The organism is Pseudoalteromonas sp. HL-AS1 (assembly GCF_031198785.1).
GTDB lineage: Bacteria > Pseudomonadota > Gammaproteobacteria > Enterobacterales > Alteromonadaceae > Pseudoalteromonas > Pseudoalteromonas distincta.
This window is the reverse complement of record NZ_CP133569.1, coordinates 749,729-865,071: the sequence shown is the minus strand read 5'-3', so window position 1 is coordinate 865,071 and position 115,343 is coordinate 749,729. Positions and strand designations below refer to the sequence as shown.

103 protein-coding genes, 2 tRNA genes and 3 pseudogenes (1 of these 108 cut by a window edge) are annotated in these 115,343 nt (G+C 39.3%); 43 read left to right on the top strand and 65 right to left on the bottom strand.

The annotated features are described in order from the left end of the window. Positions 1 to 24 precede the first annotated feature (24 nt). Positions 25 to 1,032, bottom strand: a complete 1,008-nt coding sequence (locus RB214_RS04065) for a zinc-dependent alcohol dehydrogenase family protein (protein WP_309168429.1) — start codon at positions 1,030 to 1,032, stop codon at positions 25 to 27. Between the two features lie 74 nt (positions 1,033 to 1,106). Further along, positions 1,107 to 1,865, bottom strand: coding sequence for an SDR family oxidoreductase (locus RB214_RS04060; protein ID WP_165744967.1), 759 nt, complete (start codon positions 1,863 to 1,865; stop codon positions 1,107 to 1,109). Positions 1,866 to 2,024: 159 nt separating this feature from the next. Here RB214_RS04060 and RB214_RS04055 point away from each other — a divergent pair, with 159 nt between their 5' ends. Both RB214_RS04055 and RB214_RS04050 read left to right on the top strand, forming a co-directional pair. After that, the gene (locus RB214_RS04055) at positions 2,025 to 2,918 is read left to right on the top strand and encodes a LysR family transcriptional regulator (RefSeq protein ID WP_197098108.1); all 894 of its coding nucleotides are present in this window, start codon (positions 2,025 to 2,027) and stop codon (positions 2,916 to 2,918) included. 183 nt (positions 2,919 to 3,101) lie between these two features. Beyond that, positions 3,102 to 3,446, top strand: a pseudogene (locus tag RB214_RS04050) (integrase); the annotation flags it as partial. A 16-nt stretch (positions 3,447 to 3,462) separates the two neighbouring features. On the opposite strand, the gene RB214_RS04045 reads toward RB214_RS04050, so the two are convergent. From RB214_RS04045 to RB214_RS04030, 4 genes are all read right to left on the bottom strand, one after another. Next, positions 3,463 to 3,657, bottom strand: a complete 195-nt coding sequence (locus RB214_RS04045) for an AlpA family transcriptional regulator (protein ID WP_000127614.1) — start codon at positions 3,655 to 3,657, stop codon at positions 3,463 to 3,465. A 216-nt stretch (positions 3,658 to 3,873) separates the two neighbouring features. Continuing rightward, positions 3,874 to 5,088 (bottom strand): type II toxin-antitoxin system HipA family toxin, encoded by a 1,215-nt coding sequence (locus tag RB214_RS04040; protein WP_197098110.1) that lies wholly within the window; start codon positions 5,086 to 5,088, stop codon positions 3,874 to 3,876. Next, on the bottom strand, positions 5,081 to 5,401 hold the full coding sequence (locus RB214_RS04035) for a helix-turn-helix domain-containing protein (protein WP_024606417.1): 321 nt from the start codon (positions 5,399 to 5,401) through the stop codon (positions 5,081 to 5,083). Before RB214_RS04035 ends, RB214_RS04040 begins: the two co-directional genes overlap by 8 nt. 1,151 nt (positions 5,402 to 6,552) lie before the next feature. After that, complete coding sequence (locus RB214_RS04030) at positions 6,553 to 6,747, bottom strand: multidrug transporter (protein ID WP_309168428.1); 195 nt, start codon at positions 6,745 to 6,747, stop codon at positions 6,553 to 6,555. A 243-nt stretch (positions 6,748 to 6,990) separates the two neighbouring features. On the opposite strand from RB214_RS04030, the gene RB214_RS04025 reads away from it, so the two are divergent. Beyond that, positions 6,991 to 9,657 carry an ATP-binding protein gene (locus RB214_RS04025; protein WP_024596082.1) on the top strand — a complete coding sequence of 889 codons (2,667 nt, stop codon included), beginning with the start codon at positions 6,991 to 6,993 and terminating at the stop codon, positions 9,655 to 9,657. A 73-nt stretch (positions 9,658 to 9,730) separates the two neighbouring features. Here RB214_RS04025 and rimI read toward each other — a convergent pair whose 3' ends face one another. The 5 genes from rimI to guaB all read right to left on the bottom strand — a co-directional run bounded on the left by rimI (position 9,731) and on the right by guaB (position 13,936). Beyond that, positions 9,731 to 10,198 (bottom strand): ribosomal protein S18-alanine N-acetyltransferase, encoded by a 468-nt coding sequence (gene rimI, locus RB214_RS04020; RefSeq protein WP_309168949.1) that lies wholly within the window; start codon positions 10,196 to 10,198, stop codon positions 9,731 to 9,733. Then, positions 10,185 to 10,490 (bottom strand): hypothetical protein, encoded by a 306-nt coding sequence (locus RB214_RS04015; protein ID WP_309168427.1) that lies wholly within the window; start codon positions 10,488 to 10,490, stop codon positions 10,185 to 10,187. Before RB214_RS04015 ends, rimI begins: the two co-directional genes overlap by 14 nt. Before the next feature lie 64 nt (positions 10,491 to 10,554). Next, positions 10,555 to 10,631, bottom strand: a tRNA-Trp gene (locus RB214_RS04010). Between the two features lie 155 nt (positions 10,632 to 10,786). Further along, positions 10,787 to 12,364: a glutamine-hydrolyzing GMP synthase gene (gene guaA / locus RB214_RS04005; protein WP_002958782.1), complete on the bottom strand. Its 1,578-nt coding sequence runs from the start codon at positions 12,362 to 12,364 to the stop codon at positions 10,787 to 10,789. Between the two features lie 102 nt (positions 12,365 to 12,466). Continuing rightward, positions 12,467 to 13,936 carry an IMP dehydrogenase gene (gene guaB, locus RB214_RS04000; protein WP_002958783.1) on the bottom strand — a complete coding sequence of 490 codons (1,470 nt, stop codon included), beginning with the start codon at positions 13,934 to 13,936 and terminating at the stop codon, positions 12,467 to 12,469. Between the two features lie 401 nt (positions 13,937 to 14,337). Between guaB and xseA the strand changes: the two genes are divergently transcribed. Continuing rightward, positions 14,338 to 15,669, top strand: coding sequence for an exodeoxyribonuclease VII large subunit (gene xseA, locus RB214_RS03995; protein ID WP_309168426.1), 1,332 nt, complete (start codon positions 14,338 to 14,340; stop codon positions 15,667 to 15,669). Here the strand turns inward: xseA and RB214_RS03990 are convergent. The 3 genes from RB214_RS03990 to RB214_RS03980 all read right to left on the bottom strand — a co-directional run bounded on the left by RB214_RS03990 (position 15,666) and on the right by RB214_RS03980 (position 20,287). After that, entirely contained in the window at positions 15,666 to 16,343 is a 678-nt protein-coding gene (locus tag RB214_RS03990) for a hypothetical protein (RefSeq protein ID WP_024606055.1), read from the bottom strand. The two genes, xseA and RB214_RS03990, sit on opposite strands and share 4 nt — an antisense overlap. A gap of 35 nt (positions 16,344 to 16,378) precedes the next feature. Then, complete coding sequence (gene cysE / locus RB214_RS03985) at positions 16,379 to 17,197, bottom strand: serine O-acetyltransferase (RefSeq protein ID WP_002958786.1); 819 nt, start codon at positions 17,195 to 17,197, stop codon at positions 16,379 to 16,381. A 207-nt stretch (positions 17,198 to 17,404) separates the two neighbouring features. Further along, positions 17,405 to 20,287, bottom strand: a complete 2,883-nt coding sequence (locus RB214_RS03980; protein ID WP_309168425.1) for a pitrilysin family protein — start codon at positions 20,285 to 20,287, stop codon at positions 17,405 to 17,407. A gap of 250 nt (positions 20,288 to 20,537) precedes the next feature. Between RB214_RS03980 and RB214_RS03975 the strand changes: the two genes are divergently transcribed. Continuing rightward, positions 20,538 to 21,494 (top strand): methylenetetrahydrofolate reductase, encoded by a 957-nt coding sequence (locus RB214_RS03975; RefSeq protein WP_024597318.1) that lies wholly within the window; start codon positions 20,538 to 20,540, stop codon positions 21,492 to 21,494. A 71-nt stretch (positions 21,495 to 21,565) separates the two neighbouring features. On the opposite strand, the gene RB214_RS03970 is transcribed toward RB214_RS03975, so the two are convergent. The 4 genes from RB214_RS03970 to RB214_RS03955 all read right to left on the bottom strand — a co-directional run bounded on the left by RB214_RS03970 (position 21,566) and on the right by RB214_RS03955 (position 25,672). Next, a complete protein-coding gene (locus RB214_RS03970; protein ID WP_309168424.1) occupies positions 21,566 to 22,369 on the bottom strand; it encodes a hypothetical protein in 804 nt (267 codons plus the stop codon). 134 nt (positions 22,370 to 22,503) lie between these two features. Continuing rightward, positions 22,504 to 23,487 (bottom strand): sensor domain-containing diguanylate cyclase, encoded by a 984-nt coding sequence (locus tag RB214_RS03965; protein ID WP_309168423.1) that lies wholly within the window; start codon positions 23,485 to 23,487, stop codon positions 22,504 to 22,506. A 59-nt stretch (positions 23,488 to 23,546) separates the two neighbouring features. Then, positions 23,547 to 24,794, bottom strand: coding sequence for a DEAD/DEAH box helicase (locus RB214_RS03960; protein ID WP_309168422.1), 1,248 nt, complete (start codon positions 24,792 to 24,794; stop codon positions 23,547 to 23,549). 176 nt (positions 24,795 to 24,970) lie between these two features. Then, positions 24,971 to 25,672 (bottom strand): DUF3581 domain-containing protein, encoded by a 702-nt coding sequence (locus RB214_RS03955; protein WP_309168421.1) that lies wholly within the window; start codon positions 25,670 to 25,672, stop codon positions 24,971 to 24,973. A gap of 202 nt (positions 25,673 to 25,874) precedes the next feature. Between RB214_RS03955 and RB214_RS03950 the strand changes: the two genes are divergently transcribed. After that, entirely contained in the window at positions 25,875 to 26,666 is a 792-nt protein-coding gene (locus tag RB214_RS03950) for a lysostaphin resistance A-like protein (protein ID WP_375144333.1), read from the top strand. Between the two features lie 104 nt (positions 26,667 to 26,770). After that, positions 26,771 to 27,163, top strand: a complete 393-nt coding sequence (locus RB214_RS03945; protein ID WP_309168419.1) for a hypothetical protein — start codon at positions 26,771 to 26,773, stop codon at positions 27,161 to 27,163. Positions 27,164 to 27,167: 4 nt separating this feature from the next. Here the strand turns inward: RB214_RS03945 and RB214_RS03940 are convergent, their stop codons facing one another. From RB214_RS03940 to proB, 6 genes are all read right to left on the bottom strand, one after another. Next, on the bottom strand, positions 27,168 to 27,467 hold the full coding sequence (locus RB214_RS03940; RefSeq protein WP_002958795.1) for a hypothetical protein: 300 nt from the start codon (positions 27,465 to 27,467) through the stop codon (positions 27,168 to 27,170). A 265-nt stretch (positions 27,468 to 27,732) separates the two neighbouring features. Continuing rightward, positions 27,733 to 28,770 (bottom strand): IS110 family transposase, encoded by a 1,038-nt coding sequence (locus RB214_RS03935; protein WP_309167389.1) that lies wholly within the window; start codon positions 28,768 to 28,770, stop codon positions 27,733 to 27,735. Between the two features lie 443 nt (positions 28,771 to 29,213). Further along, positions 29,214 to 30,698 (bottom strand): glutamate--tRNA ligase, encoded by a 1,485-nt coding sequence (gene gltX / locus RB214_RS03930; protein WP_309168418.1) that lies wholly within the window; start codon positions 30,696 to 30,698, stop codon positions 29,214 to 29,216. A gap of 39 nt (positions 30,699 to 30,737) precedes the next feature. Then, complete coding sequence (locus RB214_RS03925; protein WP_002961611.1) at positions 30,738 to 31,097, bottom strand: glutaredoxin domain-containing protein; 360 nt, start codon at positions 31,095 to 31,097, stop codon at positions 30,738 to 30,740. 56 nt (positions 31,098 to 31,153) lie between these two features. Beyond that, complete coding sequence (locus RB214_RS03920) at positions 31,154 to 32,128, bottom strand: GGDEF domain-containing protein (RefSeq protein ID WP_309168417.1); 975 nt, start codon at positions 32,126 to 32,128, stop codon at positions 31,154 to 31,156. Between the two features lie 101 nt (positions 32,129 to 32,229). Continuing rightward, complete coding sequence (gene proB, locus RB214_RS03915) at positions 32,230 to 33,333, bottom strand: glutamate 5-kinase (protein ID WP_197098131.1); 1,104 nt, start codon at positions 33,331 to 33,333, stop codon at positions 32,230 to 32,232. A gap of 119 nt (positions 33,334 to 33,452) precedes the next feature. Between proB and RB214_RS03910 the strand changes: the two genes are divergently transcribed. After that, the gene (locus RB214_RS03910; protein WP_197098291.1) at positions 33,453 to 34,412 is read left to right on the top strand and encodes a DMT family transporter; all 960 of its coding nucleotides are present in this window, start codon (positions 33,453 to 33,455) and stop codon (positions 34,410 to 34,412) included. On the opposite strand, the gene RB214_RS03905 is transcribed toward RB214_RS03910, so the two are convergent. Genes RB214_RS03905 through pdsO form a run of 3 tightly spaced genes read right to left on the bottom strand, consistent with a single transcriptional unit; the run spans position 34,307 to position 37,705 of the window. Beyond that, entirely contained in the window at positions 34,307 to 34,912 is a 606-nt protein-coding gene (locus tag RB214_RS03905; protein WP_309168416.1) for a class GN sortase, read from the bottom strand. The two genes, RB214_RS03910 and RB214_RS03905, sit on opposite strands and share 106 nt — an antisense overlap. Next, entirely contained in the window at positions 34,909 to 36,927 is a 2,019-nt protein-coding gene (locus RB214_RS03900) for a marine proteobacterial sortase target protein (RefSeq protein ID WP_309168415.1), read from the bottom strand. The genes RB214_RS03905 and RB214_RS03900 overlap by 4 nt, the downstream gene beginning before the upstream one ends. A 46-nt stretch (positions 36,928 to 36,973) precedes the next feature. Then, complete coding sequence (pdsO, locus tag RB214_RS03895) at positions 36,974 to 37,705, bottom strand: sortase-associated OmpA-like protein PdsO (protein ID WP_309168414.1); 732 nt, start codon at positions 37,703 to 37,705, stop codon at positions 36,974 to 36,976. Between the two features lie 204 nt (positions 37,706 to 37,909). Between pdsO and pdsR the strand changes: the two genes are divergently transcribed. The 3 genes from pdsR (at position 37,910) to RB214_RS03880 (ending at position 41,183) form a co-directional block, all read left to right on the top strand. Beyond that, entirely contained in the window at positions 37,910 to 38,599 is a 690-nt protein-coding gene (gene pdsR, locus RB214_RS03890; protein ID WP_197098138.1) for a proteobacterial dedicated sortase system response regulator, read from the top strand. Beyond that, positions 38,599 to 40,737, top strand: a complete 2,139-nt coding sequence (pdsS, locus tag RB214_RS03885) for a proteobacterial dedicated sortase system histidine kinase (RefSeq protein WP_197098139.1) — start codon at positions 38,599 to 38,601, stop codon at positions 40,735 to 40,737. Before pdsR ends, pdsS begins: the two co-directional genes overlap by 1 nt. 281 nt (positions 40,738 to 41,018) lie before the next feature. Then, positions 41,019 to 41,183 (top strand): hypothetical protein, encoded by a 165-nt coding sequence (locus tag RB214_RS03880; RefSeq protein WP_165743405.1) that lies wholly within the window; start codon positions 41,019 to 41,021, stop codon positions 41,181 to 41,183. Between the two features lie 5 nt (positions 41,184 to 41,188). Here RB214_RS03880 and RB214_RS03875 read toward each other — a convergent pair whose 3' ends face one another. Then, entirely contained in the window at positions 41,189 to 42,439 is a 1,251-nt protein-coding gene (locus RB214_RS03875) for a multifunctional CCA addition/repair protein (RefSeq protein ID WP_197098141.1), read from the bottom strand. Between the two features lie 132 nt (positions 42,440 to 42,571). Here RB214_RS03875 and RB214_RS03870 point away from each other — a divergent pair, with 132 nt between their 5' ends. Beyond that, positions 42,572 to 42,799 carry a hypothetical protein gene (locus tag RB214_RS03870; protein WP_007581571.1) on the top strand — a complete coding sequence of 76 codons (228 nt, stop codon included), beginning with the start codon at positions 42,572 to 42,574 and terminating at the stop codon, positions 42,797 to 42,799. Positions 42,800 to 42,829: 30 nt separating this feature from the next. Here RB214_RS03870 and RB214_RS03865 read toward each other — a convergent pair whose 3' ends face one another. The 4 genes from RB214_RS03865 to RB214_RS03850 are packed head-to-tail and all read right to left on the bottom strand — an operon-like array spanning position 42,830 to position 46,695. Beyond that, complete coding sequence (locus tag RB214_RS03865) at positions 42,830 to 43,330, bottom strand: DUF1543 domain-containing protein (RefSeq protein ID WP_309168413.1); 501 nt, start codon at positions 43,328 to 43,330, stop codon at positions 42,830 to 42,832. Positions 43,331 to 43,338: 8 nt separating this feature from the next. Further along, positions 43,339 to 44,688, bottom strand: a complete 1,350-nt coding sequence (locus tag RB214_RS03860) for a sigma 54-interacting transcriptional regulator (RefSeq protein ID WP_010553151.1) — start codon at positions 44,686 to 44,688, stop codon at positions 43,339 to 43,341. A 2-nt stretch (positions 44,689 to 44,690) separates the two neighbouring features. After that, entirely contained in the window at positions 44,691 to 45,236 is a 546-nt protein-coding gene (locus RB214_RS03855; RefSeq protein WP_197098145.1) for a hypothetical protein, read from the bottom strand. 1 nt (position 45,237) lies between these two features. After that, positions 45,238 to 46,695 carry a HAMP domain-containing sensor histidine kinase gene (locus RB214_RS03850; protein WP_309168412.1) on the bottom strand — a complete coding sequence of 486 codons (1,458 nt, stop codon included), beginning with the start codon at positions 46,693 to 46,695 and terminating at the stop codon, positions 45,238 to 45,240. Positions 46,696 to 47,026: 331 nt separating this feature from the next. Here RB214_RS03850 and RB214_RS03845 point away from each other — a divergent pair, with 331 nt between their 5' ends. From RB214_RS03845 to RB214_RS03820, 6 genes are all read left to right on the top strand, one after another. Then, positions 47,027 to 47,260: an EF-hand domain-containing protein gene (locus RB214_RS03845; RefSeq protein WP_002961641.1), complete on the top strand. Its 234-nt coding sequence runs from the start codon at positions 47,027 to 47,029 to the stop codon at positions 47,258 to 47,260. A 24-nt stretch (positions 47,261 to 47,284) separates the two neighbouring features. Continuing rightward, a complete protein-coding gene (locus RB214_RS03840; protein WP_024597597.1) occupies positions 47,285 to 47,512 on the top strand; it encodes a hypothetical protein in 228 nt (75 codons plus the stop codon). A 186-nt stretch (positions 47,513 to 47,698) separates the two neighbouring features. Further along, on the top strand, positions 47,699 to 47,935 hold the full coding sequence (locus tag RB214_RS03835) for an EF-hand domain-containing protein (protein ID WP_197098150.1): 237 nt from the start codon (positions 47,699 to 47,701) through the stop codon (positions 47,933 to 47,935). A gap of 9 nt (positions 47,936 to 47,944) precedes the next feature. Then, positions 47,945 to 48,181, top strand: coding sequence for a calcium-binding protein (locus RB214_RS03830; RefSeq protein WP_002961647.1), 237 nt, complete (start codon positions 47,945 to 47,947; stop codon positions 48,179 to 48,181). A gap of 132 nt (positions 48,182 to 48,313) precedes the next feature. Beyond that, positions 48,314 to 49,990, top strand: coding sequence for an amidohydrolase (locus RB214_RS03825; protein ID WP_309168411.1), 1,677 nt, complete (start codon positions 48,314 to 48,316; stop codon positions 49,988 to 49,990). Positions 49,991 to 50,093: 103 nt separating this feature from the next. Beyond that, complete coding sequence (locus RB214_RS03820; protein ID WP_149602197.1) at positions 50,094 to 50,771, top strand: FlgO family outer membrane protein; 678 nt, start codon at positions 50,094 to 50,096, stop codon at positions 50,769 to 50,771. A gap of 68 nt (positions 50,772 to 50,839) precedes the next feature. Here the strand turns inward: RB214_RS03820 and RB214_RS03815 are convergent, their stop codons facing one another. Beyond that, entirely contained in the window at positions 50,840 to 51,679 is an 840-nt protein-coding gene (locus tag RB214_RS03815) for an HDOD domain-containing protein (protein ID WP_309168410.1), read from the bottom strand. A 296-nt stretch (positions 51,680 to 51,975) separates the two neighbouring features. Between RB214_RS03815 and RB214_RS03810 the strand changes: the two genes are divergently transcribed. Continuing rightward, complete coding sequence (locus RB214_RS03810; RefSeq protein ID WP_309168409.1) at positions 51,976 to 53,676, top strand: Zn-dependent hydrolase; 1,701 nt, start codon at positions 51,976 to 51,978, stop codon at positions 53,674 to 53,676. A 41-nt stretch (positions 53,677 to 53,717) separates the two neighbouring features. Here RB214_RS03810 and RB214_RS03805 read toward each other — a convergent pair whose 3' ends face one another. After that, positions 53,718 to 54,122: an HIT domain-containing protein gene (locus RB214_RS03805; RefSeq protein WP_024597591.1), complete on the bottom strand. Its 405-nt coding sequence runs from the start codon at positions 54,120 to 54,122 to the stop codon at positions 53,718 to 53,720. Positions 54,123 to 54,233: 111 nt separating this feature from the next. Between RB214_RS03805 and RB214_RS03800 the strand changes: the two genes are divergently transcribed. Together RB214_RS03800 and RB214_RS03795 are read left to right on the top strand one after the other, a co-directional pair. Continuing rightward, positions 54,234 to 56,459, top strand: coding sequence for a S9 family peptidase (locus RB214_RS03800; RefSeq protein WP_309168408.1), 2,226 nt, complete (start codon positions 54,234 to 54,236; stop codon positions 56,457 to 56,459). Positions 56,460 to 56,602: 143 nt separating this feature from the next. Continuing rightward, positions 56,603 to 58,240, top strand: coding sequence for a methyl-accepting chemotaxis protein (locus RB214_RS03795; protein WP_309168407.1), 1,638 nt, complete (start codon positions 56,603 to 56,605; stop codon positions 58,238 to 58,240). A gap of 71 nt (positions 58,241 to 58,311) precedes the next feature. On the opposite strand, the gene RB214_RS03790 is transcribed toward RB214_RS03795, so the two are convergent. The 3 genes from RB214_RS03790 to RB214_RS03780 form a co-directional block, all read right to left on the bottom strand. Next, positions 58,312 to 59,832 carry a leucyl aminopeptidase family protein gene (locus tag RB214_RS03790; RefSeq protein ID WP_309168406.1) on the bottom strand — a complete coding sequence of 507 codons (1,521 nt, stop codon included), beginning with the start codon at positions 59,830 to 59,832 and terminating at the stop codon, positions 58,312 to 58,314. A 129-nt stretch (positions 59,833 to 59,961) separates the two neighbouring features. Beyond that, positions 59,962 to 61,014 carry a DNA polymerase IV gene (gene dinB / locus RB214_RS03785; protein ID WP_309168405.1) on the bottom strand — a complete coding sequence of 351 codons (1,053 nt, stop codon included), beginning with the start codon at positions 61,012 to 61,014 and terminating at the stop codon, positions 59,962 to 59,964. 339 nt (positions 61,015 to 61,353) lie between these two features. Then, on the bottom strand, positions 61,354 to 61,530 hold the full coding sequence (locus tag RB214_RS03780; RefSeq protein ID WP_165743387.1) for a hypothetical protein: 177 nt from the start codon (positions 61,528 to 61,530) through the stop codon (positions 61,354 to 61,356). A gap of 161 nt (positions 61,531 to 61,691) precedes the next feature. Between RB214_RS03780 and RB214_RS03775 the strand changes: the two genes are divergently transcribed. The 3 genes from RB214_RS03775 (at position 61,692) to RB214_RS03765 (ending at position 64,232) form a co-directional block, all read left to right on the top strand. Next, positions 61,692 to 62,120, top strand: coding sequence for a thioesterase family protein (locus tag RB214_RS03775; RefSeq protein ID WP_002958095.1), 429 nt, complete (start codon positions 61,692 to 61,694; stop codon positions 62,118 to 62,120). An 18-nt stretch (positions 62,121 to 62,138) separates the two neighbouring features. Then, positions 62,139 to 63,191 (top strand): aldo/keto reductase, encoded by a 1,053-nt coding sequence (locus tag RB214_RS03770; protein WP_272450756.1) that lies wholly within the window; start codon positions 62,139 to 62,141, stop codon positions 63,189 to 63,191. 117 nt (positions 63,192 to 63,308) lie between these two features. Then, a complete protein-coding gene (locus tag RB214_RS03765) occupies positions 63,309 to 64,232 on the top strand; it encodes an ABC transporter substrate-binding protein (protein ID WP_309168404.1) in 924 nt (307 codons plus the stop codon). On the opposite strand, the gene RB214_RS03760 is transcribed toward RB214_RS03765, so the two are convergent. From RB214_RS03760 to RB214_RS03735, 6 genes are all read right to left on the bottom strand, one after another. Further along, positions 64,183 to 64,803, bottom strand: coding sequence for a fumarylacetoacetate hydrolase family protein (locus tag RB214_RS03760; protein ID WP_309168403.1), 621 nt, complete (start codon positions 64,801 to 64,803; stop codon positions 64,183 to 64,185). The genes RB214_RS03765 and RB214_RS03760 overlap by 50 nt on opposite strands. A gap of 198 nt (positions 64,804 to 65,001) precedes the next feature. Further along, entirely contained in the window at positions 65,002 to 66,969 is a 1,968-nt protein-coding gene (locus RB214_RS03755) for a response regulator (protein ID WP_309168402.1), read from the bottom strand. Between the two features lie 11 nt (positions 66,970 to 66,980). After that, positions 66,981 to 67,442, bottom strand: a complete 462-nt coding sequence (locus tag RB214_RS03750) for a response regulator (protein WP_165743378.1) — start codon at positions 67,440 to 67,442, stop codon at positions 66,981 to 66,983. Then, positions 67,443 to 68,927 (bottom strand): ATP-binding protein, encoded by a 1,485-nt coding sequence (locus RB214_RS03745; protein ID WP_309168401.1) that lies wholly within the window; start codon positions 68,925 to 68,927, stop codon positions 67,443 to 67,445. A 38-nt stretch (positions 68,928 to 68,965) separates the two neighbouring features. Then, positions 68,966 to 69,175 carry a histidine kinase gene (locus tag RB214_RS03740; protein WP_039485081.1) on the bottom strand — a complete coding sequence of 70 codons (210 nt, stop codon included), beginning with the start codon at positions 69,173 to 69,175 and terminating at the stop codon, positions 68,966 to 68,968. Positions 69,176 to 69,189: 14 nt separating this feature from the next. Further along, positions 69,190 to 70,530, bottom strand: coding sequence for a sigma-54 dependent transcriptional regulator (locus tag RB214_RS03735; RefSeq protein ID WP_309168400.1), 1,341 nt, complete (start codon positions 70,528 to 70,530; stop codon positions 69,190 to 69,192). Positions 70,531 to 70,764: 234 nt separating this feature from the next. On the opposite strand from RB214_RS03735, the gene RB214_RS03730 reads away from it, so the two are divergent. Continuing rightward, positions 70,765 to 71,280 carry an NUDIX hydrolase gene (locus tag RB214_RS03730; RefSeq protein ID WP_024597244.1) on the top strand — a complete coding sequence of 172 codons (516 nt, stop codon included), beginning with the start codon at positions 70,765 to 70,767 and terminating at the stop codon, positions 71,278 to 71,280. A 78-nt stretch (positions 71,281 to 71,358) separates the two neighbouring features. Here RB214_RS03730 and RB214_RS03725 read toward each other — a convergent pair whose 3' ends face one another. Further along, positions 71,359 to 72,399 carry a nitronate monooxygenase gene (locus RB214_RS03725; protein WP_309168399.1) on the bottom strand — a complete coding sequence of 347 codons (1,041 nt, stop codon included), beginning with the start codon at positions 72,397 to 72,399 and terminating at the stop codon, positions 71,359 to 71,361. Positions 72,400 to 72,599: 200 nt separating this feature from the next. Between RB214_RS03725 and RB214_RS03720 the strand changes: the two genes are divergently transcribed. Then, entirely contained in the window at positions 72,600 to 73,976 is a 1,377-nt protein-coding gene (locus tag RB214_RS03720) for an NAD-dependent succinate-semialdehyde dehydrogenase (RefSeq protein ID WP_309168398.1), read from the top strand. Positions 73,977 to 74,274: 298 nt separating this feature from the next. On the opposite strand, the gene RB214_RS03715 is transcribed toward RB214_RS03720, so the two are convergent. From RB214_RS03715 to RB214_RS03700, 4 genes are all read right to left on the bottom strand, one after another. Continuing rightward, positions 74,275 to 75,138 carry a hypothetical protein gene (locus tag RB214_RS03715; protein ID WP_309168397.1) on the bottom strand — a complete coding sequence of 288 codons (864 nt, stop codon included), beginning with the start codon at positions 75,136 to 75,138 and terminating at the stop codon, positions 74,275 to 74,277. A 212-nt stretch (positions 75,139 to 75,350) separates the two neighbouring features. Next, complete coding sequence (locus RB214_RS03710) at positions 75,351 to 76,430, bottom strand: endonuclease/exonuclease/phosphatase family protein (protein WP_309168396.1); 1,080 nt, start codon at positions 76,428 to 76,430, stop codon at positions 75,351 to 75,353. A gap of 23 nt (positions 76,431 to 76,453) precedes the next feature. Beyond that, positions 76,454 to 76,816, bottom strand: a complete 363-nt coding sequence (locus RB214_RS03705; RefSeq protein WP_149593586.1) for a hypothetical protein — start codon at positions 76,814 to 76,816, stop codon at positions 76,454 to 76,456. 76 nt (positions 76,817 to 76,892) lie between these two features. Next, positions 76,893 to 77,141: a TIGR03643 family protein gene (locus RB214_RS03700; RefSeq protein WP_024595124.1), complete on the bottom strand. Its 249-nt coding sequence runs from the start codon at positions 77,139 to 77,141 to the stop codon at positions 76,893 to 76,895. Positions 77,142 to 77,264: 123 nt separating this feature from the next. Between RB214_RS03700 and RB214_RS03695 the strand changes: the two genes are divergently transcribed. The 3 genes from RB214_RS03695 to RB214_RS03685 all read left to right on the top strand — a co-directional run bounded on the left by RB214_RS03695 (position 77,265) and on the right by RB214_RS03685 (position 80,775). Continuing rightward, positions 77,265 to 77,954, top strand: coding sequence for an ABC transporter substrate-binding protein (locus RB214_RS03695; protein ID WP_024595123.1), 690 nt, complete (start codon positions 77,265 to 77,267; stop codon positions 77,952 to 77,954). Positions 77,955 to 77,983: 29 nt separating this feature from the next. Then, the gene (locus RB214_RS03690) at positions 77,984 to 78,640 is read left to right on the top strand and encodes a YoaK family protein (protein ID WP_138488600.1); all 657 of its coding nucleotides are present in this window, start codon (positions 77,984 to 77,986) and stop codon (positions 78,638 to 78,640) included. Positions 78,641 to 78,714: 74 nt separating this feature from the next. Further along, positions 78,715 to 80,775 (top strand): TonB-dependent receptor, encoded by a 2,061-nt coding sequence (locus RB214_RS03685; RefSeq protein ID WP_309168395.1) that lies wholly within the window; start codon positions 78,715 to 78,717, stop codon positions 80,773 to 80,775. A 7-nt stretch (positions 80,776 to 80,782) separates the two neighbouring features. Here the strand turns inward: RB214_RS03685 and RB214_RS03680 are convergent, their stop codons facing one another. Continuing rightward, positions 80,783 to 81,577 (bottom strand): helix-turn-helix transcriptional regulator, encoded by a 795-nt coding sequence (locus RB214_RS03680; RefSeq protein WP_309168394.1) that lies wholly within the window; start codon positions 81,575 to 81,577, stop codon positions 80,783 to 80,785. Between the two features lie 106 nt (positions 81,578 to 81,683). Here RB214_RS03680 and RB214_RS03675 point away from each other — a divergent pair, with 106 nt between their 5' ends. Beyond that, entirely contained in the window at positions 81,684 to 82,880 is a 1,197-nt protein-coding gene (locus RB214_RS03675; protein WP_309168393.1) for an MFS transporter, read from the top strand. On the opposite strand, the gene RB214_RS03670 is transcribed toward RB214_RS03675, so the two are convergent. The 4 genes and pseudogenes from RB214_RS03670 to RB214_RS03655 all read right to left on the bottom strand — a co-directional run bounded on the left by RB214_RS03670 (position 82,869) and on the right by RB214_RS03655 (position 86,514). Continuing rightward, positions 82,869 to 83,090: a hypothetical protein gene (locus RB214_RS03670; RefSeq protein ID WP_197098169.1), complete on the bottom strand. Its 222-nt coding sequence runs from the start codon at positions 83,088 to 83,090 to the stop codon at positions 82,869 to 82,871. The genes RB214_RS03675 and RB214_RS03670 overlap by 12 nt on opposite strands. A 93-nt stretch (positions 83,091 to 83,183) precedes the next feature. Continuing rightward, a complete protein-coding gene (locus tag RB214_RS03665; RefSeq protein ID WP_309168392.1) occupies positions 83,184 to 83,597 on the bottom strand; it encodes a GFA family protein in 414 nt (137 codons plus the stop codon). 233 nt (positions 83,598 to 83,830) lie between these two features. Then, positions 83,831 to 85,123 (bottom strand): annotated as a pseudogene (locus RB214_RS03660) (amidohydrolase). Between the two features lie 401 nt (positions 85,124 to 85,524). After that, on the bottom strand, positions 85,525 to 86,514 hold the full coding sequence (locus RB214_RS03655) for a fatty acid desaturase (RefSeq protein ID WP_309168391.1): 990 nt from the start codon (positions 86,512 to 86,514) through the stop codon (positions 85,525 to 85,527). Positions 86,515 to 86,905: 391 nt separating this feature from the next. Between RB214_RS03655 and RB214_RS03650 the strand changes: the two genes are divergently transcribed. After that, positions 86,906 to 86,990: transfer RNA gene (locus tag RB214_RS03650), tRNA-Leu, on the top strand. 217 nt (positions 86,991 to 87,207) lie between these two features. On the opposite strand, the gene RB214_RS03645 is transcribed toward RB214_RS03650, so the two are convergent. The 4 genes and pseudogenes from RB214_RS03645 to RB214_RS03630 form a co-directional block, all read right to left on the bottom strand. Next, positions 87,208 to 87,681 (bottom strand): VOC family protein, encoded by a 474-nt coding sequence (locus tag RB214_RS03645; RefSeq protein ID WP_010553103.1) that lies wholly within the window; start codon positions 87,679 to 87,681, stop codon positions 87,208 to 87,210. Between the two features lie 100 nt (positions 87,682 to 87,781). Beyond that, positions 87,782 to 88,252, bottom strand: a complete 471-nt coding sequence (locus tag RB214_RS03640; RefSeq protein WP_309168390.1) for a GFA family protein — start codon at positions 88,250 to 88,252, stop codon at positions 87,782 to 87,784. 104 nt (positions 88,253 to 88,356) lie between these two features. Next, positions 88,357 to 90,429 (bottom strand): catalase, encoded by a 2,073-nt coding sequence (locus RB214_RS03635; protein ID WP_309168389.1) that lies wholly within the window; start codon positions 90,427 to 90,429, stop codon positions 88,357 to 88,359. A 243-nt stretch (positions 90,430 to 90,672) separates the two neighbouring features. Next, positions 90,673 to 91,506 (bottom strand): annotated as a pseudogene (locus tag RB214_RS03630) (mechanosensitive ion channel family protein). Between the two features lie 289 nt (positions 91,507 to 91,795). On the opposite strand from RB214_RS03630, the gene gss reads away from it, so the two are divergent. The 6 genes from gss (at position 91,796) to RB214_RS03600 (ending at position 101,572) form a co-directional block, all read left to right on the top strand. After that, positions 91,796 to 93,664, top strand: coding sequence for a bifunctional glutathionylspermidine amidase/synthase (gss, locus tag RB214_RS03625; protein ID WP_309168388.1), 1,869 nt, complete (start codon positions 91,796 to 91,798; stop codon positions 93,662 to 93,664). 135 nt (positions 93,665 to 93,799) lie between these two features. Continuing rightward, positions 93,800 to 94,168 (top strand): DUF2237 family protein, encoded by a 369-nt coding sequence (locus RB214_RS03620; protein WP_024605487.1) that lies wholly within the window; start codon positions 93,800 to 93,802, stop codon positions 94,166 to 94,168. Positions 94,169 to 94,403: 235 nt separating this feature from the next. Further along, positions 94,404 to 94,928 carry a DNA starvation/stationary phase protection protein Dps gene (gene dps, locus RB214_RS03615; RefSeq protein WP_024595435.1) on the top strand — a complete coding sequence of 175 codons (525 nt, stop codon included), beginning with the start codon at positions 94,404 to 94,406 and terminating at the stop codon, positions 94,926 to 94,928. A 607-nt stretch (positions 94,929 to 95,535) separates the two neighbouring features. Continuing rightward, positions 95,536 to 98,475, top strand: coding sequence for a TonB-dependent receptor (locus RB214_RS03610; RefSeq protein ID WP_309168387.1), 2,940 nt, complete (start codon positions 95,536 to 95,538; stop codon positions 98,473 to 98,475). A 309-nt stretch (positions 98,476 to 98,784) separates the two neighbouring features. Next, positions 98,785 to 99,576, top strand: a complete 792-nt coding sequence (locus tag RB214_RS03605; protein WP_309168386.1) for a hypothetical protein — start codon at positions 98,785 to 98,787, stop codon at positions 99,574 to 99,576. 256 nt (positions 99,577 to 99,832) lie between these two features. Next, on the top strand, positions 99,833 to 101,572 hold the full coding sequence (locus RB214_RS03600; protein ID WP_165743142.1) for a SulP family inorganic anion transporter: 1,740 nt from the start codon (positions 99,833 to 99,835) through the stop codon (positions 101,570 to 101,572). Between the two features lie 52 nt (positions 101,573 to 101,624). Here RB214_RS03600 and RB214_RS03595 read toward each other — a convergent pair whose 3' ends face one another. Further along, positions 101,625 to 102,302, bottom strand: a complete 678-nt coding sequence (locus tag RB214_RS03595) for a glutathione S-transferase family protein (RefSeq protein ID WP_039485204.1) — start codon at positions 102,300 to 102,302, stop codon at positions 101,625 to 101,627. A gap of 483 nt (positions 102,303 to 102,785) precedes the next feature. Between RB214_RS03595 and RB214_RS03590 the strand changes: the two genes are divergently transcribed. Beyond that, positions 102,786 to 104,963, top strand: a complete 2,178-nt coding sequence (locus tag RB214_RS03590) for a response regulator (protein WP_309168385.1) — start codon at positions 102,786 to 102,788, stop codon at positions 104,961 to 104,963. A gap of 3 nt (positions 104,964 to 104,966) precedes the next feature. On the opposite strand, the gene RB214_RS03585 is transcribed toward RB214_RS03590, so the two are convergent. From RB214_RS03585 to RB214_RS03565, 5 genes are all read right to left on the bottom strand, one after another. Next, the gene (locus RB214_RS03585) at positions 104,967 to 105,308 is read right to left on the bottom strand and encodes a YajD family HNH nuclease (RefSeq protein ID WP_309168947.1); all 342 of its coding nucleotides are present in this window, start codon (positions 105,306 to 105,308) and stop codon (positions 104,967 to 104,969) included. Positions 105,309 to 106,365: 1,057 nt separating this feature from the next. Further along, positions 106,366 to 106,980 carry an ACP phosphodiesterase gene (locus RB214_RS03580; protein WP_309168384.1) on the bottom strand — a complete coding sequence of 205 codons (615 nt, stop codon included), beginning with the start codon at positions 106,978 to 106,980 and terminating at the stop codon, positions 106,366 to 106,368. A gap of 212 nt (positions 106,981 to 107,192) precedes the next feature. Continuing rightward, entirely contained in the window at positions 107,193 to 107,426 is a 234-nt protein-coding gene (locus RB214_RS03575) for a ChaB family protein (RefSeq protein WP_039485228.1), read from the bottom strand. Between the two features lie 16 nt (positions 107,427 to 107,442). Continuing rightward, complete coding sequence (sodC, locus tag RB214_RS03570; protein ID WP_309168945.1) at positions 107,443 to 108,012, bottom strand: superoxide dismutase [Cu-Zn] SodC; 570 nt, start codon at positions 108,010 to 108,012, stop codon at positions 107,443 to 107,445. A gap of 586 nt (positions 108,013 to 108,598) precedes the next feature. Then, positions 108,599 to 109,093 carry a general stress protein gene (locus RB214_RS03565; RefSeq protein ID WP_024604742.1) on the bottom strand — a complete coding sequence of 165 codons (495 nt, stop codon included), beginning with the start codon at positions 109,091 to 109,093 and terminating at the stop codon, positions 108,599 to 108,601. 463 nt (positions 109,094 to 109,556) lie between these two features. On the opposite strand from RB214_RS03565, the gene RB214_RS03560 reads away from it, so the two are divergent. From RB214_RS03560 to RB214_RS03545, 4 genes are all read left to right on the top strand, one after another. After that, complete coding sequence (locus RB214_RS03560; protein ID WP_309168383.1) at positions 109,557 to 109,940, top strand: hypothetical protein; 384 nt, start codon at positions 109,557 to 109,559, stop codon at positions 109,938 to 109,940. 271 nt (positions 109,941 to 110,211) lie between these two features. Then, the gene (locus RB214_RS03555) at positions 110,212 to 110,457 is read left to right on the top strand and encodes a DUF4235 domain-containing protein (RefSeq protein WP_024604740.1); all 246 of its coding nucleotides are present in this window, start codon (positions 110,212 to 110,214) and stop codon (positions 110,455 to 110,457) included. A gap of 387 nt (positions 110,458 to 110,844) precedes the next feature. After that, entirely contained in the window at positions 110,845 to 111,153 is a 309-nt protein-coding gene (locus RB214_RS03550; protein ID WP_149593553.1) for a hypothetical protein, read from the top strand. Positions 111,154 to 111,456: 303 nt separating this feature from the next. Further along, on the top strand, positions 111,457 to 112,605 hold the full coding sequence (locus RB214_RS03545; RefSeq protein WP_309168382.1) for a hypothetical protein: 1,149 nt from the start codon (positions 111,457 to 111,459) through the stop codon (positions 112,603 to 112,605). Positions 112,606 to 112,773: 168 nt separating this feature from the next. On the opposite strand, the gene RB214_RS03540 is transcribed toward RB214_RS03545, so the two are convergent. Continuing rightward, the gene (locus RB214_RS03540) at positions 112,774 to 113,619 is read right to left on the bottom strand and encodes a type II CAAX prenyl endopeptidase Rce1 family protein (protein ID WP_309168381.1); all 846 of its coding nucleotides are present in this window, start codon (positions 113,617 to 113,619) and stop codon (positions 112,774 to 112,776) included. A 97-nt stretch (positions 113,620 to 113,716) separates the two neighbouring features. Continuing rightward, entirely contained in the window at positions 113,717 to 114,712 is a 996-nt protein-coding gene (locus RB214_RS03535) for a transposase (RefSeq protein ID WP_309168380.1), read from the bottom strand. A 543-nt stretch (positions 114,713 to 115,255) separates the two neighbouring features. Here RB214_RS03535 and RB214_RS03530 point away from each other — a divergent pair. After that, on the top strand, positions 115,256 to 115,343 hold the start of the coding sequence (locus RB214_RS03530) for a LytTR family DNA-binding domain-containing protein (RefSeq protein WP_002958035.1). It continues 377 nt past the right edge of the window; only the first 88 of its 465 coding nucleotides appear in the window; its start codon is at positions 115,256 to 115,258; the stop codon falls past the right edge of the window.

The following is a 115,343-nucleotide window of genomic DNA, read 5'->3' as shown; positions in this document are numbered from 1 at the left end:
TTAAGTAATTACAACAATGACTTTTTAAGCAATTACATCAATAACTACTTTACCCATGGACCCTAACTCTACAGCATTATGTGCATCCATTGCCGTGTCAAGGGAGAAGCGTAACGGATCGAGTATTGGCTTAATTTGTCCAGCTTCAACTAGAGCCGTAATTTGCCGCAGAATGTCACCATGATGTTTGCGCCCCTCTCCGCTGAGCTGTGGGTGTAACACAAAAATCGCTGACAATGTTGCAGAGCGTAATGACGACGGTGCCAGGTTATGTGAGCTGAATGCAGCACAACTTAAAATATGTCCATAATGTGCAATGATACCTAATGAGGCATCGAGTACAGAGCCACCGACAGTGTCGTAAATGATATCGAATCCTTTGCCTTGGGTGTATGCGTCCACGTAGTCAGCAGGGCTTACAGTGTGATAATCAATCGGCGTGGCACCAAGCGCCTTGACCAGTTCTTGTTTTCCAGTCGATGCAGTGGCATAAACGTCGGCACCTAAGGCCTTAGCAATTTGCACAGCTACATGCCCAACTCCGCCAGCTCCACCTTGGATAAGGACTTTCTGGCCCGCTTTAACATTCGCCCTGTCAACCAAACCTTCCCAAGCGGTAAGTGTAACCAGAGGTAAAGCCGCAGCTTCACGCATGGACAAATTTTTCGGTTTGAGAGCAAGTAACTCAGCATCTACGTTGGCATATTCAGCCAATGAGCCTTGCAATCCTCGCACTCCGCCAGTCAGACCATAAACTGCATCGCCTACTGCAAAGTCGGTGACGCCGTCGCCGATAGCAACAATTTCTCCAGCTAAATCGGTGCCAAGTACTGCGGGTAATTCCGGCATGGCATAAGGAGCGATACCTTGGCGGATCTTGTAATCAATAGGATTGACTCCACTTGCAAATATTTTTACTTGCACCTGACCTGCTGATGGAGAGGGTAAGTTAATCAGGGCATTCCGGAATACTGTACCCTCTTCATAGCTATCTAATACCAAAGCACGCATTTGTCTGTTTAACGCTGTCATCAATAACCTCACAAACTGAATATTCAGCGGGTGGTTAAATCACCCGCTGGTTAATAGGTCTTTTATTAAACGAATTAAAACTCTTGAACAGTTGGGCGCAGAACAATCTCGTTGATATCCACATCCGCAGGCTGCTCAATTGCGTATGCGATAGCACGAGCAACAGATTCAGATGGAATTTCATTTTGCTGATAAAAATCTTTTACAAAGGCTGCACCCTGAGTATCTGAACTTCCATGTTTTAAATCAGATTCGATTGCACCTGGTGAAATGATTGTTGAACGAATTTTACCCCCAACTTCATGGCGTAAGCCTTCGGCAATAGCGCGAACAGCGAATTTCGTTCCGCTATAAACCGTGCCGCCGGGACTGAATACTTTGATACCCGCTACGGAAGAAATATTGATAAAGTGGCCTGTTCCCTGAGCCTGAAAGATCGGAAGCGCTGCGGCTACTCCATACAGCAGACCTTTAACGTTGATGTCAATCATGCGATCCCATTCGTCAACTCGAGTCTCAGCTAACGGTGCAATAGCCATTAACCCTGCATTATTGATAACCACATCAACTTTACCGAAGCGCTCTTGTGCAAGATTTACAAGGGCCTTGACTTCGTCCTGGCAAGTCACATCTGTCGCTTGAACCGCAACTTTTCCGCCTGCTGAGCGAATGTCAGCAGCAATAGCTTCAAGCTTGTCGATACGGCGGGCACCTAACACTACTGACGCACCAAGACTGGCCAGATATCTTGCTGTTGTTTCGCCTAAACCGCTGCTACCACCGGTGATAACAACGACTTTACTGCTGATGTTGTTTGCTAAAACACTGCTCATAGTTAATATCCTCAAATCGGTTGAATGAATGACTCTGTCTAAATAACAAACAAATTATCACTTACCTTCAGAAATTAATAAATGGAAAAGTTTTAATTTCACAATTCCTAAAAATGGAATAGTATTAATGTATTCATATCTAAACTGAATGTGACTGTGATGCTTAACAGATTAGAAATGCTCCGGATATTTTGTACTGCTGCTGAGTCTAGCAGCTTTAAAGAAGCGGCTAACCGTCTGGGAATTTCTCCTCAGGCAGTGACACGAGCAGTGAAGGAGTTAGAGCGATTGCAAGGGGAGCTTTTATTTCATCGAAATACTCGACACATACAAGTGACCCTAGTTGGAGAAAAATTTGCTGTGATAGCAAAAGAACGCCTGCGCGCTGTAGATGAATTGTTTCAAACAAGCGCCCCTAACTCGGGTAATGAATTACAAGGGCGGGTTCGTATCGCAGCGCCTGTTGGTTTTGGTCATAAATGCTTAATGCCAGTATTACTGGAACTCTCAACAATACATCCTCAACTGGATATAGACCTGACACTCAGTGACGAACGCGTTGATGTAGTTGACGAAAAAATAGATATTGGGATTCGTATCGGCTTCATGAGAGATAGTCGATTTATTGCCCGCCAGCTCACCAAAATTAATATGTATGTCGTGGCTTCGCCTGAGTTAATAAATAGAGTGGGAAAGCCTGCGTCTATTGAAGATCTAAACCACTTGCCGGCTACAGGGTTAGTAGATCGCAATACGGGAAAGCTTTGGCCATGGATTTTTTCCATGGACAGACAGTGGACCCCATCCATAACACGTTTTCGAAGTGCCGACACCGAAGCTGAATTAATGGCTATACAAAATGGACTGGGGTTTGCTCAAATTCCTGACTTTTTGGTCCAAGACTTATTACGCCAAGAGAAACTTGTGAGAGTGTTAGAAGAAGTCGAGCCTGTGCCTTGGGAGTTATATATTTATCGCCCTCAACGTGGTCCAGTACCACAACGTATTCGATTGGTTTTTGATCACTTGGTGTCAAGATTGAGTGGCCGCTAATGGCACATAAGTAATATTCATAAAGTGCGAATACTACATTAGCTCACTTTACTGCAAAAACCGTAACCAATGTCTTCATTGAGTCACCAGGAATCATAACAAAGTGCATTTTGCTACTAACATGCTGCCATGTTCTGAATCGTCGGAACAGGATTCACATCAAATGCGCCTGCCAAGCCCTGAACTTACTTGTTTTTCGCGAACGGACAAGAATAGCTTGCCACAAATGGCTTTGATACCACTATTCCTAACAAAGTGAAAATCTGGGCTCGCAGGTCGCTTGGTATTGAGATGGAACACTGGTCTATGCATGATCTTCGCAGAACGATGCGAACGCGAATGTTAGCCATCACGACGCAAGAAGTTGCCGAGTTGATGATTGGCCACAGCAAAAAAGGGTTGGATGCTATCTACAACCAATATCAGTACCTGGATGAAATGCGTCATGCTTACGACGTTTGGTATCAACAACTAGAAACCATCATCGAGCCGACAGGCTTTCCATTCAACTGGCGTTTCGGACAATAAAATAAAAGAAAGAGGCTCAATCCTCTTTCTTCTCATACTCTTCTAGGTCTTCAATGTGCCACAACTTGTTTCGTGTATTTCGGTTGATACGAGGTTGCGGCAAGCTGCCATCTTTTATTCTTCGCCAGAGCGTTGTATAGCTAATGTGGTAACGAGCCATCACTTCGTAAGATGTTAGAAAAGGGGTTACCTGATGCGCTACTGCTGTCATCTGCATTCTCCTGAAAATCAATGTAAAGCTATCATCGCCTGATTCATCACTTGTTGATGGTCAGAAAGATGCATGATTTGTTCAGAAGATCAGCCTTATCAAGACACCGGTATCATTGTGCAGTTTACCAAATTTCCAGTTTACGGCGAAAAGCGCCGTAAAATCGCATTAAGTTAAACCATCTTTATCGATATGCACGCTCTAGCTACTAGGAGTTCAGCGTAGCGGTATACTTCGTAAGTGCATTTCGATGGCTTCAATCACTGACTTAGTGAGGGGTAAATGCGCTTTTTCTTTCGCCCATACCTCATGGAAGCCTGCTACAGTTTGCTTTGCAGTATCTAACACCAATTTTTCTGGCAACATGGCTTTAGCCGCTAAGTGTGATAGCTCATCCAGCGTGAAATCGCTAAATCTCTTGCTACGGCTCACCTTAAGCGATGCACTATCATCTGGGATATAGGGAATGGTTGAAACGAAGTCATAAGCAGGCGCAATAGACGCTGTGCGCTTATCTTTGTAGATCACAGACCAATTCTTCAAATGCATATCAGCATTACCAATTAGAGTATTGAACACCAATCGGCGAGTAAATTCAGCAATGTCTTCGTCTTGCCCTTCAATACCGATAACATGAGCAATATTGCGCATACTGGCTTTTTTGTATTTATCTTGAGGATAAACACCAAACACTTGCGCAAAGTCTTCAATGTGAACAGCTTGACCATCTGCACGGTCAAAACGCTTAATCACAAACGCACTGTCACCAAATTTGCCAATGCCATTGGGGATATTAGCAATCCGATTAATAGGGAGTAGCTGCGTTTCTGGCACGTCCATTCCCAACATTCGAGCCAGTTCCATCATCGAATATTCATTTTCTGGCACAGCTTCAAACCGAGACGACGGTAATTTTACAATCCAAGAGCCACCTTGACCGGTTGCTGGGATCGTCAAACCGCCATTTGCCTGCTGCACAGCTGAAAACTTCAACTGCACTCCCGCTAATGAAAAACGCATTGGCCCATCTGTTTTCGTCTCATCTTCTATGTCTTGATGCACATTAGGTGGTAAGGCTTCACCATCTGCTGGCTCAACCGTGATTGCGCCTGCCAAATCCTGTCCCAGTACCCACAATAAAAAAAACTCCCGCGCTGAATTAACACCGGCACGCTCTGCTAGGTAATTTCGCATGGTTTCTTCTGGCAAAAGGTTAGAGAAAAACGGGGTTAACTTAGTTTGGGTCGGTTTGAAGCTAGTCAGCAAGCCTCCTAGCGAATCTTTAAATCCAAGTCCTAATACAGGACGCGATTCGTCATGAATGTACGAATCCATAAAGGCAAAAAGCGTTCTGTCATTGCCCACGTTGGTGATCGTTGCAATGGGTTCACCGTAAAGCAAAACGTTGAGCGTAGAGACATGGTTAGTCATCGTCGCCTTCCTCTAACTGATATGCGGGCGACATTGGCTCACTCTCATCGCTGATGCCGTTAATACCTTGGCCACTTTGAATGATCGACTTGATGGCAGGTACAGATTTTTTAGGCGCAACAAATAGCTCTAGGTCAAGTACACGGGCAAGAGCTATCAAACTGGATATTCTTAAATCAACACCGCCAGACTCGATTTTCGAAATATGGCTTTGCGGCACACCCGAACGCGCGCTCAGCTCTCTTTGACTAAAACCTTTACGTACCCGAGCTTCTCGAAGGCCTTCTAGTATCTGCTCTGTTACATAGCTCATTTCGATACACCTTAATACATCACTGAAGAAATATTATATACCAAACTATATCATACCAACTCAAAAAGCACAAAGTTGATTAGCTATTGCATATCAATAGCCATGAACTGATACACAATTACATATAATTAAGGCAAAGATTTTTATCATCAACAAAAGAGCGATACTCCAGCTGATAATCGCGAACAAGCGCATCAAATCCCCTAAGTACTTTTGTCGCTCAGCTCATATACAGCAAGGTCTACAGAAGAACTCGCGTCAAATAACCGAAGGATAAGTGCAACAAAAAGGAAGTTTGTACACAGTTACAGGAAATTTTGTACACACAGGCCGAAAAACAAGTGCAAAATGATGGTGTAAACAGCAACTAAATTTGAAGGTAAGTCTGATATCTCAATTAGAAATAACCGTATTGGTTCGCTTCAAGCATCTTCAAAAACAAACACTAGAGCAAAAATTACACCAACAATAAATCCCTTAATTAAATTTTGTAATTTGGCACAGAAGAAAACATTTACCAAAAAAAGAGACTCTTTTTAACGGTAGTACTTTTTACGTCAAACCCAGTAACGAAAAGGCCTACAGCCAGGTTTGTATCATGGAATTTTCGCCAAAGACCTCTAAAACGGAATTTGTACTCAAGTTTGTACACACTTTCCGAGGTTACGCTTGAACATCATTGAAAAGCAAAGAAACGAGAAAAAGACAAAAAGCCTTTAAATTCAGTACGTAGAGATGTGATTGTGGTGTGCAATGAAAGGTGGTTTTATGCGTTGAAAGGCTGGGCGGCATCAGGATGCGAGATGATAGCAAAGGTCCTTCGCTTGCTGATTTCATTGATAATAGTCTGGTCTGCCATTGATAAATTCTTTTAGCTTATATGCGGGGTTGAATGCATTTTAATAAGCGTCTGCGAGTAAACCCGTTATGTTGATCGTAATTAACTACTATTCTCGCTGATTTTCACGTTGCAAACAGCTGATAATAAAGCGTCAATAGTTGATTTTTTAATAATGGCAATTGTAACAGGAGTCGGTATAAAAGTGTGCTATCTACTTAAAAATATCTTAGCTTTAAAATAAATATGTACAGCAAGCGATATTTAAACGACCTACAATTTAGTCGTAGATCGTTTAAATAAAAATGAGTAGTTACTTAACAACATCAATAGTAGGTACAACCGACATTCCAACACGTAGTTGACTAAGTAAAGGCTGCTTAGCATCTAAACTAATCTTTACCGGTAGGCGCTGCGCTATTTTAGTAAAGTTGCCTGTTGCATTATGTGCACTAATAGTGGAGTAACTTGCTGGACTTAGACTGTCAACGTGTCCTTTTAATGTCACGCCTGGCAATGCATCAACTTTAGTTATTGACTTTAAAAGATGTAAAACTATGTAAGTTTTTAAACACTGAATTGATATTATTCAGTGTGATTTGTTAAATTTAAATAACTTAAACATAAAAAAAAGAGCTAAAGATCATGCAACTAATGATTGTAATTTAGCCACCAAGACCGCTATAAGCTTGTGTAATCAGGTCGTAACGCATATTATTGGCAGATTGCATGGAGGATAAGTCGTTTGGTCATGAAAACCAGTAAGTTAAGTATAAGATTATTATGGTATATAACACCTCTTGTTATTCTGCCACTGCTATTTTTAGGTGGCTTTACGCTCACCAATGTCACTAATTCAACACAAAAACAAGCTGATTTAATAATGAGCCGTTTTGTTGAGCAACAACAGCAAAAAATATTCAACTATATCGACTCTTTTCACTCTACTGCAAAACTACTTTCAAATTCGCCAGTACTTAGTGACTTTTTAGCAAACGATATTAGCGCCAACGGTAATTACACCCGAAAACTTGGCGCGCTTATGGATGTATTTGCCAGTTACAGCGAAGCTTATCCAGATATAATTAGCATTAATTTAGTTTCAGCAAGTGGGAAAAGTGATGCCTACTACTCTAACAACCTAACAACAGCGCCTAAAAGCTATCCATTTTTTAATCGAGTATTGCAAAGTAATTTAAGTACACAGCAATTTATGATTCAAAAGGACGATGGCACCACGAGCTTATATTTCATTCAACGAATTGACAGCGTTGATTACTACTTGAAACGTCCACAGCAGCTTGGTTTTATTGTAATACATATAGAGCCTTCAATACTCAACTCCAGTATTTTAGAAGCGCCATATAACAACACACTTAATTTAATGTTGACCAAAGACGGGAAAATTTTATTTAGCTCCGACTACAACATGCGCGGCCAATACATAAGCGAATATGAACTTAACCAAGTACACGATCTTGCCGATATAGGCATGCTTTCTACCATTGAACTCTCAAGCATAGATAAAATAGAGCGTATGATTTTTGCCGTACAAATGCCCGGTGGATATTATTACGTTTCAACCATTCCCAAAGGTGTGCTTTATCAATCTGGTAAAGCCATAAGCTTAATAACAGGCTTAATTGTTATTATTTCGATAATCACCCTGCCAATATTAATTTTTATAGTGGTACGTAATTTATTACTTAACCCAATTGAATTATTAGGTGCTGCAAGCCACCGTGTTGGTGATGGCGATTTGTCGGTGCACTTACCAGCTCATACAAATGACGAAGTGGGTGTTTTGTTTAACGACTTTAACCACATGGTTAATCAAATTAGACACTACCAGCAGCAGCTTGAAGAATATAAACACCACCTTGAAGATAAAGTAGAAAGTCGTACTAAAGCACTTGAAGCCATGAACAGCCAACTAGAGCTTGCAATTGGCCAAGCCGAGCAAGCTAATCAGCTTAAAAGTCGTTTTTTAGCTAATATGAGTCACGAAATACGAACGCCACTTACGGCTATTATGGGCTTTACAGAGCAATTACTCCACAACGACAAAGTAGCCAACGACAAACAACATCTAAGCACTATTTTACGTAATTCAAAACACTTACTAGAGTTAATAAATAATATACTCGACTTATCTAAAATTGAAGCTGAAAAGCTAGCTGTCGATTTGTCTGCGTTAAACGTAGTGCAGCTTGTGCATGACATTGAATCAATTATTCAACCACTGGCACAAGAAAAACAATTAACCCTTAATATTGATTACCAACTGCCGCTACCTCGCACCATTTATAGTGATGTGACCCGCTTAAAACAAATACTTATAAATATTGCAAATAACGCTGTTAAATTTACCGAAAATGGCAGTGTGTCTATTTGCGTGCATTATTTACAAGCAAGTCAAAAGCTAGAATTTGTAATTAAAGATACCGGCATTGGGATGTCTGAGCATCAAATAGAGCGTGTGTTTAAACCGTTTGAGCAAGCCGATGCCACAACCACACGTCGTTTTGGTGGTACAGGCCTTGGGTTGTGTATTTCTAAAAATTTAGCACTGTTACTTGGTGGCGATGTAACGCTTGAAAGTGAAGTTGGCGTTGGTAGCCGCTTTACAATTAGGGTGTCGTGTCAGTTATCTGATGATCAACCAATGCTTGAGTTTTTAACGCAAGAAAGCCAGTTAATACCAGAGAAAGACCCTCTCTTATCGTTTGCGACCAATAACTTTGAGGCTAATATTTTAGTCGCTGAGGATAACCCTGATAACCAACTATTAATTAAATTATTACTTCAAACTTGGGGCCTTGAACCCGATATTGCTAGTAATGGCGCACAAGCTGTAGAAATGGCACTCGTTAATGACTATCAGCTTATTATAATGGATATGCAAATGCCTGTAATGGGCGGATTAGAAGCGACTAAAATGCTTCGTCATGCAGCATACGATGGCCCCATTATTGCCCTTACTGCTAATGTAATGAACCACGATATAGGTACTTACCTAGAAGCTGGTTGCAACAAAGCACTCGCTAAACCCATTGATAAAGATGCTCTGGAAAATGTACTCGTAAGCTACCTACATCTTGAAAAGGATAATCAAAATAAGTGGGACAGCTTATTAAAAAGCGAAAAGTTTCAGCAAATTACTGATAACTATTTAGCCAACTTACCTACTTATTTAGAAGAAGTTAAAACTCTGCAACATTGTAATGACTGGGAAGCATTAAGAAGTATAGCGCACAGTATTAAAGGTAGTTCTGGATGCTTTAATTTTGATGAGATTTATCACAGCGCTGCGGCACTTGAAGAAAATTTAAAAAGTAACAATAAAGTGCCAAGAGACGAGCTAGTAAATAAATTAATAGCAGCCATTGAGCAAGCAATTAGTGGCAAAGTAACCTAAAAGAAAACTTACAAAATAGTACAAGTTCGGTGTGTTAGTGCTCTATGCTTAAAACGCTAACCACCGACTTTAATTATGAAAAGTTTAAACCTAATGCCATGCCCATTAAAATAGCGTCTTCAAAGCCATTTTTGGCCGGATTATCACTTGGATAGTAGTTTTTACGCACTGACATCTCTGTAAAGCCAGCGTTCTCGTATAGCGCAATAGCCCGCGTATTAGATTCACGTACTTCTAAAAAGAGGTTTTCAGCATTTTGCTGTTCACCATATTCAATAAACTGGGCTAACAACTGCCTTGCAATACCCTTACCCTGGTGGCTTGGTGTTACACAAATATCCATAAGCGTAAAATCAGGCCCTGCTTTTTCACCAATATAAAAACCAATCATGCTCACCTCATCAAATGCGGCAACATTAAAATAGCGCCCGCCTATACATGAACTCAGTGTATTTAAAGTCCACGGATGGCTATGACATGCTGTTTCGATGGCCATTAATTGAGGTATTGCAGTTTCATCTACTGATTTAAAGTTTATCAAGGTGTTCACTCATTAAAGCCCATAAAGCACGCTTCTCAGAGGCGTTGAGCTGTGGGGTTGGCAATGTAAGCTGATTGTTGTTTAATTGCATCTCACTACCCTGTACAACGCTATTTATAATAATAGCCCCTGCACTGAACTTAATGTCTGCAAATAGTTGCTCATTTAGCGTTAAAGAACTAGCTATCGTGCTTTGCGATAAAGTATTAGCTTGATCATTTGCTTGAGAACAATAATGCTGATTGAGTTCAAGATTTTCTATATCAAAAATAGCTGCGTAACGTGGATGCATAACAACTCAGTAGATTAGACATTTGAACAATATAAGAAGCAATAAAAACGATGTAAAGAAGAAATGGCAGGGGCGGAGAGATTCGAACTCCCAACCATCGGTTTTGGAGACCGCTGTTCTACCAATTGGAACTACGCCCCTGCAATGACGACGAATTATAGAGAAGTTTCGCCAAAGGTAAAGAGAAAAATCACTCTTTTAGTTTAACTGCTTTTTAAATAAACAAAACGGCGAATTAGCATGCTAATTCGCCGTTTTTTAATCACTTAAAATTAGTTAATTAAAACTAAAATTAATTATTCCCATTCGATAGTTGCAGGTGGTTTACCTGAAATATCGTAAACTACACGAGAAATACCATCTATTTCGTTAATGATACGGTTTGAAACCACACCTAAAAACTCATATGGTAAATGTGACCAGCGTGCTGTCATAAAGTCGATTGTTTCTACACAACGAAGTGATACAACCCAATCGTACTTACGTGCATCGCCCATAACCCCTACCGATTTAACTGGTAAGAATACAGTAAACGCTTGGCTTACTTTATGATAAAGCTCAGCTTTGTGTAGCTCTTCGATGAAAATCGCATCTGCGCGGCGTAGTAAATCACAGTACTCTTTTTTGATTTCGCCAAGTACACGTACACCTAAACCTGGTCCAGGGAAAGGATGACGGTAAAGCATGTCGTACGGTAAACCTAGCTCTAGACCAATTTTACGTACTTCATCTTTGAATAATTCACGCAATGGCTCAACAAGGCCCATTTTCATGTCATCTGGTAATCCGCCCACATTGTGGTGAGATTTAATAACATGCGCTTTACCTGTGGCAGATGCCGCAGATTCAATAACGTCAGGGTAAATTGTACCTTGCGCTAACCATTTCGCATTTTTAAGCTTTTTGGCTTGCTCATCAAATACATTAATAAACGTGTGACCAATGGCTTTACGTTTATCTTCTGGGTCTGACTTACCAGCTAAATCATTTAAAAACTGCTCTTCAGCTTCAACTTTTACAATGTTTAAGCCAAATTTATTACCAAACATGTCCATCACTTGCTGACCTTCGTTTAAACGAAGTAAACCATTATCAACAAATACACATGTTAGCTTTGCGCCAATTGCACGGTGAATAAGCATAGCCACAACTGATGAATCAACACCACCAGAGAGACCTAAAATAACTTCGTCATCACCTACAGTTTCTTTAATACGCTCAATAGCATCATCAATGATTTTTGCAGGAGTCCATAATTTTTCACAGCCACAAATATCAATAGCGAAACGCTCAAGCAAACGTAACCCTTGATGAGTATGCGTTACTTCTGGGTGAAATTGTACGCCGTAAAAACGCTTTTCTTCGTTAGACATTGCAGCATGTGGACAAGTAGATGTTTTAGCTGTTGTTGTAAAATCAGCTGGAATGTCCATTACTTTATCGCCATGACTCATCCATACGTCAAGTATGCCGTTGCCGCCATCAGTAATATGGTCTTCAATTGCATCAAATAATGCACAGCTGCCTACTTTTTCAACTTGTGCGTAGCCAAACTCTTTTTTATCAGAGCTGTGTACACTTCCACCAAGTTGAGCTGCCATTGTTTGCATACCGTAGCAAATACCTAGCACAGGCACGCCTGCATTAAATACATACTCAGGAGCGCGCGGGCTGTTTTCAAGTGTTGTTGATTCTGGACCACCAGAAAGAATAATACCTTGTGGGTTGAACTCGCGGATTTGCTCTTCAGTCACATCCCATGCCCAAAGTTCACAGTAAACACCAATTTCACGCACACGACGGGCGATTAATTGAGTGTATTGTGAACCAAAGTCTAAAATGAGAATTCGTGAATCGTGAATATCTTTGCTCATGGAGTATCTCGTAAAGTCTGATGCTAAATGCCGTTTGTTAATGTAAACGACTAAAAAGAGGGCTTGCAAAGCAAGCCCAGTATATTAAATTAATTACGCTGCTTAACCTAAGCGGTAATTTGGTGCTTCTTTAGTGATTTGCACATCATGAACGTGCGACTCACCCATACCCGCTGAAGTAACACGTACAAATTGTGGTTTTGTATTAAGCTCTTCAATTGTTGCACAACCCGTTAAGCCCATAGCACTACGTAAGCCACCTACTTGCTGATGAATAATCGTTGCAATAGGACCTTTGTAAGCTACGCGACCTTCAATACCTTCAGGTACTAACTTGTCAGCTTCATTTGATTTTTGGAAGTAACGATCTGATGAACCTTCTTTTTGATCCATCGCGCCTAATGAGCCCATACCACGGTAAGATTTGTAATAACGGCCTTGGTACAATTCAACTTCACCTGGTGCTTCTTCTGTACCAGCAAGAAGAGAACCCACCATTACACACGATGCACCAGCAACAAGTGCTTTAACAATATCACCAGAAAAACGAATGCCACCATCAGCAATAACAGGAATGTCGCGACCTTTTAAGCCTTCAACAGCATCTGAAATAGCGGTAATTTGTGGAACGCCACAACCGGTAACAATACGTGTAGTACAGATAGAACCTGGGCCGATACCTACTTTAACTGCATCCGCTCCGGCATCAGCTAGTGCAATCGCACCTTCAGCTGTTGCAATGTTACCTGCAATAATTTGTAAGTCTGGGTACTCTTTGCGAGTTTTAGTAACACGGTCAATAACGCCTTGAGAGTGACCATGCGATGTATCGATAAGTAAAACATCAATACCCGCTTCTACTAATGCAGCAATGCGCTCATCAGTACCTGCGCCAACACTTACAGCAGCACCTACACGTAAACGACCTTGGTCATCTTTACATGCGTCAGGTTTGTCTTGGGCTTTTTGGTAATCTTTTACCGTGATCATGCCTTTGAGTTTAAATTCATCATCAACAACTAAGATTTTTTCAATGCGGTGTTCGTGCATTAAGCCTAAAATCTCTTCGCGTGCTGCGCCCTCTTTAACGGTAACAAGCTTTTCTTTTTTAGTCATAACGGTAGAAACAGGCTGTTCAAGCTTAGTTTCAAAACGCATATCACGACTAGTAACAATGCCTACAAGCACATTATTGCTGTCGGTAACCGGAAAGCCTGAAAAACCTTTTTCGTGCGAAAGCTCAATTGCATCTGCAATTGTTAAATCGGCAGTAACCGTTACAGGGTATGAAACAATACCTGCTTCGTAGGTTTTAACTTTACGTACGTTTTTCGCTTGTTCTTCAATAGTCATGTTTTTATGAATAAAACCAAGACCACCTTCTTGCGCAAGGGCAATAGCTAAACGAGCTTCTGTAACAGTATCCATAGATGCTGAAATAAGCGGCAAGTTAAGTTTGATACCACGCGTTAAGCGAGTTGAAATATTTGCCGTGTGTGGCAAAACAGTAGAATGACCAGGTACTAAAAGTACGTCATCAAAGGTAAGAGCTTCTTTAGCGATTCTAAGCATTTTGGCAACTTCTCACATGTGGATCTAAGATAAGGAATTGCGGCCAAATTTTAACAGCGTTGTTGGCATGAGTAAATAATATTTCGCAAATATTTATGATAATATAGGGTCTATTAGCCTTTCAAGGTTAAATTTGCAGCAGTTTGTTAGGTATTTAGGCAAGGCAGAGCCTATGCAGTGTGGTTATTCCCCATAAATAGGCGATAACGTAGCATCAATTCCAAACAAGCGCTGCCCAAAGGGTTCAGCCTAGGGGCGATTAACTCTTTGTTACTCGGTTTTTACTTAGCCCACTAGGTTACAAACCTCGCGCCGCGATTAAATCGCCCCTAATTTGAACAAATTTTAATCTACAAAGGTCAATAGACCCTTGCTTTATAAATAGTTTTAGGTTGTTTTTTATGTTTTCGAAGCCTTCGCAGGCGGTTTACACCGTGTCGCGCCTTAATAGAGAAATTCGCACAATCCTTGAGCAAGGTTTTGCATCTTTAGTGCTCACGGGCGAAATTTCTAACTTTATTACCCCTGCATCTGGACATTGGTACTTTTCGTTAAAAGACGATAAAGCACAAATTAAAGCTGCAATGTGGCGAGGCAATAATCGCAACCAAAGCTACCGCCCTGTAAATGGTGCGCAAGTTACAGTAAAAGCGCGTGTATCGCTTTATGAACCTCGCGGTGACTACCAGCTTATTGTTGAGCATATGGAACCCGCAGGCGAAGGTCAGCTAAAACAAGAATTTGATGCGCTTAAAATGCGTTTAGCCGCCGAAGGATTATTTAGCTCTGCTCACAAACAGCCATTACCCCAAAATATTAATCGCATTGGTGTTATTACCTCAGCAACCGGCGCTGCTATAAAAGATATTTTAACGGTACTCAAACGCCGTGCACCGCAGCTAGAAGTCATCATTTACCCTGCTATGGTACAAGGCAAAGAAGCGCACGTGCATTTAATTAACCAAATTGAATTAGCCAACACACGTGATGAAGTAGACGTACTTATTTTAGGGCGAGGCGGCGGATCACTTGAAGATTTATGGTGTTTTAATCACGAACAGCTCGCCCGCGCAATTTATCAAAGCGAGCTGCCCGTTATAAGCGCTGTAGGCCATGAAATAGACACAACCATAAGCGACTATGTAGCCGATTTACGGGCTGCCACTCCATCAGCCGCAGCTGAGCTTGTAAGCCCTAATACGCAAGAGTTACACAACAAAGTAACACAATTAGTTAATCGTTTATCTAACGCGTTTAAGCACGGTATTGCCGATAAACGCGCATTAGCAACGCAGTTACAACACCGCCTTAATTTGTGTCATCCGCGTAATCAGCTTAGTCAAAAATCACAACGTTTGGATGAGCTAAGCATTGCGCTGCAACAAGCTATGCGTAATCGTTTATACCAACAAGAACGCACACTCAATAACTTAACGCCGCGTTTGATGCGCCAATCACCTGATAAAAAACTCGCTTCAGCAAGCCATCAACTCTCGCAATTACAAGCTAGGCTAAACCAAGCTATACAACATCAGTTACAACAAGCGAATAATAGCTTAGCACTGCAAGCAAGCAGGTTAGACTCGGTAAGTCCGCTTAATGTTTTAGCGCGCGGTTATAGCATCACTAAAACACAGCAAGGAAAAGTAGTTAAATCTGTGGGGCAAATTAAAACAGGCGATGTTTTAGTTACAGAGTTAGTCGATGGCTCTATAGAATCACAAATTATTTAAAGCTCTGTACTTAGCAACATTTTAAGTTCGCTATCGCTCGATGTGGAGGTAGTGCTTTTAAATTGTTGCCAAAACTCTTGTTCCATCAACTTATCGTTTAGCTCTCGCCATTGAGCATTACCAAATGTGTCGTTATCAGTAGGGGCGGCAAGTTCAAATTCACATACTGTTTTTTTACATTTTGCACTAACAACGTCAGGAATAATTGATAAATCAGCTGTTAATAAAAAATCTTGTAATGCCATTTCAGTACGATAAGCCCATTCTTCGTCGCGCGTTTGATTTTCAAATTTATCACGTAAAATCTGCTCAAAATCTGAAGGGCTCCTCATTTTCTTTAAAACACTTTTGAGCGCCGCTTTCTGTTCGGCGAGCTGCTGCTTAAGCTGAGTTACTTGCTCTTCTAAAGGTAGTTCATCAAGCATTTGGGTTTCTGAATTGGTTGTTGGCGTGTCTTCAGCGGGCTCTATACTAGCGACTTGCTCAGGTGCTGAACCTGTATTACTCAATACCTCATTACTTTGTTGTTCAGTATGAAGCTTTTTCTGTTTTTCATAACTTGGCTGCGACTTAACAGATTCCGGATAACTTGAAGCTGCATTAAAGTAGCTCCAAGTTAAACCTACACCCGCAATAAACCCAATCCCTAGAGCCAATAAACTATTTTTGTTCATGTTAATTCCTTTTAAGTTTTATTATTTTTAATTACTTATAGCATTGCACTCGTGTGCGATTCGTTTTCAGGCTCAGGATTTGCTAAAAAGTTTTGGTTCATACTTTGCGCCGGACACTCACAATCCGGTCGACCAATAATTTTAGCGGGTACGCCAACAGCGGTTGTGTGTGGCGGAACATTGCTAAGCACAACTGAGCCTGCACCAATTCGTGCGCCCTCACCTACTTCAATATTACCCAGTACTTTAGCACCCGCGCCAATTAATACGCCCGCTCTAATTTTGGGATGACGATCGCCCTGCTCATTGCCTGTACCGCCAAGCGTTACAGATTGCAAAATTGATACGTTATCTTCAATTACCGCTGTTTCACCAATAACAATACCGGTTGCGTGGTCAAACATAATGCCTTTACCCACTTTACATGCTGGGTGAATATCGACCCCAAACACTTCAGAATTACGGCTTTGAATAAAGCGCGCTAGCTCTTTGCGATTTTGTTGCCACAAACAATTAGCCAAACGGTGCGCCTGAATAGCATGAAAACCTTTTAGATTTAATATAACCGTAAGATAGGTTTCTGATGCCGGATCGCGGTCTTTTACCGCTTTAATATCCTCAGCAACAAAAGATAGCATACGGTCACATTTTACAAATGCTTGGTCAAACAGCTCTCGGATAGTGAATGCAGATACCACCGCATCAGCCAACTTATTAGCAACAATAAAGCTCAATGCCGAACCTAAACAATCATGATTTAAAACACATGAATAAACATGACTTGCTAATAATGGTTCACGTTTTACTACATCGTTAGCTTCGTCGCGAAGCTGTTGCCAAATTGCATGACGCATAATACTGCACTGCCTTAAGTTGATATAAAATAGCCTTTTCCCAAGTCTAACGGATTTAACCACTAAGGTGTTAATCCCTTAGTTATTTGTTCTGGTTATTAGGTATAACTGTTTATTAAGTTTCATTATTAAATAATAAAAATGCCCCAGAGCTTTAAGCACTGGGGCATTTTTTATACATTTAAAGATAGTTTAAAAACACTTAAATTATTGAAATACTTTATCGACTTTCATCACTTCAATATTTTTTGCAGGAATTGCTAATTTATAATCAGCAATCACTTTATCTTCAGCCACTAATTCGGCAGGTTTATCGGTGTTGTAAACCATTGGTGATGTTTGCTGCGATGCTAAACGTTTTTGCATATCAGCGCCGTCACCAGTAATAAATACATAGTGAACATTGTCTGTTTGTAAGTTTTCTTTAATAACGCGATTTACATCAGCAAGCGTTAGCGTTTTAAGTTTGTTAGTTACGTAACTTACAAAGCTATCTGTGTTATAAAATTCGCTATCAAGTGCGTAACCTAATTGGCGATTTTGACTTGCGACCATTTGCGGCACAAAGTTAATTAAAAAGTTACGCGTTGCTTCAAAATCGCCTTCGCTCATACCATTTTTAATTAGCTTATTTAGCTCAAACAAGGCGGTACGTGTTGCAAAGTGCGCATCGTTATTAGAGCGAAGTGGGCGTAACCACACTTGAAATATTTGCTCTGAGCGCCCTAGGTTTGCATCTGGCTTGGTTTGAAACATACCACGTGGAAAGTATTCAATGTATGCGTAATCGCCATAGTTCATGCCGCGAGTTTCACGAATGCGCTCATATAAAAAGCTGTTAGAACTACGGTGCTCACCAAAGTACGAACGCACAAGCCAAAGGGCTGTCCAGTCTTCGCTACTTCTTATTGTATCAATAGGGAAACCAAACGATACCGCCGTCGATTGCGCTGACTTTTCTACAATAGTTGCATGATGACCTTTAAGCACTGGCGCATCAGGAATACTTAAACGGCTTTGCTCACCTTTTGGTAGCGTTGCAAAATCGCTCATCATTTTAGCTTTAAGGTTTGCAGGCACAGCCCCAATTAAGCCAACCGTGAGTTTAGATTGCGTAAGCTCGCTGTTATAAAACGCTTTAACATCATCTAGCGTCAACGCTTCTAAATCCGAAATATCACCGTAGTTGTAACTTTCGTAAGGGTGATTTTTGTAAAGTGCACTATATAGCACTTCTTTGCCTAGCTCTTCATCGTTAGATGCTTTTAAGCCTGATTTAATACCATCGATCATTTCTTTTTTAAGGCGTTTAAAGTCATCGTCTCTAAAGCCTGGGTTTAATAATTGATCGCTCACAAGTGAATACCACTGCGCTGCATTGTCTTTATGAATACGCCCTTGAAACGACAGCATTTCTTTATCTATTTGATAACCAAAGCTACCTGCAAGCGGATAAAGTGCTTTTTGAATATCTTTATAGCTTGTCGCCTCTGAGCCACCTTGTGCAAGCATAGCCGCAGTGAGCGCTGCAACACCTTTTTTGCCTTGAGGGTCGGCAGCCGCGCCGGTATTGAATAAAAAGTTAACATCGATTAATGGCGAGCTATTGGTTTTATCAAGTACTTTAAATACAGGTGCCGCAGGTGCTTGTTCAAGCTTTGCAGTAAGCGCATTTAAATTAACTTCTTGCTCAAAACCTGGGGCTTTATCAAGTGCCGACATTGTTAATGTGGTACGTGCGTTATCAGTAAAGTATTTATTAGCAACGGCTTTAATATCTGCGCTGGTAATGTTATCTGCCGATTTATACAGCTGGTTTATAACCTCAGGATCGCGCTCAAAATGCATGTAGCTTGCAAGGGTTGATGCAATCGCTTGCGACGAATCTAAGCCATTAATAAAGCTGTACTTAAGGTTCGATTTTAAATCACTCAACTTTTGCTCATCAACAAGCTCAGTGCGTGCTTTTGCATAAGTTCGGTTAATGGCATCGCGCGCAGTGGCTAAATCGTCTGCGTTTTCTACTTTAACAAATACGTGTAATAAACCCGGATCTTTGGTCTCTGGGTTATAGGTAAACATTTGGCTGGCAATTTGTTTGTCGACCACTAGCTCTTGATATAAATCTGAATTATTTGAAAAATAAAGCTGTGATATTAAATCAAGTGCTGCTCTGTCTTTTTTAGCAGGCTCCCACGCAGCGCCTTTAAACGATACAAGTAACCAATGCCCTGGTAGCGCTTCATCTTGTTGATGCAAATATTTTGGTGCTTGTTGAACAGGTTCTGCTTTAATATCAGCAATGTAGTTACCTTTTTTCCAGCTACCCCAATGTTTTTTAACCATTGCCATTGTTGCTTGTGGGTCTACATCGCCCACAATAACAAGTGACACATACTCAGGCTTATAAAACTTAGCAAAAAACTCTTTCCCGTACGCCATTTGATCAGGCATGGCTTCTATGTCTTTAAAAAAGCCCATAGTGGTGTGTTTATACGTGTGCTTATCAAACGCTTCTTCGCGTACAGCGCTTAATAATTTACGAATTGGGCTCGCGTTGTTTTTTAAGTACTCACCTTTTACCGTTTGGGCTTCGGTTCTAAATTGTTCTTCGGTGTAGGTTAAGTTTTGAAAAATATCAGCTTCAAGCTCAAGTACTTTATCAAGATGCTGCTTTGAAAAGTTTAAATGGTAATTTGTGTAATCGTTTGTTGTATAAGCGCGGTTATCAACACCTGAATTTTTTAATATGTCTGAGTACACATCTTCAGGGTATTTTTGTGAGCCTTTAAACATCATGTGTTCAAAAAAGTGAGCAAAGCCTGTTTTGCCTTCTTCAACTTCGTTACGCGATCCAACCGATACCGGAATTTGCAGCGACACTACATCAGGGTAATCGGTTTTAACAACCATGACACGTAAGCCGTTTTCTAGCTCTTCAATTAAGTAATCTTGTGAAAAAACACGGTCATCAGCTTTATTTACTTGTTCTTGTTGTGCTGTTGTTTGCGTGCTTTGGTTTTGTTGCATGGCGCAACCGGTTAACGCCAGCGATACCGCTAAGCTGGTTGCTAATAATTTAAATTTCATTGTTGTCCCTTTTTAAATTGAGCAAATTTGTTGTCAGATTTAACTCTTTAATTATGCCCCAAAGCCAATAAATATAAGAGCCCCAAGGGAATTTATTATGTAAACAACTGTGTCAATTATAAATTATGGGAACAAGCACTATGAATAAACATCATGTTAATTGAAAAACTTTCATTAAATAAATCTATCTAGACGTCTAAATGGCTGCTATATTAAATCCATCAAAACAAACTTAGCTGGAATGAGGATTATGGCTTTATCACTAAAAGAGAAGATAGTGGACACCAATCAAGGTGTTTATCTTATTGGTACTACCCCGCCTAAAATTGGCACCGATAAAGCGCAATTAAAAACCATTGCAGAAAAGCTATTAGGTCGCTTACACGAAATTGAATACGACGGCGTGATAATTTACGACATTCAAGACGAAAGCAGCCGAACTAACCAAGACCGCCCATTTGCGTTTAAACAAACCGTTGATCCGCGTGAATACAGCCATTTACTTCGTAATTTATCTGCACAAGATGTAATTACTTATAAAAGTGTGGCGCAGCGTGGCGTAGGCGAATTTAAAGATTGGCTAAGTGAAACTAAAAACGACTACGATTTACAAAATGTTGTTTTAGTAGGTAGCCCATCATCGATAGGCGATATAAAGCTAAGCCTGCCAGATGCGTATAAAGCTTTGGCTGAGCAGTCAGATGATTTCTTTTTAGGTGGCGTTACGATTGCTGAACGCCATTCAAGTAAACGAAATGAGCACGAACGATTAATAGAAAAAACAGCACAAGGTTGTCAGTTTTTTATATCGCAAGCTGTTTACGATGCACAAGCGACTATAGAGCTAATCACTAGCTACGCACGTACATGTAAAGCGCAGGGTATTACACCACAACGTATTATATTAACGTTTACCCCGTGCGGCGGCGAAAAAACCTTAGAATTTATGCAATGGTTGGGTATCTCAGTGCCAGAGGCAACAAAATGGCGCATGCTTGATGCAGACAATACATTAAGCGAATCGGTCCGTATTTGCCGCGAAAACCTCGACTTAATACTTAAAAGCTGTGCGCATTTAGATGTACCGCTGGGCTTAAATATTGAAAGCTTAACAAACCGTAAAGAAGAAATTGATGCATCAATTAACTTATACCGTTTATTAAAAGCTATTATGGAATTAAACCTTGCTGAAAAGCTAATAGCTTAAAGGCTAGGTAAGAGCTAATTAACACCCTTCTTGGCAAGCCTCATGGCTTGCTTTTTTATTGCACTAATATTTTATACATATCCAGTCAACACACTTCGTTTTATCTTTGCATTTGAAGTGTATTCATCTAGCAGCTTTTTTATTTTTAAAACTTCAGATTCACTACAGCATGGACCTAGTGTTATTTCAACGCTGTCTATTACATCCCCAAGAGGTATGTCGAAGTATTCAAGTGTATTGTCTACATTATCCTGAAGACATTTTAAAAGGCGCCTATGGATAGAGGCAGGATCTCCTGTTTTTCTCCAGTCATTCATAACATCGGAACTTGAGGGGATTATGAAGAAAATATATCGAAACTCTTTTTGGTAACCCCATGCCACATTTTTAAAAGTAGCTAAATCAAAATAATTAAATTCAAAGCCACCGTCTACATTTTTCACTATTGGTCTAATAGATTCCTCAGGAGAACATTTATAAACTACTTCTCTCCCATATATATCATTTCTAATAGGAGAAATAACAAAAAGCCATTTTTCATTATAAATTGATTCAAAAGGTATTGGGCTATAGGTGTTATCACCAAAAAAAATACTCATTTCCGGCTTGCTTATTAGTTGATTTTTTTGGAATGGAAACTTAGGTAAACTTAGTCTTACACCATTATAACAAGCATACTTACTCCACATTGCTTCAGACTCATGCTCTGAAGCGCTCCAACTGCTGACAAACAGATACTGAGCCCAGTGCTTCTGAGAAATAAGTGAAACTTCCTGCTTATCATCGACTTTATCAAGCCTGTTCAATCGTAATGTTCTATTTTTTAAAATACATTCTAATGAATTTATATTTGTATAATGATGAACTAACTCCATGTTCTTTCCTAATTTTATGTGTCATTCAGAAGCATATCATTTTATAATATTATATAGGTATTAGTAAGTAACTTGATAAAAGAGATTTAACCGTGACTCCAAATTTGAGGATGGCATAATAGATAATTCCTCACTTATATTTGCTCTTTAATACTTAGCCTATATGCTTGTTTATTTTTATACATTGCGTGGTCTGCATCATTTAATAGCGCTTCAAAGGGCTGCTTTTGTTTATTAGTAAAACTATAACCTATGCTGAGCGATAAATCGCAAACGTCTTCTTTGAGTAAAGCTTTTGAATACTCAGAGGATATTTTATCCATGATGTAGCTAATTTTGCTTTTATCGCTTAATTGCATTACTGCAACAAACTCATCACCACCTAAACGCCCTACTATGTCGGCATCTCTTAAATGGTTTTTTAGCGTATCCGCCAAAATAATTAAGGCTTTGTCACCTACTTCATGTCCAAAGGTGTCGTTTAATTTTTTAAAGTCGTTTATATCAATAAACAAGCAACATACGTCGAAGCCCAAACGCAGTGCTAAATTAAGCTTTTGCTGAGCTAGTAAGTTAAGTGCTCGGCGATTATAAATATCTGTTAATGAGTCTAACATGGCTATTTCGCGCATTTGTTCATAGCTGTAAACAAGCGCTAGGTCGTCTTCAATTAAATCGCGTAGTTGCTCTATGAGCTCAAAGTATTCATCGGTATAGCTAGTTATTTTAGTGTCTTTTAAGCATAGCGTGCCAAATACTTCACCTTCTGGCCAATGAATAGGTAAGCCTAGGTAGGATTCAACGCCATCCTCAACTACTTCTGGTAGGGTGTTCCATGCATCGTTATTGCTTGCATCATTAACATATAAAATATTATTAGTTTCAGCGACGTGCCGACAAAAAAGAGGAGTTTGAGGGGGAAGTATCGGGTTGGTTTCAAAGCTTGAGCCACCTTCGTTATTTCTAATAACAACGCGATAGCCTTTGCTTGTTGCCTGAACTATATAACCAGACGGGGCTGAAAAAAGCCCCGTGATAAGGTCCATTGTTTTTTGCCATTTATGCAAAGATATTTGGCCATCAACACCAGAGAATGCCCATTTATCAGTTTCAAACATTAACTTTACCTCGGCTATTTAATAGCTCCAGTATAGGCAAAAAAGTAAACTAAAAGCTATTATTTACGACGTCTACTTGGCTCTCTTTTACCTGTAATGCGTTTTTTATCGCGATCTTTTCGAGATTTATTAGTATTTTTACGATTATCTTTGGGCTTTTTATTTAAGTCAGGCTCGTAACCTTCTAACCACTGCGGCGTTAAACGCGTATCGAGTAATACTTCAATTTCTTCTAGCAGCCATTGCTCATCAAGACTTACCAATGACATAGCAAGCCCTTGTTCACCAGCACGACCTGTACGGCCAATACGGTGCACGTAATCCTCAGCAATGTACGGCAGTTCAAAATTAATTACGTATCTAAGTGTAGAAATATCTAAACCACGCGCAGCGACATCGGTTGCAACAAGTACGCGTGTAATACCCTCTTTAAAGTTTTGCAATGCACGGTCACGTGCGCCTTGCGATTTATCGCCATGGATTGATTCGGTTTTTAACCCATCTTTACACATTTCTTTAGCGAGCTGATCAGCCATTTGTTTTGTGCGAGTAAAAATAAGCACTTGGCGCCAGTTTTTCATGCCAATCATGTGCGATACAAGTTCGCGCTTACGATCCTCATCTACAGCGTAAATAACTTGCTCTACTTCAACCGCAGCTGAGTTACGTTTATCAACTTCAATTAGCTCAGGGTTTTTAAGTAGTTTTTTACTGAGTTCAAACACGCTGTCATCAAACGTAGCTGAAAATAACAAAGTTTGGCGATCGCCCGGTATATGTCGCAATATACGTCTAATTTCATCAATAAAGCCCATATCAAGCATGCGGTCAGCTTCGTCAAACACTAAAGAGTCTACGCTTGAAAGTACCACACTGCCTTTAACTATATGATCAAGCAAACGCCCTGGTGTGGCCACTATAACTTGCGCTGTTTTAAGTGCTTTTATTTGTGGGCCAATACTTGCGCCACCATAGGCTAAAGCGCCATTGATATGAGTGCCTTGTGCGTACTTTTCAAAGCTTGCAAATACTTGCTGAGCAAGCTCACGGGTTGGCGTTAAAATGACTACACGTGCAAGGCCTTGCTCATCTTTTTTAGGGGTATTTAAAAGCTTATGTAACAGCGGTAAAACAAAGGCGGCTGTTTTACCCGTACCTGTTTGCGCGCTGCCCATTACATCACTTCCGGCTAAAATAGGCGGAATGGTTTTAATCTGAATTGCGGTAGGTTGAGTGTAATTATTTTGCTCAATCGCTGTTAATAATAACGGGTCGAGATTAAGTGATGAGAACGTAGTGGCAGACATAGGCTTAGCTTTAAAATAACAAAGAGCGCTATTGTACGCATATTACTGTACTGCGTAAATTAACCAGCCCAGAAAAGTATTTAATCGTGATTGCTCTCTTTCGCTTTAGCGCTAAAACAATATAAAAGGCGCTAAATAACCGTTATATTTAGCGCCTTTTATAATTTGCTGTAGCTTTAAGCTGGCTTTAGTGTCGCTTTACGTTCGTTGTAAAACGCTATTAAATCGTCAACTGTTGCTTGGCAGTATTCGCGAATACCCGAAACCACCATGTGTTTTTCACCACTACCTACTTTAACGCCGTTTTCTAACAGGTTAAAACGTAGTGTAATTTTTCCGCGCTTACCGGCGTACTCAAAGCTTGGCTCTGCAAATTCAAGTATTGGCGCTGTTATATCAAGGTTATCAAGATTAATAAGCATTGATTCGTAAATTACCATCGGACGAGCAGGGTTTATCATTACCTCTTGCTTGCCCATTAATGGGATAATTACATGCGGAAAGGTAGTACCAGAAAATTCAACATAATTTTTTATTAGACTATTAGTTAGTGCTGGGCATTGGCTGGTTTTACCGCTGCGCTTTACCTTTAAAATAACTTTTTCGCCATTGGTAACATCAAACTCATCGGCTCCCTCAGGAAAGTTAAGTTTGGTGTTTTCATCAACCATACCAGCAAAAGTAAATTCCATTTGTTCACTAATACCGTAACGGTCTAGTACCAATGAAAAAAGTAAGTCTCCTGGCGCGCAAAACTTTTTGGCATCTTTGTCATGAAGTGGATTAAAATCGTCAGCAACGCATTTAGCGAATCGACACCCCTGCTCACGAGAGATAGAAACATAATCAGCATGCTGCTGAAAAAAAGGACTTAACATAGTGTGTTCACTGCTTAAACTGCTTATAACCTATCTATATTACCAGAAAAAAAATATTGAGAGGTCGAATCTGTTAGATTAATGGCTAAATAAAACAGAGTAATAAAAAACAATGACCTTTTATTTATTAGCACTATCAATTATATGTGTTTTTCCGTACTGCAAAATATCAATAATGCGGCAACCCCTTTGGCACTACTTAATGGCTTTAAGTGTTGTAAGTGGGTATTTTCAAGGTTATATAAATTTATATGCTCTGCTCAGCATTGGGCTTTACGTTGTTTTATACTACTGTGTGCTAAATGCAAAGCGGGCAATAATACGCGCTATGTTAAGTACTGTTTTTATAACTTTCTCACTTGCATTAGCACTTCATTGGGTGCCTGGTTTTAATAACCTCCCTATTGTTATAGATGAGCGTATTACAAGCGATGCGATTGCTTTTACCTTTTATGCAAATTTTGATAAAGCGATGGCGGGGTTATTTCTTTGTGCTTACTTTTTTTCAAACTTAGATTCAAATAAAAAGCCTTTAAAAGCAGACCCTAATAAATCTACTTTGCTTGATGTTAAGCAACCCATTTTTATAATTATTGCTACGGTTTTAGCTTCGCTCACTGTAGCTTTAATACTTGAACTTGTGGGCTTTAACCTAAAAGTGCCCGACTTTTGGTTAGCCTTTATTGCTATTAATCTTTTATTTACCTGTGTAGCTGAGGAGGCTTTATTTAGAGGGTTATTACAGACTAAGCTTAGCCAAATAATTACATCTAATCGCCTAGCGTTACTTGCCCCAATAATGACAGCAGCAGTGTTTGCTTTGGCGCATTTTGCTGGAGGCATTAACTATGTATTGGTTTCATTTATTGCAGGCTTAGGATACGGCTATATTTTTTATAAAACGCAGCGCTTAGAGTGGGCCATTATATGCCATTGGATAGTTAATGTTTTTCACTTCTTTTTGTTTACTTACCCTATGCTCAGTAAAATCTAAATACATTTACAAATGCTAACAATTTACCCGTTAGCAAACATTGCCAGCGTTTGATTTTGTTAGTAATTTACTACTTTAAATAACAAATTAAAGGACTAATAAATATGCTACGTTTTATAGCGGCAATAACAGTGCTGGCCACAATAACCGGTTGTTCAGGAATGACTTATCATACAGATATAGACAACGGTGTTTTATCTCAAGAAATTGGCACCTACGTTAATAAAAGAGATTTACAGCAATTTTATAGCGACCAAGAAGCACACGAAAGTGGCGCAACACTTTTAGGCCGAATAGAAGGTGAAAGCTGTGATGGCGACGGTATAGGCAACAATAATGTAAGCTACAATCGATCTAAATCAAACGCGATTGATTTACTTAAAGCTGATGCTATGCGCAGGGGCGGGAATGCTTTTACTATTAATTCCTGTAGTGAAACCTCTGTATCGTACTGCGACTTATCTGTTTTATGCACCGGACAGGCCTACGACTATTAATAAATTATATATTAAGCGCAAAGCTCAGTAGTACACGCTTTCCAGACTCGATTTTAGATACGCTGTGTTCGTACTTATCGGGTCTGAACAAATACACGCGATTAAATAAATTTATAATGCATTTTGAGCATTTAAATACCCCACCCGCTTTAGGTTTCTCTAATACAAAATTGAGCTTGTAATAGCGCCCTTGCTGCACAGGGTCAATATGGTTCATTACGCTATGATTGGTTGGGTAAGTAACAAGGTTTATCGAAAATGTATTACTGCTAAAAATGGCTTTGTTTTTTACAGGTGCAATCATACTGCCTCCTATGAGTTTATATTCCCTATTGTATCATTGGGCTAAGTACTAGGGTCTTATATGGACTCCCCGTAAATGTCAAAAAGAAAAAGTTAAAATAAATTTAGATGCTAGCTTATATACGGGCTCAAATGAGGGGCTACCTCTGGCCTCTTATGTATTCGCACCTTCATGACTATTCTGTTGAGCAGTTTATGAAACTTCAGACCCTAACAGTCTATTGAAGGTTGGTCTTACCTATTTTAAGCGCTCTTATTGACAAATTTTAAGCCGCAAGTAATTGTGGCTGGTATTCTTTATTATGCTTTTGCATTGCAAAAGCCGTTCTTATCGTTTTATTCGCTAAAGCAATTGCTGCGACTTTCTTTCCTCGACGCGCGGTTAATGCTTTTAACCATACATCTTTTTCACTGCGACTTTCTCTTTTTTCTAGTTGGGAAACAACAGCTAATGCACCTTTAAACAAAGCACTTCGCAGCTTCTTATTTCCTATCACTTTAGATATCGAGCCTATTTTTTCTTTACCACCACTGCTATGTTGTACAGGTGTTAGACCAAAGCAAGCGGCGGCTTCTCGACCACTTTTGAAATGTGTCGCATTACCTAGCGCTATTTTTATCAAGATTGCACAGACTGGGCCGACTCCCTCTAAGGCTTGTAAGCGATTGCAGGCTTTATCTTCTTTAACTATTTCATGCAGTTGTTTTTCAATCAGCTTTGCTTCTTCAATTGTCTCCTTAAAGCGTTGAAAAAGGAGGTGAATTGAAAAGCGAAATGAGGATGTTAAACTATTTTCTGCGTCTTCTAGTATCTCTGGTATAGCGTGAATTAATGGGGTATCACCTTGAGCTATTGGGTACCCTAACTCCAAAAGCAAGCCTCTGAGTTGATTACTTAAACTTACTTTTTGTTTGACCAATAAATCACGCATACATTCAATGCCTTGCAGGCATTGGTCCTGCACTGAAAGTAATCGGCTTTCTTTAATATGAGGCTGACGAGCGGCAACAGAAATAGCCAGTGCATCATTAGCATCTGTTTTTTGTCCTTGACGAAATGCTTTTACTTGTCGTGCATTAATTGCTTTTACTTGATGACCAGCTTGTTTAGCAAAGCGTGCCCAATAATGTGTTCCGCCACACGACTCCATAGCAACTAAAGATTGCTTCTCTTTAATTAACAACTCTTTAAGTTTAGCTCTTGTGATTGCTTTGTTATAAATAACGTTTCCATTTTTATCTGTTTTGCAGACCTGGAATAAATTTTTTGCTAAATCAATTGCGATTACATTACAATCAAACATGTATGGGCTCCTTGGTAAAAGTTTGGTCGCTTATTACGTTACTCCTGAGGGAAGTGGGAGTCCATACATCTGTTGATCTTTCAAGGTTAAATTTGCAGCAGTCTGTTTGGTATTTAGGCAAGGCAAAGCCTATGTAGTGTGGTTATTCCCCATAAATGGGCGATAACGTAGCATTAATGCCAAACAGGCGCTGCCCAAAGGGTTCTTTCTAGGGGCTATTTACTCTTTGTTGCTCGGTTTTTACTTAGCCCACTAGGTTACAAACCTCGCGCCGCGATTAAATAGCCCCTAGTTTGAACAAATTTTAATCCGAAAAGATCAACAGACCCTAATACTTTAGTTAAAAAACATCAAAATACGATGTCATATAGCTAAACAGCCTGAAACAAAAAAGCCGAACTTATTTTACTAAGCTCGGCTTTTAAAAGTACATTGTTTAGCAATTATGCACTTGGGTATTCGCGGTACGCACGCTCTATATTTTTAGCCTGCTTTTTAGAAATACCTAAATGAGCAAGCGCTACACGTAAACGAGCACGTGATAAGTCAGAGCCTAATATTTCCATTGCATCAAGCACTGACGTACTTGATGTTTTGCCTGTAATTGCGACAAAAATTGGCTCTAAAAAGTCTTTAATTTTAAGCTCGTGGAATGTAGCCACTTCTTTTGCAATTGCAAAAATAGCGGGCTTATCAAAGCTACGTAAGCCTTCAAGCTGCCATACAAAAAATTGTAGGGCTTGGCGTATTACGTTTTCGTCTGCTTTACCAGCTGTTAATAGCGCAGGATCGTAAGTTGGAATACCACCTACAAAGTGCCCTGCCAGCTCAACCATATCCGAAAGGGTATTAATACGCGTTTTAGCCTCTGGTAATACTTTAGCTAACATTTCACCGTTAAACTTCCAATCAACAAAGCGCTGAATTAACTGCTCGTCGGTTAGATTTTCACGGATCCACATGCCGTTTAACCAGCTTAATTTATCCACGTCGAATACTGGGCCACCAAGCGATACGCGCTTCATGTCAAAGTTTTCAATCATTTCATTAAGTGTGAACTTTTCACGCTCATCTGGCATTGACCAACCCATACGACCTAAATAGTTAAGCACGGCTTCTGGCAGGTAACCCATTTCTTTATAGTAATTAATAGATGTTGGGTTTTTACGCTTAGATAGCTTTGATTTATCTGGGTTACGTAGCAATGGTAAATGACCAAGTACTGGCGCTTCCCAACCAAAATCTTCGTAAAGTTTTAATAACTTAGGTGCTGAGTTAATCCACTCTTCGCCACGGAAAATATGACTAATTTGCATATGGTGGTCATCAACTACGTTCGCTAAAAAGTACGTTGGGAAACCATCCGCTTTTAAAAGAACTTGCATGTCTACGTTTTCCCACGGGATCTCAATTTCATCACGTAAGTAGTCGTTAAACTTAAATGTGCCTTCGCTTGGGATTTTCATACGTATAACGTAAGGTTTGCCTTCAGCTAAGTTTGCTTTAATTTCTTCATCTGTATGGTTTAAACCACGACCGTCATATTTAGGGCGCAAGCCTTCTGCCATTTGCTCTTCACGCATTTGATCAAGCTCTTCGCTTGTTGCAAAGCAGTAAAACGCTTTACCATCATCAACTAACTGATGCGCGTATTTTTTATATAAATCGCTACGCTCAGATTGACGGTAAGGACCAAATTCGCCACCCACATCAGGACCATGATCCCACTCAAGCCCTAACCAGCGTAAGCTATCCATAATCGCAAGTTCAGACTCTGGCGTGCTACGTACTTGGTCTGTATCTTCTATACGAAGTACAAATTCACCGCCTTGTTGTTTAGCAAAACAGTAGTTAAATAAGGCGATATAAGCGGTGCCAAGATGCGGGTCACCAGTTGGCGACGGGGCAACACGGGTGCGAATTGTCATGGTAAATTCTCTTTAAATAAGTGAGATAATAAAAGTGGTTTATGCAGCTACTTTGTTTAAGTAAGCAATAATATCGTTTGATTCATACAGCCATTGTACTTGGCCATTTTTCTCTATACGCAGGCAAGGCACTTTAACTTTGCCGCCTTGCTCAAGAAGCTCTTGACGATATTGCTCATTATTTTTTGCATCACGCGTTTCTATGTTTAAGCCTTCGCGCTTAATAGCGCGGCGTACTTTTACACAAAACGGGCATGCTTTAAATTGGTACAGTTTAAATTGTGAGGTTTGCTGATCAAGCTGTGCTTGCTCGTCGCTTGCACGCTTTTTACTGCGAGGAGTAAATACAAAATTAAAGAATAAGATTATACAACCTAAAAACCAACGAACTAATTTCATGTTCTGTGCTCTGCTTACAACAATTTAAGGAGCCAGATTTTAGCACAAATTTACAATCAAAAAAGCTCAATACTGTTATCTATCTTTGGTTCGTTATTAACTTCTAATTCACTGTAGGAGGTAACTCTATTACGGCCAGTATTTTTAGAGTAGTAAAGCGCTAAATCAGCCTGATTTACAATACTCGATACAGTATCAATACTCACTAACTCTAAAAAACCAATGCTAATGGTTAATTGGCCAATTTGTGGAAAAGGGTATTGGGCAACATTAAGGCGTAACCGGTTAAGTGCAACATGTGCATCAGCCTCTGTTTTTGCTTGAAATAACATTGCAAATTCTTCACCACCATACTTAAATACATAGTCTTCAATTCTAAAATTATTTTTTAGTAGCCGTGCTACAAGTAAAATAACCTCATCGCCAATTACATGCCCGTAGTTATCATTAATATTTTTAAAGTTGTCGATATCGGCAATAGCTAAATACCAACGTCGCTTTTTATTGTTATCATTTCTTGGTAACAAAAAACCGTTACCCGATACAATCTCAATTACTTTTTTATCAAATGTTTGCCTATTTAAAAGCTCTGTAAGTGGATCTAACCGCGACTTATATAATAGCCCAAGCTGATTAGCATAAATATTTAAAATATGTACAGCTAACATAGTTGTTCGTTCTGGTAATTCTTGCTCGGTTTCTATTAATAAAGTGCCGACTACTTTTCCAAAATGATAAATAGGCACGTAACTTGTTGTGCTACTAAAGGCATAGCTCACCCTAATTTTATTTTGAGTGACCTTTTGTAATAATAATGATGCTTCATCTGGGCTTAATTGCTCTAAATTACTATTTGGATTAATAAGAGTAGGGGGTATGGGGGCTGAAAAATTTTTATTGACGTAAATAGCAAAATTATCAACTTCGAGCAAGTCGCTAATTATTTGTATTAATGCGCTATCTAAATCACTTTCTTCCTCTTGCTGGGTAAGCTTAATAATCCATTCGTGCCCACACTTATTTGCCTTCATTACACTGCCTAAACTAATTAAACTTTTATTAGTCTAGACAATACTCATGAATTTACTAAGTTATGAGGTAATACTTATTAACTAATCCTTTAGAATAGGTATTAAAGTAATACTAAGTCGTCGCGATGCAATACTTCTGCACCACTATCGTAATCGAGTAACTGGCCTATTTGACTAGAATGCGCACCCTTTATTTTATTTACCTCGATGCTACTAAAGCGCGTTAAGCCCCGTGCAATTACTTGATTTTTATTATCTATTAAATCAATTAAATCACCGCGTTCAAAACGTCCAAATGCATTAGTAACGCCTTTAGCAAGTAAGCTTGCGCCTTTATTTTGAAGGGCGCCAATAGCACCTGCATCTATAACAATTTGGCCGGTACTTTTAGGCCCGGCTAGTAACCATTTTTTACGGCCATCTTTTGGAGCGGTGAGTTTTAAAAAACGCGTGCCTGGTAACTCGTCACTCATGCATTTTAAAATAACGTTTTTACCTGCGCCTTTAGCAATAATAACTTCAACGCCTGCGCGCCTTGCAATGTCGGCGGCTTGCAGTTTAGTCGCCATACCGCCGGTGCCTAAGTTTGTACCACTGCCACCAGCAAGTTGGCGCAGCTCATCGTTTATATGTGTTACTTCGCCAATGAGGGTGGCATCGGCATTTGTGCGAGGATCGCTGGTAAATAACCCTTCTTGATCGGTAAGTAGCAATAATTTATTAGCATTAGCCAAAATAGCGACAAGTGCCGATAAATTATCGTTGTCGCCTACTTTTATTTCACTGGTAGCGACTGCGTCATTTTCGTTAATGATGGGTACAACGTCGTAATTTAGCAGTGCGGTGAGTGTATCGCGGGCATTAAGGTAGCGCTCTCTGTCGTCTACATCAGCGCGAGTAAGCAGCATTTGCCCTACATTTACCCCATATAAAGCAAACAAGCTCTGCCAAATATGAATAAGTTGACCTTGTCCAATTGCAGCAAGCATTTGTTTATCAATTAAGCTTCTGCCACAGGGTTTTAATAGTTGTTCGCGCCCAGCAGCTACCGCGCCGCTCGATACTAAAATAACCTGATGCCCCTGCTTTTTAAGCTCGCAGCATTGGCGTACTAATTCAACCATATGTGCTTTGTCTAGCTTATCGGTGCCGCCAGTTAGTACGCTTGTACCAAGCTTTACAACTATTACCTGTTCCCTTTGCATGTGCTTTTTACTATTGATTAATTAAAGATGAATTAATTTATACCAGCTCGGTATTTTTGAACAAGTTAAAAATTTTCATGCTAGGATCTGATTTTATTAAATTAAGTAAATTACTCTCTATGCCTGCCAGTTTATGTTTAATTATTGCCACCTTTTTATGGGGCAGCTCTTTTATTGCGCTCAAATACGCCATTGCTATTTACGACCCTGCATTGGTGATATTTTTACGCATGCTCACCACGTTAGTTTTGTCGCTTTGTTTATGGCGCTACGTTATTCGGTTTGAGTACTTAAAAGGTGACTGGAAGTATTTAGTGGGTATGTCGCTTGCTGAGCCTTGCTTATACTTTTTATTTGAAGGCCATGCAATGGAATACACATCAGCCTCGCAGGCCGGTGTTATTGTCTCTTGCTTACCTATTATAATTGCGTTGCTTGCCTTTGTATTACTTAAAGAGCATATAAGCAAAGCCATTGTTGTCGGTTTTACGCTGTGTATAGGCGGCAGTATTTTACTTACGCTTCTTTCACCAAGTTCCGACCAAGCACCTAATCCGTTACTAGGTAACTTTTTAGAGCTTATGGCGATGGTGTGCGCTGCATTTTATACCGTAAGTATTAAACATTTAGCTAATCGCTACTCGCCCCTGACTTTAATTGCGTTGCAAGGTATTAGCGGCAGCTTGTTTTTTGCGCCGTTTTTATTTTTTATCGACCTACCAAGCGAAAATCAACACGACTTAACTGCGCTTATGAGCATTTTGTATTTAGGCTCGTGTGTAACCCTTGGCGGGTATGGCATGTACAACTATGCAATTAGCAAGGTATCGGTATTAACCGCTGCTGCGTACTCTAATTTAATTCCTATTTTTACACTTATTTTGTCAGCTATTATTTTGGGCGAAGTGCTCAACGTTTGGCAATGGTTGAGCATATTTGTGGTATTTATTGGCGTAATGGTAAGCCAGCGCCATCAAGAGCTCGTGGTTGATATACCGCTTAGTGAATCGGGCGAAGACATTTGCGCAGATACAAGCAATCTTAAATCAGTACCCGAGGCAAGCGAATCAAAAGGGTAACAGGTAAGCAAATACAGCCCAGGTGTTTGTAAAAATGAGTTTTGGGATTGATGAATAACCTCAATCCCCGTTACTTTATAATTTTGTATCACCCCACTTTGAAGTTGCAAAGTAAACGCCTCCCCCGCTTTTGCGTTTTGTAAAAATGCAAAGTGGGTGTCGTTATGTCCGGCTATTAGCGCGCCCTTTTCGTTTCCAAATTCTTTTCCGCCCAGCTCCCCTGCAGGTAAAAATTGGCTTGGCGCAAACGCTAAATTACGACCACTCGCTCCAGCCAATACACTTAATGTTTTATTATGGCTTGGCCAATTAAGCTTTGCAGTAACGTAGCTGTCGGCGTAATACCACGGTTTTACTTTAGTGCCGGGTGATTTAAGCGCCTCTTGCCATGCTTGCTCAATTAATACTTGAGCAAGCCATGCTTTTGCCTGCATATAAGCACCGTGACCAAATAATCCAAGCCCAGCTATTAGTAAACCCGCGCTTAGCCACTTTTTCATTTACGTGCCCTGCTTAATTTAAGCCCTCGATTTATTTTAAGCGCGCTAAATCCCAATAATAAAATACAGCCTAGTAATATATGTAACCTGCTTTGCCCATCGGTTTGCGGTAAACGCATTGCCATACTTTGTGGTAATGCATTAGTAGCTTGCGCCGTTTGCTCTGCCACTTCTTTTATTTGAGTTTGTTCAATCGCTATAAAAGCAGTAAACGGACTAAGTAATTGATGAGTAAGCGCAAGCTCCTGTACTTCATCTTTAACTACACTTTCCTCGTTGTATAAAAGTAATGATTTGATTTTTTGGCGCGCCCACAGTTTTGCTATACCTTGAGCGCTTGAGCTATTTTGTGTACTTAATTTAATACTTAAAGGCCCTTGTGCTGTTTGCCCAGCAAGTACCACATTTTTAGCATTATTAAGTTTTATAGCGACCATGATAGGCTCGCCAAAATATAAATCAGGTAGTGGTGATGGCCAAAAATCTAAGCTATTACCGCTTTCATCGCTTAGCGCCAAGCTAGTAATAGCCGGATGTGCAAGCTTATCAAACAACTGCTGCATTTTAGGTTGCACCTCGCTTGTGCTGCCTATAAACGTAAATGAGCCTTTACCTATATCTGCCGCTCGGCGCATAAAAAAGCTATTCGGTGCGCTGCCAATACCTACTGTAAATAAGCGGCTATCGCCTAACTTACTTTGAATATTTTTAAACAATGCGTCTTCGTTGCTTACGCTGCCATCAGTTAAAAATACAACTTGGCGTACAAAGCCATCAAACTGGCTGCCATCAAGTACGGCATTAAGCGCACCTTGTATTTCTGTGCCGCCGTCGGCCTCTAGGCTATAAATAAATCGCTCTGCACGGCGTAGATTAAAGTCATTGGCTATAAGTGGTTTATCGCTCATTGGAGTTACTATGTTGTCAAAACCAATAATGTTAAAGCTGTCGTCGCTATCAAGTAATGACAGTGCATAAAACAAGGCTTTTTTAGCTTGCTCCATAGATTGCCCGTGCATAGAGCCAGACGTATCAACTACAAATACCATTTCGCGAGGTAATCGCTGAGTTTGTGTAAAGTGATCCCCTGGTGGCATAAGCATAGCAAGCCCGTATCGGTCACCATTTTCAAACTGCTGAGTAAAAAATGCGGCCTGAGCTTGCTCTTTTTGCAGCGGTTTAAACTCAAGTAAAAAGTCGCGATTAACTGCATTTGTCTCATTTAACGCTATTTTATATTGCCCAAATGCTGTGTTTTGTACATCAACATTGTGAAATTTAGAATTGATATCCACCAGCTCTAAGCCTACGTCTATATCAATGTTTAAGCTAAATTGGCTACTTGGTACGTTATCAGTTTGATTACTGCTTTTAATGCTGTAAACAGGGCTTAACCATCCCGTTGGGAGCGGATTAACATGCGCTTGATTTTGAGTACTAACCTCAACCTCACCACTAATCGCGTGATAACGCGGTGTAATGGTAGTAGGAAATCTAATAGCGAATGTACCGCTGCTGTAATCAATTATTTCTTGATACTCAAGCTCAATAATCACTTGCTCACCGGGGCCAATATTAGCCACATTCGTAATAAACATATTCGCACGTTGTTGGCGTACAAGGGCCGCTTGCTTGCCTGCTTTTTTAGCCTCCTCGTATTTTTTTTCGGCCTCTACCTTTTTATCAATTTGGCCTTTAATAACTCGCTCACCTATACGCATTGTCATGGCATGTACGGCGCTTTCATCAGACAATGGAAAAACGTAGCGCGCATTAACCGCAAACGGGTTTTCGTTTTGATAGGTTTGCGTTACTACAACATGATTAATTAGGCCAGTTAAGGTCATATTGGCGTCGCTTTTTAATATTATTGCTGGGCCTGCTGGCGCACCATTGCTATCAAAAAGCTCTAACTTGGGTGATTGCGCATGGCTTTTAAAGCTCGCTAACAGCACAATCGCTATGAATATAAAAATGCTTACTTTAGTAAGCATTTTGGTCGGTTTACTCAACATAAAATCACTCCATCGAACGCTTTGTTTTACTTAGATTCAGTTAGATTTAGTTACTCGCCGTTTGGCCATTTACTGGATTTATTGAGCGAGTGGTAAGCGTTACGCGTCTATCAAAAAAGTTATCTTCCACCGTGTTGCTGTTAGCCAACGTTTGCTGCTCGCCAAATGCCTGCGTGCTTAAGCGCTTGTGGCTCACACCGTGTTTTATTAAGTAGCTTTGCACGGCATTTACACGCGCTTTAGAAAGTAAAAGGTTGGCTTGCTCATCGCCGCGCTGATCGGCAAAGCCACTTAAATCAAGTGCGAGTTGTGGTTGGTTGTTTAACAAGGTAACGAGTTGGTCTAACTGCATTGCAAAATGCGGGGCAATAACACTTGAACCTGTTTTAAATTGCACCGTCATCGCCAATAAGTTATTAATTTGAACTTGAGTTAACTGCTCATTTTGATTGGCAAGCACTTCTAGCTGTTGCTCTAACATATTGTTGTGGTTAAGCACGTGTTGGTAATCGCTGGTTTTTTCTTTCATAACCGTAATTGCACGCTCTTGCTCTGCAATTTTGTTATCAGCTACTTTTGAATCACCTATTAAACCACCGGCAAATGCCCCAATAAACGCACCTATTGGCCCGCCTACTACGCCGCCAATAATAGCGCCTGCACCTAGTCCAATAGCCGTTTCTTTATGGGCTTCTTTTGATGGCGTTTTAGATGTTGAGGCAATTGCTGGAGTACAAAAACTAGCAACGAGTGTTAATGCAATTAATGTCTTCTTCATGATTTGCTCCTTAAACTTACTTTTTAATTTGTGATGTTTTGTTTTGATGGACCTATTAAAACAAGTTCAAGTGGCAACAAAGGGGATCAAAAATGGCAAACTGCTGAGCAATTGTGGCAAAAAAATGGCAATTGCCTTTTTAAGCGTACTTAGCTTAAAAACTTCGATATAGTGCACAGCAGAGCCGATAGGATAATGATTAAGATGAAAAAAATAGCCATCGTTGAAGATGAACCCGCAATCCGCGAAAACTACATAGAAATGCTGAGCGCACAGGGCTACCAAGTCAGTGGCTTTGAAAATCGCGCCAGCGCAGAAGCTGAATTTAAAAATGCCCTGCCCGATTTAGCCATTGTTGATATTGGCCTAGGCCATGAAATAGATGGTGGTTTTTTACTGTGCCAAACATTGCGATCGCTTTCTAAAACGCTGCCTATTATTTTTTTAACCGCCCGCGATAGCGAAATAGATACCGTATGCGGCCTGCGCATGGGCGCCGACGACTACCTAACAAAAGACATAAGCTTGGCTCACTTGGCTGCACGTATTGGTGCGCTGTTTCGCCGAATGGAAGCACTTGAACAACCCGCTGATGCAAACGCACTCATAACACGCGGACAATTAACGCTCGACACACAACGCATGCAGGTATTTTGGCAGCAACAATTAGTTGATTTAACCGTAACCGAATTTTGGATGCTGCATTCACTCGCCCAGCGACCTGGCCATGTTAAAAGCCGTAACGAATTAATGAGCGATGCAAAAATTTATGTAGACGACAGCACCATTACTTCACACGTAAAACGTATTCGTAAAAAGTTTATAGCACTCGATAGCACCTTTGATTGCATAGATACCGTGTATGGCATGGGCTACAGGTGGGAACAACACTAATGCTACGATTTGGTCTGCGCAGTAAATTTATATTACTTTCATGTTTTTTGTTTTTGCTACCGTGGCTTGGCTACGAGTACGTATGGGAAATGGAAAAGTTTTTACGCCAAGGCCAAGAAAAAACCCTCGTAGGCACCACTCGAGCACTTGCTACAGCATTACATGAGCGCCCCGCATTATTTGACGAGCAAACTAACTTTTTAGACCAAGTAGTAAAAGGCCGCGATTTATACGCTTATAATCTTAAAAACCCTATTCAGCTCGACGGTAAACTTAACGATTGGGACAGCTATCAACCGCTATTTTGGCATTACGATAAGCGCTACTTACAAAAAACAGATAACAAACATCAAGCCAGTGACTTATCGTTTGATCATATGGTGGGAAAATTTGATAACTACTTATACGCCGTATTTAAAGTCACCGACAATACCCTTATTTATCGCGCTAAAAATAGCTTAAGTATTACCAATAACGATTATTTACAAATTGGCTTAAAAACACCTGACGGCCAATTTAATACCTATATAATTGCGCCACGCCAAGATGGCTGGGTTAATGCGTTTGATGCAAATACCAAAGCCCCTTTTACAAAAATTCAGGGCTATTTTGAAAGTACCGAATCAGGTTATAACGTAGAGCTGCGCTTTCCAATTAGCATGCTGGGCAACAAACTTGGCTTTGCTATTGTTGACGTTGATAATAAAGAGGCATTATTAGAGCCTAAAATAATGTCGACCTCAAACTTAAATAACCCAAACGATTTGGGCTCGGTATTAGTCCCTTCCCCAGAAATTAGCCGTATTTTAAAAGGTATGGGCCACAGTGGTAGCCGCATTTGGGTGGTCGATAACCATCATCGCGTACTTGCGCAGTCGGGTACTATTCAAAATGCAGATGGCGTTTGGGCTGATGGACTTGCTAACCAAGCACCTGAAACTTGGTGGCAGCGCTTTGAGCAAAATTACTTACACCCAATTTACTATAAAATTTTAACGCGTCCCGAAAATGAGTTTTTAGATACCCTGCACGATGTAGCTTCTATGCAGGGCACACATTTAGCGAAAGCATTAAAAGGACAACCAGCATCGTCTTGGCGATTAACACCCGACAGTAAAGCCGTTATTTTATCGGCCGCTTACCCTATTTGGATTCAAGACCAAGTAATTGGCGCAGTAATAGCAGAGGAAACCACAAACGGCGTACGTACGCTGCGTAATAAGTCACTCGAAAAATTGTTTAACGTTATTTTAGCTGTGATGCTAATTGGTACTGTGACTTTATTCTTTTTTGCCTCACGTATATCGAACCGAATTAGGCGGCTGCGCGATACAGCTGAACAAGCAATTGATGCGCAAGGGCGTGTTACTGGCAGTATTAATTACAGCGACGCTAACGATGAAATTGGCGACCTGTCTCGTAGTTTTTCAAACATTGTGAGCCGACTTGGTGGCTATACCGATTACTTAGAGAATATGTCGTCGCGGTTATCCCACGAACTGCGCACGCCGGTTGCCGTAGTGCGCTCATCACTCGAAAACTTACAAAGCTTGCCACAAAACGAGCTGAGTCAAAAATACCTCGATCGCGCCAGCGAAGGCGTTGAACGCTTAGGTAAAATAATAACCACCATGAGTGAAGCAACTCGCCTTGAGCAAAGTATTCAAAGCAACGAGCCTGAGCCTTTTGATTTACAAAAAGTAATAAATGGTTGCATGCAAGGCTATCAGCTTACTTACCCAAACCAGTTATTTACGCTTGATGTATGCCAAAACAAATTACCTATGCAAGGTGCACCGGAGTTTATAGCTCAGCTGCTTGATAAACTTATTAATAACGCGCTGGAGTTTAGTGAGGCCAATACGGCTATTAATGTAGGCCTTAAGCAGAGCGAAAATAAAGCAACATTAACAGTGAGTAACACAGGCCCCGCGTTACCCGAAGGATTAACTGAACATATTTTTGACTCTATGGTGTCGGTACGTAGCCAGCAAATGCAGCAACAGCCACATTTGGGGTTAGGTCTTTATATTGTAAGGCTGGTGTGCGACTACCATAAAGGCAGTGTAACAGCGCAAAACAACGAACAAGGTGATGGTGTAGTATTTACCGTAACACTGCCGTTAGTAAATGGTTAAGGCTGTATTTATACCGTTATATTTGTACCGTTGTATTTATAGCCACAGCATTATATGCAAATAGTAAGTACGCAATAAGTTAAATTCAGCTGTATATTTTTAGTTAAAAAGAGTTACTTTAACTTACCTTAACTCCATATAAATTAACAAACAAATTCCTCTCATCCCTTAAAACCCGCCGGTTACAATTTAGTACAACTTCAAATGTAACTATTCACTTTTAATTCAGTCGAATGACCATACCCTACATCATATTAAAGTATTAAATTGAAGGAATACTCATGAAACCATCACTAGAGCGTGAAGAACTAGACTTTATTTTTGACTTATACAGGCCCTCTAAAAAACCTGAGCCTGAAAATGTAAAACCAAAAAGTACAAACTACAAAGAGCTAAGAAAGCACGACGCGACCAAAAACCAAGGCGTATCGCACTACTTAGTCTAATTTTATTACGCTTGGGACTTCTCATGTTCTAAAAATGCTTTAATGCAGTTTATTTCTGCAAGTTTTACTTCTTCGCCTATTTCAGGGCCTTTTTTGCCATTTTTAAGTGCATTTTGCACTACCAGCTTCTTATCCATTTTTTGCAGTTCAGTATGAATTGCTCGCAGCTTAGCTGATTGCGGGTATGGCTTATCAACAAGTGTTTCACCACGCCCTTGTGCATCGCATTGGCATGCTTGGGTAAACGCTATAAAACGTTCTGGGTGTACCAACGCATTTAAGTTAGTCACTATTAGCTTGTGAATGGTTTGCGGCCTTAACTGATCAATCGTGTGGCAAAGGGTGTGATTATCACTGGTGAGTACGCCAATATCGCGAAAACGGTTAGGCACTTTTAAGCGCTCACAAAACGCCTCAATAACTGCAACACCTTCGCGTTCGTGCCCACGTAGGTTTCCATATTTTTTAAAACTAAGCGCTTTTCCAAAATCATGGGTTAGTGCAGCAAAACGTGTTTCTAAATTAAAATTTAAATCGGCTGCACGCCTAAGTACCAGCATAGTATGTACAAATACATCTCCTTCAGGATGATGGTTTGCCGGTTGCGGTACATTAACCATGCGCTCAAGCTCTGGAAAAACCCCCAAACCTTGCAGTGCTTCAAAATAAAGCTCTGGGTACTTTTCACCCAGTGCTTTTTCAGTTTCAAGCCACACGCGCTCAGGTACTAAATGATTTAGCTCACCTTTATTTTTAAGCTCGCGCATTAATGCATACGTACTTGGGTGAATACGCCAATCACTGCCATAGCGCGCTAAAAAACGGGCAATACGCAGCACTCGAACAGGGTCTTCTACAAATGCCTCAGTGGTGTGGCGCAGTGTTTTATTTTGTAAGTCAGCTTGGCCATTAAACGGGTCAATAATATTACCGCGTTCATCAAGCGCCATTGAATTTATGGTTAAATCGCGTCTTGCTAAATCTTCTTCGAGCGTTACCGTTGGGCTGGCATCAACCACAAAGCCAGTATAGCCTTTGCCGCTTTTACGCTCTGTGCGCCCAAGTGCATATTCTTCTTTTGTTTTTGGGTGCAAGTAAACCGGAAAGTCGCTACCTATTGGTACAAAACCGAGCGACTGCATTGTGTCTGGCGTTTCACCAATCACTACATAATCGTTATCTTTCGATTTTATATTTAGCAGTTTGTCGCGCACTGCACCACCAACGAGGTAAACTTTTTTTAAGTTACTTTTCACTTTATTCCCATAAACATTAATAAAATTGTTTGATACTAATCATAACATTAATTAAAAAATTCTGCGGTGTTTGCCAAGCTTAAGTAAGCTCATTACAATGGCGCATTATTTTCAGCTATAGCTTCGCAATTAATGAAAAACCATTCATCAAAAAAAGAACTTATGTTACTACCCATTTTATTAGTGGTTATTTTAATGTGTGTGGCGGGTCACTTTTTACTACAAGCAAATTTTCAAGACAGTAATGTAGTTGAATACATGTTAGCAGCACTGCCGTTTGCTATGTTTGGATTGGTTATTGTGGCGTTTAAAATGGCGGCTAAAAGCGAAAAGGATGAACAAAACGAGCAGGACTCTTAATCCTACTCAGTTTTAGCTACTTATTATAATTTAAAGTATGTGATAGCCAAACCAGTCTGGCTTTATCGGCTGCGATATACCGCTGGGCGTGAGCTTAATGTTTAGCTGGCTGTCGAGTAAATCAATGGCAAAGCAATCGTCTACGTCATGTAAATCATCTTTATGGATATGGCTAAGCCCTGCGAGTAAATCGTTTTTAGCGCGCTCTTTAGCTTCATGGCTACTGCTTGCAACATACAATGCAAAGTCGTGTTGCTCAGCCATAGTATCACTTCTGTAAGCGCCTAAATTTACAAAATAGAGTTGTTTATTTTGCTCCACATAGCTGTCGACAACTTCTACTTTAAAGCCATCAATATGATTAATTGCCATGTAGCTATCCATGTGAACACTACTTCTGTCGCCTACCCATTGGCTTTTTAACTTTGTATAAGTTTGCTCAATGTTTTGCCCTACAACAAAACGAATATCATGCATTTCAATGTGGCAACCTTGAATCCGGCCACCTAAATACACCATAAATAACTGCATGCTTTTCCTTAACCTAAATTATCAACATCAATATTATGCTTTTTAATCAACTTATAAAAATCTGAGCGATTGCGCTTGGCAAGCTTAGCGCCTTCGGCTACGTTACCACCTGCCATTTTTAAAGTGTTAATTACATAGTCGCGCTCAAACTCTTTTTTAGCGTCGTTTAGTGATAATGGTTCTACGTTTGTTTCATTACTATTTAGCGCAGCTAACACTAAGTGCTCTGAAATAACATCGCTTGGCGTTAATGCTACAACCTGCTCTACTACGTTTTGTAGTTGGCGGATATTACCTGGCCAGTCGTAACGCACAAGCGCATGCATAGCATCGCTTGCAAAGTGTTTTTCAGTTTGCTTCATGCGCTTAGCAATACTTGCACTAAAGTGCTGTGCTAATAAGCTTATATCTTCGCGGCGCTCACACAGTGGCGGTAATTTTAAATTAACTACGTTTAAGCGGTAGTATAAATCTTCTCTAAATTGCTGGTTTAAAATAGCTTCAGGAAGATTTTTATGTGTTGCCGATACAATACGTACATCAATTGCGATTTCTTCTTGAAAGCCTACGGGGCGAATTGTTTTTTCTTGTAATACGCGCAGTAACTTAACCTGCAAGTTAAGTGGCATATCACCTATTTCATCTAAAAATAGCGTGCCGCCCTCAGCTTGTTGAAACAAACCTTGGTGATCTTTAATTGCGCCCGTAAAAGAGCCTTTTTTATGACCAAATAATTCAGACTCTAAAAGCTCCCCTGGTACAGCGCCGCAGTTAATTGCAACAAAAGGACCACCGCTTACATGACTATGCTGGTGAATCGCCTGTGCGAGTAACTCTTTACCTGTACCACTAGCCCCCGAAATTAGTACATTAACTTGCGTTGGCCCAAGTAGTTTTACTTGCTCTAACAAGTGCAGCATTGCCCCACTGCGCGTAACTATATTACTTTTAGGTGCGGCTTCATCGGCGTTAACACCATGAATTTCTATGGCTTTTGCAAGGCTGTCAAATAACTCGTCTTTATCCACTGGTTTAGTTATAAATGCAAAAATGCCCTGCTTAGTTGCCTCTACTGCATCAGGAATTGAGCCGTGCGCTGTCATCATAATGACAGGTAATGCTGGGTAGCGGCTTTGCAGCTGACGATGCAGTGCCATACCATCCATTTCATCCATGCGTAAGTCGGTTATTACGGCGTCAAACACTTGGCTTTTAAGTATTTGTAGTGCGGTTAAACCGCTTTCACAGGTTGTCACTTCGTATCCTTTTGATTCGATACGAATAGCGAGCAGTTTTAATAAGCTAGCGTCGTCGTCTACGAGTAATACTTTTGCACCTTGTACTTTAGTTGCGGCCATAATTACTGCTCCTTCGTTTCTTCTCGTAGTAAAAGTTGCTGCTCAATCGTTGCTAACGATGAGAGGGTTTCTTGCATTTTATTATTAAGTGCTTGCTGCTCTTTTTTAGCATTTATTTGCATAGTTACTTGCTGCTTTTGAAGCCATAAATATTGCTTTATGTCATCAGGCCAAAAGTAAGCAAGATCGAGCTTTAGCAACTTAGTCATTACCATATTTGGATCATCATTTATGTTTAAGCACATGAACTTAAAAAAGCGTTTAAGCTCGTTTTCGCCTGTAAAAACATCTTTGCTAGGTACCAATTTAAATCCGCCACACTGATTAGCGTGCCATGCAATAACTTGCTCTGCAGGAGGATAGCTTGGTTCAATTTTTGGTCTAGGTTTTGGACTAGGGTTACTGTTTTTGTCGTTCGTTTTTTTTGTATCGACCACAGGTGCAGGTGTAATTGACACACGCTCTTCTTGCCCATTATTAATTTCACAACCTGATATAACCATGCTGCTACTGAGCACACATAAAATAGCGATTAAACGCAAGCGCATGTTAATTAACTCCTAGATTTTTTGTTATGGGAATTTTAATTGAAAACCGGCAACCATGTGGCTCGTTATGCTCAACACTAAGTGTACCTCTTAGCTGTTCAACAGACTCTTTTACAATAGTTAAACCCAGTCCACTGCCTTGCAGCGTAACATTTTTACTGTGTTTACCTTGATAAAATGCGCTGAAAATTTGAGTTTTTTCTTGCTCTTTAATACCGCCCCCTTTATCAAGTACAACGATACAAAGCTGGTTTTGCTCAAGCGCTAAATTAATAGTAACGCTTTGCTTATTATCTGAAAATTTTAAGCCATTTGAAATAAGCTGAATTAAAATCATCTCAATAAGCTCACTAGGTAAAGCAAGCGGTTTGTTAGGTAAAGTGTTTTGCCACTGCAGAGCTTGCTCACGCGCACTTAAGCGATGCTCAAAATGGCTATTAATTTTATTAATAAGAAGACTAAATTCAACTTCGCTTAAGCTGTCTTTACTGGTGCGAATCGCATTATAACTCAGCAAACTGTCAATCATTGTGCGAAGGCGCACCATAGATTGGCTAATAAGCTCAAGCACCGCTTTTTGCTCAGCAGTAATTGGACCTACTATTTCATCAGTTAATAAATCAGTGCCTTCGACCATTGAAGCAAGCGGCGTTTTTAGCTCATGAGTTACATGGCGTAAAAAAGTATCTTTTTGCTGCTCAAGCATATGAAGTTGTTCTTGTACCCATTGGAGCTTTTCTCCTAGCTCAACAAGCTCAGCTGAACCTTTCACAGATATTTTTTGCTGCCAATGCCCCTGCCCAAGCTTATCAATAACCGTAGTTAACCCTTTTAGCCGCCCACTTATGCGCCATAAAAAACCTCCCCCAACAATTAAAGTCAGTGGAATAAGTGCCACCAGCCAGTTTATAAATGACGCTTGCAGGCTTGTAAGCTCATTTTGGTTATTGGTAATTTGCGCTTCGTTTTTATCACGTAACCATAAAGTAAGCTCAGCAACTAAGTCGCTCACTGGCACAAATAGCTCAGCTTGTTGTTGTTTTTGCTCAACGAGTTTTACATGCGCGGTTTGTAAGGTGGTATATAAGCGTTGCCATTGGTGGATATACTCTTTATTCGTGTTTACAAATTTGAGTTCATCAATGCTTTGTAGGGATGATTGCCATTTATCGACAATGAGCTTATCAAGCGATTCACTTTTTAATACCCAGTTTTGCCTAGTAGCGCGCTCAAGGCTGTTGAGTTCTTGCTTTAAAGTGTTAAACGATTTGGTAACTTGGTAGTTACTACTCACAATACTTTGAGTAACCGCTAATTGCTTATTAAGCGCATTTAAAAATACGATCACCACTATAGAAAGCGGAAGTAGCGAAAGCAGCATACTCATTGCAAATTGCCCAATTAAATTAGGCCGCCAGTTAAGCATTGCTTGGTATTTTTTAGCTATGGTTGCTGGCATTTAGTTTAGTCCTTTTAAGTTAAGCGCTCTATTATTAAGTGCTTACCTTATACACTAGCTGAACCAGCAATTATATTTAATACGATTAACAGCCAGCACTATAAAACAATGTGTCGCCAAATAGAGACAGCGTAACTCGTTGATTTTAATAAACTCCCTTTCACCCCCACCAAATAATGTTGCAAAAGGCGCACAAAAATTACAATAAACCCAGTAAAAACTTCTCACTGGCTTAAAGCAAAAACAATAACCAATTGAAAAATAACAATAATTATTATTGGCACCATTTTTGTAATAGGAAGTAATAACTTTAATCAATAAGGAAATAATTATGAACAAACGCATTTTAGTAATTTCATCATTACTGGCTTTAGGCTTTTTAGGCGCTAATGCACACGCAATGGACGTTCACGCGACTTTTAACGAGCTTGATAAAGACAGTAACGGCACATTAAGTGAAGCCGAAGCAGGTGAAGATGCTGTGTTACACGAGAATTTTTCTCAAATTGATACTAATCAAGATGGGCAATTGTCGCTAGATGAATTCAAAAAATTTATTCAATAAACTCATTTAATAAGGAACGTGATTATGAAACAACTTATAGCCGCTTTTTCATTAATGTTTTTAGCAATTAGTGCCACCGTAATTGCATCGCCAACAAATGTGCGTTTTGCCCACTTAGATAAAGACATGGACGGACAAATATCGATTGCAGAAGCAAAGGAAGACAAGGAAGTAATGAGACAGTTTGCCGACTTAGATGAAGACGGTGATGAAAAAGTCTCAAAAAAAGAATTTGAAAGCTTTAAACCTTAATGAGTAATTACTGATTAAGCTTTACTTAAGCTTGTTATAGGTAAACTGGAATTAAAAGCATTTGCCATAATCCCTGAGGGAGTGTGTAAAAGGATTTAATGTTGGGAGTTAAATTACGGCAAGTGCTTTTTCCTTTTCACTTTATTTTAGCCACAAACTTTAAATACATCTTTTGGAAGGAACACCATGAAGATACTTCCCCTTATTATAAGCATCTTAATGCTATTAAGCTTTGATGCCGCTGCACTTGATGTAAAGCAACGCTTTGATCACCTCGATAGCGACAAAAGTGGCTATTTAACGCATAACGAACTTGATCCCCAACCACAACTATTAAACACATTTGTAAAATGGGACAAAAACCAAGATAACCAAATTTCGTTAATCGAATTTAAAAATTACCTTACCAATAACCTCTACTGAGTATTTTTCATGAAAAAAACAAGCTATATAGCGCTTTTTGCGTTTAGTATTTTTAGCACATTAGGCTTTGCTGCAAGCAACAATGTTGCAGAGCAATTTGAAAAACTTGATAGAAACCAGGATGGTTTTTTAACACGTTCAGAAACCGCTGTAGACCCCGCTTTGTGGTCTCGGTTTTCAAGCTACGATCAAGACAAAGATGGTAAACTAACGCTAAGTGAATACAGTCTATACGCTAGTAAATAAACCCTTTCAAAAGCTAGATATTTTATGTTCTAGCTTTACTACTTTTTTCTTCATCATAATTTGTCTCACATATTGGTATTATAAAGTTGGGTTTGCTAGTGTTAACGCACTAACAATAAAAAATAATGCCTTATGTCGCTCAAAAAAATAATCAAACCACTCATACTAGCCAGCCTTTGCGCTAGTTCTAGTTACACTTTTGCACAAACAAAAGTAATTTATAACGCCAATGGTTATACCCCTTTATATCAAGGTGAAGTACAGCAATTTACTACCCTCGTTATTAAAAATGGCAAGGTAGTAAAACTAGGTAGCGATACACTTAAAGATAGCTACCCAGATGCCAAGCTAATTGACGCGCACGGTAATACCTTATTACCAGGCTTAATTGATGCTCATGGGCACGTTATTGGCCTTGGCGATAATTTATCGCAACTTGATGTACGCGGTGCAAAATCGGTTGATGAAGTAACGAATAAACTAAAAGTATTTGCCGATAACAAACAAGGTTGGATTATAGGGCGAGGTTGGAACCAAGAGCTATGGGCTGATACACGCTTTCCTACGGCTAAAGATTTAGACAAAGTAGTTAACGATCGACCTGTGGTGCTTTCTCGAGTTGATAGCCACGCCATTTGGGTTAATTCAAAAGCGCTCGAACTTGCTGGTATTACCGCCCAAACAAAAGCGCCTGAAGGCGGTGAGATAATTAAAGACGAATTTGGCAATCCTACGGGTATTTTTGTAGATAAAGCAGAATCGCTAATTACCCAGCATATGCCAGCCCCTTCAAAACAAGATATAAGTGACTCACTTGATGCAGCAGGTAAACATTTATTAAGTTTAGGCATTACCTCTACTCACGATGCAGGTATTGATAAAACCACCTGGGAGGTTTACAAAGAGCGCGGCGACCTTGGTAATTTACCACTACGCATTGTGGCAATGTTAAGTGGTGCAAGCCCTGATTTAGACACAATGTTAAAGGCAGGCCGGTACCACGACAAAAATGACTTTATGGAAATTCGCAGTGTTAAAGTTTACGCCGATGGCGCATTGGGCTCTCGTGGTGCAGCACTTATTGAAGAATATGCAGACAGACCTGGTCACCATGGTTTAATGCTTGAAACACAAGAGAAACTCGAAGCACTCTTTACACAAAGCTTTAAAAGCGGCTTTAGCGCAAATACTCACGCCATTGGCGACAAAGCAAATAAAGTAGTACTTGATGCCTATCAAAATGTGTTTAAAAAAACGGGCGGTATATTACTGCGCAACCGAATAGAGCACGCCCAAATTGTAACCCCTGATGATATCCCTCGCTTTAAAGCGTTAAAAATAATCCCTTCAATGCAGCCAGTACATGCTACTTCTGATATGCATATGGCAGAGCAGCGTTTAACTAAAAAGCAACTAAGCGGCGCCTACGCGTGGCAAACATTTTTACAGCAAGGTTCGGTTGTTGCGGCAGGCTCTGATTACCCTGTAGAGCTTGCAAATCCATTTGATGGTTTGTATTCAGCCATTACACGCATGGATCATAACAAACTACCGGAAAACGGCTGGCGCGCAAGTGAAGTACTAAGCCGAGAAGATGCATTACGTGCATTTACTCTTGGTGGCGCCTATGCAGCTCATCAAGAATTTAAGGTGGGTAGTTTAGAAAAAGGTAAATGGGCCGACTTTATTTTAATTGATAAAGACTACTTTAAAGTGCCTGTTGACGAGATATACAAAACAAACGTACTGCAAACATGGGTAGCAGGTAAGCTTCGTTATAAAAAAGAAGAGGTTACAAAAGCACCATAATTAAAAATAAACAAATTAATTATTAAATTTAATTAAAGTAATCAAAAAGTGTGTCGATAAGGAGGGGTATTTATAAAATCCCCTTATGTTTCAGGAAGAAAACATGTTATCAAAAAAAATAACTCTTACTTTATCGGCACTTTTTACACTATCACTCTCAGCTTGCTCTACCCATCCTGTTTACAATGGACATGCACCACATAACAATATTGGCTATAATCATGCCCATAATCGCTATGCTGAAAATAATCAGCCGCGCGTGAGTAATTGGCAATTTCCAGAAAATAATTACCGCCCAATTAACAGCAGTAAGTTACTAAGTAATTACACAGAGCAATTAGCAATGAAGCTAATTGAAAATATGAATTACATAAATAGTAGCACGCCTATCGCTATAACTTCGTTTGTAAATTTAGACGACAACCTGCAAACTACTAATATTTTTGGCAATCATTTAGCTGAAAGCTTTATTACTGAATTACAAGAGTTTGGTTTGTCTGTTGTTGATTATAAGCACACAGGCACAGTGCACGTGACGCCGATGGGTGATTTTTCATTTAGCCGTAATGGCAAAGATATTAAAGGCTACCCACATATTGAATACACTTTAACTGGGACGCTTACATACACCAACCGCGGTGTTATTGTTAATGCTCGTATTATTGGCGCTAAATCTAAAGTAGTGGTGTCATCAGCTAAAGGGTTTATTCCCAGCTTTGTGGTTGAATCGCTATACCCTACTCGCAGAACCGATGGAATAGTACTAGACGCTATTCAATAGAAATAAAAAGGGTTAACGCAAGTTAACCCTTTTTGTTTGTGTAATAAAACATGTTTAGCTAAACATATTTAGCTAAACATGTTTTTCACATCTTTTAGCATGTCGTTGTACTCATCACTTGTGAATAGCTGCATAGACGGTATAACGCCTTTGTCTATATACGTTTGCAGCGCTGCAGACTTATCAGAAACCTGTAACGTGCCCTCTAAAATAGCCCCTACTCGAATAAAATCCACGTAACTTACTTTTTCAGGTTTGTAACTTGGGTCAGCCCAGCTCTGAGCTACATCAACAAACTCTTTAGGGAATTCCCACGCTTGCATAATAGATGAGCCAATTTTTCCACTCAGCTTTTGAATTGCGTGCGCTAAAAAGCTTGGGTTGGCAAACACTTCAGGGTGGCGCTCAGCTTCTGTTAAAATTGGTAATACACCAATATTATAAACAAGCGCAGCGAGTGTAATAGAATCACGATTTAGTGACGTGTGCTTACTATTTTTTAAGTAAAACTCCATGAGTGTTATTGAATGGCTAGCAACGGTTAATGTTTTTTGCCAAGCCTTGCCCATGTAGCCTTTAATTAGCTCATTGTTTGATACAAATAATTGCTCCATAGCCATAGCTGTAGCAATGTTTTTAATTTGACGTAATCCAATACGAGTCACTGCTTGTTGTAAATTAGATACTTTTACAGAACGTCCCATAATCGCACTATTAGCTACTTTTATCATACGAGCTGAAAGCGCTGGATCTTGTGAGATTACATCTGACATTTGGATTAAATTCACATCTGGGTTATCTGCAGCTTGGCGAACCTTAATCGCTACTTCAGGTAGCGTTGGTAAAACCAACGTATCGTTATTTATTCTATCGACTAGAATCGTTAATAAAGCGTTTTCTGTAGACATAAAGCTGCCATCCTTTTGTGTTCAGCCTGTAAAGTAACTGCAAACTCAGGCAGTTAATTTTCGTATTTGTAATATAATTAGTATTGTCTAACTTACCGATAAAGTTAAGAAAATTATAGAAGTTTATTTTTATTTATAATGCTTTACCGCTCATGCTTGCCTTACAACGCCAAATACTTGCTATTTACCATTTAGTTTTGCTTTAATGCACTCACAATAAGGAAGCGTTTGTACATACTTAATATTTTAACTAAGGCAGTACAAATTATTAAACTTACTTTTTAACAGGCAATATAATGATCTTAAATAAAATTAGCCAAGCAATTATGCTCTCTGGTGTTGTTTTTCTTAGCGCATGTTCTGAACAAGCGCCGTCTTCTACTGACAACACAGCCACAGAGCTTGCTCAAAAAAGCAGTGCACAATCAGGCCCTAAGCTTATTAATGCAGATAAACAACGTTTAGATATTTACACCGACTTTAGCTTACAAAGTGATTTATCGCACTTAAGCGATAATCAACGAGCAATGGTTGCAAAGCTTATTGACGCTTCAAAAATAATGGATGAGTTATTTTGGAAGCAAGCATTTGGTGAAAATAAAGATGCTTTTTTAGCAAAACTAAACGATGAAAAAGTACGTAAATTTGCTGATATTAACTATGGTCCATGGGATCGTTTAAATGGTGATGAAGCATTTTTATCCAGCTATAAAGAAAAACCTCTTGGCGCACAGTTTTACCCTGCTGATATAACCAAAGAAGAGTTAAACAATGCAGACGTTGAAGATAAAACAGGGCTTTATTCTGTAATTAAGCGTGATGAGCAAGGTAAGCTTTATAGCGTGCCTTATTCAAAAGAATACGCTGATGAGCTTGCAAAAGCCGCTGATATTTTACGTGAAGCAAGCAAACTTGCTGACGATAAAGAATTTGCTAACTATCTAAACTTGCGTGCCGATGCCCTACAAAAAGATGACTTTCAAGTATCTGACTTTGCTTGGATGGATATGAAAAATAACCCAGTAGATGTGGTTATTGGTCCAATTGAAACTTATGAAGATCAATTATTTGGTTACCGCGCAGCTTATGAATCTTACGTACTTATTAAAGATTTAAAATGGAGCGAACGCTTAGCTAAGTTTGCAGCATTTTTACCTGAACTTCAAAAAGGCTTACCTGTAGATGCTAAGTACAAACAAGAAGTACCAGGCTCTGACGCCGACCTAAATGCATATGATGTTGTTTACTACGCTGGGCATTCAAACGCGGGTAGTAAAACAATTGCAATTAACTTACCAAACGATGAGCAAGTACAGCTAGAAAAAGGAACTCGTCGTCTGCAACTTAAAAACGCAATGCGTGCTAAATTTGATAAAATTTTAGTGCCAATTTCAGAGCAGTTAATTGTACCAGAGCAGCGTAAACACATTACTTTTGATGCATTTTTTGCCAATACGATGTTCCATGAAGTGGCTCACGGTTTAGGTATTAAAAACACAATCACAGGTAAAGGTACTGTTCGTCAATCATTACAAGAGCACGCAAGTGCCCTTGAAGAAGGTAAAGCCGATATTTTAGGTCTATACATGATTGAACAGTTACTTAAAAAAGGCGAAATTACTGAAGGCACTATTGAAGATTATTACACGACCTTCATGGCAGGTATATTCCGCTCAGTTCGTTTTGGAGCATCAAGCGCGCATGGTAAAGCAAATATGATCCGCTTTAACTTTTTTGCTCAAGAAGGTGCTTTTTCTAAAAATGAAGAAGGCTTATACCGCGTTAATATGGAAAAAATGAGCATTGCAATGGCTAAGCTTTCTCGCTTAATTTTAACCTTACAAGGTGATGGCGATTACGAAAAAGTAGATCAACTAATTGCAACGCATGGCGACATTAAAGAAGAACTTGCTAAAGACTTAGAAAAACTAAGCAAAGCTAATATCCCTGTAGATGTAACATTTAAGCAAGGTAAGGAAATACTAGGGCTTAAATAAGTTTAGTTAAACTTAGTTAAACCCTAAAAAAGCGTTGCAGCTTAAAACTGCAGCGCTTTTTTTAGCTCTGTGATTTGTAGATCTGTATAAGGCACTGCTGGGTGCTTACCCCATATTGGCGCAGGCCATGCAGCATCACTCGTAAAACGCGCAATATGATGAATATGCAATTGCGGCACCATATTCCCTAAAGCCGCTATGTTTAATTTATCTGGTTTAAATACATCCATTAATAATTTACTTAGCTTGGCTGACTCTTTTAAATAAACAATTTGATCATCCTCAGATAAATCAATTATCTCTTTTAAGTTAGCCTGCCTAGGCACTAATACAAACCACGGATACAAGCTGTCGTTCAATAAAAGCACTTTACACAACGGCCAATCGGCAAGTTCTATACAGTCGCGTTTAAGTTCTGGCGCTAGTTTAAATTCAGGGTGAGTCATTGCTATGTCCTACTTTGTCTTTGATAATCGCCACTTTATAGCATTTAGTTGCAGTTGCACACGCTTGGCTTTACCATCAAAGCAATATTTATAATAAGCTAAGGCAACCTTGTGCTAAAAAAAATAAAACACCTCTCACTAGCTATACCGTTAATGGTTGGCGCTATTAGTGTTCAAGCAAAACCTTTATCGCTGGAGCGAATTTTTGACGATCCGAGCCTTTCTGGTAAATCACCTGTACAACTTAAATTTTCGCCTGACGGCAGCCGTGTAACTTACCTACAAGGCAAAAGCGATGACTACAACCGCTACGATTTATGGGAATACAATCTAAAAGATAACACCAACCGTGTGCTAGTTGATTCGGCAAAGTTATTTTCAGGCCCAGAAAACCTATCAGATGAAGAAAAAGCACGCCGCGAACGCCAACGTATTTTTGGTAAAGGCATACTTGAATACAAATGGTCTAAAGATGGCAAAGCACTTTTATTCCCACTCAATGGTGACCTTTATTATTACGATTTAGCCTCAGCTAAAAGTAAAAAACTAACCGACACTGAAGCATTTGAAACCGATGCACGCTTTTCACCTAAAGGTAACTACGTATCGTTTATTCGAGAGCAAAACCTTTATGCTTTAGAGCTTGAATCAGGTAAAGAGATTCAGCTTAGTAAAGATGGCGGCGGCGTAATTAAAAACGGCATGGCCGAATTTGTTGCTCAAGAAGAAATGAGCCGTATGACAGGTTACTGGTGGTCAGGTGATGAAACTAAAATTGCCTATACCCGCGTTGACGAAACCCCTGTAAAAGAAGCTATCCGTAACGAAATTTACGCTGACGAAGTTAAATTATTTAACCAGCGCTACCCGTTTACAGGTACCGATAACGTTAAAATTCAACTTGGTGTGGTTAAGCTAAACGACCAAAAAGTAGATTGGATTGATTTAGGTAAAGATGAAGACATTTACATTGCGCGCGCTAAATGGCTAAAAGACGGCAATACACTGTCGTACCAATGGCAAAATCGCTCGCAACATAAATTAGAACTGCGTTTTTATAACAGCGAAACTAAAGCCCAAAAAGTAGCACTGACCGAAAATAGCAAAACGTGGATTAACCTACATTTTGATCTTGAGTTTTTAAAAGACAAAAAACATTTTGTATGGGCATCTGAGCGAGACGGCTTTAAACATTTATATCTGTATCGCACAAACGGTCAACTTGTACGTCAAATCACCTCTGGTGATTGGGCTGTTGATAGCTTAAAAGGTATTGATGAGAAAAAAGGCATTATTTACTTTGCCGGTCGAAAAGATACACCGCTTGAAAGCCATTTATACAGCGCGCCTTTATTTAAAAAAGGCGATTCTAAACGTATTACCGAAAAAGGTCAGTACCACAATGTTGTGCTAGCAAAAGACAATAAAACCTTTATCGATAATAGCTCGTCTGATAATAAACCAAACTCAGCAGCACTTCGTAAAGTAAACGGCGAATTCATTACCTGGCTTGAAGAAAATAAGCTTGATAGTAACCATCCGCTTACTCCTTATTTAAGCGACTTAGCAAAACCAGAATACGGCACAATTAAAGCCGATGATGGCCAAGTTATGCATTACCGTTTATTTAAGCCTAGCACCATTGCTGATGGCAAAAAGCACCCTGTTATTGTTAACGTATACGGCGGCCCGCATGCTCAGCGAGTAACGAATAGCTGGCGCAGTAAAAACTTGTACTTTCAGTACATGGCGCAACAAGGTTACGTAATTTTTCAACTGGATAACCGTGGTTCGTACAACCGTGGTAAAAAGTTTGAAGATGCTATTTATAAACATTTAGGTGTGGTTGAAGTTGCCGATCAAATTAAAGGCGTAGAGTTTTTACGTACACTGGATTACGTTGACCCACAACGCATCGGTGTTTATGGCCACAGTTACGGCGGTTACATGGCACTTATGACTATGTTTAAAGCGGGCGATTACTTTCAAGCCGGCGTATCAGGTGCACCAGTAACCGATTGGGCTCTATATGATACGCATTACACAGAGCGTTATTTAGGTCACCCCGATACAAATGCTAAAGGCTATGAAGACAGCGCAGTATTTCCATATGCAGATGGCTTAAAAGGCCCATTAATGATTTACCATGGAATGGCTGACGATAACGTATTGTTTACGCATTCAACTAAATTATTTAAACAACTACAAGATAACGAAAAACAGTTTGAAATGATGACCTACCCAGGCTCTAAGCACAGCCTACGTGGTAAACAAGTGCAAACGCACTTGCATCAAACAATTACAAACTTCTTTAATCGTCATTTTGATGTTAAATAGTTAAACAAGTTTAAAAAGTAGACTAAAGGCTGATTGATAAATCAGCCTTTTTTTTGCATTAATGGTTGTTAAGCCTAGATTAAACTCTCTTTTTAGCTACGCTTATTCAATGCGCAAAAGCGCCAATTTTTAAGGATGAATGTATGCCTAGTTTACGTAGCTTTAGTATATTTCAACGTTTCTCACTGTTAATAGCCATTGTAGTGCTTGGGCTTATAGTGCTGAGCATATCCAGCCTAACTAACCAATATAATGCCCTTAAAAACGAGCAGTACCTTAAAACACAAAATGTAGTAGAAACTGCTCACAGTATCATTGAGCACTTTCATGACCTTGAACAAAATAACTCACTCACCCAGCAGCAAGCTAAAACGCAAGCTCTTGAAACAATAAAAGCACTGCGCTATGACAGTACTAATTATTTTTGGATAAATGATTATCAGCCTACAATGATAATGCATCCGATTAAACCTGCCCTCGATAATAAAGATTTAAGTAATAATAAAGATCCCGATGGCAAAGCGCTCTTTGTAGAAATGGCTAATATAGTTAAGCGTGATGGTGAAGGGTTTATACCTTATAAGTGGCCAAAGCCAGGTAAAGACCAACCTGTAGAGAAAGTTGCTTTTGTTAAAGGGTTTAGTCAATGGCAATGGATTATTGGCTCGGGTGTATACCTTGATTCAATTGACGAGGCATTTAGCCAACAACGTAACCTAATTATAGTCAGTGCAATAATTATGATTATTGCTGTTATTTTGCTTAGTTACTTTATAGGTAAAAGTATTTTAATACCTACTCGCTTAGCAGCCGATATGATGAAGGACATTTCACAAGGCGAAGGCGACTTAACCCGTACATTAAATGAATCCGGTAACGATGAAATATCTGAACTATCGCGCTCATTTAATTTGTTTGTTTTAAAAATACGAGAGTCACTTGCTCATGTAGCACAAAGTGCAAACGATGTAAGCGAACATGCGCATACAGTTGACGATTCAAGTAGAACAAGCCACTCATTTATTGAGCTTCAAAACGATAGTTCAACCCAAGTTGCAGCTGCCATGGAGCAAATGACTCACCAAATACACGATGTGAGCCGTAACGCTGAAGCCGCAGAGCAAGCAGCTAAAGATGCAGCACAAAACGCATCAACGGGTAAAAATGTTGTTGCGCAAACAATTACAGCAATAGAAACACTCTCAAGCAACATTGAAACAGTCAGCCGTGTAACAGAAGATTTAGCCAACGAAAGCCATAATATAGGCTCTGTACTTGATGTAATAAGAAGCATATCAGAACAAACAAACTTACTGGCATTAAACGCTGCCATTGAGGCTGCTCGCGCAGGAGAGCATGGTCGAGGATTTGCTGTTGTTGCAGACGAAGTAAGAACACTAGCCAGTCGTACAGGGCAAAGTACTGACGAAATTCAAACCATGATCACTAAACTACAAGAAGGTGCAAAAGCAGCAGTAGAAGCAGTTAAATCAAGCCAAGCACTTTCAGTTTCTACCATAGAGCAGGCGTCATCAGCCAATACATCGCTTAATGAAATAGAACGACTTGTTTCAATTATTACCGAAATGAACAGCCAAATAGCACGTGCCACAGAGCAACAAACGCAGGCTGCCGACGAGGTTAATTTGCGTATTAATGAACTATCTCAATCAACCGAGCAATCATTAAATAATACTAAGCAGCTTACTGATGCCAGTGATAATCTCAAACAAAGTAGCGAAGGTCTTTCGAGCGTAGTTAATCGTTTTAAATTAGATTAACCGATAGCGTCCTCATAAAATGCAAAAGCCCTGAATTAACAGGGCTTTTTTATTACATGTAAGTTTTTAGCTTACAAACAATAACGTGCAAACAAGCTCGTTACTGATGCAGCTGTTGGCTTACCATGCTGCCAATCACCGCCTTCAACACCGCTGCCTGCAATATCCATATGAACATAAGGTAGAGGCTGTGCAGAATCATTACCATGCTTATCAAGCCCACCAACAATAGCCATAAACGCCATAGGGAACTGATGTCCACGCGCAGTCACGGCAGATGCTGCGTTATTGCTAGATAAAACATCGTCAGCTAGCGTGCGTGGTTTAATAAAGTCGTAGTCTTCACGGCGTGAACGCGATACTTCAGCGCCATCGGCCCATAAGTCACCCAAATCAGCTATTTGACGTGAAACACCAGCGCTACGAGCTGGACCATTTTCAACATACGCACCGTAAGGACCCATTGCACGAGCTGCATGACCCGTTAATGTAGCTACAGTAAATAACGTTGGATTAACCTCTGTTTTAGCTAAATCTTTCATTTCGCTAAGCAGGTCGCCCATTGCTAAGCGCCCTTCTGCATCGGTATTACCAATACGTACACGAACACCTTCACGGCTAGTAATAATTTCATCTGGCACAAAACAATCCGAGCCAATAGAGTTACGAACAACAGCTAAGTACGATACCACTTTAACGCCTTTAGGCTGATAATCCGCAACGGCTTTCATAAAGCCAGCAACAGAAGCTGCGCCGCCTTTATCACGGCTCATGCCTGCCATATAACCGCCTACTTTTAAATCTGCACCGCCTGTATCGTATACAAGCCCCTTACCTACAAACATAAGTGTGCGAGTAATTTCGCCCTCTGGTACATATTCAAGCTTAACAACACGTGGGTGATGGCGCTCAACTGCATACGATGCGCGAGCAACTGTACTCAGCATTGGGTAGTTTTTATCAATAGCTGCAATATCGTCAATTACGTCAACCGCAATGTTTGAGCCTTTAAATAAATCAACACAGTAATCTGCAAAGCGTGGTGGAGCCATACGCTCAGGTTCAGTACCACACAGGTCACGCGCTGCATATTGGCCTGCTGCAATTGCATTAACAGCTTTAATCGTTTGCTCGCTTGCGCCAACTAAACCAATCTGTGTAATAGGTTCAATGCTTTCACCGTGATATTCACGCGCTTCTAATGGCTGCCATAAGGCTTGGCAAGCGCCTAAATAAGCAACTTCTAAAGCATGCTGATAACGGCTATCGCCATTTAAATTTGGTAAAAATAATGCAGGGTTAACACTGCCCGACGCTTTTGCTTCGTTAATTGCTAATTTAGCAGCATCAAAATAACGACGCACGTCGTCGTAATCTCTATTTAACGGACCGGTTGGCGCAAGTACAACGCGCTTGTTTTCAATTACTAATAAAGTAACTTGCTTACCGATGCGAGAATCTACGTTTGCTTGAGCTAAAATAGCATCACGTAATGAGTTATTTGGTAACTGAGAAAAGTCATTACTAATAATAATAAGCGCATCATGAGATGTGCATTCAAGGCTTGCACTAACCGCTTGAGGGTATGCCATAAATAAGGTCCTGTTAGAAAACATAAGCCCCTATTATCGTCGATTTATATATTGAAGACCAGCAAGGAGCGATGAGCTAATCACATAACCTATCAATAAATGGCAACTTGGAGTTACAGGCTTTACAGCTTAATCGAGAATACTAAGTTGGAAGTTTTGTTCTGGCTCGTTTTTAATCCCAACGCCTAAGCCAAGTAATCTTACAGGCTGTTGTAGCCCTCGCTGGTAGGCCTTAGTAAGTAGTTGAACAAATATTTCTGTATTTAGCTCGTGATATACCTGATCGGCTGAGGTCACTACAAAATTTGCAAACTTCACCTTAACACTCAATTTATTAATACGATTTTGTAACTGCTGTTTATTAAGCCTTAAAACTAATTCCTCTAACAACCTTGGCAGCTCATCTAAGCACTCCTGTAAACTCGTTTTGTTGTACTCGTAGGTATGTTCAACACTCAGCGATTTTCTTATGCGATCTGTGGATACTTTACCAACATACTCACCTGCACATTTTTGATAAAGCGACACACCAAAATTACCCACATGTTGCTGCATCCAGTTAATGCCTTTTTCACGTACATCCTTGCCGGTATATAAGCCTTTTAAATTTAGCTTTTCGAGCGTTACTTTGCCCACTCCTGGAATTTTCCCCAGCGGTAATTGCGCTAAAAAGTCATCAACCTCATCAGGCAAAACGACAAATTGACCATTCGGTTTATTTTCGTCACTGGCTATTTTAGCAATAAATTTAATCGGTGCAATACCAGCTGATGCAGTGAGCCCTGTAGCATTGTAAATATCGGCTCTTATTTGCTGTGCAATAAGTGTGGCACTGCCTTTACAAGCGGTGCTGTCTGTTACATCTAGATAGGCTTCGTCTAAAGAAAGAGGTTCAATTAAGTCTGTGTAGTGTCTAAATACTTCACGTATTTGGTTTGAAGCTTCTTTGTATACAGCCATGCGCCCTGGGACAATAACTAAATCGGGGCATAATTGTTTAGCATGATAGTTCGACATAGCCGATCGTACGCCATACTCTCTAGCTATATAGTTAGCGGTTGAGAGCACGCCTCGTCGGCTATTGCCTCCAATAGCAAGCGGTACACATGCAAGTTTTGGATTATCTCGCATTTCTACTGCTGCATAAAAGCAATCCATATCTATGTGAATAAACTTTTTCATCACTACTATAACGACTGGTTATTTATACAGTCATTATTATAGAATCAAATGTGATAAGCAAGCCTAGGGCCTGTTTATCTTTCGAGGTTAAGTTTGCAGCAGTATATTTGGTATTTAGACAAGGCAGAGCCTATGTAGTGTGGTTATTCCCCATAAATAGGCGATAACGTAGCACAAATGCCAAACATACGCTGCCCGAAGGGTTCTGCCTAGGGGCAATTTACTCTTTGTTGCTCGGTTTTTACTTAGCCCACTAGGTACAAACCTCGCGCCGCGATTAAATAGCCCCTAGATTGAACAAATTTTAATCCTGAAAGGTCAACAGGCCCTAGTTAGCGATTAAAAAAAGCGCTTATTACCTTCTTGCTCTTTATAACCACGTAGCCAATACATAACCTCAAATAAAAATCCTGCCAACATTAAAATGATAGCGCCAGATTCATTCCCCATCGCGTAACAGGTAAAAGAGGCTATAAAAACCAAACAAGCTAAGGCCCAATTAATTATATTCTGCATATTTTTACCTTTGTGTGTTTTTGTGTGTCTGTGTAATTTAACTGTAGACCTAAAATTAAACAGGTACAATCATCTTATAAAAAAACATGCCATTAATTACCTTGAGCTCGTAACACCATGTTGATAATCTAAGTACTTTAAAAATCAAGGGCCAATAAATAATGCAAACGTTTAAAGATCAGCACCCTATTCATACCGATATCACCGTAGCATGGGCTGATATGGATGCGCTACAACACGTAAATAATGTAGTGTATTTACGTTACTTTGAAATAGCCCGGATCGACTTTTTAAATAAAATAAATCTGTTCGATACAATAAGCCCAAACGGTGTGGGCCCAGTAATCAGCGAAAATAACGTTCGCTATAAACGCCCAGTAACTTTTCCCGACACACTCACTGTAGGCGTTACAATTACAGATCTTAAAACAGATCGCTTTACCATGAACTACACCGTTTACAGCCATGCACAAAAAGCAATAACGACTACGGGTGCATCTAAAGTTGTAATGTTTGATTTTACCACAGGGCAAAAAGCCCCAATCTCCGAGCCTCTTTTATCGGCTTTAATCAGCCATGCTCAAAACTAATTTAGTTAAGGAATTTTTATGCAATACAACCCACTAGGTAGCAGTGGCGTAAACGTATCTCGAGTGTGCCTAGGGAGTATGACTTGGGGTAAACAAAATACTCAAAGCGACGCTGATGAACAAATAGCCTACGCGCTCGAGCAAGGCGTAAACTTTATTGATACAGCCGAAATGTATGCTGTGCCTCCTTCGCCAGAGACCTATGGTAAAACCGAGGAAATTATTGGCAATTGGCTATCGCGTAATCAGCAAAAGCGCAGCGAAGTGGTACTAGCTACAAAAATTGCAGGCAATGGATTATCGTGGGTACGTGATGGCGGCAATATTACTCGCCAAACAGTAATAGAAGCCGTAGATGATTCACTTAAGCGACTTCAAACAGACTACATTGATTTATATCAACTACATTGGCCAAACCGCTCTACCCCTCACTTTGGCAGACAATGGCCCGGCACTCTTAAATTTACCGACGTAAATACACAAGAGCAACAAGCTAGTATGCTTGATATTCTAGAAGGCCTTAATGAATGTGTTAAAGCAGGTAAAATTAAGCACTGCGGTTTATCTGACGATACGCCATGGGGTATAAGCCAGTTCTTAAGTTTGGCCAAAGAGCATAACTTACCGCGTATGGTATCTATTCAAAATGAGTTTAGCTTAGCGCACGCTAAAGACTGGCCGTATTTAATAGAACAATGTGTACACGAAGATATTGCCTACTTACCGTGGTCGCCTTTAGCAGCCGGTTTATTAACGGGTAAATACCTAAACGGTGCTCGCCCTGAAGGCTCTCGTTGGACCTTCATGCAGCGTAACGGTATTTTTAGAGATACACCCAATGCAGAGCAAGCCACTAAGCAGTATGTTGAGCTGGCTCATGCAAACAATATTACTCCAGCACAACTAGCCTTAGCATGGTGTAACCAAGTAGATGGCGTAACTTCTTCAATTATCGGGGCAACATCTATAGCTCAATTAAAGGAAGATATAGACGCATTTAGCATAACGCTAAACGACGAAATTCTTAGTGAGATTAACACCATATTTAGAAACCATCCGATGCCTTATTAAGCATGTATGAGTTAAAAGCTGCCTTGAATGAGGTTGCTTTTAAACTAAAATATTTGACCCTACTACAACCAACACTATACTTTTATTAAGTTTTCTTAATTCAACGAACACTTATCAATGCTGAAAAACGGATACTATGCATTTTGCTTATTAATTGTATTCAACGCGCACGCCGTTGAGCAAAAAGTACAACCTCTAGAAGAGATTATTTGGCTGCAAAGTTACACGCCCCCTTTTCATATAGCTAAAAGTGAAAGCGCACCACAAGGCGGTATTTGCGACAACCTAACCGAGCAACTCATCAGAACCATAACTGATGTAAAACATACCCGCTTAATTGTTCCTCAGCAGCGTATAAATAAATATTTAAATGAAGGAAAAAATGTATGTTTTCCGTGTGTTATTTATAAAAAAAATAATAACCAACAACTTAACTACTCAAATCCAACAACGGTATATCCCCCATTTTCAATTATCACAACTAAAGAGCTAAAGCCGCAATTAGAAGAAAAGCACGGCTCGCCTATTCACCTTATTAATTTATTAACCGACCCGCAATATGTATACGGGCAAGCAGCTGCACGTAAATTTACAACTAAAATTAATACAATTATTGAAAATACAAAACGAGATAAAGAGTCTTCGTTAAGTTGGAATAGCGAAAATGAAAGTCAGGCTGTTATAGCACGCTTGAGTCACGGCTTTTTAGACTACTCAATTGATTACCCGTTTATGGCTGATTACTTTAATAAACAAGGGGAGTATACGTATATAGAAAGTGTGCCAATTGCAGAAAATGACATTCAATTTATAAGAGGAGCAATAGGCTGTGCGGCTAAAGCACCTAATAATTTTGCAGAGCAAGCACTTAAAAAAATTAATCGCGCATTAAAAAATAATGTACTTCAATCGCCTGAGTATCAGCAAAGTCAGCATAATTGGCTTAAAACTACCTTTACTGACTTTGATAAACACTACCAACAGCAAGTCATTAATTTTTACTTACTTGCCACTGATGCTCAAGCAAACACTGATCATTAGCATAAAGCGCCACTGCAAAAATACTTTTAGCTGTTACCTCACCTACGCCCGACGGTGTACCTGTCATTATTACATCACCGTCTTCTAAGCTCATAAATTCACTAATTTCTTGTAAAATTGAGTCAGGGTTGTGCAGCATAAAATGAGTATCGCCTCGCTGAATTACTTCATTATTAATTTTAAGTTCAAAAGTAAAGTGCTTCATTGCCTCTGTTAGCGCTACAAAATCAGTTAAAATAACAGAGCCGTCGAACGCTTTTGCGCGCTCCCATGGAAGCCCTTTATTTTTTAATTTACTTTGCACAGTACGCTTAGTTAAATCAAGGCCGAGTCCAACACCTACAAATTTTTTATTTTTAACTACAAAACACAACTCGGTTTCATAATGTAGCGTATCGCCATTGTGAGCTGCAAATAACGTATTAGTAATTGCGCTATTTGGCTTATTAAATAAAACCATTTGCTCTGGCATTTCGTTATTTAGCTCTGCAATATGTGCGGTATAGTTACGGCCAACACACACTACTTTTGATGGTGTTAATTTCTCAGATACTAACTTTATTGAATACATATAAGTAATGTCTCAGTTATTGGGCCTGTTGACCTTTCAGAATTAAAATTTGTTCAATCTAGGAGCTATCGGGCAACGCATGTTCGGCATTTTTGCTTCGCTATCGCCTATTTATAGGAAATAACCACACTACACAGGCTCAGCCTTGCCTAAACACCAAACATACTGATGAATTCAACCTAAAAAGAGAAACAGTCCTTAGCTAATAAGCGTTTCAAGTAAACTCAAATTAATAGGTTTAAGTAAAACTCGGTCAATATTTAAATCTTTTATTTCTCTTGGATCTGGCTCTGCTCCACTTACGATCACTAAGCGTAATTCAGGGTATCGCTCATTAATTTGCTGACCTAAGTCAACGCCACGACCATCAGGTAAATGCATATCTAACAATACCTTATTAAATTGCTGGTCGTGATTAAGTATTTGCAAACATTGTGCGCAGCTAGGCGCAATGACGGTTTCAACGCCTAAACTTTCTAAAAGTAGTTGCGTAATTTGCGCTGCATCGTGATCGTCTTCCACAAGTAAAAAGCGCTGCTTTTTCTCGGTTAAGCCATTACTACAATTTATATCTTTAGCTTGCGGTGCATGCTCTGGCGCTACCAAGTAATCTTGCAAACATTGATATAAAGCCGCGCTATCAACAGGCTTTGGTATTACATCGTTAAAACCAAGTGCAGCAAGCTCCTCATGTATGCCTTTCATCGTAGCGGCAGTGAGCGCAATTATTGGGCCTTTGTAGCCCATTTTTCTAAGCTCTATGGTAGCTTCCTTGCCGCCCATTACAGGCATATGAATATCAATAAAAATAATATCGTAAGGCGCTTTATACGCATCTGCTATGCGTACTTTTTCAAGTGCTTGCTGGCCATGTTCGGCATAATCTACGCGCGCACCACAGGTACTGATCATATGACCAACTAGCATGCGTAAATCACGTAAATCATCAACCACTAATACTCGCCCATGCACCTTGCATGGAGCCGATTTACTTTGTAGTTGTGGGGCACTACTAAAATTAAGTACTTGTCGTTCTACTTCGCTAATATCACCTGGATATACCGAAATCGTAAATGTAGAACCTTTGCCTATTTCAGAATGCAAACTAATATCACCGTGCATACGCGCTAACAATTCAGCACATATTGCCAAACCTAAGCCTGCGCCACCTACAGAGCGTGATTCTACATCGGCTATTTGTTCAAAAGGCTTAAATATAAGTTCTTGTTTTTCAGGGGCAATGCCCATACCTGAATCTTTAATGCTAAAAAATAGCATTTCAGTGTCATCAACCCATTGCGTCCACGCATTAACAACAATTTCGCCTTTATCGGTAAATTTAACCGCATTATTTATTAGATTTATTAAAATTTGACGAACTCTTGTTGCATCCAGTCGTGCAACTAGAGGTAATGGCTGATGAGATTCAAAGCGCAACGTAAGGCCCTTATCAAGCACCGATACGCGCATTAGCGTGTATACATCGGCAAGCATGCTATCAAGGTTAACTTCGCTTAGGGTAAGTTCCAGTTTATCGGCTGCTATTTTTGACAAATCGAGCACATCGTTTAACAAGCTCAATAAGTGTTTACCGTTTCGATAAATAACACCCAATTCATTTTCTGCTTGCTGACTAAAGTCGCTCTGCATTAACAGTTCGGTGTAACCTAAAATAGACGATAGAGGGGTACGTAACTCATGGCTCAAATGAGCTAAAAATCGATCTTTTGAACGATTTTCGGCTTCAGCTTTTAAGCGTTCAACTCGCTCACCTTCTACATCTTTACGCGCTAAAGCATAACGAATAGCACGCGCAAATCGGCTCGAGCTCATTTCTGTTTTTATTAAGTAATCAACGGCGCCCGCATCAAGCGCAGCTGAGTCTAACTTATCATTAGATTGCCCCGTTAACATAATAATAGGACCGCTAAAACCGTTGGCTATCGCTTTTTTTAAAACGCTTAGCCCGTTAGATGCACCTAAGCGATAGTCGAGCAAACAAATATCGTGCTCATTTTTACTCAGCTTTTCAATTGCTTGCTCTGGAGAGCTTATCCATTCTACATTAAACGTATGTGAATCTAATTGTTGTAAATAGTCGCAGGTGAGTATGTAATCATCTTCATCGTCTTCAACTAGCAGCAGCTTAGTCACTTTATCTAACATAGAATCTCCCTTTAATCGTTAAATGTTGATGGTAGCTCTACAAATTCTACCCAGTATTTTCCTAGCGTTTTCATCAAATCAACTAAGCCATCAAACGTTACTGGTTTAGTGATGTAAGATGCGGCACCTAAGTTATACCCTTTTACCATGTCTTCTTCTTGTTTAGACGTAGTTAATATAACAACCGGAATTCCCTTTAAGCTAGGGTTTCCTTTTATGGCTTCAAGCGCTTCACGGCCATCCATTCTAGGCATATTTAAATCAAGTAATATAAGTCCAGGACGCGGCGAAACTGCTTTGTCTTCAAACTTACCTTTACGTTCTAAATATTCAAGTAACTCGACGCCATCTTCAACAAAGTGAAGCTCGTTAAGTACACGACTTTCAGCAAGGGCATCTTGTGTTAACAAACGATCATCTTCATCGTCGTCTGCCATTAAAATAGTAATCGGTTTTACTTTTGAATAGGGCATTTAAGCCTCTCCTTGCAATGTGAAAAGCTCAGCTTCCACAGGTAGTTTTATGATAAAGGTTGCACCTTCACCGTCTTTACTTTGGGCTGTAATTGTTCCGCCATGGCGCTCTACAATACGCCTACATACAGAAAGGCCAATACCCGTGCCTTTATATTGTGAGCGTCCGTGTAATCGCTGAAACGGTACAAATATTTTATCGGCATAGTCTTGTGAAAAACCAATACCGTTATCTTCTATGGTAATAACTTGAAAACTTAAATGGGTATTATGATCAGAGCTGAAAATATCTTCATCTTGATAACTAATTTTTATGTGTGGGTTTACGTCGGGACGCCTAAATTTAACAGCGTTCGACAACAAGTTTAAAAACAGCTGCTGCATTTGGCTTTTATCGGCCTGAATAACTGGCAAATCATCTACATCAATTTGTGCTTCAGACTCTTTTATCGCTATCTCTAAATCACTTAATATATCAGCTACAACTTCATTTAAATTCGTGTCATCAAAATCTTTACCACGCGTTGTAATTCGCGAAAACTCTAATAAGTCGTTTATTAAATTAGACATACGCTGCGCTGCATTTTTCATGCGCCCAATGTAATCCATCCCCTTTTCACCCAGCTCGTCTTTAAACATAGTTTCGAGACGGTCACTAAATGCCTGGATTTTCCTAAGCGGTTCTTGTAAGTCATGACTTGCTACAAAAGCAAACTCTTCAAGCTCTCGGTTACTTCGGCTCAATTCATCTGAATATAATGTTAGCTCTTGTGTCCGCTCAGAAACCTTAATTGCTAATGTTTCGTTTTGTTTTTCAAGCTCAAAACGATATTGTGCTGCATTTCTTAAATTAAGGCGCGTCATAATAAACATACCAATAATCAGCAACCCACTGGTTATTGCTGTTATAGCGAATGTAATTTTAGCCTCATTTTTAATCTGTGCTAATTTAGAAAAATGGCTTACTTTAAAGAGTAATTCACGGTCTTGAATTTCATTAACATACTCTCTAATTTGCTTATAAAGCTTTCTTCCTTTATGTGTATTTAATACATACATCGCACGTCTTTCTTTGTCATCTAGCGCAAGGTTTACAGTTTGTTTTAATTCTTTAATTTTACTATCTACAAGAACTAACAACTGGGCTATACGCTCAGCTTGACCGTCAATCTCAGAGTGAAGCGACTTGACATGATCTGTTTGCGCCTCAATTTGCCCAATAGCGTCATAATAAGGCGCTAAATAGTCAGCCTCTTCTGTCAATAAATAACCACGCTGCCCAGACTCAGCCTGCACTATGGATAGATGCAGCTTTTCAATTGCTGTAGTTAGCATGCTAGTGTTGTCTAAACTTTTTTGGGTTTGTGTTAAGCCTTGAATCGTATTCAATGCTAAAAATGCGTTGCCCACAATAATACCTAGCACAACCACCATAAATGTTGCCCACGTAATATTAGCCTTACTTTGCTGTTTTTTCTTGCTCATTTAGCTTCCCGAATTAAAGTTTAGACAACACTTAATATTTATTGAGAGTCTGATATTTTTTGCAAACTTTCGCTGCACTGTTGGCAATTATTGATAATTTTATCAAGTGCATCTAACGCTTTTTCTTTTGGCATATCGTTTTCAAGTACCAATTTAATCAGCTCAGCATTCATCGAAATACGATTTAGCGGCCCTCTTGCATCGTGTACTAATTTATTGAGTTGCTCTGTTTGGTTATCGGATGTCATGCCCTTCCTCAAATCTATTTATATTCGCCAATACCGCCATATGCATTAAGGCGGTTATAAAGTGTTTTAGTACTAATACCCAGCATTTGTGCAGCAAGCGTTTTATTACCTTGCACCTTATCAAGCGTTGCATGAATAAGTTCTTTTTCAACTTCTTCAATTGTTTGCCCTGCTGATACAGGCTTTTCGGCAGCTTGATTATTAACGCGCGAAAAAGGTGACTCTAAGTTATCAGGTAAAATAATATCGCTAGTTTGTGGGTCGCTCATAATAAATGCACGGTGTATAGCATGGCGGAGCTCTCGCACATTACCCGGCCACTCATAGCTTTGCAGCTCTTTGAGCTGTGCGACAGTCCAACTAAAGGCAGTGCCGTTTTCGTCATTAAGTTGATCTAAAAAGGCTTTTGCTAATAAAGGTACATCTTCTTTTCTATCGCGAAGTGGCGGTATATCAATAGGAAAAACAGCCAACCTAAAGTAAATATCTTCACGAATAACATTATTTTGTGCCAAATCGGTAAGCGAGCGGTTAGTAGCTGAAATAACACGGCAATTGGTTGGTATTTCTCTGTTACCACCTACGCGTGTTACCTTTTTAGTTTCAAGCACTCGCAGTAAATTTGGCTGCATATCAATTGGCATTTCAGTTACTTCATCTAAAAACAAAGTACCGTTATTTGATTGCTCAAATACACCTTCTTTACGTGCAATTGCGCCTGTAAATGCGCCTTTTTCGTGGCCAAATAACTCACTACCAATTAACTCTTTTGAAAGTGCGCCACAGTTGCTAGCAACTAATGGTCCTTCGCACTGGCTTGCGTTATGAATAGCTTGAGCCACTACTTCTTTACCTGCACCACTTTCACCCATAAGCATCACGTTAGCATTTGTTTTAGCTACACGTTCAATCATGTTGTAAAGCTTTTGCATTGGCTCAGATTCACCAATCAAACCGCCAAAGTGGCGTACAATACCGCTCGACTTTGCTTTTTTAACTGCTTTTTTAGGGCCATTTAAAACGAGTTCTAAATCTTCACGTTGTAATGGTTTTAATAAATGCCCTACATTTGGCTCACACATATCAGCTAAAATACCTTTAACTGAAGGATGACCCGAAATAAGTGTAATTTTTGGAGATTGCCCAATCGTTTTTAAGTGATCAAGTAAGTGCAAACCGCTACCATCAGGCAGCATAAAATCAAGCAGCACATGATCAAACGCATTATTTTCAAACCATTGATGTGCTTCTTTTAAACTGGTAGCTGTGCTTATATTGTGGCCGAGGAATTCGACTATGTGGCAAACAACGTCACTAAATTCAACGTCGTCATCTACTAAAAGTATGTCTAACATGATAAATCCCTATGCTTTTTTCTTATTCTACGCATCCTTGATATTAATTTAAAGGTGCGCCCAGAATCTAATTTTTAAAATAAACTTAAGCGATTAAATGCTATTAATGTTACCAACCTAATATTTACGTATGCTGAAAAAAATCGATCATAAATTATGATTAATAATTAAAATCGTTTCTATTTATAGAATGGTAGCAACTATTATTATTAAAAACCTAAAAAAGGAGACGAAATGCAGCAATTAAAAACCTTAATACATTCAGGTATTAATATTGACCAAGGTACTCAATTTACACGCTTAACAGCTCGCGCCATTGTAATTAAAAATAATAAAATACTTTTAATGTATACAAACCGTTATGAAGACTACAGCCTACCCGGCGGTGGAGTAGATGACGGCGAAAGTATTGAACAAGGCTTAATTCGCGAACTAAGCGAGGAAACCGGTGCACAACAAATAAGTGTAGTTAAAGCTTTTGGACTCTATGAAGAGTATCGCCCTTGGTATAAAGACGATTTTGATATTATTCATATTAAATCGTATTGCTTTGTATGTAGTATTGCCGACGAGTTTGGCAAAGCGCAGTTAGAGCATTACGAACAGCAAAATGGCATGACTGCTAAATGGGTTGATATAAACGACGCAATTGCACATAACGAACGCACGCTAGCTAACAGCGAAAAGCAAGGGTTATCGCTCCTTCGTGAAACCTATTTACTCAAAAAGATTGCTAAGCAACTTTTTTAATTACGATTCACGATTAATTACTTATATGCCCCTTACCCTGCGTAGCTAACATCAGTTCAACTATTTACAGCTACGCATTTATACAGACCATTTTTGCATTAATATTTGTGTAATCTGAGCCGCGCTAATGCTCTCTCTTGGAATGTATTTTTGACCACACCACAAAGGCGAAAAACTACTATCACCAAGCGATTCAGCTCGACTTTTTAATGCCGTTATAGCAATACTTGCATAAGGAAATGGTGGCACATGTGCAGGCATTGCACCAAGCTCTTGCATAACGCGATTACAAACTCCTCTCGCAGCGCGACCTGAAAACAACGTAGTAAGCACGGTGCTATCTTTTTGTTGAGCTAAAATAACATCACGATGAAGCATTGACGTAGTCGCCTCATTACAGAGTAAATACGCACTCCCAACTTGTACGCCTGATGCGCCTAATGTTTGTATATGTGCTACATCATCCTCAGTTGCAATCCCACCAGCAGCAATTATAGGAACTGATAGGTGCGCAACACATTCTTGCACTAGTTCAGTCGTGCTTTTATGCAAACTTAAATCCATAGATAAAAAATGACCACGGTGTCCGCCCGCTTCTAAGCCTTGAGCAATAACAGCATCAGCACCATTATCAGCAAGCCATTTAGCTTCCTCAAAGGTTGTTGCGGTAGAAATGACTTTTGCCCCCCAACTTTTAATTTGTTCAAGCAAAGAAGGCGCAGGTAAACCAAAATGAAAACTTACCACTGCAGGTTTATAGGGCGCAATAATATCGATAACACTTTGATTTATTGGCTGTCGAGAAGCTTCGTCCACTAAGCTACTTTCAGCAATAGCATATTCATTAAAATAAGGGGCTAATAATGAATGCCATTGTTGTTTTTGCAGTTTGGTATATTGCAAAGTTGAATGGCAAAAAAAGTTAAGATTATAAGGCTTACTGGTTGAGCGGCTAAGTAACTCTAGCTGTTCGATAAGCTGCTGATTAGAGAGCATCGCACATGGTAATGAGCCAAGCCCACCTGCTTCACAAACACTCGCAGCTAAGCTGGCATCTTGCACACCTGCCATGGGCGCTTGTATTAGCGCAACTGAAATATCAAAAAGTGTCCGTATCATTTTATTCTCCATGTAATTTTTTCTGCAACTTGCATTATTTACAGAACATATCAGAAAACTAACTAAATAAAAAATCAGCACACTCACAAATAAAAAACAAAAACCAACAAATAACAATAGGTTCAGTTTAATTTTATATCTTTAAATAGTTGGCGTTCGGTTTGCAATATTACCTATACATAATTTGTAAGGAGATAGAAATGAGTAACACAGTTAAAACGATTAATCCCGCAACTGAGCAAACCATTGAAACCTATACACTACTTTCTCAAAAGGAAGCAGAACAGGTAATCGAAAAATCTCACGAAACATATTTAAAATGGCGATTAACGTCATTCACTGAACGTGCAAAATACCTTAATAAGTTAGCTTCACTCTTTGAAGATCAAAAAGAAGCTATTGCAAAACTCATGACCGAAGAAATGGGTAAAGTTTACGAGCAAGGCTTTCAAGAAGTTGAACTATGTGCAGGAATTTGTCGTTATACAGCCGAACAAGGCCCACAAGTACTTGCTGACGAAGAACGTGATATGGACGGCGGCCGCGCAATTATCAGCTACCAACCAACAGGTGTACTATTAGGTATTCAACCATGGAACTTTCCGCTTTATCAGGTAATTCGCTACAGTGCTGCTAACATCATGGCGGGTAACACAACCGTATTAAAGCATGCTGGTAATGTATTTGGCATGGCTGAAAAAATAGAAGAGCTATTTAAACAAGCTGGTTTCCCAGAGTATTGCTTTAACAATCTACTTATCGACGGCAAAACAGCCAGCTCTTTAATTTCGCACAAAGCAATTAGTGGCGTAACCTTTACCGGTAGTGATGCGACAGGTAAAAAAGTAGCAGAAGAAGCAGGTAAACACGTTAAGAAAACAGTGTTAGAGCTTGGTAGTAACGACGCTTACTTAGTACTTGATGACGCAGACCTAGAGCTTGCAGTTAAAACCTGTGTAACCGGGCGCATGATCAATAACGGTGAAACGTGTGTTTCAGCTAAACGCTTTGTGGTTGTAGAGTCACTTTACGATGACTTTAAAGCGCAAATTAAAGAGCAATTTGAAGCTATGAAAATGGGCGACCCAATGGCTGATGACACAGACTTAGGTCCAATGGCACGTGAGGATCTACGCGACGGTATTCACGACCAAGTAATGGAATCAGTTAAAGCAGGTGCAAACATAGTAACGGGCGGCGAAATACCTTCGCAAACAGGCTATTACTACCCACCTACTCTACTAGATAACTTAGCCCCTGGTATGCCAGCCTACGACGACGAATTATTTGGCCCAGTAGCTTCGCTTATTAAAGCCAAAGACAACGACGATGCAATGCGCATCGCTAACGACTCTCGCTACGGTTTAGGCGGCGGTATTTTCTCTAAAGATGAGAAAAAAGCCATTGAACTAGCTAAAAAGTACTTCGACACCGGCATGATCAACATTAACGGCTACGGTTTAGCACAACCTAACCTACCGTTTGGTGGTGTTAAAGAAAGTGGCTACGGCCGAGAGCACGGCGGCTTTGGTATGCGCGAATTTGTTAATGTTAAAAGCATTATGATCGCCAGCTAATTTAACTGCATAAATGAAATAAGTGTTTTAAATACAGATTCTTAATATGTGTTTAAAACACAAAAATTACTAAGCCTAAAAGTGGGTAACCACTTTTAGGCTTTTTTATTACTTTTAGAAAGTAATTTCAGGAGGCAGTACTTAGTTTTTAGTAAGAGATAGTACCGAGTTTTGGGTATATTCGTAGGTGCGATTTTACATCGCGCTTTTAATATGAGGAGTCAAAAACTACAAACATAGCCTTTAATGGGGAATAAATATCGTGCTCTAATTTTATATTTAATCGTAGACACTTATATCATCTAAGTGTTGAGTCGTTTTTTAATGCTCTAGCTAAATCATTTACTGCGGCCTGAACAACTAACCAAGAAATATCACATGTGTCAGCATCAGGGTACATTTTACTAGCCATTTGCTCATAAGGATGTATTAGATTACGAAAACCTCTAAGTGCATGAGAGAACTGCCTAACATCCATACCTAACCAACCTACGTTATGCGCCACATCAATCATTTCAGCTAGCTTCCAATGTGCGAAACTTTTTACTTTTCCTGACTTTGAATCTTTAGGCGCAGTACTACAAAGATTTGCTTTACCAGGGTTTCTTTGAAGAACTACTAATAACAATCCTTCAAGCATACTACCCATGATTATGATTGCTGAAAGGTGGGCTTTAGAATCGACGCAACGCTGGGCTTCTTCCCAACGTTCTACAAGTATCTTTCCTACTTCTGATTCAAGACCTAAAGCCATAAAATCAGGTGCAGGCATTGGAGAAAGTGAAGAAGTTTTTACATTTTCATCTGAAAAGTTAATATCAAATTTTTCAAACTTAGGTTCAAGACCTTCTAATTTAATCTTGAAACCCTCTACATAGAGGATTTCATTCAGTATGGTTAATGCACTTTTAATTTTATCTCTATCGCCTTTGTATTCTTTTGGTGATGAAAGACGCTTGAGAACAGCAGCTAATTGTTCACGATTACATTCTTTAAGCTTTTCATGTACCCACCACTGACGAGTTGAGCCATCATGGATAAATTGAGGTAATCCAGATCGCTCAAAAAAGCTTGTAATCTTTGAGCTAGAACGATATTCAGGATGGTTTTCTCCATTACCACAAATAAATTCAGCAATTCTATCTAGTGTACTGTCGTCCATGAGGTTCCTTAATGCATCAACAGCCAAGTATCTATACATTACAATCTAACAAATCTGATAACTTATGTCTTCTTTCACCTATAATTCAATTATCTGCTGAAATAAGTTAATTATTCTTCAATACTTCGAGTTTAAATATTTGTAGATGAAACTGAAGATTAGCGCTTAAATATAATTAAGTTCTAAGCTTTGATTAGTATGACTAGAGGCTATTATTGTTCCTCAAACCTCGGCACTTTTCGCTTGTCTGCCTTATTCATAGCAAGCTCTTGGATTTCTTCATGCTTATGCTCTGCCGATTTAGTTTCTAATGACTGCTGATTAGCATTCTCGTAAGAAAGCTCAGTAAGTAGTGCAAAGTGATCAGACCCATACTTAGCTAAACGCTTAATGCGTTTTACTTTAAAGCCTTCACTGTGAAATAAGTGATCGAGCGGCCAGCGCATAAAAAAGTAGCTTGCATGAAAGGTGTTATAAAAACCACGGCCTTTTCGAGGGTCTAAAAAGCCACTTATTTGCATAAACAAACGGGTGCTGCGCGACCATGCTACGTCGTTTAAATCACCGGCAACTATGGTAGGTCGTGTTGGGTTTTTAAGTGCTTTAGCCACCATTATTAGCTCTGAATCGCGCGGACGTGATGAGTCTTCCTCTGTCGGGCTTGGTGGTGCTGGGTGAATAAAGTGCCCTTGCATTTGTAGGCCTTCATCGTTTTCAAACAGAATATGAATTGATGGAATATCTTCTTCAATTAGCTCACATATTTGTGCATCGAGTATTTTAAACTTGCTGTATAAGTGCATGCCATAACGGTTGTCTTTAGGGCATTCTATGTAATACGGGTAATTTTTTTTAATGACTGATAATTTATTTTCCCACCAGCTATCGCTCTCAAGCGTAATAAGTAGGTCGGGTTGGTGCTCATCTACAAGGCTAATTAACTGCTCACTTTTATGGTTCGACATAAGTACATTTGCCGACATAATTCGTACGCTATGATCTATATGCTTAGGTGCGCTTTGCACTTCTTTTTTAGCAAGCCACGTATACGGGTAAATCCATTTACCTTGTAAAATCATTATAAGTAATGAGGTTAAGGCTATAAACACGTAACCTATTTCGCTACTTTGCCATAATAAAAACAACGATGTAACAGCTACAAAACTGGCAATATAAAAAACCTGTAAGCGCACAAAGTCGCAGCTACGCACTAAGTAGTGCTGGCTATACGACATAGGCAACAAGGTAACCAGTAAAAAAAAGCCAATAATTATAGCCAGCGCAATAAGCATTTTAATATCCTTATAAAGTTAATTTAGCGACTTAAAATTGAAAGTATCTCTCGGGTGTCGTGCACCATGTGAATAACTGTACGGTCTATTTCAATACTCACTGTACCATTATCCCTAGAGCGTTCAATCACTCTACCTCGTTTGTATAAATCACGATCTAAATAGTCGCCACGGTGGTAGCTTTTACTTAGCCCTGGTGGCGTCCATCCTGCGCGAATTAGCTGCTTAGCCTCTTTTTTAGAAAGGTAGTCATTGTCGTTGTGTTTATGAGAATGATGCTTATTATGGCCGTGTTTATGACCATGCTTATGTTTATGTGGTTTTGCGTCTGCGCTTATTGAACATAAAGCCAATGCTATTAGTGTTGTGTATGTTAGTGCTCTCATAGATAATCTCTAGCGTAATTAATAGCTAAAGGTTAACAAACACGGCTGAACATCATATGAAACAGCTTACACTTATTTAACGTTGTTTATATTGTGTTTTACAGTGGCTTCGCATAATAGCGGGATCGCGTAATTTTAAGTGTTTTGTTTTACGACCAGCATGGCGTTTACGCCACACTTTAAAACTGCCTTTTGAAATATGTTCGCGCATAAATACCACCAGCTGCGGGTATTTTAATCCGTATAACTGCTCTATTGCCTCAAAAGGGGTTCTATCTTCCCACGCCATTTCGATAATGCGTGACTGCTGCTCTGCGTTAAACATGGTATATCTCACAAAATTTAACTTATACGCTAGGTAAAAATACTTAGATCAATGCAATTAAGCTCAGTAACTGTATAATTGGCGTTCAATTTATGTATTTTAAAAGATATCGAATTTTTATTTATGCGCGCAATATTTCTGTTTTTAGCTTTAACTTTACCTTCATTATTACTTGCAGCGCCAAGTAAAGCCCTGCGCTGCGTAACAACTCACTACCCGCCTTTTACTATATTTGATGAGAAAAGCGAAACGTTCACAGGTTTAGATATTGAATACTTAACCTTTATTGAGCGTAATTTAAATCTTAAAATTGACGTAATTCATCTGCCATGGGCGCGCGTTAAAAAAGAAATGGCGCTGGGCTACTACGACTGCTATTTCTCTTTGGCCAATACAAAAGAGCGAGCAGAGTATTTAGATTTTACAAGCGTGCCCTTGCATACTACTAAGTATGGTTTATTTGCTTTAAACAAAGATAAATTGCTCACTGACGATTTATCAAATACCCCAATAGCAATGCTGCGCGGCGTTCCTGTGCCTGAGGTTATTGCTAAAAAGTATAACCTTGATGAGAATAATCTGCTTCGTTCACTTTCAACTAAAGACACTTTTGAGCTGCTAGAAAAAAATCGCGTTGAATACGCAATAACTAACTATCAAGCGGGTTTGTGGTACTCAAAGGAATATAAAAACGTATCCGCTAGGCAGCTCAATGAGTTTACGTTTCCTACTTACATTGCTTTTAAGCGTGGCGTAATAGATACAAAATTAGTTGATGAGCAAATAAAGCGTTTTAAAGCACAAACTCAATAATTAACACTGTACACGTTAAGAGATAACCAATGTTTACAAAACTACCAAAGTGGGTTGAATATGGCGCGTTTACGCTCGCATTTATAGCGGGCATAGTAAACGCTGTAGGCTTATTAGGATTTGAGCACCAGGCTATTTCGCATGTATCTGGCTCTGTTACTTTACTTGGTATTAAAGCAATAACTAATCCTAGTACTGCCTTATTGTTACTTTCAATAATTGTTAGCTTTATGTTGGGTTCGGCACTGTCGGGCTTTTTGCTCTCTGGTGGCTCATTAAAACTTGGTCGTCATTACGACACTTTGCTTTTTATTGAAGGATTGCTACTACTTGCGAGTGCTTATTTACTCAAAAACACATTCGTTTACGGCATTGTTTTAACGTCTGCTGCGTGTGGGTTACAAAATGCGCTAGCAACTAATTACAGTGGTGCAGTTATACGTACGACACATTTAACCGGTATTTTTACTGACCTTGGTTTAATGTTAGGTAAAGCGCTTAAAGGTGAGCAATTTGATACCCGTAAAGGCGTTATGTTTTTACTCATTATTGCAGGCTTTTTACTAGGCGGTATAACCGGCTACGTTTTATTTAAGCATTACTTAGTGCTGGCTTTGGTATTTCCTGCTGTGGCTTGTTTTGTTTTATCAATTACGTATCGGATTTATAGGTTACGTACGCTTTAACGCAACAAGTTTAAATGCATATTAAAACCGCATATTATAGAGGCAATGCAATATAGATTACTTTCAAGGAATGTATGAAACCTTATTTTTTGCCGCTGATATTACCCTTTAGCCACGCTGCGTTTGCCGATAATCAAAACAACGATGCAATAGAAACCATAACAACTACGGCATCACGTATTGAAGCGCTATCTACCCCACTCCCTTTATCAATAAGTACACTTAGTGAAGCGCAGCTAAATAGCATAGCGCCTACCCATATTGAAGAAGCCCTGCAACGTGTAGCAGGGGCTAATATTCAACGCGGAAATGGCCAAGAGTATTTACCCGCGCTTCGCTCACAAGTGCTTTCGGGCGCAGGCGCTTGTGGTGGCATATTAACCTTAGAAGATGGCATATCACTTAGAGCCGCTGGGTTTTGTAACATAAACGAGCTATTTGAGGCGCACAGCGAAATGGCACAGCGCATTGAAGTGCTAAAAGGTCCAGGCTCTGCACTTTATGGCTCAAATGCTGTGCATGGTGTTATTAATGTAATAACGCCCGACACCACACAAGGCGGTGGTTTAGTTGGCTTAGATTATGGCTCGTACGGTTATACTCGCTACAAATTACGCGCAGGACAAGATTACGGCAACAGCGGTATAGGCATTAACGCAAGTGTTACCGACGATAGCGGTTACCGCGATGACGAAAGCCTAGAGCAACAAAAAGTAAATATTCGCCATCGCTATTCAAATAATAATTTATTACTTACCTATGGGCTTACTTACACAAATCTTGATCAGCAAACTGCGGGATTTATTACGGGCTTTGAAAGCTATAAAAACGAAGACCTAGCGCAAAAAAACTTTGACCCTGACGCATTTAGAAAAGCACGCGCATTTAGAGCATGGAGCAATGCAACATGGCAATTAAATAACGATGATGTGCTCTCTACTACGTTATATTTTCGCGACCAAAGCATGGACTTTTTTAAGCACTTTTTACCCGGCACACCGCTTGAAACAAACAGTCAAACTGGTTTTGGCATACAATCGCTTTATCAACATAATTTACAAAGCAATGTAAAAGTAAACCTCGGGCTTGATGGCGAATACACGCAAGCCGACTTTACTCAAAGTCAAAATGAGCCCACTCAAGGTTCTGCATTTTTAGTTGCTACAGTACCCCAAGGTAAACATTACGATTACGATGTAAACGCCACGCTTTATGCTCCTTTTGCATCTATTGATTGGCAATTAAATAAGTGGTTACTTACTGCAGGTGTGCGCTACGAGCATATGCAGTACGACTACACCAATAATATGCTAGCAGGTAGAACAAAAGACGATGGCACAGAATGCAGCTTTGGTGGCTGCCGATACAGCCGCCCAGCGAGTGCTAAAAATAGTTTTAGTAATCTATCGCCAAAGCTTGGGGTTAGTTATCAGTACAATACAAATAACACGCTTTATGCGAACTTTTCTCGTGGTTACAGAGCGCCACAAGCGGCTGAGCTATACCAATTACAACGCGAGCAAACCACTGCAATTTTAAGCGCCGAAATAGCTAATAACGCAGAGCTGGGTATTAAAGGGATTTACGAAAAACTACGTTATGGTGTGTCACTTTACGCTATGAGTAAACACAATACGATTTACCGCGATAGTGACTTTTTTACGGTAAATAATGGCAGCTCTCGCCATCGTGGTATTGAGCTTGAGCTTGACTACCAGCTCACTAAGTCGCTTGCACTTAACTTTGCAGGCACACACGCAAAGCATACTTATACTAACAACCAAATACTTAACGGTTTAAATATAAACGGCAACGACATAGATACCGCGCCGCGTAATATTGCTAATCTCGATTTAACATGGCAGGCATTAAACAACGCGCAATTTGCTTTGCAGTGGCACCGCGTTGGTAACTACTACACCGACCCAGAAAACTTAAATAAATACCAAGGGCATGATGTTTTAAGCTTGCGCGCTCAGTGGCAAGTTACTAATCACCTTGAAGTGCTTGCCCGCATTATTAACTTAACTGATGAGGCTTATGCGGAGCGCGCCGATTACACCAGTTTCACCGGTGACAGATACTTCCCGGGTAGGCCTCGTAACGCGATGCTTTCGGCAACTTACACGTGGTAGTGCTTATTTAAGGGCTAAGCTGATTTAAGTCGCTCATGTATTTCATGGGCGACTTTTTCATTACCTTTTTAAACATAGTAATAAAAGCACTCACCGACTCATACCCTAATAACTCCGACACCTGCTGCACACTTTGCTTATCAGAAAGCGCTTTTAAGGCTGTAATTATATGCAATTGCGTACGCCATTTTCCAAATGTCATGCCTGTTTCTTTTTTAATTAACCGCGCTAATGTGCGCTCAGTTAATGCAAACTGCTTAGCCCATTGTGGTAGTGTTTTTCGGTTGTTTGGCATATTTATAAGCTGATCGCTCATGGTTTGAATTACCTCGTTTTTAGATAATACAAAATCAAGTGGTTGTACGGGCATTTCAATAAGTTGATCAAATAACACCTGCGCTAAACGCGCTGTTTTACTATTTAAAGTATAGTGCTGATTATGCCCAGCCAACTCACACATTAGCTCTTTAACCAGCGGCGTAATAGCTAACGTACAGGTATTTAGCGGCATACCGTTTTTACTACTATCAATAAATAAATGACAAAGCTGCGCGTTATCAGACGCCCTATTACTATGCACCTTTTGTGCTGGGATCCAAATTGCACTGTGCGTAGGCACCATCCACATTTTTGCCGACACTTCACACGTTACATAACCATGTAGCGCTAAAATTAATTGCCCTTTTGGATGGGTATGCAGTGGTATTTCGTGACTTGCATGGGTATGCTCTATTTTGGCTATTATGGGCTGCGCCATAGTTTCAAAATTTTTAATGTCGTCCCAGCCAATTGCATCAAACATAGTTTTGTCTGTTTTTAGTTATTTAATGTCATTATCTCTAAATTATAGTTTTTGCTAAGCCTTTATACTAGCGCCCATTAAGTATTAGCTTTAATGGTCTTCCCTTTTGTTAAATAACACACCTAAATCACGCTTTGCTGGCATATTACTTGTGCTTGGCATATTACTTATTGCCGCGAATTTACGCGCCACATTTACAGGTATTGCACCTGTGCTTGAACAAATTATTAATCACTTTGGGCTTAGCGCATCGCAAGCTGGTTTTTTAACAACATTGCCACTCATTGCCTTTGCGGTTGTATCGCCAATGGCCGCAACTCTTGCTAAAAAGCAAGGGTTAGAGCGCACCTTGTTTGTAGCTTTGTTATTTATACTTGCAGGGGTTGCAGCGCGGGTAATAAATACCTCAGCCATGCTTTTTGTGGGCACCGCTATTATTGGTGTGGGTATTGCCATTGCAAACGTATTATTACCAAGTTTAATTAAGCGTGACTTCCCTGCAAAGGTTGCGTTAATGACCTCAGCCTACGTGCTTACTATGGGCGTGGTATCGGGTGGGTTTTCTACTTTGGTATTTCCGCTGAGTCAGTTAAACGGATTAGGCTGGCAACTTGCGCTGGGCTCATCAGCCATTATTACTCTGGCGAGTATTATTGTATGGATGTCGCAATTAAGTAAGCACACAAAACCCGCGAGTATTGCTCAACACGCTAACACGCCAAAAAGTGTTTGGCGTTATTTACTAGCATGGCAAATTACCCTACTGCTGGGTTTAAACTCATTTTTAAATTATATAATTATTACGTGGTTACCAAGCATATTAACCGAAACCGGTCACTCAGCTACCCAAGCAGGTGCTTATCATGGGGCTTTTCAAATAGCGACTGCATTACCGGGTTTAATATTAATTCCGTTACTTGCCAAATTAAAAGATCAAAGCGCGCTTAGCTTTATTTTAGCCATGTTGAGTGCACTCAGTGCATTGGGGCTGCTTTACATGCCTAGCTTTGCTTTTGTTTGGACCCTAATGCTGGGCTTTTGCTCTGGGGCATGTTTTATATTGGGGCTGTCGTTTATTAGTTTACGAACTGACGATTCGCAACAAGCAGCGTCGCTTTCAGGTATGTCGCAAAGCGTAGGTTATTTGCTCGCGGCTATTGGTCCTATGCTAGCTGGTGTATTACACACGACTACGGGAAGTTGGAGTGCGCCATTATGGCTGTGCGCTATTGCCGGAGTACTGTGTGCATTATGTGGTTTAGGCAGTGGTAAAAACACCACTTTAGCTAAATCAGCTAACTAGCTGCTGTAACCACGAAAATAAACCAGACGAAGGTTTGTTGCTCGTATGTTTTTGCTCATAGCGTTTATTCGTTACTTCGCGCTGTTCACGGCGCTCTTGTGCTAAATTAGCTTTTGCAGCAAAACGCAAGCGCTGCTCTTGAGTAAGCTCATCATTAAAACTAATGGCTGTTTTTTTCACTGCTCGGCTGCTTTTAGGTGAACTACACATATTATTCTCCAAATGACTGACTTATAAGTAGACAGTCATTTGGTTTAATAAATTTCAAACCGCTTACTAAAAAGTGATTTTTTATCAGTATTACTAATTTTGTGGGGTTGTATCAAACGCAGGTACTTCGTGTAAGTCGCTCAACCAGCTCAATGTTGATTTAGCCCAAATTTGTGCTGTTGGCGTAAACTGATCACGCTGATCAACCGCACCAATACGCAAGCCATATACACGGTCAGCTTTAGCTTCGTTAGTTGCATAAAGTGTTGTACCACATGTGCCACAAAAACCTTGCGCACGCTTGTTACCACTTTGCGCTGTTTTAACAAACTCTTTTGGCTCACTTTGGGTAAACACGACCGAATTTGGCTCTGCAATTATGACTGCTCTAAATGGGTCGCTCGACATACGTTGGCAATCGCTACAATGGCAAACAAGTGCGTTGTTATTTTGAGACTTTGCTTGGTATTTAATTTCACCACAGTAACAGCTTCCAGTAATTTCCATTATTTAAATCCTTAATGCTTATGAAGATTGAGTCGAGATATAAGACCGGCAATATCGATTCATTATTTTTAAAATATAAAAAAACTGCTCGCCGGTTCATTTGTATGTTCGGTTAGATTTTTAATTTTTGAGAGTGATTTTCAACGTTGAACAAGTGCTAAAAACATGATCCGATGTTTTAAATAAAACAGCAATACCACGTTAAGCTAATAGCGTAACGTGGTGTGTTTAAGCTATCTTTTATGTGCGTTTAAATAATCAACAGCTAACAGGCTAAGCGCCTTAGTGCCTACTTTAAACGATGATTCGTCGGCATAAAAATAAGGTGAGTGATTACTAGCCACTGTATTTAAATCTTGCTCACTTGGTGTGCCGCCTAAAAATACAAATACACTCGGCACTTCTAATGCGTAAAACGAAAAGTCTTCTGCGCCGGTTATTTTTCCCATTTCAACTACGTTTTCATTACCTGCTGCTTTTTTAAGGCTAGGTAACATTTGCGCAGTTAACTTTGGGTTATTAATCGTTACCGGATAACCTTCGTGAATGTGTACCTCTGCAGTAGCACCTGACGATTTAGCAATGTGCGTGGCTGTGGTTTTTATTTTTTCAAATATTTGTGCTCGGTTATCCATATCAAAATTACGAATTGTACCTACCATTTCGACTTCTTCAGGAATAATATTATTACGTACCCCACCCGCTATCTTACCAAACGAGACAATAGCAGGCTCTTTGGTAATGTTGATTTGGCGACTAACAATATGATTTACGCCTGTTACTATTTGCGCAGCTGCGGCAATGGGGTCAACCCCAGTCCACGGTGCAGAGCCGTGTGCCTGCTTGCCATGTACTGTTATTTCAAATCGGTCTGCACTGGCCATTGCAGGGCCACTTCTATAGCCAATTTTACCGCTGTGCAAACTAGATGTTATGTGTAACCCAAAAGCAGCCTCTGGTTTGTATTGTTTAAATATGCCTTCTTTAAGCATTAACTCAGCGCCCCCCTCTTCCCCCTCAGGTGCGCCTTCTTCTGCAGGCTGAAATACAAACATAATATTACCGTGTAGCTCATCTTTCATGTTTGCAAGCACTTGTGCAGCGCCCATTAGCATAGCCACGTGCGTGTCGTGCCCACAAGCATGCATTATGCCTACATCTACACCACGGTAATTAGTGGTTTTAGTTGATTTAAAATCAACATCTGCTTTTTCAGTAACGGGCAGCGCGTCCATATCTGCGCGTAGCATTACTGTCGGGCCAGGCTTTGCGCCTTTTTATAGCCCCACAACACCTGTATAAGCAATCTCCGTTTGTACTTCCATACCCAGCGACTTTAAGTGCTTAGCGACAATACCTGCTGTGCGGGTTTCGCGATTTCCAAGCTCAGGGTTTTGATGAAAATAACGTCGCCAATCAATAACCTGCTGCTCTATCTTTTTAACTTGCTGATCAATGTTTGCATTGGCATTAAACGCACTAAGGGCAGCAAAGCCCAACGCTATTGAAATTAGTGATTTTTTCATCCTGTTTGTCCTTATTATATTTATTGGTTTTATAATATTGATGAGCACGAGCCCTTATGTATTATTGAGAACATAATTAGTTTGCTCTATAACCACTATTACTGAAGACTCTACAATAATCAATCCCATTTAAGCTAGATGCTCAACTATGAAGGGCCACTTCACTTTTCACTGGTTTTATCTATTTTTAGTTTAAAGGTTTAGCGCTAATTAAGCCTACCACTTTTGCTTTTGTTGATTTAAAAATGCCACTAAATAGTCCACCAACGCACGGACAGTCGGACTTAATAAACGTTGCGATGGGTAGAGTAAATTCACGGGTAATGGGCTTGGCACATAATTGCTATTCAAACTATATAATAAGAATAGCAATGCAGAACCTCCCCTTATGTTGGGGGTAATTATTTATACGCGTTAGCATTTTTAATGCTGTCAAAATCGTTAAAGCGCACGTTGTGCTGCGCCATTACTTTAAGTATTTTTTTACTTAGCATTTGGCGTAAATAAAACGGCTGATTTGGCACAAAATGATGGATGGTATGCGTTTTACCAAAGTTAAAACAAAATAAGTGAAACGGCATGAATAAACGACTCGTTAGCACATGAGTTTGTTCAAGCATGTTATTAACGCCACCATAGTAATGCATGCTTGAGGTAACAAAATTAAGCGAGCTTGAGCGAATAATATTAGGCACAATGAGCACAACCATTAAAAATTCAAACACATCCATTGTACTTAACAACCAACTAGGCGAATTTAGCGAAAGTGGTATAAATAAATCAACGATATGAAATACAATAACGCTATATAAAACAGCAAAATACGCAGTCGCTATCGGAAATCCCGCATTAAAAACACTCGAAAAACTAAAGCCATTAATTTCTTTTCTAAAACGTTTAGTAGAAATAACTAACCCTAATAACCCATCTACAATAACTAGCGCACGTAAAAATGGATTTTTAATACCGTTTCCCACCAAGCGTTCTTCTAGGTCTTGTTGTGTGCCTGAGGTTTTGTGATGGTGTAAATGCATTTTACGTCGGTACCATGGGCTAATAGTATTTGGCCGCATTAACCATACTGTTAGCATCATAAAGTTATGCATGAAAGGCTGATTACTAAAGTATTGTTTATGTATAAGGTCGTGCTCTAACTCATGGGAAATAGATGCAGCAATAGCCGCTAGTACTATGCATACCCAAGCAGGTATGATGGCTAAATAATATAAAACACCAACACCAATTAGTGCGCTAAGCGATAGCAATAAAATAATTAACCCTAAGGTATTTTGATGTGCAAGTAATGGGTGCTTTTGACGAAGTGATGCTTCCTCTGCCTTAATTGCTTTAACAATCGATTGAATGTTCTGTTTGGCACTTAATTGAGTCATATATAATGTCTTAAAAACCTTGTTGTACAAATAATACCTGAATTAAGCGCAACATCGGAATAAAGCAGGAATAATTATTGTAATACGATTAACTATTACCAATAGTTCAATTGCTTATTTATTCAATCGCATAACAATTTAATAGCACTCATAACCCAAAATATTCGCTTTATATATCAGCCCAAAAAGACTTAAAAAATTTACCGATGGAGTCTCCTTGCTATAAACGATTAATTATCAACCAGTTGTTTATGCAAATAAAAGAAAAGGCTTGCCGCCCCCTCTTTTGTTTGTATAATGCGGATACAGAATAAGAGGTATATAAGTATCCTTTTTATTTTAAGTGGTTTTTCTTTATCTTTTTATGCTTAAAAGATTAAAGAAAAATTATGCCAGCGTGATGAAATTGGTAGACATGGGGGATTCAAAATCCCCTTCCGAAAGGAGTGCCGGTTCGAGTCCGGCCGCTGGTACCACTTTTTGAACCTCAGCTAATTATTGGCTGAGGTTTTTTATATCTAAAATTTAACTAATAATTTAATACTAATTCGCTTTGCTAAGTGAACCACATTTAGGTAAAAAACGGTTTCGATAACAAGGTAAAACCTAGTTAAACTGAAGCAAAAGCTACAAGCCTTTCATTAAAGCCGTCAACGTGATTAGGAAGGTACATAAATCTAATTAGCATGCTAGTTATGCGTCTTGCTCTTGATTTGTTATATTCCCAATACGATTATTTAACTCTTCGTCACTAACATCTTCTTTGTGTGTACCAATGATCCATATATGACCAAATGGGTCTTGTAGCGTGCCGGTCCTATCACCATAAAACTGGTCATGTACGGGTCTTATTTCTGTTGCACCAAGCTCAATTGCTTTTTTAAATACGGTATCAACATCTTCAACATAAAGCATAAGGCTTAGCGCTGTACCACCGAGCTCTTTTGGGCTTTTTAAATGCTCTTCAGAACCATTATCTGAAAGCATAATATGCGAATCACCAATTATTATTTCTGCATGGGCTATTCCACCATCAGGTAAAGGCATTTGCATTACGTGTTCAGCACTAAATGCATCACAATAAAAATCTATCGCTTTTTGTGCGTCATTCATAATTAAATAAGGTGTAACTGAATGAAACCCTTTTGGTATTGCTGAGACTGCCATAATATTCTCCTTTACTTACGCGGTGATTTTTAATATTTAATTAACTAAATATGCGTTTAATTGCCCCTAAATTTAAGCTTAGCTCATACAAAAAATTGCGTTACTTTTCGAGGTTTAAACGCTTATGCCAAGCAGCAATACTTTCATCAGGGTATTCTTCAAACTGCTTGTCACCTTCATTAATGGGCGCATTTACCCAATTTGCTTTACTACCAAGCATTAAATGAGTGCGCTCTGGCGGTAAGGGTAACTCACTATCTATTGCACCAGCAAAGGGATGAACTTGCTCGGGCCAACGTGCATCGTATAACCACAAGTTAGCACTACAATGCTTACAAAAATGACGCTCTGCAGGGCTGATTTTATCGCCTATTTTTGCATGATAAATAGTTATGTGTTCACGCCCTGTAACCTCAAGCGTGCTGTATTGCGCGTTTAAATTAATAACAAACCCGCCGCTCCTTGCGGTTTTACGGCATATAGAGCAGTAACATAAATTGTAAGGATAAGGGTGTTTTGAGTTGACCGTAAATACCACTTTGCCACAGTGACAAGCGCCATTAAGCTTCATAATATATCCAATTTTTTATTGTTGGCTTGAACTAATACCTTAACTAGGTGAGCTAAAAAAACCACAACAATTACATGCTGTGGTTTTTTTTATTATTGAGCTTACTAACGCTCCCAATATCTTAAATTACGCAATGTATTTATAAATTTATCGGCTGAATGTGCCTCTAAATCTATCCAACCATCATCTGCTTTGTCATCGAGCCCTGCGGCTTTAAATAAAGGCTTAGCCTCATTTGTAAAGCCTATAAATTTCATATGTGCGTACGCATCACTTACAAAGTCTTTAGCTTCTGCTATGGCAGCTAGTTTTTCAGCTCCATCTTCGGTGGTGAGTACAAGTACCGCATCGTATAAAACCGATGGACCACCATTAATAACCTGATCAGCTTTAAAGTGCTTACCTTTACTGCATTTAGCACCGCCAACTTGCGGGGCAATAATTTCAAAGTTTGCACCTTCACTTTTAAGTGCATAGGTAACCGATTCAAAAATTTCTGCATTAAAGCCATCACTTACTAAAATACCTAATTTACGGCCTTTGAAGGTGTTGGGCGCATTTTTCAAAATACTTAACGCATCTGATACAGGTAAGTCTTTACGTGTTGGCATTGCAGCTTCAGCTGGAGCTGGCATTTCTTGCAAGCCAAGACCTTCGGCAACTTTATTTGCGAGGGTTTCGTCAATATTTAACAAGTGCGATACCAAACGTTCTCGTATTGGCAAATGCTCAACTTTAGACAGCTCAAACACGTACGCAGATTGAATATGCGCCTGCTCTACCTCTGTTTGACTTAAATAAAATTGACGAGCTTGACTGTAATGATCGCTGAATGTTTCTGAGCGATAACGCAGTTTATCACCGCCACTTACCTCAGGTTCGCTTGAGCTTTTAAAGCCATGTACTGGGCATTCGCGCGGGTTGTTTTCGCCTGCGCTCCATGAGTTTGGCTCATAATTAACACGTCCTTTTGGATTGTGCATTGCCATGTGGCCATCTTGCTGAAAATGACGCATCGGGCATTTAGGCGCATTGACCGGAATATGCGTAAAGTTAGGACCACCTAAACGCTTGGTTTGAGTATCTAAGTATGAAAAGTTACGACCTTGCAGTAGCGGGTCGGGAGTAAAGTCGAGCCCCGGTACAATGTTTTGAGTACAAAATGCTACTTGCTCTGTTTCTGCAAAAAAGTTGTCTACAACACGGTCAAGCACCATACGGCCAACAATTTGCACTGGTACTTGCTCTTCAGGTATAAGCTTGGTGGCATCAAAAACATCAAATTCAAATTCATCAGCAAATTGCTGATCAAACACCTGTACACCTAGCTCCCACTCAGGGAAGTCGCCGTTACCAATAGATTCCCACATGTCTCTGCGATGAAAATCAGGGTCCGCGCCGTTTAGCTTAAGTGCTTCGTTCCATACTACAGATTGCATGCCGCCTTTTGGCTTCCAATGAAATTTAACAAATTTCTCATCACCTTTGGCATTAATAAATTTAAAGGTATGAACGCCAAAACCTTCCATAAAGCGTAAAGAGCGTGGAATAGCTCTATCAGACATTGCCCACATAACCATGTGCATTGACTCAGGCGATAAGCTCACAAAATCCCAAAAGTTATCATGTGCTGTTTGCGCTTGCGGAAAACCTCGGTCGGGCTCGGCTTTAGCTGAATGAACTAAGTCAGGAAACTTCATCGCATCTTGAATAAAGAATACCGGTATATTGTTACCGACTAAATCCCAGTTTCCTTCTTGGGTATAAAATTTTACCGCAAAACCACGTACATCACGTGCTAAATCTGGAGACCCTTTATTACCTGCAACTGTAGAGAAACGAGTAAATACTGGGGTTTTTTCACCTTTTCGCTGAAAAATATCTGCACAGGTTAAATCTTCAAGCGTGTCGTAAGTTTCAAAGTATCCGTGTGCACCATAGCCTCTGGCGTGCACTACACGCTCAGGAATGCGTTCGTGATCAAAGTGAAAAATTTTCTCGCGCATTATGTGATCTTCTAATAATCCGGGGCCACGTTTGCCCGCACGTAATGAGTTTTGATCGTCACTTACAGGGCAGCCCTGCGCGGTGGTCATGGTAGGGTGTTCATCCGATGCCTTTTGATGCAATTCGCCGCCATGCCCTTTATTACCTGAGTATTTAAATGATTCAGCCATGTTTAGTCCTTCATACAGTTTGATTTAATGGGTCAATAGTTTTTATGAGCTTTAAAGCTAAAAGCGACTATGCAAATGCAAAATAAATACCAGCCATCCAACCTAGTAAAAAAGGGCTGTACAGATAACAATGTAGTATTTGAGGTGATTTATAAAAGAAAAAGGTTACACAGGTATGTAACTTTTTCACACAAAAAAAGAGCACTTAAAAGTGCTCTTAGATTTAAATCATTTTAAATTTAGTTAATCTTTGCTTTCGTTAACTAAAATAACTTTACGATGTGGGAAAGGTATTTCGATGTTGTTTTCATCCAGTGCTTTTTTAATTAACTCTGGCACCGTATAAAGAATATCGAAGTAATGCTCGCCCTTACAAAAAGGTCTTACTAAAAAGTCTACTGAGCTGTTGTTAAGAGTTTCTACTTCAACAAAAGGCGCTGGATCTTTTAGTATGTGTGGGTGCGCTGCAAGTACGCCATCTATAATTTTACGTACAGCCGTAGTATCTTCACCGTAAGCAACACCAAAATGCATATCCACACCACGAATTGGATGATGTGAATGGTTTATAATTTACGCGCCCCAAATTTGACTATTTGGTATAATAACCTGTTGATTATCGAACGTTTGTAAAATAGTAGTAAACATATCTACTTCTGTTACTTTACCAAAACGCCCTGCAGCCTCAATAAAGTCATTCACTTTATAAGGTCTAAATATTAGCAACATAACGCCTGCGGCAAGGTTCGACATTGCACCTTGTAACGCCAAGCCTATAGCAAGTCCCGCAGCACCGAGTAAAACAATAATAGAGGCTGTTTGTACACCAAAGCGATTTAACACAGCAATAATAACGAACGCTAATATGATGTAGCGAGCCATGCTGCCTAAAAAGCGAAAAAGCGTATCGTCAAGATGAGTGTATTTATGACACAAGCCAATAATTAAATTGCGTACTTTGCCCGCTAACCATAAGCCCGCAAGTAAAATTGCAATTGCTAGTAATATGTTGGTTGCCCACGTAATTGCAGCGGGTAAATATTGATTAATATCAATGTTGTTTATTATGTCTTCCATTGTTTTTCCTGTTTTAAAAACTTTTAGCTAGTTTTGCTATACCAAGCGCAACAGTTTAATAAAAAGTTAACCAAAGTACGGATATAGGTTTAGTTTTATATGTATAAGCACTTTGAAGGATGGATTTCTTAACTACTGCTTTTAAAACTATGGATTGATAAAATATAATTTTAAGCCCTATTTAGCGCCAATTTTTAATTAAAGATTATACTCAGTAATATCTTGCTATAACGCAGTTTGGCTCATATAGTCAGCAAATTATCACACCTTATTTTGAACATCTTTGTTTATGAAATCTTCTGCTCCTGCTAGTGATTTTGGTACTTTATTAGGTTATGCACCTGGTAATGTTGCTGTTTACTCATCTGATTATGATACGGCTGATGAAAGCATTTATCCTAATCGTAGTGCCTATCGTAGTTACCTAGACGGTATTTACATGGGCTATAAATGGCAATGCGTTGAATTTGCCCGAAGATGGATGTACCTCAATCATGGTTATATTTTTGATGATATAGCTATGGCTTACGATATTTTTGAGTTGCGTTCAGTGCGCGATGTAAATAGCCAAAACAGATTGCCACTAAACGCGTTTAAAAATGGTGCTAAACATCACCCTCAAGTAGGTAGTTTACTTATATGGGAAGAAGGCGGCGAGTTTGAAGAAACAGGCCATGTTGCTGTCATTGTTGAAGTGCACGAAGATAAAATACGTCTTGCTGAGCAAAATGTAGGGCATCAAATATGGCCAACAAATCAAAACTGGTGCCGTGAACTAAAAGCAAAAGTAACTAAAGATGGCGACTATTGGATTGAGTGCTCTTACAACGACGCCACTATTTTAGGTTGGATGACACAAACTGATGAAACAGAATATGCTGAGCCAACGTTTGAGCTAAACACTGACTTATTTACTATAGAAGCCCATAAAGCAGCAGATACAGGCCAAGCAAACAAGTCATGGTTAAATATTGCGAATGACGATGAAGCTGCCTACGTAGAAATGATGCAAGGCCATAAACTTACATCCGTAGATGAAGATCAGCATAATTACTTTGCAATATCTCAAACGGCGCAGCAAAGCATTGAGCATGCAACAAATGAGCTGCATGGTTTATTTATGCATGCAACCGACTATGTACTGCAGCACCCTGAGTTATTAAAAAAGTTTAATTTACCCGATGTTGTACTTAATAAAATTCGCCAATCGTGGGATAACCGCTTAAACCAATTAATTACCAGTCGGTTTGACTTTGCCTTAACAGCAGCAGGTTTAAAAGTTTACGAATACAATTGCGATTCGGCATCGTGTTACATGGAAAGCGGCAAAGTTCAGGGAAAGTGGGCAAAACACTTTAGTGTTAAAACGGGTGTAGATGCAGGCCAAAATTTATTTAAAGATCTCGTAAAAGCATGGCGTAAAAGTGAGGTAAAAGGTCTTGTTCATATTCTGCAAGATGATGAACCAGAAGAACATTACCACGCATTATTTATGAAAGAAGCTATTGAAGCCGCAGGCTTTGAATGTAAGCTAGTAATTGGCTTAAGCACACTTCGCTGGAATGAGTCTGGCAACATAGTAGATACTGATGGCGCACAACTGAGTTACGTATGGAAAACCTGGTCGTGGGAAACCGCACTTGATCAAATTCGTGAAGAATGCGAAGCCGACCAATCATTAGGTGATAACTTTGAACCACAATTCAAAGCTGGTGAAACGCCACGCTTAGTCGATGTATTACTGCGTAAAAATGTCATGGTGTTTGAACCGCTGTGGACATTAATTCCTAGTAACAAGGCTATTTTGCCAATACTGTGGAGCTTATTCCCTAATCATAAATATTTACTTAATACCGCGTTTGAGCTTAACGACGAGTTATTACAAACCGGATATGTAGTTAAACCAATAGTGGGACGCTGTGGCGCTAATATTCAACTTGTTGATGAACAGCAGCAAGTTATAGAAAAGACAATGGGGCACTTTGCCGAGCAAGACCAAATATACCAACAGCTATTTGCATTGCCTAAAGTAGATGATTACTTTGTACAAATATGTAGTTTTACAGCCGCCGGTAAATACTCCGGTGGTGGCGTGCGTGTTGATAAAAGCATGATCATAAACGGCCATAGCGATTGTATGGCGCTGCGTATTAAATAATAAACAATACTAAGCCCGCAATTTGCTGCGGGCTTAAGTTTGTGTAGCCCTTCCCTCTTTTAAGTTTTATAGCTATCTCAAGCGAGTTACTCCTGATAGAGTAAATTTATTAAACACCACTAATTAAGGTATTTCATGGCGAATCAATTTAATGTACTCGGCACACGCTTAAAACTATGTTGCGGTAATGGTGGCTACACACGTGAAGGGTTTTGTTATGTACCAGAATCAGATCTTGGCAATCACAGTGTGTGTGCAATTATGACTGATGAGTTTTTACAATTTTCAAAATCACAAGGTAACGATTTAATAAGCCCGAACCCTCTTTACGATTTTGAAGGTTTAAAAGCCGGTGATAAATGGTGCTTGTGTGCAGTAAGATGGCTTCATGCTATTTCAGCAAACGTTGCGCCACCAGTGGTACTTGAGGCTACAAATAAAAAATCATTAGAAATAGTGCCGCTCGATGTTTTAAAAGCGCACGAATATATAGCCAACGTTTAAATACATCTAAGAGTAACTAAATCGAAGTCTGCATATTTTACAAATATATGCAGGCTTTTCAAAAACCCAATCTCCTCTGCAGCCTTAAAAACCTTAATTTAAAATATAACCACATGTTTTTAAATTACTTTTTAAATAAATCAACTTACGGCATAGCAGTTGCTTTATTAAGTTTAAGTCACGCTCATCACGCAACACATTATATGAGCAACACATTAGTTAAGTAGGAGAAATTATGAGTAACAATAACGAATCAAACAAAACAACTAAATTTACCGCGCCAGGTATGAGTGACGAATCAGCTCAAAAAACAATAGCTACGCTAGATAACCGCATGGTTGCATTGATAGATTTACAGCTTACTTTAAAGCATATTCACTGGAACGTAGTGGGACCTAACTTTATTGGCGTACATGAAATGATAGACCCGCAAGTAGACATTGTACGCGAAATGACAGATACAATTGCAGAGCGAATTGCGACACTTGGTGCAGTACCTGTTGGCACACCAAAATCAATTGTAGATCGCCGTACTTGGGACGAATACTCTGTAGGCAAAGGCCTAGTCACCGAGCATTTGGCTGCGCTTGATAAAGTATATAACGGCGTTAATGCCGATCACCGCAAAGCAATCGAGACTCTTTCTGAGCTAGATCCGGTCTCTGAAGATATGATCACCAGCCAACTAGCCGATTTAGAGCAATTTCAGTGGTTCATACGAGCACATTTAGAATCATCTACAGGCGAATTACAGAGCTAATACATCTAAAGTAAGAAAGCCCAGCATTATTATGCTGGGCTTTTTTTTGCGTAAAAATCTATTTATCGCTACCTAGTGTATCGCCCCCACCCCAGCTAGTACAAAATCAATATAAAAACAATAGAAAATTGGTATTACCAAAATGATTTTTAATTATTTTAACCTCTCCACTATTTCGCAAATTTATAAATCATTTAGAACTTTTAATGGTCGCTCTTCCAAGTCAATATCACTTAAAAAGTAAACTAAACACGTATAAAAGTACGGCATAAAATTTAAAAATAGTACTAACAAATGTATTAAATAGTACAAATAATATATAAAAATGCCTTTGGTAAAGATACTTCAATAAAATTCATTCAAAATACAAAAAATAAAAACACACTATAAGCCTTTAAATTTATTAAATATAAGCAAAATAAAAGAGGCTTTTGTAATACATATTGTGAAATTTTGGTAAACAAAGGTTGTAAATAAAGTTGAATTGGATTAATTTCAACCATACCACCTGTATGACACGCTACAGGAAATGAACAGTTAAATTGGTTAACCAAACCAAGTAACAACACACACAATGACGCAAGTCGTACCCAAACGGGAGAGATACATGAAACTCAATCAAATTACTTCAACATTAATTAATAAGCATAAAAGAAGTAGCTCTACAGCAATCAGTGCCGCAGCCCTTTTACTAATGGCTTCTTCAAATATTGCAGCGCAAGAGGCTCCCGCAGCTTCAGAAACGGCAGCTGCAGACATTGAAGTTATTGAAGTAAAAGGCATGCTAGGCAGTATGAAAGCCGCCGCTATGCTTAAGCGTACTGACGGACGTATTGTAGATGCAATTGTTGCTGAAGACATTGGTAAGTTACCAGATAATAATATTGCAGAAGCGCTGCAACGTATTACTGGCGTATCTATTAATACCGATTTTGGTGTGGGTGACAGTGTTTCTATTCGTGGCTTACCTCAAAACCGTGTTGAATTAAACGGTCGATCTACTATTGGTGACTCTCGTGACGGCATTAGCTTGCAAGATTACCCATCAAGCTTCTTAAAAACAGTAGAAGTAGTTAAGTCTCCTACTGCCGATATGATTGAGGGTGCATTAGGCGGAACAGTTAGTTTAAAGACAGTTCGCCCATTAGAGTTAGATAAACTAACTGGCGCAGTTTCATTAGATGGCGAATACGCTGATAAAACAGAAAATGTAGCTCCTATTTTTAGTGGTTCAATTGGTAACAACTGGGACTTTGATGAAATGGGTACCTTTGGTGCCATTGCTATGTTTTCATTCCAAAATCGCGAAATTCGCCAAGATGAAACATCTAGCCGTGTTAAACCTCAAGATATCGAAATTAATGGCCAAGAAGGTAATACACCTAGTGGCAACGCTATCGTAAGAGACGAGCACAGTGTTGAACAATATGTAGAACAACGTAAACGAACTGCTGTAAATTTATCTCTTCAATGGGCACCACAATCTGGTAATGGCATGGTGTATCTTGATTTAAGCGGCACAAAGCGCTCAGGTGAACAAGCTGGTAACTCTATTTTAGGTGTCGCAGGTTCGTTATCAACAGATGCAAATACAACTCAAGATGCTAACGGCGTAAACAATTACACGTTAACAAACGAATTTGGTATTCCTAAAACATACAGTGACTTTCGTGAAACTGACTCGTTTTCAAATGCACTTGGTGCAGAGTGGAACCTTACTGACAGCATCAAAATCTCTGGTGAAATTGCGGTAGCATCATCAGAAAGCGTAAGACCTGATTCTGAATTTACACTTCGCCCAATCGAAAAATCAACATTTGAAGCAAGTGGCGGAACTCAGCTAACAAATCATTTATATGATGGTGCATTCTCTCAAGACGGTAATAAATTACCAAGCATCATTCATTCAGATCCTAATGCATTTACTGACCCACAAAACTTAGCACTTCGTACGTTTAAAAGTGAAGATAGAAGAACAGACAATGACGAAACAGCTATTCGTTTTGATGTTGAAATGTTTGAGCCACTCAGCAGCTTAAGCTGGGTATCTAAAGTAAAAGCGGGTGTACGTGTTACTAACCGCGATTACGAATATGAGCAATACAAAGTTGAAATTAAAGACATTTATAAAAATGCATTTAACGACTCAGACGGTTCGTTAGCCACTTTATGGGTTGATGACTACAACGCTGCTTTTTCAAATAGCTTTACAACAGTTAGCCACGACAACTCTTTTGACCAACTAGGTCATTCGGGACAAAACGACCTACTAACCTTTTTAAACTACAACGGTTTATCTAACCCGGCCAATACTTACGCTCAACTTCAGCAGTTACTTGCAGGTACTAACCTAGCGTCAACAGGTAGTCTTTCAGATAACCAAGAGTTCCAAGAAAGCGCATACCGTAACGTAGTTGAAGATACAGCTGCCGTGTATATATCAGCTTACTTAGACTTTGATAACATCACTGCAATTGTGGGTGGTCGTTATGTAACTACAGATTTAGAATCAAGCGTATTTCTTAATGGCGAAAAAGTAACTGGCGACAATGACTACAGCGACTTTTTACCAAGCTTAAACGTAACGTATAACTACTCAGACGAAACATTATTCCGCTTTGCTGCTGCAAAAGTTATGCGCCGCGCTGACTTTAGCGAACTAAGCCCTGCATTTGACGTTAATAACGACATTACAGGTGCAACGCAAGGCTCTATTGATTTAGAACCATATCGTGCAACGCAATACGACTTATCTGTAGAGCATTACTTTGACCAAGGTAACGTAATTTCTTTCGCAGTATTTTATAAAGATGTTGAATCTTTCTTAAGTAACGAAAGTAGCTGTGTGGCGGCATCTAGCACTTCAACAGGCCAAAACGTAACTCAATGGAACCAAGTATGTCAGCTTGACGTTGCAGGTGTTTCACAAGATAACCTAGTTTACTCGGATGCAACTGACTTCCCAGTAGATGCTGATGGCTTTAACCATGTAGCAGGCTTACGTGACGCAGGACTAACGGGTATCGATACTGTTAAAAATGTAAACGGTGAAAACGGCTCAGTACAAGGCTTTGAAGTTGGTTATCAACAATTCTTTACAGACCTACCTGGTGCATTTTCTGGCTTAGGCATTAACGCAAACTACACATACGCAGACAGCGAGCAACCAAACGGTAACCCGTTATTAGATATTTCTAAAAATACGTATAACTTACAAGTATTTTGGGAATACGAAGGTTTCTCTACTCGTCTAGCTTATAACTACCGTGACAGTTTCTTAGATACTGAAAACGAGAAACGTGTAGAAAATATTAACTCAGACGGCAGTATTTCAGCAGAAGGTACTGTTTACGGTAATAACTACCGTGACGACAGAGGTCAGTTAGACTTCTCTGCGAGCTGGGATATTAACGAAAACGTGACCTTAGTAGGTAATGCGACCAACTTAACGGGTGAGCCTTCTATTTACCTATCTGAACTAGGTGGTGCTTGGAAGTACACTGAAGCGGATCGCCGTTACAGCTTTGGTATTCGCGCTAAATTTTAATTTTCCCTAGAAACTAAAGCCTGCTTTTATGCAGGCTTTTTTACGTCTACAAAAAAGTGGCACTTGTGTTAAAACATCGCACAATTTTTATAACTAAATATTTATTTAAAGCAATAAAATTATCATTGAATAATACTCCAAACTAAAATTTAGATACCGCTTAAACAATACCAACCTCCCGCACTTCACTTTTAGCGCACAAACTAAGCACCATACATTGCACTAAAAACCAGCAACCTTGCAGCTTGGTTATAAAATGTCTAGTATTCTAAAGCTGTACTTATAATTGGTACTAAAAAAGGATTAACAATGTCTCTAAAATACATAACAACAATATCAATCACATTATCATTACTATTATTAACAGCATGCGGCTCTGGGGGAAGTAAAACAAAAGAGGCTGAAAGCATTGAAATACCACAATCAAAAGCGGTTATTAATAACAGTCCCTTAAGTGACTACAAAATAATTATCTATGGTAATAGCCATAGTTCACAGTTAGGGGGCTTATTAGAAATAATTATTACAAACCAGTTACCTAGCACTTTAGTCAAAATAACGACTGTTAGTGGTCGATTTTTAGATGAAATAGTCGCAGTAGATGCAAATGTCGATAAATTAAAAAGTGATAACTGGAGTCATGCAATTTTTCAAGGCCAAAAGTACTCACAATCAGGTTCGACTGACTACCCTACAAGTGCAACTGAGCGATTAATCTCGAACGCAAAAGAGCATAAAATTACACCTATTTTATTTCCAGAGCATCCTCAAAAAGGGGATCCCGCAGAAGCAAAGCAGGTTTACGACCTCCATTTAGCAATCAGTCAAAAACAACCTAGCTGCATAGCGCCTGTTGGCTTTGTATGGAATCGAGTATTAGAAATAATGCCTAGTATAAACCTTCATAGTGCCGACGGTAATCATGCATCCTATGCTGGGAATGTCCTTACAGCGATGACCTTTTATCAAATCATTACCTCGGAATTAACAGACACAATGCCATTTATTCCTGCTATAGATTTAACACAGCAAGAACAAGCTTTATTTGGACAAGTAGTAACAGAAGTACTTGAGTTATATCCGGCATGTGGTGCTAAATAATCTTAAAAATTTAAAACTAGATTTTAGATTTAGTGATTTCCTGAGGTGCTCAATATCAGTACATTAATACTACGCACATAAGCTGATTAAAAGACACCTCAGGAAAATTCAATTTTCACTTTTTTGCCAAATTATAAATTTAATATCTTGATAAATAATCATCTGCAATTTATTAAAATAACCGCCGTCCTAGCTATACTTATTTGAATATTAAATTTACTATCAAAACGTTGTAACTATTAGCAGGAAAACTAAAGTGCTGTCGCGTTTATATAATTTTATGCCCGGTTTAAATACATTGCTGCACTATGAACGCCAATGGTTTGCTGATGATGTAAGGGCGGCGCTATCAGTAGCGGCAGTGGCTTTACCTGTTGCCATTGCTTACGCACAACTAACCGGTGTTAACGCCGCCGTAGGGTTATACTCTTGCATACTGCCAATGATGCTATATGCACTTTTTGGTACTTCAAAACAATTAATAGTCGGCCCTGATGCCGCAACTTGCGCCGTTATTGCCGCTGTAGTAACACCTCTTGCTGCAGGTGACAGCTTTAAGCATTGGCAACTTGTTGTCACCATGACCGCTATGACCGGCTTTTGGTGCTTTATAGCCAGTAAATTTAAGTTAGGTGTATTAGCCGACTTTTTATCTAAACCTATTTTAATGGGCTTACTAAACGGCGTAGCTATCACTATTATTGTTGGTCAATTTTCTAAAGTATTCGGTTTTACCTTTGATGAGCGCTACTTACTTGAACGCCTCGGTGGTGTGCCCACATACCTAGCGCAAACACATGTTCCCACCTTATTAATGGCTTTGTTTACACTGGCGGTCTATTTTGCCATGAAGCGCATAAGACCCACGTGGCCTGCATCTATGTTTGCTATTGCTTTTGGTGCGCTTTTGGTATGGATTTTTGATTTAAAACAATTTGATATAAAAACCATTGGCACCGTAACTGGCGGGCTCCCCGTTTTTAATACCCCTGTTTTTGATTTAGGGATTATTCGTGAGCTGGTGGTACCCGCACTTAACTTAGCCATCGTGAGCTTTGTTAGTATGATGCTAACTGCCCGCAGCTTTGCTGCTAAAAATGGCTACGACATAGACGCCGATAAAGAATTTAGAGCGTTGGGTATTGCCAATATAGCGTCAGCTCTATCGCAAGGTTTTGCCGTCAGTGGCGCCGACTCACGCACCGCTGTTAACGATGCAACAGGTGGTAAAACGCAGTTAGTATCAATAATAGCAGCAGCTATTATTGCGCTCATAGCTGTATTTTTAACAGCCCCACTTGAATTTATTCCAAGCGCAGCGCTAGGTATTGTACTTATTATTGCCTCTGTACACTTACTCGATTTAAAAGCTGTTTGGCAATTAAAACGAAAAGACAAACAGGCATTTTATCTCGCCTCAGCCACCTTACTTGCGGTGTTATTTATTGGCGTTATACCAGGGATCACACTTGCTGTATTACTGGGGTTATTTCAATTTATTCGCACTGTTATGCGCCCAACCGACAATATTCTCGGCGTAGATGTTAACGGTGTAGTAAGAAGTTTAGACGCCACAGATAAAGCAAAAGCAGTGCAAGGCGTGTTTATTTACCGCTTTAATTCACCTTTAACTTACTTTAATGCCAGCTACTTTAAACGCAGATTACTTGAGCAATATGCAAGGCAAAAAGACGACACTCAATGTGTAATAATTGACGCTGTGCCCTGCTTTACTCATTTAGATTTAAGCGTAATGGCCATGCTTGCAGATCTCGACGTTATATTTAAAAAGCGTGATATAAGGCTTGAGCTTGCAGGTAGAAAACGTCAGTTACTTTCGTGGTTTGATATTGCAGGAATGAAGTCCGGAAAAGAAGGTATATATATTCACTCAGACTTATACATCGCCCTAAAAAGAAATAGCGTAAGGCAGCATACACAAGAAGTTAGCTTGTTTGAGTCAGACGAAAATAAAGAACCGCTCACACAGCAATAAAATACAATAAGCAGATCAGCTAACTGATCTGCTGTTTAGTACTAATTACTTTTTATACTTTTGGGTAGTTTGAAGGAAAAAACGCTTTTTTAGCGTCTTCATCAAACTCTTTTTTAAAGGCTATATCAGTACCAATTGCGCGTGCACGTGCAACCGCTGGGCGGCTATCAATGCTTTCAAACCAACGCTTAAGATTTGGGTACGGCGCTAAGCCCTCTTCACCTAGTACAACCGGTGCTTTATCAATCCAGCCCCATGCAGATACATCAGCAATGGTATATGTATCACCCACTATAAAGTCACGACCTTCAAGGTGAGTATCAAGTACTTCGTAATGGCGCTGCGCTTCACGTAGATAACGATTAACCGCGTAATCAAGCCCTTCTGGCGCCATGTGTCTAAAGTGAACACTTTGCCCTGAATACGGACCTAAACCCGATGCGATAAACATTAACCACGACAGCATTTCAGCGCGGTCATCGCCCTTGCCTTCAAGCTTCCCATATTTTTCAGAAAGGTACATTAAAATAGCATTCGAATCGAACACACGCGTTTCACCATCAACAATTGCTGGCGCTTTAGCGTTTGGATTAATTGCTTTAAATTCAGGTGTATGTTGCTCACCTTTTAAAGTATCAAGAGGAACAAGTTCAAACGGTAAGCCTGTTTCTTCTAAAAAGAGTGCAACCTTCATTGGGTTAGGAGTATGGTGAAAATAAAATTTAATCATGTAAAGTTCCTCAATAATTGAGCAATGATTAAAGCACAACTTGAGCGGGTGTTCAAATTAAGTTTTAACTAAGTAAAATACACAGTTAAAACGTGATTTAATTGTGAGTATTTCGTGATACTTCATTCGTAAATATTATTTAGGCTGAATGCAATATCAGCCTTTTCGAGCCATCACATGCTTTTAGAAGCTTATGATTCACAAGGTTGCAGAATTTGCCCACCAGCAGAGCTGCTGAGTTTCAAAATTTACAGATGATGTAAAACTATAGACTGGTTTAATCCCTATTAATTCCGATGTTAATTACTGAGAGTGTTCAGTATGGAAAGATCCTTTTTACTTTCGCTGGTTTTAAAAAAACTTCAAAAATAATAATAGAATAGCAAAATGCAATGTCTTTTTTTTAGCCGGTTCTACATGTTAAAGTTGTCATTATCACTAAATTACTCTTATAGTGAATCTATATAAATATTGAGCATTACTATGATAAAAGCACAAATACCAGCTGACGAAGAATCTAGATTAAAGGCCCTTTACGAGTATGAAATATTAGATACTGAAGCCGAAAAAGTATTTGATGATTTAACTCAACTTGCTTCTGATATTTGTGAAGCCCCCATATCACTTATAAGCTTAGTTGATCCACAAAGGCAGTGGTTTAAATCAAAGTATGGTATCGATGTAGACTCCACCGAAAGAGATATCGCATTTTGCTCTCATACAATACTGCAAGACCAAGTATTTGAAATACAAAACGCTCTACTTGATGAACGTTTTTATGATAACCCTCTAGTAACCAGCGATCCAAACATTCGGTTTTATGCGGGCACACCGCTAGTTACACCTAGTGGCAGCACAATTGGTACATTATGTGTTATCAGCGACCAGCCAAAAAAGCTAACTCAAACACAAATTAACGCACTGAAAATACTTGGCAAAGAAGTTATTGCACAACTTGAGCTCAGGTTAAACAACAGAAAGCTGGCCACTGCATTAAAACAACAACAAATACATAATAAAAATCTTGAAGAACTAAAAAAAGAAGCTGACACAGCTAACACTCTAAAAGGTCGATTTTTAGCAAATATGTCGCACGAGCTAAGAACCCCGCTGCACGGCATTTTAAATTTAGCTGAGTTTGGACTAGCAGAAACTTCAAATATAGAAAAAGATAACGCCTTAAAGAGTATTTTAAGCTCCGCGAATATACTCTCAAATATTGTAAATGACATTTTAGACTTTTCAAAAATTGAAGCGGGTAAATTAAATATTGAGAATATTAACTTTAACTTGAGCGAAGTCATTAACAATGTAATTAATCCACTAATGAAACAAGCCACAGATAAAGGCATAAAATTTATTCCATCTATAGATAAAAATATCGCTACAACCCTAAAAGGCGACCCTGTCAGAGTTTCTCAAATTTTAAATAACTTATGCTCAAATGCGATTAAATTTACACAACAAGGCCAGGTAGAGTTTAAAGTCACTGTAAAGGAGAACCTCTTAAACACGCAAAATATTGTATTTGAAATAATCGATACGGGTATTGGTATTAGTAAAGCTGCACAGCAAAATTTATTTCAAGAGTTTCATCAGGCAGATTCATCTACGTCTAGAAAGTACGGGGGCACGGGCCTTGGCCTCTCCATTTGCACCAAGCTAAGTGATTTAATGAATGGCAAAATCAACTTCACGAGTAAAGAAGATAAAGGTTCTGTATTTATTTACCAACAAAGCTTTGAAACATCAGAACTCGATGAATTATTAAAACCAAATAAAGAAATAACCAATTTACAAGGGTGCACTATTTTGGTTGCCGAAGACAATAAAGTAAATCAAGTTGTCGTAAGTAAAATGCTACAAGCTCATAATGCGAAAGTAATATTTACCGAAAATGGCAAAGAATGCGTTGATTACTTTTTTACCAACCATGTTGATTTAATTTTTATGGACATTCAAATGCCAGTGATGGATGGAGTGCAAGCCACTAAGATAATTAGAGAGCAACAAACAGATAAAACAACGCCAATTATTGCCATGACAGCCAACACCATGAAACCAGATATTGAACACTATTTGAATATTGGTATGGATGGCTATTTAACGAAGCCATTTAATAAAGATCATTTAAATAGCTTGCTCAATGTTTATAATCCAAAAAACTCAAATCTCAAAAATTTAGCAGTTAAAGTTAGTAACCCAAACATTACGAGTGAACGTAAGCTAAAACAGATATGCAATGAGCTAAAAAAGTTAATTTCAAATGCCGACAGAGTCAGTCTATGGTTGTTTAATCACGACTATACTGCCATTAATAGCTTAATTTGCCTTGATGAAAAAAATGAGATAGTAAGTAATGCAGTTTTAAAAGCTGAAGATTTTCCTGCATACTTTGACTATATTTTAGAGCATAAAGTATTAGACGCATCAGATGCGAGAAACCACGAAATCACTAAAAACTTAACCAAGGTTTATTTTGAACCATCAAACATTTACTCCTTGCTTGATTACATCTACTTTATTGATAACAAACCGCTAGGTGTTATTTGTTGTGAAAGTGTTGGCTCAAAAATTTCATGGAGCCATGCAGATAAACTGTCACTTATTAAAGTAGCTGATGTAACAACCTTGTTTTTATCCAAACAGTTGAAATCATAGTAGCTACTTTGATTTATTAAGCATCGCTTTTAAATCGGCAAATGGAGAATGCGTTGCAGCCTCAACTTTTCGCACTGTAGTCGACCCGCCATACATAATATGTTCGTGGTATTTATTGTGCTCATTGTCGTGGCAATAAATACACAATAACTCCCAGTTACTGCCATCCTCTGGATTATTACTGTGGTTATGATCTATATGATGCACCGTTAACTCACGTAAATTAGAGTACTCAAACTCGCGGGCACAACGCCCACATACCCAAGGGTACAATCTTAAGGCTTTAATTCGGTAACCTTCCTCTTGCTTCACATAAGCCTGAGGTACTGCGTTATTCTTACTCATAGTATTCCTGGTAAATTTACTATTTCGGTGATCAATACTAAAAAACTTAATTACTGACAAATCACCAAAAGAAGTATCTATATGCCGGCCTGTTTGCTCCCACGCACGTAGTACGACCATAAGTTTTTTATTGTCGGAAGTCCAAGAAATTCCACCGCCGTATGCTTCAACTTTTTCGGCCCCCGAATCTTTTAACCCCAGCCCAGGGTTTGTGTTTTGAATATGCCCTTTACCTACTTTGTATTCAGCAAATACGTGAACATTATGCGGTAACGAAAATGATAAAAGCGAGCCAATACTCGCCCCATACGAATTAGAAATTAACTTAGTGACATGTGGTGCAGACGAATTTAAAAAGTCAGCCTGAAACACAATATTATCTTTGTTCTCAAGAGATACATGCTTGAAAGACCAAGCGCCAACAATACTTAACGACAAATCAAATTTGCTGCTTAGCTTTGGCCTATTAAGAAAAAAATGCTCAAACAAAGACTCTTTATTATTAAAGGTATAAAAGTTGTGTTGGCCAGATAGCTCAAACTTGGTTGAACGTGTATTTTGCGAGAAAATTTGATCCGTTTGATTGCCGCTTAAATTGCTAGCCGTGCTTTGCAGCCCTTCAAGCGTTTGATAATTAAATGTGATTTTAGAATTTTTAAATTTTCTATACGAAAGCAGTATATCCTGTGTTTTTGTTTCAACATCATCTTCAAAAATGTCGGCAGAGTAGCCAATTTCAATATCGTTAATATCAAAAAACACACCCACACGCTGGTTATTTATGGGCTTTAACGAAAACAGTGTTTTTTGATTACTCCCCGCCAAGTCATCGTATATTAGCGCGTGGCTAGTGCTTGGGTTTGAAATAGTTGTACGTACCGATTTTAAGTCGAAGTCGAAAGCCAATACAGCACTGGATTGAAATGCCGCTAAAACAGCAAAGCCCACAATAACCAAGTAATTGCGATTCATTAAAAACACTCAAAAATTAATTTGTATTAGAGTAGCGTTTTTTTCACCTTAACTTATCACAAAAGATTAACAATTGATGAAAACTTTAAATAATGCGCTTTATGCCATTTTTTGAGGTGCTTTCAAGGTCAAACTCATTCACATGCTTAATTAGCTCCGGGAAGAACGCTAAAAACACGGCTTCTAATTCATCGTAATTCTGTGCTATGTCATCAGCCGCGCCCGCAAAAGTGTTAGTAAAGCGAATACGCTTGGCAATATTATCAAGTGCTAGCCCTATTCCATCCATGGTTTCGTATTCTTTAAACCAATCGTTTTTAGTCATACTTGTTACAACATGCTGCATACGCGTTGGCATAACAGGTATGCGATTATTTAAAAGCTGATAGCTGGTGTACTTAAAGTCACTTAAAGGTTGCTTGCTAAATCGTTGCCAATGCACAATTAAAAAATGATCAAACACCACATCAATAGCTACACCAGCAAAGCGCTTACGCTCGGGTGAAAAGTACTGTTTAGCGTGTTTTACTACTGGGTGAGAGTCGGTAAATTTATCGACTAAATAGTGGTTATCGAGCCCGTTTTTAACTGAGTTTGGTAAGTGCTTTACATGTCTTTTTCCACCAAAGTCACCCAACAGGTTCCCAAAGTGAGAATCGGCTGTGGGCTGCGCTAAATAAAGATGAGCTAAATAATTCAAAGTGTTCTCTGATTGGCTAATACAAATAAATAATAACGCAAATTTAAACCAAACTCACATTCGTGTTTAAACCAGTACTTATGGTTTTGCTTACCAGTTTTTACTCAAACAAACTCATAGTATTGTATAAACATCGCAACTATAAAACGAGTATATAAAAAGCCGCTATATCAGCTATGGCGGCTTTTTAATGCTTAAGCTTTGTTGTTAGTTTAGTTACTCGACTTTACCCAATTTCCATTATCATTTTTGCTATAACTATTTTTAACCGCCGACCAAGCTACTTTGTGCGCTGTTGTTTCGCGGTCATCATCGTTTTTTCTATCGCTAGGGTCCTTATAGGTATCCCACGCACTATTAAACGCCTCTTGATATATCTCTTGAGCATGTTTAGGTAAGTTACTTTTTACCGACTCAGGTAATTCATCACGATTTTTATATGGCATAACTTTCTCCTTGTATTTACTCAATTACGCCACAAGCAACACGTTTGCCACCGCCACCTAATGGCTTTGGCTTATCTGCATAGTTATCACTTCCTTCGTGAATCATTACTGCGTGTTGTTTAAGTTTTTCAAGAGTGAGCCTTGGCGCTAAAACAGGCGATTTAGCTTGGCCACTTTCATTTACATACAACGCCGGTAAATCGCCTAAATGGCCATCCCCCCAAGGAGCATCATGATGCTCGCTAGCTTTTGGATCGAAATGCCCACCAGCGGCGCCCCCCGGCACAACTTTATCGCCTTTTTCCTTGGGTTCACAACTTGCAAATTGGTGAACATGAAAACCATGCTGCCCCGGTGTTAAACCTTTTAAACTTGGTGTAAAAACAACACCCTTATCATTTTCTGTTAGTGTAATAGTACCTAGTGATTGCCCTTGTCCTGACTTAGTTACTTGGTGCATTTGAACTTTTACATTAGCCAATGCGCTATTTTGTAGTAACACACCGGTAAGTAGTATCGCAAAAGTTGGTTTTAAAACGCGGGTTAAAGATCTTTTAGCGTTTGAATCAAACTGCAAACAATTCATCATCATCTCCTCGTTTAGTATCAAATTAATAAAACAATAACGCTAAATTAAGCGACTATTAAACAAGTAGTTTCAATGTATATACCAGCCCTACGCGTAAACATGAATTTATGTATGATTTATTTTTAATTTATTGATTAAAAAGTAAATTTATAATTTTTAATAATTTTAAATAAATAGCTAATTAATTAAAAAACTGACTTTCGCCCAAAAGTTAAGCATAAACCAAGGCATATTTACAAACAGAATGGCAACTTTACAAAACTGATAAAAGGAGATTACCGACGATCCAACCCAAAAAGACAAGCCAAGTTAAAAAGTAGCTATTAAAAAAGCCGTTATTATATACGCGGTAGTCTCGAGAGTTGGTGTTGTTAGGGGGGCCTTACGACATGTAATAAAAAGCGCCTATCTAAATAAGTCTTTTCTATAATCAAAGCATGTTTAAAACCAATTTACTTATATATGGAGTTTATTTAATGACAAAAAATTACGTTATATTTATGATTGCTCCGCCGTTAAAAACGAAAAAAAGGTGAAACTAAGTTTCACCTTTTTAATTAATTTTGAAACTAATTAGTTAGCGTTAAGCCGTAGAAACGTTACTTGCGCCTGCATTGTTAAGTATTTCTTCAATAGCGTTTTTGTTGTCACTATCGTACTTAACACCAATTAATATAGAGCCCTTTTCAATGGCATCTTCATAATACTTAATTTCGTGCTCAGGAATAAATGCACCAATTGCAGCACCTAAAGTACCACCTACTGCGGCGCCTGCGCCACCAGCAGCAAATGCTGCGACTAATGGTCCGGCAACTAATAAGCCCGTACCACCGGTTGCTACAGTACCTACTGCAGTAAAACCGCCAATAATTGCAGCAAGAATACCACCTGAAGCCGCGCCTACAAGGCCACCTTCAGCCGCTTTTGTACCTTCGTCTACAGCAAAATCTTCCTTTGCGTATGAGTCATTGGCTACAATGCTTATGTTAGCTTCATTAATACCTAAAGCTTCTAATCTATAAATTGCGAGTGTTGCTTGTGATGCACTTTCGAATAACCCAGTAATAACGGTACTCATAATAACTCCTTTATTTATTTAAGAAAATACACTTACTACTAAGCAAAACCCAAACCAATAAATTTATTATTTAAAATCAATAAGATAAAACAAAACCCATAACTAACCCTTTCATTGTTAGAGTAAAAATTGCCAAATTTTGTAAAAAACTCCTATCTACAAAAAAACGCCTTACGAAATAAAGGGAGGTTTTTATTACTCTCTTGTTTATGGTTATTACCGTGCTTAACAATAAAATTAAAAACACCAAAAGAGCATTATTTTTTCATACGCTTTAAAGGTTAAAAAAGACGCTTACCCTCTTCAACCCCCTACCCAGTTACAATTGTGTTTTATTAATTCAGTAAAGAGTCAGCCTAATTTTGTTATCACTACGGCTAATTTTTCGGTGCGCATAAATCGTAAAATACTGTGCTAAATCTCCTTTTTATATTGCCCTGCTATTAGCAGATATAGGCCGGCCATGGATTACGAAAACAACTTTTTAAGTCAATCACAGCAAGCTGCACTTCAACAATCGCTAATTAATACCAAGCTTTTAATTCGCCTTTCAGTAAATAGTGAAGATGTACCTTCGCTTGAGCAACAAGCTTATGGGGCTATTGCAGTTATGCTTTATCGCTTTAATTTACAAAAAATAAAATGGTCATCATTTTTAAAAACGGCAATAAACACAGCTAGCAACGCCTGCCAATGGCTAGCCAGCGAGCTTACAAGATGCCAACAAGAATACAAAGCCCAACCTAATGACGCTGTAATAATTGAGCAAAACGCTTTTTTGAATGGCATTTTTAGCGAAGAGCTCGCCTATATTGACGCCTTACTAGGTACTGAGTTACTAACTTAAGAAATACCCTAACAACAGTAGAGTAATCTTTAGCTTAATATTCTAACTAATGCCACGGTATTGGTTGCTCTATAACCACCACCCCTCAACTAAGTTAGCATCAGGCTAATGCTTCAAATTGATTGGTATTATTGCGGGTAGATATAAATGCTTTGTGTTTCTCGTAATACCTATTTTAAGCCTATCGGTATATAAATTGCTGTTAATACTGTTCTTACTTAAAGAGTTACCTATTAATAACTCAAGTTACAACTAAATAATCGAGGATAATATGAGTAATAAACAGCTAATTACGACAATAGGTATAGGTCTGGCCGCTGCATCCGCAGGTATGTTAACAAGGAAAACTTTACAAAAATCGTGGGAAAAGGTTACCAACGAACCAGCACCAAAAGATAGACCAAGCGAAGAAACAGATCTTAAAGAGGCCGTTACATGGGCAGTAGTCTCAGGTATTGGTGCGGGTGCTGCAAGAATGGCCGTACGCTATATGCTAGACAAGCGCCGATCTAAATAAACCGTCCCTATTGATACCTCTTATAAGTATTAAACGTAATACGGAGAGGCTCAAAAGGCGGCTTGCGACAGCTACTCCTGTGTTGTCGTAAGCAACTTAAAAAACCTTAAACAAGGTTATTTAACCATAGAGTTAAAACACGTTAAAATTAATATCAAAATGGGGCCCTGCGATGAAATTTAAAATGTCGGATGGTACGGCTGCGCTGCTTATAAGACCTACGTAGGTTGGAAAAGCCAAAGGCGCCTTCCAACATGTACTCCATATTTTAAACAGATACACTCTATTAAGCATTAACCCCCTTTCAAAGTTGTTGCCTGCCCACAAGCTTGCGTATAATGCCCGCATTCCGGCTGCATTTTTTAGCCGCTAACTTGGATTTTAATAATGAAAAAACTCTCTGCAGTGCAAGTAAAACAGCAAGCACTTGTACTTAATACTGCCGAAAAATTAGAAGAACAAGGCCGCGCTGAGCTCCCTGGTATGTTGCAATGCTGGTTTGATGTGGAATATCACTTATTTCCAAGTTCACTACTGCTGTGCTTTCAGTTTGAAAACGAGCAAGCCTTAGCAGCCGCAGAGCCTGATTTATTAAAATGGCAAAAGCGTTTAAGCGGCGCAATGCTTAAAAAAGGCGTTATTTTAAAAGATATGCGTAAACATTTAAAATTTACGCTCAAAGGGCCTGACGATTAAAACGAGGTTTTTAAAGGGGTATAAAACCTTTTACTCGTGTAGCCGAAGCGCATAAAACCATAATGAAAAGCCGTTGCATTCCTGTAACGGCTTTTTACTTTTATTAGAGCTTAAAGTAGAACCTATAAAGATCAATTTTTGACTCAGGGATTTTTATTAGCCGGTGATACTAATTGGCCGTTAAACAATACTAATGCACGGCAAAAGCAAATATCAGTCGATTCAACGTTAATTGGTTGCCCTAAGTTAGCAATAGTAGGATAGTAAATTACACATAAAAAATAGCCTTATATTAGGAATATTATGATCAAAGTATTATTAGCGACCAGCTTAATTGCCTCTTCATTCGCTGCTTTAAGTAATCCTTTAACTGTTGAAGAACAACGTATCAACAAAGCACAATCAGCAATGCCAAATGTTTTAAATGCATTTACCCCACAAGTATCAAATTTTGAACAACAATTTAAAGAATTAAACGACTTTAAAAGTGCAAAAACATTAGTACAAAGCTTCAGTTTTGAACTGTGGGAAAACGCAAAACAACGCATACTAAAAACCAATAACTACGACGACCGAGAGCTTTACTGGGCACGCCTGCTTTCAAGCAAAGTAATACGCACAACGTCACCTAAATTTTCAATTACGCAGGCTCAACTAAATACTTTACTAACAATGCTTGAGGACGGCAGCAGAGGCCGTACCGACCTTGCTTTTTCATCAGGCAGCACTAAAAAAATATTACTAACTGGCTTTGACCCATTTTTACTCGATAAAAACATAAACCAAAGTAATCCTTCAGGTGTTGCGGCGTTATTACTCGACGGCCAAGTTATTAATTACAACGGCGTGAGCGCAGAAATTAACACCGTTATGGTGCCTGTACGCTACGAAGACTTTGATGAAGGTATAATAGAATCGCTACTTGCCCCCTACTACGCACTTAATAATGTAGACATGGTAGTAACCGTAAGTATGGGCAGAACAGAATTTGATTTAGAGCGTTTCCCAGGTAAACGCCGCAGTGTAACCGCCCCCGATAATGCCAATATTGTGTATGGCGGAACGCAAACAAGCCCAGTAATACCAAAACTTAATGGCCGACCGCTACCGGGCAACGAGTTTGTAAAATTTAGCTTGCCTGTAAGTTACATGCAACAAGCCAAAGGGCCTTATAAAGTTATCGACAATCACGAAGTCACCACGCTTGAAAAAACCTATAAAGCGCCTTCGTACGGCGAGCTTAAAAATAGTATTGCGGTAAATGGCGGCGGTGGTGGTTACCTGTCTAACGAAATATCGTACCGAAGTATTCGCCTGCGCGATGCGCTTAATTCAAGTATACCTACAGGGCATATTCATACCCCACGTATACAACAATTCGAACCTGAAACAGAAGCTAAAATAGTAAAACAAATAAAGGCAATGCTAGCGCAAAGTTTAGTAGCGCTATAGTTTATAACTACCAATTTAAGCGCATAAAAAAGGGCAATATTATTGCCCTTTTTTAAATGGAGTTACTAGGGGCAGTTTTTTATTTTTCCTTAATCACAAAAGGCAAAAAGAAAGACCTAACCTTGCTAATTTTGGAATATCTAGCGCAACTAAACGCTTAACCTCACCCTAAATTAATTGCCCAACAACGTTAACACTATTATGGGCGATAATTGGAAATACCAAGCTTCCCGTTCGCTCTCTTAGCCACAGTAAAATAAAACCATAACCTCCAGTTAATAAAATAGAGGTAAACGAAAAATACCACTCGCCATCGCTAAACATAACGCCGTGCACCAAACCAAATAATAAAACTAGAAGTAATCCACCTATATTTATCGGCGCGCTTGCCAAACTGTATCGCTTAGATACTATTGCCAAGGTAATACAAAATAGTAAGACCCCTCTAAACATCGGTTCTTCGTCAAACCCTGGCATGGTTGCTTGATAAAGTAATGTTTCTAAATCATAGCGAGACTCTCCACTCCAGAACCATGAAACAATGACTTGGAGAATTACAAACAAGCACAAAGCAATGAAAGCAGGTTTTAAAGAGCCTTCACTTTGTTTGAAAGTAAAACCAGCATCAGCAATACGAAAGCCATGTTTATATTTCGCTAAGGCTAGGATTACACTTCCCCACAGAATAATTACAGCTATTTTACCTGACCAATTCCAAGACATATCAGTAAAAAATATATCTAAAGGAATAACCTCCGAACCTCTAAATAAAGCAAAAACGTAACACGTAAAAATGCCTAATGAGATTAAAGACCACGTTATATTTATATCGACTTTATTAAATGCTTTTAATGTTAAAGCTAAAATTAAGATAACGCCGACATTTGCAAATACGGCTATGAATGCATCTTCCATGTATACCTCTTTAGTAAGGGCACATTGCTTCTTACTTTTATTATTGTCTTGAGTAGTACCTAATATTAATCCTAAATGAGATACTAAATGAGATAGCATTAAACAACTATTTAATTAGTAAAGTAGTCTTAGGCTTTAAATAACAGAGGCGTATTTGGTGAGTTCTTGTAAACGCAGAAGACCAAAAGGCTTGGGGTCAAATCTTGACTTCATACATCAAACTATCTCGAAGTTTTTCGAACTGTAAGTTGACCTTATCATCTTCAATTATTAACTTATTTAGCCTGCATACCGTTTGGGATATGGCTGAATAATGTTGAACATTAAAAACAACGGCTAACGCTTTCAAATTTTGCCCTGTTAAATCTTGGCATAATTTTATGGCAAACATACGAGGTAAGTTTTTCTCTTTACGCCCTTTTTTAACCGTTACAATATCATGTGCATCTATACAAAAATATTTAGCTAAGTACGCAATAACATCATCAGTTGAACGCCTCTGAACAACAACGCTTTTTTCGTTGTCTGATTTTGCAATGTACTTCTTAATATTCTGAATAAATTCATCGCAGCCCAAAACCGAAAATAACTTTTTAGCACCATAAAACGTACTTATTTCTTTATTATTTTCATATTCAACAAACTGTTTATACGCAGCATATTTACGATTTTTTCCTTGAAGCGAAAATATAAAATCCAGAACTAGCCATTTTGGTGTTGCTGCCTTTTTGATAAAAGCTGGATAGCTAGACCATTTATAGTCAATAAGCTCATCTACTAACGGTGTACTTGTTTCTATTGGGTTACGATGTATATAACGGCTAACATGTAGTAAGTAATTATCAGCATCTACCAGCACCGCCTTGTAGCGACCTCTAAACAGTGCACCGTCTGTATTGTGTGTTCTATTAAAATATTGCGTATAGAGACCATTAATATGTTTCATGGCTCTGCCTAAATTTGCATCAGGGGTTTTTATTAGTAGGTGGTAATGATTGGTCATTAAACAATACGAATGCACTTCAATATTAAAACGAAGGCTTGCTTGCTCAATGCAGTATAAAAAATGCTTAAAATCGTCATCACTCAAAAAGGTATTTTCACGCCCTCTTCCGCGATTCATCACATGATAAAACGCATTTTCATACTCTATTCGCAGCGGTCTAGACATAATAATAAACTCAATGAGCAATAAACTATAAATCTAGACCATTAATGTATGAAGTCAAGACTTGACCCCTTTGACTCTTGGCTCGTTGAAATAACAATAAGGTTAACAACCAACAGCTTCCACAGCGCTTTCGTAAGCTATACAGTAAACTTCGTAAAATAAGTAAAAAAACTAGGAGTTCAATTGACGAATCGTGAAATAAACCATATTAATCAGTATGTAAGAGGGGACTGGAATAAAGAAAGTATTTTATCCGACTGCGTGGTTGTGGCTATTTTTGTGCTTTTTTTAACGTTTCTAAAACCATTTGGTATGCATGAAATCAGCTTTTTATACAGCGGAGTTTTTTGGACAATCATTTGCTTTAGCGGCTATGTAATTTACTCACCTACAATACAAATTTTATCCGTATGGTTGTTGAAATCCTTACCTCAGCCTTATAACAATGCAGCAATTAGGCTAATTATTTCAACACTCACGGCCAGTGCCATCATGGCTCTTTTGACCCCTTTAATCATTAACCTATTTTTTAACTTGATTGAAAATTACTGGCAATCGCTCCCCATGTCTTTTTTTGCGTGTGTATTTATTGGCGGAGTTATTGCGGGTGTAAGTTCTATAAAAAGCATCTTAATACAACAAAATAAACAGT

Bases quoted from the DNA above. Each gene is read 5' to 3' on its own strand.
- RB214_RS03705 (WP_149593586.1), bottom strand. From the start codon at position 76,816: ATGAGAGCACTAACATACACAACACTAATAGCATTGGCTTTATGTTCA.
- RB214_RS03960 (WP_309168422.1), bottom strand. From the start codon at position 24,794: ATGTCTGCCACTACGTTCTCATCACTTAATCTCGACCCGTTATTATTA.
- RB214_RS03685 (WP_309168395.1), top strand. From the start codon at position 78,715: ATGAAACCTTATTTTTTGCCGCTGATATTACCCTTTAGCCACGCTGCG.
- gltX (WP_309168418.1), bottom strand. From the start codon at position 30,698: ATGACAATTCGCACCCGTGTTGCCCCGTCGCCAACTGGTGACCCGCAT.
- RB214_RS03965 (WP_309168423.1), bottom strand. From the start codon at position 23,487: ATGTTTGAAACTGATAAATGGGCATTCTCTGGTGTTGATGGCCAAATA.
- pdsO (WP_309168414.1), bottom strand. From the start codon at position 37,705: ATGAAGAAGACATTAATTGCATTAACACTCGTTGCTAGTTTTTGTACT.
- RB214_RS03775 (WP_002958095.1), top strand. From the start codon at position 61,692: ATGCAAACGTTTAAAGATCAGCACCCTATTCATACCGATATCACCGTA.
- RB214_RS03690 (WP_138488600.1), top strand. From the start codon at position 77,984: ATGTTTACAAAACTACCAAAGTGGGTTGAATATGGCGCGTTTACGCTC.
- RB214_RS04025 (WP_024596082.1), top strand. From the start codon at position 6,991: ATGAAAACCAGTAAGTTAAGTATAAGATTATTATGGTATATAACACCT.
- RB214_RS03905 (WP_309168416.1), bottom strand. From the start codon at position 34,912: ATGAAAAAGTGGCTAAGCGCGGGTTTACTAATAGCTGGGCTTGGATTA.
- RB214_RS03750 (WP_165743378.1), bottom strand. From the start codon at position 67,442: ATGCCCTATTCAAAAGTAAAACCGATTACTATTTTAATGGCAGACGAC.
- guaA (WP_002958782.1), bottom strand. From the start codon at position 12,364: ATGAGCAAAGATATTCACGATTCACGAATTCTCATTTTAGACTTTGGT.
- RB214_RS03920 (WP_309168417.1), bottom strand. From the start codon at position 32,128: ATGAAGGCAAATAAGTGTGGGCACGAATGGATTATTAAGCTTACCCAG.
- RB214_RS03840 (WP_024597597.1), top strand. From the start codon at position 47,285: ATGAAACAACTTATAGCCGCTTTTTCATTAATGTTTTTAGCAATTAGT.
- RB214_RS03950 (WP_375144333.1), top strand. From the start codon at position 25,875: ATGGCTTTAAGTGTTGTAAGTGGGTATTTTCAAGGTTATATAAATTTA.
- RB214_RS03545 (WP_309168382.1), top strand. From the start codon at position 111,457: ATGATCAAAGTATTATTAGCGACCAGCTTAATTGCCTCTTCATTCGCT.
- RB214_RS04045 (WP_000127614.1), bottom strand. From the start codon at position 3,657: ATGACAGCAGTAGCGCATCAGGTAACCCCTTTTCTAACATCTTACGAA.
- guaB (WP_002958783.1), bottom strand. From the start codon at position 13,936: ATGCTTAGAATCGCTAAAGAAGCTCTTACCTTTGATGACGTACTTTTA.
- RB214_RS03770 (WP_272450756.1), top strand. From the start codon at position 62,139: ATGCAATACAACCCACTAGGTAGCAGTGGCGTAAACGTATCTCGAGTG.
- RB214_RS04035 (WP_024606417.1), bottom strand. From the start codon at position 5,401: ATGAGCTATGTAACAGAGCAGATACTAGAAGGCCTTCGAGAAGCTCGG.
- RB214_RS03780 (WP_165743387.1), bottom strand. From the start codon at position 61,530: ATGCAGAATATAATTAATTGGGCCTTAGCTTGTTTGGTTTTTATAGCC.
- RB214_RS03795 (WP_309168407.1), top strand. From the start codon at position 56,603: ATGCCTAGTTTACGTAGCTTTAGTATATTTCAACGTTTCTCACTGTTA.
- pdsR (WP_197098138.1), top strand. From the start codon at position 37,910: ATGAAAAAAATAGCCATCGTTGAAGATGAACCCGCAATCCGCGAAAAC.
- RB214_RS03550 (WP_149593553.1), top strand. From the start codon at position 110,845: ATGAAAAAACTCTCTGCAGTGCAAGTAAAACAGCAAGCACTTGTACTT.
- RB214_RS03925 (WP_002961611.1), bottom strand. From the start codon at position 31,097: ATGAAATTAGTTCGTTGGTTTTTAGGTTGTATAATCTTATTCTTTAAT.
- RB214_RS03880 (WP_165743405.1), top strand. From the start codon at position 41,019: ATGAAACCATCACTAGAGCGTGAAGAACTAGACTTTATTTTTGACTTA.
- dinB (WP_309168405.1), bottom strand. From the start codon at position 61,014: ATGAAAAAGTTTATTCACATAGATATGGATTGCTTTTATGCAGCAGTA.
- RB214_RS03910 (WP_197098291.1), top strand. From the start codon at position 33,453: ATGCCTGCCAGTTTATGTTTAATTATTGCCACCTTTTTATGGGGCAGC.
- RB214_RS03990 (WP_024606055.1), bottom strand. From the start codon at position 16,343: ATGAACAAAAATAGTTTATTGGCTCTAGGGATTGGGTTTATTGCGGGT.
- RB214_RS03645 (WP_010553103.1), bottom strand. From the start codon at position 87,681: ATGGCAGTCTCAGCAATACCAAAAGGGTTTCATTCAGTTACACCTTAT.
- RB214_RS03855 (WP_197098145.1), bottom strand. From the start codon at position 45,236: ATGCGCTTGCGTTTAATCGCTATTTTATGTGTGCTCAGTAGCAGCATG.
- RB214_RS03680 (WP_309168394.1), bottom strand. From the start codon at position 81,577: ATGTTTGATGCAATTGGCTGGGACGACATTAAAAATTTTGAAACTATG.
- RB214_RS03790 (WP_309168406.1), bottom strand. From the start codon at position 59,832: ATGGCATACCCTCAAGCGGTTAGTGCAAGCCTTGAATGCACATCTCAT.
- RB214_RS03825 (WP_309168411.1), top strand. From the start codon at position 48,314: ATGTCGCTCAAAAAAATAATCAAACCACTCATACTAGCCAGCCTTTGC.
- RB214_RS03540 (WP_309168381.1), bottom strand. From the start codon at position 113,619: ATGCTATCTCATTTAGTATCTCATTTAGGATTAATATTAGGTACTACT.
- RB214_RS03670 (WP_197098169.1), bottom strand. From the start codon at position 83,090: ATGTGTAGTTCACCTAAAAGCAGCCGAGCAGTGAAAAAAACAGCCATT.
- RB214_RS03745 (WP_309168401.1), bottom strand. From the start codon at position 68,927: ATGAGCAAGAAAAAACAGCAAAGTAAGGCTAATATTACGTGGGCAACA.
- RB214_RS03555 (WP_024604740.1), top strand. From the start codon at position 110,212: ATGAGTAATAAACAGCTAATTACGACAATAGGTATAGGTCTGGCCGCT.
- RB214_RS03620 (WP_024605487.1), top strand. From the start codon at position 93,800: ATGGCGAATCAATTTAATGTACTCGGCACACGCTTAAAACTATGTTGC.
- RB214_RS03945 (WP_309168419.1), top strand. From the start codon at position 26,771: ATGCTACGTTTTATAGCGGCAATAACAGTGCTGGCCACAATAACCGGT.
- RB214_RS03815 (WP_309168410.1), bottom strand. From the start codon at position 51,679: ATGTCTACAGAAAACGCTTTATTAACGATTCTAGTCGATAGAATAAAT.
- RB214_RS03560 (WP_309168383.1), top strand. From the start codon at position 109,557: ATGGATTACGAAAACAACTTTTTAAGTCAATCACAGCAAGCTGCACTT.
- RB214_RS04015 (WP_309168427.1), bottom strand. From the start codon at position 10,490: ATGCATCCACGTTACGCAGCTATTTTTGATATAGAAAATCTTGAACTC.
- RB214_RS03845 (WP_002961641.1), top strand. From the start codon at position 47,027: ATGAACAAACGCATTTTAGTAATTTCATCATTACTGGCTTTAGGCTTT.
- RB214_RS04060 (WP_165744967.1), bottom strand. From the start codon at position 1,865: ATGAGCAGTGTTTTAGCAAACAACATCAGCAGTAAAGTCGTTGTTATC.
- RB214_RS03590 (WP_309168385.1), top strand. From the start codon at position 102,786: ATGATAAAAGCACAAATACCAGCTGACGAAGAATCTAGATTAAAGGCC.
- RB214_RS03850 (WP_309168412.1), bottom strand. From the start codon at position 46,695: ATGCCAGCAACCATAGCTAAAAAATACCAAGCAATGCTTAACTGGCGG.
- RB214_RS03730 (WP_024597244.1), top strand. From the start codon at position 70,765: ATGCAGCAATTAAAAACCTTAATACATTCAGGTATTAATATTGACCAA.
- RB214_RS03575 (WP_039485228.1), bottom strand. From the start codon at position 107,426: ATGCCATATAAAAATCGTGATGAATTACCTGAGTCGGTAAAAAGTAAC.
- RB214_RS04055 (WP_197098108.1), top strand. From the start codon at position 2,025: ATGCTTAACAGATTAGAAATGCTCCGGATATTTTGTACTGCTGCTGAG.
- RB214_RS03585 (WP_309168947.1), bottom strand. From the start codon at position 105,308: ATGAGTAAGAATAACGCAGTACCTCAGGCTTATGTGAAGCAAGAGGAA.
- RB214_RS03695 (WP_024595123.1), top strand. From the start codon at position 77,265: ATGCGCGCAATATTTCTGTTTTTAGCTTTAACTTTACCTTCATTATTA.
- RB214_RS03565 (WP_024604742.1), bottom strand. From the start codon at position 109,093: ATGAGTACCGTTATTACTGGGTTATTCGAAAGTGCATCACAAGCAACA.
- RB214_RS03940 (WP_002958795.1), bottom strand. From the start codon at position 27,467: ATGATTGCACCTGTAAAAAACAAAGCCATTTTTAGCAGTAATACATTT.
- RB214_RS03820 (WP_149602197.1), top strand. From the start codon at position 50,094: ATGTTATCAAAAAAAATAACTCTTACTTTATCGGCACTTTTTACACTA.
- RB214_RS03870 (WP_007581571.1), top strand. From the start codon at position 42,572: ATGAAAAACCATTCATCAAAAAAAGAACTTATGTTACTACCCATTTTA.
- proB (WP_197098131.1), bottom strand. From the start codon at position 33,333: ATGCAAAGGGAACAGGTAATAGTTGTAAAGCTTGGTACAAGCGTACTA.
- RB214_RS03760 (WP_309168403.1), bottom strand. From the start codon at position 64,803: ATGTATTCAATAAAGTTAGTATCTGAGAAATTAACACCATCAAAAGTA.
- RB214_RS03735 (WP_309168400.1), bottom strand. From the start codon at position 70,530: ATGTTAGACATACTTTTAGTAGATGACGACGTTGAATTTAGTGACGTT.
- pdsS (WP_197098139.1), top strand. From the start codon at position 38,599: ATGCTACGATTTGGTCTGCGCAGTAAATTTATATTACTTTCATGTTTT.
- RB214_RS03975 (WP_024597318.1), top strand. From the start codon at position 20,538: ATGGCTTTATCACTAAAAGAGAAGATAGTGGACACCAATCAAGGTGTT.
- RB214_RS03955 (WP_309168421.1), bottom strand. From the start codon at position 25,672: ATGTTAAGTCCTTTTTTTCAGCAGCATGCTGATTATGTTTCTATCTCT.
- RB214_RS03935 (WP_309167389.1), bottom strand. From the start codon at position 28,770: ATGTTTGATTGTAATGTAATCGCAATTGATTTAGCAAAAAATTTATTC.
- RB214_RS03860 (WP_010553151.1), bottom strand. From the start codon at position 44,688: ATGGCCGCAACTAAAGTACAAGGTGCAAAAGTATTACTCGTAGACGAC.
- RB214_RS03830 (WP_002961647.1), top strand. From the start codon at position 47,945: ATGAAAAAAACAAGCTATATAGCGCTTTTTGCGTTTAGTATTTTTAGC.
- RB214_RS03655 (WP_309168391.1), bottom strand. From the start codon at position 86,514: ATGACTCAATTAAGTGCCAAACAGAACATTCAATCGATTGTTAAAGCA.
- RB214_RS03635 (WP_309168389.1), bottom strand. From the start codon at position 90,429: ATGGCTGAATCATTTAAATACTCAGGTAATAAAGGGCATGGCGGCGAA.
- RB214_RS03610 (WP_309168387.1), top strand. From the start codon at position 95,536: ATGAAACTCAATCAAATTACTTCAACATTAATTAATAAGCATAAAAGA.
- RB214_RS03715 (WP_309168397.1), bottom strand. From the start codon at position 75,138: ATGGACGACAGTACACTAGATAGAATTGCTGAATTTATTTGTGGTAAT.
- RB214_RS03720 (WP_309168398.1), top strand. From the start codon at position 72,600: ATGAGTAACACAGTTAAAACGATTAATCCCGCAACTGAGCAAACCATT.
- RB214_RS03970 (WP_309168424.1), bottom strand. From the start codon at position 22,369: ATGGAGTTAGTTCATCATTATACAAATATAAATTCATTAGAATGTATT.
- RB214_RS03710 (WP_309168396.1), bottom strand. From the start codon at position 76,430: ATGCTTATTGCGCTGGCTATAATTATTGGCTTTTTTTTACTGGTTACC.
- RB214_RS03640 (WP_309168390.1), bottom strand. From the start codon at position 88,252: ATGAAGCTTAATGGCGCTTGTCACTGTGGCAAAGTGGTATTTACGGTC.
- RB214_RS03755 (WP_309168402.1), bottom strand. From the start codon at position 66,969: ATGTTAGATAAAGTGACTAAGCTGCTGCTAGTTGAAGACGATGAAGAT.
- RB214_RS03605 (WP_309168386.1), top strand. From the start codon at position 98,785: ATGTCTCTAAAATACATAACAACAATATCAATCACATTATCATTACTA.
- RB214_RS03900 (WP_309168415.1), bottom strand. From the start codon at position 36,927: ATGTTGAGTAAACCGACCAAAATGCTTACTAAAGTAAGCATTTTTATA.
- dps (WP_024595435.1), top strand. From the start codon at position 94,404: ATGAGTAACAATAACGAATCAAACAAAACAACTAAATTTACCGCGCCA.
- RB214_RS03835 (WP_197098150.1), top strand. From the start codon at position 47,699: ATGAAGATACTTCCCCTTATTATAAGCATCTTAATGCTATTAAGCTTT.
- xseA (WP_309168426.1), top strand. From the start codon at position 14,338: ATGTTTTCGAAGCCTTCGCAGGCGGTTTACACCGTGTCGCGCCTTAAT.
- RB214_RS03700 (WP_024595124.1), bottom strand. From the start codon at position 77,141: ATGTTTAACGCAGAGCAGCAGTCACGCATTATCGAAATGGCGTGGGAA.
- RB214_RS03810 (WP_309168409.1), top strand. From the start codon at position 51,976: ATGATCTTAAATAAAATTAGCCAAGCAATTATGCTCTCTGGTGTTGTT.
- RB214_RS04040 (WP_197098110.1), bottom strand. From the start codon at position 5,088: ATGACTAACCATGTCTCTACGCTCAACGTTTTGCTTTACGGTGAACCC.
- RB214_RS03765 (WP_309168404.1), top strand. From the start codon at position 63,309: ATGCTGAAAAACGGATACTATGCATTTTGCTTATTAATTGTATTCAAC.
- sodC (WP_309168945.1), bottom strand. From the start codon at position 108,012: ATGAATTGTTTGCAGTTTGATTCAAACGCTAAAAGATCTTTAACCCGC.
- RB214_RS03805 (WP_024597591.1), bottom strand. From the start codon at position 54,122: ATGACTCACCCTGAATTTAAACTAGCGCCAGAACTTAAACGCGACTGT.
- RB214_RS03725 (WP_309168399.1), bottom strand. From the start codon at position 72,399: ATGATACGGACACTTTTTGATATTTCAGTTGCGCTAATACAAGCGCCC.
- RB214_RS03980 (WP_309168425.1), bottom strand. From the start codon at position 20,287: ATGAAATTTAAATTATTAGCAACCAGCTTAGCGGTATCGCTGGCGTTA.
- gss (WP_309168388.1), top strand. From the start codon at position 91,796: ATGAAATCTTCTGCTCCTGCTAGTGATTTTGGTACTTTATTAGGTTAT.
- cysE (WP_002958786.1), bottom strand. From the start codon at position 17,197: ATGCGTCATGCAATTTGGCAACAGCTTCGCGACGAAGCTAACGATGTA.
- RB214_RS03740 (WP_039485081.1), bottom strand. From the start codon at position 69,175: ATGACATCCGATAACCAAACAGAGCAACTCAATAAATTAGTACACGAT.
- RB214_RS03865 (WP_309168413.1), bottom strand. From the start codon at position 43,330: ATGCAGTTATTTATGGTGTATTTAGGTGGCCGGATTCAAGGTTGCCAC.
- RB214_RS03595 (WP_039485204.1), bottom strand. From the start codon at position 102,302: ATGATTAAATTTTATTTTCACCATACTCCTAACCCAATGAAGGTTGCA.
- RB214_RS04065 (WP_309168429.1), bottom strand. From the start codon at position 1,032: ATGACAGCGTTAAACAGACAAATGCGTGCTTTGGTATTAGATAGCTAT.
- RB214_RS03665 (WP_309168392.1), bottom strand. From the start codon at position 83,597: ATGGAAATTACTGGAAGCTGTTACTGTGGTGAAATTAAATACCAAGCA.